This is a genomic window from Mesorhizobium sp. BHscii, from assembly GCF_053848065.1.
In genome coordinates this window covers 1-107,586 of the sequence record NZ_JBSPKW010000013.1, presented here as the reverse complement: position 1 = coordinate 107,586, position 107,586 = coordinate 1, and the positions used below count along the sequence as shown (strand labels likewise).

The window sequence follows — 107,586 nt, the reverse complement described above, 5'->3', positions numbered from 1 at the left end:
CCTTGAGGAACCCGAATGAAGTGCGCGGTACGGCCGAATATTTCGGCAACATCCCGGCCGGCAAGCCCGACCCGGAAATGCTGCAGCTCGCGGAAGCGCTGATCAAGCAGAAGGAAACCACCTTCGACCCGAAGAACTATGAGGATCGCTACGAGATCGCGCTGATGGCGATGATCCGCGAGAAGCTCAAGGGCCACAAGCCGATCATCGCGGCCGCCCCCGAGCGCGGCAACGTGATCAACCTGATGGATGCGCTGAAGGCCAGCCTGTCGCAATCGGCCAAGCCGCCGGCCAAGTCGAAGAGCAAGGCCGATGAGGCGGCAAAGCCTGCCGCCAAGGGCAAGGCCGCACCCAAGGAAAATCCGCTCAAGGCCAATTTGCTGAAGGCCGTCGGCAAGAGCAAGGCGTGACGGCGCTTGCCGGCACCGTCTTCGGCGCCATCGGCGCGCTGGCGGCGTTTCCACTAAGGCTGGCGGCGCGCGAGGTTGAACGCCAGCACGGCCAGTTAAGGCGCGGCGTCACACGTCGCACTAGCCATGTGGTGTTCGGCCGCACACTTCTCGCCAAGGCCGGGGATGCCGAGATCAAGCGCCGCGTCGCGGCCGAGCGCGCGGCCGGCCGAAAGCTGATCAGCGAAAACGGTTTTTTGCGCCTGCTAGGGCTGATGAAGGCGCCGGAGGCCTCGGCCCTGTCGCGGCAGTCGCTTCTCGATCAGTCGCGATTGGCCGCATCCGACCTCGACCTTCTCAGTCTCTTCGATGCCTTCGAGCATGATTGCGAGCCCTATTCGTTTCGCGACCTGATCCTGGCCCGCAAATATGCCGGGCTGGTCGCCGGCGGCGCCTCGTGGGGCGCAATCGCGCGCTCGGTGCACCGCTCCGGCCCGGTGGCTTCGCTCACCGCCAAGTCGCTGAATGTCGGCTCACAGCGCGGGCGCGCGGATGCGATCTATCTCGATGGTGGCCAGAGCGAACTCGACGGCCAGCTGCTGTTCGACTTGGGGACGCCGGATGACGACACGCTGGAAGAACTGTTCGCCGACGCTGAAGCCGCGGAAGAGGCTGAAGACCACGAGCAGGCGGCCGCACTCTACCAGCGCTGCTTGGCCATCGACCCGACCGACGCCATCGCCGCCTTCAACCGCGCCAACTGCCTGCGCGCCTCCGGCCACGTGAATGAGGCTGCGCATGACTATGCCCGCGCCATCAAGTGTGACCCCGGCTTTGTCGAGGCCTGGTTCAATCTGGCCGGGCTGATGACCGAGCAAGGCCGCGAGGCCTCGGCACGACGGCATCTGCAAAAGGCGATCGCGCTCGATGCCAATTATGCCGATGCGGTGTTCAACCTTGCGAGGCTGGAGTTCGACGCCGGCAACCTGGCCGAGGCGCGCCGCCACTGGGCGCGCTACCTCGAACTCGACGCCAATTCCGAATGGGCGCGCATGGCGACCAAGGGTATTCAGTTCGTCGATTTGCAACTGGCGCAGAAGTCGGCGGGGTGAGGCGATGGCGCTCCCTTCTCCCCTTGTGGGAGAAGGTGGATTGGCGCGTTAGCGCCGAGACGGATGAGGGGTGCTGGAAGAAATGAGGCGTTGGCGCTCCGTCCAACACCCCTCATCCGACCGAGCTTTGCTCGGCCACCTTCTCCCACAAGGGGAGAAGGGGTCGTCAACGTTGGAGTTGTACGCCCAATGACCGCCTTCCTCTTCGACGGGCCCGAAACCGCCCCCATCACCGTCCTGCTTGCCCATGGCGCCGGGGCGCCGATGGACTCGGCCTCGATGACCGCCACGGCAAAAGCACTGGCCGAGGCCGGGTTCCGCGTCGCGCGCTTCGAATTCCACTACATGGCCGCCCGCCGCTACGGCCACCGCAAGCCGCCGCCGCGGGCCGAGACGGTGAATCCCGAATACATCAAGGCGATCGCCGACCTCAGGACGAAGGGGGTGAAGGGGCTGCTCATCATCGGCGGCAAGTCGATGGGCGGCCGCGTCGCCTCGATGATCGCCGACGAGATGTTCTCGAAGGGCGAGATTTCAGGGTTGCTTTGCCTGGGCTATCCTTTCCATCCGCCGGGGAAACCGACGCAGTTGCGCACCAAGCATCTGGCCGCGCTGAAGACGCCAACGTTGATTTTCCAAGGCACACGCGACGAGTTCGGAACCAGGGAAGAGGTCGCGACCTACGATCTCTCCGACCGCATCGAGGTGCTGTGGCTGGAGGACGGCGACCACGACCTCACGCCGCGCAAGAGCATCTCCGGCTTCTCCGCCGCCGACCATCTGAAGACGCTCGCCGAAGCGGTCAAGGCATGGACCAGGCGCATCGCGCGCTGATCCGCCCAATGAAGATCGCCACCTTCAACGTCAACAATATCAACGGCCGGCTGCAAAACCTGCTGGCCTGGCTGTCTGTCGCCAAGCCCGACGTCGTCTGCCTGCAGGAGCTGAAGGCAAGGCAGACGCAGTTTCCGCGCACAGCACTCGCCGCTGCGGGCTATGGCGCGGTATGGGTGGGACAGCCGACCTGGAACGGCGTCGCCATACTCGCGCGGGGTTCAGAACCCGTTCTGATCCGCGAGGCACTGCCCGGCGACGAGAGCGACAACCAGGCCCGCTACATCGAGGCAGCGGTCAGCGGCATCGTCATCGCCTGCCTCTATGCGCCGAACGGCAACCCGCAGCCCGGTCCGAAATTCACCTACAAGCTGGCGTGGCACGAGCGCCTGAACGCGCATGCGGCGGAACTGTTCGACACCGGGCTGCCGGTAGTGCTGGCCGGCGACTACAACATCGTGCCCGAGCCGCGCGACATCTATCCGACCCGCTCCTATGACGACAATGCGCTGGTGCAGCCGGAAAGCCGCGCCGCTTTCGCAGCACTGCTCGACCAGGGCTGGACCGATGCGCTGCGCAAGAAGCACCCGAAAGAAACGCTCTACACATTCTGGGATTATCGCCGCAACCGCTGGCCGCGCGACGCCGGCCTGCGGCTCGATCATATATTGCTCTCCAAGAAACTGGCGCGCCGATTGGCCGGGGCAGGCATCGACCGCGAAGTGCGCGGCGAGCCCGGCGCCAGCGACCACGCGCCGGTGTGGGTGGAATTGCGGTGAGGGGTGGAGAACATTCGATCTCCCCGTTTATCGGGAGGTTGGCGGTTGCTGGCGCTATCGCCAACCCTCACGCACAACCAGTCACACCGGTCGCGCCCCTTCGCGTGCGAAAGCCTCGATCAAAGGTGCGTATCCCTCAAGGTCGGGCTGGTAGCGAAACTGTGGGTGGTGGCGGTCGTAGCCCATGGCAGCTTTTCCGACGCGAAGACCTCGACGAAGGGCACATACCAACGGTGCTCGTCCAGCATGGTAGCGCGAACATTGACGATGAAGTCCAGGCCGTGCGGATGCGTGAACATCCAGTTCTTGCAGTGCGGGCAGTAGAGTTGCCGGTGCGGCCCATGCATGCCGCCGACCACCGGCTCGCCTTGCGTCACGGTGAAGCCGTTGCTCGGCCATGGTCAGGGAATAAGCGCTCGCGCTCAGCTTTTGACAGCCGGTGCAATGACAGGCCATTGTCAGCAGGGGCGGCGCACTTACCCGAAAGCGTATCCCGCCGCACAGGCAGCCGCCTTCCCAAGGTAATTTCCATTCATCCATCGCTTGGCCTCGATCGGTCTTGAGCCCTGCCGAGCGATCCTAGCGCGCGACCGGGCAACATTGCGGCGACCGAGAGAGTGTCCTCAGGCACATCCAGCACTTGGCGCAGGCGAGCGTTTTGCGCTCGCCGTTTCGCGGGTAAACTTCGGAATTGAAACCGGGGCATCGACAAGCTCGGCGCTGGCCGGCATCATTGCGGCAAAGCGAAAGCGGCGCGAGGGGGAGACCGATGAACAGGCTTGTCGACAGGCTGCTCGCCGCGGTGCTGCTGGCGATCGGCATGCTCTGCCTCGCACGCGTGTATTTCGCGCTGGGCGGCGAGGGCGCCGGCGACGCTTTCGCGTCCGCGCGCCTGGCTTTTTTCGGGGCAGCGGGCGTTTTCTCAGCCCTTGCAGCCCTGCTGTTCTGGGCCGGCCTGTTGCCGGGCCGGTCGAAGCCCGGACCAGCCATACCCTTGTTCGGCAGAGGCGCCGAAACGCAACCCGCCGGACGACCACGCCTGCGACAGATCTTCGCCGTCGTTCCGTTCCTCGCCGTGCTCGCTCTGGTGGCCGACCAGCTCGGCCCCTGGTCGCGGCAGCCACAGGACGCCGGCAAAAGCCTGATCGCCGAGCAAACTGTGCCGAGCGCGCCGGAAGGGCAAGACGTCACCAGCGCACCGGCCCTGGAACCGGAAGCGCGCGAGCCGCCTGAACAAGCGACTACGCCTCCGCCGCCGAGCGGCAACGGCAATCAGCCCAGCGATGCGGTTGCGCAAGGTGCAAACCCTGGCGCCAGCAGGGAACTGGCACAGCCGCCGGCGCCTGCCTCGCCATCCGAGGTCGCGCTGGCCCCACCTGTCTCACCGCCGGAGCCTGCTCCAGCCCCGGCTGCGCCACCGCAGACCGTCGCGCCGCTGCCGCAGGCTCCGCCGCGGCAGCCGACGCAACCCGACGGTCACCGTGATGCAGTGGTCTGGCTGGCGGTGGCGCCCGACGGGCAATCGATCCTGAGCGCCAGTACCGATCGCACGATCAAGCTCTGGGATATCGACGGCAAGCGCCTGATCCGCACCCTCGGCGTCCACAAAGATATGGCGCGGACCGCGCTTTTCCTGCCCGATGGGGCGCGGGCGCTGACCGCGGGCGACGATGGCGAGATCGTGCTGCGCCAGCTCTCCGATGGCGCTGTGCTGCATGTGTTCTCGTCAGGCCAGAACGGCGGCGTCAACAAGCTGGCGATCAGCCCCGACGGTAAGCGTGCCGTCAGCGGGCACGAGACCGGCAGGGTCATTGTCTGGGATATCGAGAATGGTTCGGTGCTGCATGTGACGCCGGGGCACGACTGGTCGATCAGCGGGGTCGCCGTCTCGCCGGATGGCACACGCGCGGTCAGCGGCAGCATCGAGGGCACGCTTAAGCTATGGGACATCGGCACCGGCAAGCAGCTGCGCAGCTGGCACGGGCACGAGCGTGGCCCCTATGGCGTGGTGTTCATGGCCGATGGGCGCCATCTGATCACCGGCAGCGGCGATTATACGATCAAGCTCTGGGATCCCGACACCGGCCGCGAAGTCCGCCGCCTCGAGGGCCATTCGGGCACGGTCTATGCGCTGGCGCTGTCGGCCGACGGCAAGCGGCTGCTGTCCGGCTCGCTCGACGGTACGGCACGGCTGTGGGACATGGAAACAGGCAGCGAGACCGCCCTGTTCGACAGCCGGTCCGGCCCGGTCTACGCGGTGGCGTTCGCCGCCGACGGCACGGTGCTGACCGGCGGCTACGACCGCACAATTTGGGATTGGCCGGCAGGCGGCGGCGCCGGCGTAGTGCTCTTCGCCGGCGCGCCGGAGTGATCAATTTCACCGGAGCTTGAGCAACCCCCCTCTGAAGGGTCGCGACCTATACAAAATCGACGTAAGGCCTCATCGTCGCGCAGGCGCAGGAACACCATGACCGATCTCCACATCGTCGAAGCCTCGATCGAGCAGTTGCGGCAAGCGCTGGAGGACGGCACGGTCACCAGCGTCGAGCTGGTCGGCGCCTGCCTGCGCAGGATTGCGCATTACGACCGCCATGGCATCACCCTCAATGCCGTCCCCGTGCTCAATCCCGAAATGTTCGAGGAGGCGGCCGCGTCCGACCAGCGCCGCAGGAATGGTGCCGTGCTCAGCCCGTTGGACGGCATCCCCTATACCGCCAAGGACAGCTACAAGGTATTGGGCCTGACGGTGGCCTCCGGCTCGCCGGCCTTCGAGCATCTCACGGCGAGCGAGGACGCCTTCACCATTGCGCGGCTGCGGGCCGGCGGCGCGGTGCTGATCGGGCTTACCAACATGCCGCCGATGGCTAATGGTGGCATGCAGCGCGGCGTCTACGGCCGGGCGGAAAGCCCTTACAATGCCGATTACCTGACCGCCGCCTTCGCCTCGGGCTCGTCGAATGGTTCCGGCACCGCGACCGCCGCCAGCTTCGCCGCCTTCGGGCTCGGCGAGGAGACATGGTCGTCGGGCCGGGCACCGGCGTCGAACAACGCGCTGGTCGCCTACACGCCGTCGCGCGGCGTCATTTCCGTGCGTGGCAACTGGCCGCTGGTGCCGACCATGGACGTGGTGGTGCCGCATACGCGCAGCGTTGCCGACATGCTCGAACTGCTCGACGTGATCGTCGCCGACGATCCGAACACAAGAGGCGATTTCTGGCGCGCGCAGCCCTGGGTGGCGCTGCCGACGAGCTCCGATGTCAGACCGCCACGCTATACCGGCCTCACGCTGGAGGGAGCGCTGCAAGGCGTGCGGCTCGGCGTGCCCCGCATGTATATCGGCCGCGACACGGAGGCTGACGTTCCGATCCCGACCCGTGCGTCGGTGCTCGACCTGTGGGAGCAGGCGGCATCGGATTTGCGGCGGCTCGGTGCTGATGTGGTCGAGGTCGATTTCCCCGTCGTCTCCAACTACGAGCGCGACCGGCCGGGCACCAAAAACATGGTCGATCGCGGGCTGGTTCCGGAAGAATTCGCCGAGCGCGAGATATGGGACCTGTGCGTCTTCGCCTGGGACGATTTCCTGCGCGCCAATGCCGATCCGGCCATCCCCGATCTCGCCTCGGTCGACGGCGCAAAGATCTTTCCGCAGCCGCCGGGCACGCTGCCGGACCGCTACGAGGACAGCTTCGACCTAGCGGAGTATGTCGGGCGGGCCAAGCGCGGCGTCACCCCATTCGAGGCCATTCCCGAGCTGGACGCTGGCCTGAAAGGCCTCGAGGCAACGCGGCGGATCGATTTCGAGGACTGGCTGGACGCGCAAGGGCTGGATGCAGTGGTGTTTCCCGCCGTCGCCGATGTCGGGCCGGCCGATGCGGATATCAACGAGACCTCCGCCGCGCTTGCGTGGCGCAACGGCACCTGGGTCGCCAACGGCAATCTGGTGCCGTGCCATCTCGGCATTCCGACCGTCACCGTGACGATGGGCACAATGGCCGATATCGGCATGCCGGTCGGACTGACCTTCGCCGGCAAGGCCTATGAGGATACGAAACTGCTTCGGCTAGCCGGCGATTTCGAGCGTTTTGGCCAGCGCCGCACCAGCCCGCCGCGCACTCCCGAACTTCCCGACGATGTCTTTCCCGCCCGACACAACGCTAGCGGGCCGGGCGAGGCGCCGCCGCTGACCGTCACGCTTGCCGCCGAGGCGCGTCGTGCGGGCGATCAGGACGAGATAACAATCACGCTCGATGTGCATGGCGAGATCGGAACCGAGACCAGCGTGAAAGTCCATATCAACGGCCAGCCCATTCGCATGCAGCGGACCGGCGCGCGCTTCACCGGGCGTGCGGCCGTACCCGCGAAAGAGCATGAGAGAATCCACAGCGCCTGGCGTGGCTCGTACGGCTCGATCGCCACTGCTGTGGTGCGGTTAGCGGACGGGAGCGCGGCCGGCGCCTACGCGGTGACAGGCGGGATTGGGTGAGGGGGCTGCTGCAAGTACAGATGCTGACGGAAGACAGCAGGCGATAGGAAAGCTCGGATGAGAAGATCTCTTGTAATTGGCGCGATCATGCTCGCAACCTACGGCAACTCGCACGCTCAGAACTTGGCCGAAGACATTCACCGCGACGGAAAAGGGCCGTCAACGATGTGCGGTTTCCAGGGTGTTGACGCACTTGATTTGATCAGGCGAGTGAAGGCATCTCCAGGGCTGCGCCGGGTTACTGCTTCATCCCGCTTCGAACTGTTCGTTTCTGCTGACGAGCTGACGCAGTGGAGTTTCACAAGACCCACCGAACAGGCGTACCCCGCCATAACGTGCAGACGCCTCAGCAGGGATTGGCAAGGCAGCTGGCGCCAAAAACGGACTATGCGATGCGAAGCAGGTCGCCGGGCTTGCGATAGGCTGTTTGCCGAGTTCCAGCGGCTCGACGAGCAATTCCGGCGCTCGCTGCGCAAGTAGATCGGGCAGGAACGGCGCTACGCTCGCCGCCGATGGCGGCATACGGCGCCGTGCCTGCGGCCGGCTTCTCAATCTGCGTTAGTCCGGCTTGCAGGGGTCGGCTTTGGCCGCCGCTGTCTTGTCGCCCTCCTGCTGCGCCTCGACATCCTGCTGCGAGGTGGCAAGGTTTTTATCCCCACCGGCTTCCTGGTTGGCTAGCGGCATGGTGTTGCCGTCCTTATTGGCAGGGCCGCCCTCAACCTTGCTACCGGCATTCGCATCAGTTTCGAGGGGTGCACGCGTTCCGTCTTTTGCGATGCCTGATTGAGCTTCGATCGATGCAGTCGTGTCATGGCAGGTGGCGCTTGCCGTGCCGGCGGTCAGGCCGATCATTGAGGTGGCGAGCAAAATAGCGGTAACCGTCTTCATCTCATTCTCCTTTCGGTGTTTGAGCCTATCTTTCTAAACTGCCGGCGATATCCAAGGTTCCGCTGATTCAGTTCGGACCTCGAAACTGGCGTCGTATTGCCATTTGATTTGCGGGCTTCCGCAGGCGAGGCCTATCGCGTATTGGCGCGGGGAAAATCCCTTTGGCGCGCGTGGAAAGCATGATTCGACTGGAAAGTATCAGCAAGCAGAACGGCCGGCAGATCGTCTTCATCGAGGCCTCCGCCTCCTTGCAGAAGGGCGAGAAGGTCGGGCTGGTCGGCCCCAACGGGGCCGGCAAGACGACGCTGTTCCGCATGATCAACGGCGAGGAGCAGCCCGATGAGGGCCAGGTCTCGGTCGATCGCGGCGTCACCATCGGCTATTTCAGCCAGGATGTCGGCGACATGGAAGGCCGCAGCGCTGTCGCCGAAGTGATGAACGGCGCCGGGCCGGTGAGCGAAGTGGCGGCCGAGATGCGCGAGCTCGAAGCCGCCATGGGCGACCCGGAGCGATCAGATGAGATGGACGCCATCATTGCCCGCTACGGCGACCTGCAGGCGCGTTTCGAGGAGCTCGACGGCTATGCGCTGGATGGCCGCGCCCGCGAGGTGCTGGACGGCCTCGGCTTCAGCCAGGAGATGATGGACGGCGACGTCGGAAAACTCTCCGGCGGCTGGAAGATGCGCGTGGCGCTGGCCAGGATCCTGCTGATGCGGCCCGACGCCATGCTGCTCGACGAGCCGAGCAACCATCTCGACCTGGAAAGCCTGATCTGGCTGGAGCAGTTCCTGAAGAACTATGACGGCGCGCTCTTGATGACCTCGCACGATCGCGAGTTCATGAACCGCATCGTCAACAAGGTGGTCGAGATCGATGGCGGCTCGCTGACCGCCTACTCCGGCAACTACGAATTCTACCAGCAGCAGCGGGCGATCGCCGACCGGCAGCAGCAGGCGCAGTTCGAGCGCCAGCAGGCGATGCTGGCCAAAGAGATCGCCTTCATCGAGCGCTTCAAGGCGCGCGCTTCGCATGCCGCCCAGGTACAGAGCCGGGTGAAGAAGCTGGAGAAGATCGATCGCGTCGAGCCGCCCAAGCGCCGCCAGAAGGTATCGTTCGATTTCCAGCCGGCGCCGCGCTGCGGCGAGGACGTGGTGACGCTGAAGAACATCCACAAGCGCTATGGCAGCCGCTCGATCTACGAGGGGCTGGATTTCCAGGTGCGCCGCCGCGAGCGCTGGTGCGTGATGGGCATCAACGGCGCCGGCAAGTCGACGCTGCTGAAGCTGGTCGCCGGCGCTTCCGAGCCGGACAATGGCACGGTGGCGCGCGGCCCGAGCGTCAAGATGGGCTATTTCGCCCAGCATGCCATGGAAGTACTGGAGGGCGAGCGCACCGTGTTCCAGACGCTGGAGGACGCGTTTCCACAGGCAGGCCAGGCGCCGCTCAGGGCGCTGGCCGGCTGCTTCGGCTTTTCCGGCAACGAGATCGAGAAGAAATGCCGGGTGCTGTCGGGCGGCGAGAAGGCGCGGCTGGTGATGGCGCTGATGCTGTTCGACCCGCCCAACCTTTTGGTGCTGGACGAGCCGACCAACCACCTCGACATCGCCACCAAGGAAATGCTGATCACAGCACTTTCGCAGTATGAGGGCACCATGCTGTTCGTCTCGCACGACCGCCATTTTCTGGCGGCGCTGTCGAACAGGGTGCTGGAACTGACGCCCGAGGGCATCCATACCTATGGCGGCGGCTATACGGAGTATGTCGAGAGGACGGGACAAGAGGCGCCTGGGTTGCGGAGCTGAGGCGCAGGCCCGGCGCTGCCGCTCACCGTCACCCCAACGCTCGGAGAGGAAGCCACGGGCTGCTCAGCCGTGCAGAACAATTTCGCGCAGCGGATTGCCGCCGTCGATGAACAGCCGGCCTTGCGCCGTCAACGCGGCCTTGAGCCGTTGCAGGGCGATCTTTCCTGCCTCGGGATGACGCCCGTCCAGCGCGCCGACGCGCACCGCAACGGCAATGTCGAAGTGCTGCTCGTCCGCCTCCAGCTGGAAATCCTCGATGGCGACCTGACGCAGGCTCAGCCGGCCCGCTGCAATCTCGGCGCGCGAGGCGGCCCTGGCCTGCGCGATGGCCTTGGCCGAGCGGTCGATCGCCAGCACGTGGCCGTCGCCAATCCGGCGCGTGATCTCGCGCGACGCAGCACCCGGGCCGCAGCCGATCTCCAGAACCCGCATGCCCTGCTGCAAAGGCAGTGCATCGACGATCGCCAAAAGCCTTGGCGACAGACCGTTCGTCATTCCCTCGTCTCCAGCCTCTTCCGGGATCCGAGATTAGCGGGCGTGGCTGGCGGCGGGAAGGCCGACACCTGAGGGGATAGTCGATGTGTTCACCGGCTTCGACGACCGGCAGCCGGCGAAAGCGAACAGTAGGAGGTACTTAAAAAGCGCTTCCCGGATTGAGCGAAAAACCCCGAGCGGCCCGGCGTCGTTGGCCTGAGGGGGGGACTGGCGCCGAGCCTAACCGGTTGGGGGGTAGATCACCGGCCGTAGAGATACATACGCTTAAGCTAATGTAAGCGCAAGCTAATGTTATGCGTTAGCCGTTTCCAGCGGCTGTTTCCTGACCATGGATGTTTCTGCCGGCCGCTTCTTTGCTGCGCGCTTAATCCGGGTGCTGGAACTGACGCCAGAGGGCATCCACACCTGTGGCGGCGGCAATGTCGAGCGCACCGGCCAGAGGTGCCGGGGCTGAAGCGCAGAGCTGGGGCTCGCTTGAGGGCTTCTCGATCGTCGGCTTGACCCTTCACGAAGCCGGCGACATTGTGGATGTGCTGTTCGCCAGTCCATTGCGGTCGTGTGGGAATGGATTTTCGCAACGCCATCGATGAATCGCTGGCCTGGGCCAGCCGATGGTTCGACTATGCCGTCACGCCGTGGTTCTTCTATCAGGCTGCCATCATCTTCGTGCTTTTCCTCGTCGCGAAGCTCGCGGCGCAGCGCATCGAACCGCTCATGGAGAACCGGGCACGCCAGATCAAGGGGCATCCCGGACTGTTGAGGGTCGTCGTTGCGCTGTTGCGGCGCACCGACTGGATCCTCTTCACGGTCTTCCTGCTTGCCGCGCTCACTCTCATGCGCGCCGTCACCTGGCCAAGCCGGACCCATTTCATCTATATCGCGCTCTCGCTATCCCTCGCGTGGCTGTTCGCATCGGTGCTGTCGCGCATCATCCGCAACCGCTTTGTCGCGCGGGCTCTCGCCTGGCTGACCTGGATCTATGCGGCCCTCATCATTCTGGGCATCGATGACGACGCCGCGGCTTTCCTGGACAGCCTCGCAATACCTTTGGGCGCGGTGCGCCTTTCGGCGCTCATGGTGCTGAAGGCGGCGCTGCTGCTGATCGCCACGGTTTGGCTTGCGGTGGTCGTCGGCAAGTATATCGATGAACGCGTCCGGATCTCCGAAGAGCTGACACCCTCGATCCGCGTCCTCGTCGGCAAGGTCGCAAAGGTCGGCCTTGTGCTGGTGGCGGGTGCCATCGCCCTGTCCTCCGTCGGTCTCGACCTGACTGCTCTGACGATATTCTCCGGCGCCGTCGGCGTCGGCCTGGCTTTCGGGCTGCAAAAGGTCGTTTCAAATTTCGTCTCCGGCATGATCATCCTGCTCGACAAGTCGATCAAGCCGGGCGACACCATTTCGCTCGAAGGCACCTTCGGCTGGGTACGCGAATTGCGGGCGCGGTTTGTCTCGGTGGTGACGCGCGACGGCCGCGAATACCTGATCCCGAACGAAGACTTCATCACCCAAAGGGTCATCAACTGGTCGTTCAGCGATAACCTCGTGCGGCTCGACGTGAATTTCGGGGTCTCTTACGACGCCGACCCGCATAAGGTCAGCGAACTGGCGATAGCGGCCGCCATGAGCGTCGGCCGGGTCGAAGCGGACCGGCGGCCGGTCTGCTGGCTCACGGACTTCGGCGACTCCTCGCTCAATTTCGTGCTGCGTTTCTGGATCCACGACCCTCAGCAAGGTCTGACCAACGTGCGCGGCAGGGTACTGCTGGCGCTGTGGGACACCTTTAGGGAAAACGGCATAGACATCCCTTATCCGCATCGCGAGATCATCATGAAGCCGGATGGGCGCGCTGGGAAATCAAGCGGGCGCTGATTGGTAGTGTGCACCGGGTCGCGGCGCCGAAGCCGCTGAGCGCGGCCTTTTCGTCCCTGCCATCTCGGCAACGCTTATTGCCTTCAAGCCATGGCTCCAATGCTGTATCCAGCCCCGAATTCAAGGAGCCTTCGATGACCTCACACCTCGACATCCCCGACGCCGGTATGGCTGCAGCGGGCATGGCCGCCGATGACGGGCGCGCCCACGATGATGACGCCTCGTGGCAGGACGATGTTCGCGCGGGCGTGCGGCATGTGCGCGATCTGGATTCCCTGCCGCTGTCGCCGGCCGAGCGCGAGGCGGCTCAAGCCGCGGCGACGCGCCACAAGGTTCGCATCCCAAAAGCTTATCTCGATCTGATCGACTGGAGCGACCCCGCCGACCCCATCCGGACGCAGGTCATCCCGTCGCCCGAAGAACTGGCCGAGCTGGAAGGCGAGCTCGATGATCCGATCGCCGACCATGCCTTCAGTCCGGTGCCGCGATTGACGCATCGTCATGCCGACCGGGTTTTGCTGTTCCCGACCTATCAATGCGCGGTCTATTGCCGGTTCTGCTTTCGCAAGGAGTCGCTGACTTCGATCGGCCGCGGTTTTTCGCGCGAGGCGCTGGAACCGGCCTTCGCCTATATCGAGGCCCATCCCGAAATCCGCGAAGTGATCCTGACCGGCGGCGATCCGCTGTCGCTGCCGGACAAGGCGCTGGCGGAAGTCCGCGCCCGCATCGAGGCGGTTCCGCATGTGCGGCTCCTGCGCATCCACACCCGCGTGCCGGTCGCTCTGCCCTCGCGCATCACCTCAGGGCTGGTTCGCTCCCTGCAGGGCCGGCTGATGGTCACGGTTGTCACCCATTTCAACCACGCGCGCGAAATCACTGATGCCGCTGAGCAGGCCTGTCGCGCGTTGCGGCAAGGCGGCTTCGTGCTGCTGAACCAGAGCGTTCTCCTGAAAGGCGTCAACGACACGGTCGAGGTGCTGGAGGAGCTGTGCCGCGAGCTGATGTACCGCCTCGGCGTAAAACCCTATTACCTGCACCACGGCGACCTCGCGCGCGGCATGGCGCACCGGCGCACCACCATCGCCGAGGGACAGGCGCTGGCCAGCGCGCTCCGCGGGCGCCTGTCGGGCATCTGCAACCCCGTCTATGTGCTGGACCTGCCGGACGGCGGCGGCAAAGTGCCACTCGGCGCATCCTATGTCGAGGCGCAGGACGGAGAGACCTGGCGGATTCGCGGGCAGGATGGCGAGCTGAGGACCTATACGGAGCTTGTCGGCGACCTTTGAGCCCTGGGTTCCTCGCCCCCAAAACGGGAGAGGTGGCTCGGCGAAGCCGAGACGGAGAGGGGCCTTTCGAGAAACGGAGACTTCCTTCAGCGCGCAAGCTTGTGCCACTCCTCGTTGGAACCGTATCCAATGCCTCGCATTTCTAGAGATGACGGGGCAAAGGAGCGCAGGTGAAAGTTTTATCCGCGGTACTTGGCGGCTTTGTGCTGACGCTGGCGGTTTTCGCCAGCGGATTGGCATTCGCCGTCTGGATTCTTTCCGCCGAGCCGGTGCGGCAGGCTGCTCCGACTTCCAGCGTTGCCGAACTGTGGCCGAGGGAGCCGCGGAAAGTGGACCCTGCTTCGCAGAAGCTTGAGCGCCTTCCTGCCCGCGAGGTCCCAGAGGTCGCAGTTGATCAGGTCCCCGTCGATCGCACATCGAAACCTGCCGATGCCGCATCTTCGGCGCCCGACCCCAACGCTACCGCCTCTATCAAGCCGGCAGCGGACGAGCAGCAGGCGGTGCCCGCCGCCCATGTGGAATGGTGCGCAAGCCGCTACCGTTCCTACAGGCCAAGCGACGACCACTACACATCCTACAGTGGAGAGCAGCGTCCCTGCATCTCGCCCTATCTCGATGCCAGCGCTGCCGAGCGCGTCGCACAGCCTGCCGACGATAGCGCCAGCTATGTCGAGGCGACCGACACGTGGTCAATGGATGGGAACGTTCCGGCGGATGAAACCGGCGGCGCCCAGCTTCCGCCCCACCACGTGGAATATTGCTTCAGCCGCTACCGCTCCTATCGGCCGGAAGACAACACCTACCAGCCCTATTCCGGCGGCCCGCGCCGGCAGTGCGAGTAGGCAGGGCGGAGGCGGGTGGCGGGTTGGCGGCCGCAGTGCATGGCGCCTTATGCGACCGATCACGCAGATTTCTTGGATCGTTCGGGTTGGCGCGGCATTCATCCGATACCCAAGGAGGAATCAAGATGGGCGACGACCGGGAAGACAGGATTCGCGAGCGCGCATACCAGATCTGGGAACGTGAAGGCCGCATCCCTGGCGATCCCGAGCGGCACTGGCACCGGGCCGAGGCCGAGATCGACAGGGAGGCAGCCCTGCCGCTGACGGCAGGCGATGCCCTGCCGGAAACCCGCGAGGTCGCGAGCTCCGACGTCTTGACGGTGGAGGCCCTGGCGGTGCGCACCGGCATATCGGGCGACCAGGCGCAGGAGCTGCTCGACAGGCTGGGAAACGACCAGGCGGCGATCGAGCAAGCCGCGCGCAACCTCAAGGGGAAGCGGCGGCTCGGGGAGTGACAGATGATCAGAAAACTCAAAGGCGGAAAATACCGCCTCTATTCGCGCAAGAAGGACGAAAAGACCGGCAAGCGCCGCAATCTCGGGACGTTTGACAGCCGCGAGGCAGCCGAGAAGCATGAGCGCGAGGTGCAGTATTTCAAGCGGCATTGAGGGGGCGTGCCGTCGCCTGCCAGGCAGATGCAGTCTGGAACTGGCCTCTCGCGAGGGCCATCGACCGATCGCATCAGGTCGTATCTAAGGGCCATAAGAAAAACCGGCAGTTTGCCCAATCCTTGCTGCGACTGCGCTGCGTCAAGCTCTGATCGGGCGCGTTGCCCGACCGTTGTGCGGGAGGGACTCTATGGCCCAGCAGGAGCAGGTGCAGCTGGAGGGCAGCGCCGCGGACTCAACGAGCGCTACTGTTATGACAGCAGGAACGAAGAAGCAGTGCTCATGGGCCGATGCATGCTATGCACGCCCAGCATGGTGCGGACATAGGCGAACTCCGGCGAAGATTTTGGCAGCGAGATCAGCGCAAGATGTCCGACAGGCTCTCGGGTTTCTTCTCGCCAAGCGACAGATCAAGGCCCGATAGAAGGTCGATGAGATGACTTCGCATCAGGTCGGACGCGTTTTTTGCGTCGTGCTTTTCGATGGCATCGACGAGGGCGTGATGGGCGTGGCTTTCGCAGGTGGTGTCGCGGCGGCGCCAGTAGAGCGCGATGATCAGCGACGACCGCGACAACAAGTCTTTGACGAAGCCGGTCAGGATCGAATGGCCGGCGATTTCGGCGATGCCGACATGGAATTTTGCCGACAGCATTATGGCGTCGCTGTCGCGGCCGGCATGCAGGGCCTCGTGCTCTTTTTCGAGATGAAGCCGCAGTTGCGCGATCTCGGCCGGCTTTGCCACTTCGGCGGCAAGCGCCGCGACCTTGGGCTCGATCAGCGCCCGCGCTTCGAACACCTCGCGCGCTTCCTGCTTGGTCGGCTGGGCGACGAACGCGCCGCGGTTCGGCTCGAGCCGAGCCAAGCGGTCATGCGACAGCGCCTGCAGCGCCGCGCGTATCACCGCGCGGCTCACCGAATAGATCGAGGCGAGTTCGTCCTCGGGCAGCTTTGTGCCCGGTGCGAGGCGGTGGCTGACGATGGCGTCGCGCAGGCCGGCATAGACCGGAAACCAGCGCATCGTCGGCTTGTCGCCATCCCGTGTCTTTGGTCCAAGCAGGTCCATCGTCTCATTGTCCCGGCGGCCGGATCGCATAGCGGCGCGAACACCGCGTTTCCGGCCGGACATCGAACATCCTGTGTGGGAATTTCAACAATTTTGCACGCATCAGGATACACGGCCGGAGGGCGAAAAGGGCGCAAAGATTCCGGCGAAGGATTTTTCGAGTGGAACCTGGTAGCCGCCGCGCTTCGAGGTCGACAGGCCAAGGCTGATGAGGCTCTCGCAGAGTTTAACCGCGCAGGCGACGCCGTCGAGCACAGGAAGGCCATGTTCGCGGCTGAGCGCGGCGGCGAGGTCGGCCATGCCGGCGCATCCCAGCACAATCGCTTCGGCCCGGTCGTCGCGGATGGCGCGCTCGATCTCCTCCGAAATTCGATGGCGGGCGTTGGAGCCGGGCACTTCGAGCTCCAGAACGGGAACGTCGCTTGCCCGCACCCTGGCGCAGCGGCTGGCGAGGCCGTAGCGCACCAGATTGTGCTCGATCGCCGGCACCGAACGCGACAGCGTCGTCACCACGCTGAACTTGCCGGCAATCAGGCTCGCCATGTGAAACGCCGCTTCGCCGATGCCGACCACCGGCATCTCGCCGACGCAGCGTACTGCGTCGAGGCCGGTGTCGTCGAAGCAGGCGATGACGCAGGCGCTCGCCGCCGGATGTCTCTGGATCTCGCCGATCATTCCCGGGATGGCGAAGACCTCGTCGAAATAGCCTTCGACGCTCGGCGGCCCGTCCTTCGGATTGACGGCGATGATCCTGGTGCCGGCCGAAGCCGCGCCGCGCGCCGCCTCGCCGATCTTTTCGGTCATGGACGCGGTGGTGTTGGGATTGACGACGAGTATGTCCATTTGCGCTTTCATATTTCGCCGCCGAGATAGAGTTTTTTGACCCGGTCGTCGCCAAGCAGCTCAGCCGAATGTCCGGCCAGCGCGATCTTTCCGGTCGTCAGTGCGTAGGCGCGCTGCGAGATGCGCAGCGCCATGCGCGAATTCTGCTCGACCAAGAGAACGCTGACCTTTTCGTCGCGATTGATCGCCACGATGGAGCGGGCGATGTCCTGGACGAGCTTCGGCGCGACGCCGAGCGAGGGTTCATCGAGCAGCAGAAGCTTCGGTTTGGCCATCAGCGCCCGCCCGATCACCAGCATCTGCTGTTCGCCGCCGCTCATCGTGCCCGCCGTCTGGGAATAGCGTTCCTTCAGGCGCGGAAAGCGCCCGAGCACCATGTCCAGCGTCCTGGCGATTTCGGCCTTGTCGGTGCGGGTGAAGGCGCCCATCATCAGATTGTCGCGCACCGTCATGTAGGAAAAGACGCGCCGACCCTCCGGCACCATGGCGATGCCCATCCTGACCAGCTCGTCCGGGCGCGTTCCGTCGATGCGGTGGCCCCGGAAATGAATCTCGCCGCTGCGGACTTTCTTCAGGCCGGTGATGGCGCGCAGGATCGAGGATTTGCCCGCGCCGTTCGCGCCGATGAGCGCGACGGTCTCGCCCTCGTTGACGTTGAGCGACACGCCCTTCAGTGCATAAACATGGTCGTAGTAGAGTTCGACGTCGGAGACTTTCAGCAGTTCGCTCATGGCTAAAATCCGATCGTCTCATCTTCGGCGCCGAGATAGGCCTCGATGACCTTTTCGTTCTCCTGGATTTCCTTCGGCGTTCCCTCGGCGATTTTCACACCGAAGTTCAGGACGACGATGCGATCGGAAATGTTCATGACGGCGGGCATATCGTGCTCGACCAGCAGGACAGTCACGCCGCGCTTCCGCACGCCGCGCACCATCTCCACCGCGCGCACGGTTTCGTCATGGTTCATGCCGGCGAAGGGCTCGTCGAGCAGAAGCACGGTCGGGTTGGTGGCGAGCCCGATGGCAATCCCGAGCGCGCGCAGATGGCCGTGCGGCAGCGTGCTGGCGATCTCATGCCGTTGCGCGCCGAGATCGAGGAAGTCGATGATCTCGTCGGCCGAGCGGCCGAATTCATCCTCGTCGCGCCGTGCGGTATTCGTGCCGAGATAGAAGCCGGCAAGGCTGGCATTGGAACGCAGGTGATGCGCGATGATGACATTGTCGCGCACCGTCATGCCCTTGAAGATCGTCGTCTCCTGGAATGTGCGCACCACGCCCTTCCGGGCGACGATATGCGGCGCCAGGCCTGAAATCCGCTCTCCCCGGAACAGCACTTCGCCCGAGGTCGGATTGAGGAAAGAGGAAATCAGCTTGAACAGCGTCGACTTGCCGGCGCCGTTGGGGCCGATGACGGAGAGGATTTCGCGTTCGCGGACCGCGAAGGAAACATTGTTGACCGCGACCAGCCCGCCGAAGCGTTTGGTCACGGCCTTGATCTGGAGAAGCTCAGTCATGGTCCTAGCCCTGCTTCTTGCCGAACAGCCTGAGGCTGAGCAGGCCGTTGGGAAGGAACAGCATCAGCGCGATCAGCACCGAAGAGAAGATCAGCAACTGGAACTCGCCGGTCTCGAACAGGAAATCCCAGCCGAAATAGAGCACGAAGGTGCCGATCATCGGCCCGAAGACATGGCTGAGCCCGCCGAGGAAGCAGTTCAGCATGAAGTTCACCGAGTCGGTGACGGTGAAGCTCGACGGATAGATCGACTGCGAGATGGCGACGAACATCGCACCGCCGAGACCGCCGAGGAATGAGGAGATGGCGTAGGCGATAACGCGCAGATAGGCGATGTTGACGCCGATCGAGGAGGCCAGTTCCTCGTTCTGCTGCAACGACTGGCAGAGTTTGCCGATGCGCGAATGGACTAGGCGGTAGAGCGCCGCAAAGCACAGCACCATCAGCACAACCGACACCAGATAGAAGGCGGGACGCGGATTGGCGAGCGTCGCGAAATCGGGAAGGATGGTCAGCCCGAAGATCGAGATGCCGCCGGGGAGCGGAATGCTGACCATGCCCTTGGCTCCGTTGGTGATCGGCAGCGCCAGCGCGAGCAGCCGCGCCACTTCGGTCAAAACCAGCGTGACCATGGCGAAATAGACGCCGCGAAGCCTGAGGATGGGCAGTCCGATCAGCACGCTTGCAGCGGCGCAGAATAGCCCAGCCAGCGGCAGTGTCAGCCAGAACGACACACCGTACTGGACGACAAGAATGGCCGAAACATAGCCGCCCATAAGCGCGAAGGCGCCCTGGCCGATATTGATGCGGCCGATGTAGAAAGTCACCCACACCCCGGCGCTGGCGATGCTGAGCAGCGCGACCGAGGTCAGCGTGTAGTAGAGGTCGAGCCGACCGGTCGCCTCGATCAGCCAGGGCACGCCGATGAGTACGACCAGCAGGAAGACAGCGACGGCGAGGATGTTGCGTGTACGCTTCATGTCCATCACCCCCACGGCTTGCCCATGAGCCCGTTCGGGCGGATGCTCAGGAACACCATCAGCGCGGCGAAGATGACGAGATAAGTGACGTCGCCATATTGGCGTAGCACCGTCAGGCCGACCGATTCCATCATGCCGAGGATGAAGCCGCCGGCGATCGCTCCGCTGACCACGCCGGCCCCGCCGATCATCACCATCAAGAACGCCTTGATCGAGATCGGCCCGCCGATGCCCGAATTGACGCCGGTGATGGCGACCAGCAGCCCGCCGACTATGCCGGCAAGCATGGCGCCAAGCGCAAAGCCGATCATCGAATAGCGGTCGACCTCGACGCCCATAAGCTGCGCCGCGACCCGGTCCTGCGCCAGCGCCCGCATGGCGCGTCCCGGCTTGCTGTACTGCATGAAAAGCACGAAGGATGCGATGAACAGTATGGCGAGAGCGCCGACCAGCAGCCGGTCGTAAGGCATTATGAGGCTGTCGGAGACGAAGACGCCGTTGACGATCTTCGGCACGCCGCGCTGCTTTTCACCGAACAGGAGGAGGATCACAGCGTCGAGGAAGAATGCGACCGCCGCCGCGAGAAGCATCGTACTTTCCTCCCGCACGCTTCGCTTAATCACCGTTCTGAAAAGGAATTTCTCGACCAGCGCTCCAATGACCAGCAGCGTGATCCCGGACGCGACGAGCGCGACGACGAAAGGCATGCCGAGCTGGCCATAGACGGTGTAGGTGACGAAGCCGCCGAGAACGTACATCTGCCCATGGGCAAAGTTAAGCACGTTCATCAGCGCGAAGATCAGGGTCAGACCGAGCGCGATCAAGGCGTATTGCGCGCCAAGATAGAGCCCGTTGGCGATGACTTGTTCCATCAGGATGGTTCCGGCGTTCAGAGGCTGAAGACGAATGCTCGAGCCTCCGCGGCAATCCGCTTCGGTGCAGTTGCGTCAATCGACTTCAGCGACGAAGAGCGTCTCGAATTTGCCGTCGCGGTATTCCGTGACCACCATCGGGACCGAAAGCTGGCGCTTCTGGCCGAACGACGTCATTCCGACATAGGTCAGCTTGGCATCGCCCTTCAGGTAGGGATTGGGCGCTGAGAAAGTGTCGATCGTCTTCTTGAACTCCTCGACATTGTCGATCGCGGCCGGGTTCGCCTTCAGCGTCTCGATGATGTATTCGAGCGCGTAGACCTTGGTGTTGGACTCGTCATTGTATTCGCCGAACATTTTCGTATAGCGGTCGACAAATTCCTTCATCGTGTCGGACGCGATGTCGGGCGTCGATGCGCCGCCGACCGAGATGAAGCCGTTGGCCAACTCGCCCGCGCCCTCTTCCAGCACCTTGGCATCCTGCGCCGTTTCGGTGGAGATCAGGCCTTCGTAGCCGAGCTCGCGCGCGGCGCGGATCAGCAGCGGCGCATTGCCGGGCGCGACACCCGAAAGCACCAGCAGGTCCGGTTTTTGCAAAACGATCGGCGTCAGTACCGGCGTGAAATCGCGGGTATCGTTTTGGTAGACATCCGTGGCAGCCACAACCTCGAGCCCGAGCGCCTTTGCCGCGGCAACACCGCCATCCCGCTGACTCAGCGGATCGGATTCGTTGGCGGCGACAAAGGCAACTTTTTTCACGCCCCTGTTTTCCATGAGATATTTGTAGATCGCCGGAGCCGACTGGTAGTTGGCGATCATGCCGAGCACGGCGTTGGACGCCGGCGGGGTGTAGAGTTCCTTCGGGAATGCGTAGGGAAAATAGATGATGCCCTTGGATTCTGCCACGGGACGCACCGCCGCCGCGCCGTCGTCGACATTCGGACCGACGACATAGTGGATGCCCTCCTGGGCCATCTTCTCCATGCCGGCGATCGCCCGCTTCGGATCCTTCTGGTCGTCGAAGGTGACGATTTTGATGTCATAGGTCTCGTCACCAATCTTCACACCGCCGGTTTCGTTGATCCAGGTGGCGCGTGTCTGCATCGAGCGGACGTTGGATGTGCCCCACGCAGCGGCCGCGCCACTCGTCACGCCGACAAAGCCGATCTTGAGTTCCTTGTTGGCGGCGTGCACCGTGATTGTGCCGCCGGCCATGATTGCCAGCGCGGAGACGGCGCCGAGCCCGGCGAATGTGATTATTGAACGTCTGTTGATCATTGTTCTTTCCCCTTTGGAGGCCGCGCATTGTTGCGACAGAACTCGACCGATACGCGGACTTTTGTGAGTGAAGGCTCAAATCAATCACCTGTCAACAAAACTTTTAAAGATTGTTGACAATCTTGTGAGCGGTCGTAGATAAGGACGTAGGATCGATCGCGGTTCGGTGCTTCGAGAGCTTCGTGGTGTCGGAATTCCTGAAGCTCGCATCGTGGTCAGAGCGACGGGTGTCTTTCTCACACTACCGGACCAAGGATCAGGACGAGGTCGGACGTCGATCGAGGATCGACGCGGTCGGGTCATCGGTATCGAGGTGAAGGCATTCGCAACGGTGCGTCCGCATGACTTTGGGGATTGCGCCAGTTGCAGGAAGGAGTCCGCGATCGTTTTGTGCGCGGGCTGGTGCTGCACGATCATCACCGTGTGACGCCGTTCGGCGAAAAATTGCAAGCCGCACCGCTGTCGGTTCTGTGGTCGATGTAAGTCGCATAAAATGCGGACTGGAAACGCATGCCGGTTCGGTTGATCAAGCGGCAGAGTTCTATATGCGGCTGCGAACTTCGGGGGCGCTACATGACTGTGCTGCCGTTGATCAACATTCCCATTCGTCCCACACAAAAGGTCGCGAATGGGGTCGGATTGCCGACTTCGCGGCTTCTCCCGGCGTGGTCCGGTTGTGGCGCGCTAAGCCGACATTCGAACGGCTCGATTGAGCACGCGTCCTGCTACGTCATCTCTGAGCGGTTAGCGCGTCGCCCGGCGTGATGACGACAGGGCATCAAGCCGTTCCTGCAAGTGTCCATTCAGCACGATCATTTCCTTCAGCGCCTTCACCGCATCGCCCTTGTGCCGGGCGATGAACTTGTCGGCGATGGCCTGAAGCGCGGCCTCCTGGCGGCTGTCCAGCGTCACGATGTGGTCCATGGCGGTGCCCCCAAAAGTTTCTGTTCAAATTGAACAAAACGGGAACAAAAGTGTCAAGCGTGAATTGACTCCGCGAGGAATGCCTTCCTATTTGTCAGCAGGTGGGGCGGTTGCTCACAAGCTGGGGAGTGCCGCGATGGGAAGACGAAAAAGCCGGTTTGACCGGCTGTCGACGAGGAATGCGGAGGCGATCATCAGGGACGCTCTGAGCCTGCGCAGGACGGTGCTTTCGTCGCAACTGCATCTGAAGGCGCATGGCGAGCTGTATTGGCAGCTTAGTGGGCTTGTCGACAAATTGCATGAGGTGATGGCCAGCCTAGCGAACAAGGAGCCCGATTTCCGGATGCCGGATCTTGGCCTGCTTCCGCTTCCCGAGGACTATTTGGCCCGGAAATGACCGATGGCCGGGCCGATGGACAGCGTTGGACGTGCCGCAAAGGCCAACATGCTGCTCATCGTGGAGTGCGGCCACTGCTACCATGTGGGACGCTTCAGGGCGAACGATGTCGCGCAGGTGGTGGGCTGGAACAAGCCGCTGGAAACCATCCGGTTCAGGTGCAAACGGTGCAGCCGGAAGGACACCACCGTGCGCACCCAGTTCATCGACCAGGACCACCCGCCGAAGGGCTACATCTGGGTGCTGCAGAAGTTCAAGCTTTAGAACAGCGAACCCTGTACGGGCGCCTGTGACGCCTGCGGCGGAAACTTTATCTGCGTCGCCGGCTTGTCGACGATCACCAGCGCGTCGTCGGGTGCCGTGCGCTGCAGGTGCCTGGCCTCCGACCACGGCGCTGTCAGCCAGGTCTCGGTTTCCTCCTGGGCGGTCAGGATGACAGGCATGGCCTTCTCGTGAATTGGCGCGATCAGGGCGTTTGGCTTGGTGGTCAGAAAACCATAAAGCTCGAAGTCGCCGGGGCCGTCCTTGACCTTGCGCACGCCTTGCCAGCGCGTCCACAGGCCGGCGAAGAAGAACAGCGGCCGCTCCTCGTTCAGCGCGAACCAGTAGTTCCTTTGGATACCGGTATCCGGGTCCTTGTCGCCCGGCGCCGGGCTCGGTTCGGCGAAGCTGGTGAGCGGCACCACGCAGCGGTTCTCGACGCCGAGATATTGCTGCCAGTGGCCGTATTGCGGGTTGCGGATGTTGGTGGTGCCGTAGTCGGCCTTGCCCTTCACCCGCTCAATCGGCGTCGGCATGCCCCACAGCAGGTTGGCCAGTTCGCGCGTCCCGTCCGGCGCGTTGCGCACCACCGGGCCGGGCTGGTTGGGGTAGATGTCGATGGAGGGCTCGAGATTGCCGAGGATGTCGCGCAGGGCGCGGGTCCACTGGCGGATCGCCTCCTGGCTGGTGGTGATGTTGTAGAGGTTGCACATGACGAGCCCTCAGGGATGTTCAGGCATCTTGTGGGAAAGGGCAGGGAAATTCCAGCGCCGTCCGCTCGGCTGCTGACACGCTACCCCAGCCACCACCACAGCGCCGCGATCACCGCCGCCACCCGGGCGATCGACCGCGCCAGAAGGAAACTACCGTGCGCAGCGGCGAACCGCGGGCTCCGCTTACGCAACGGACGCCGATTGTGCGCGTTCTACCCATTAGGAGGAGCATCGGGATGTGACGCCTGGTCTCATGCGCTTACAATCGGAGGCAAACCATGATGTCTAAGTTCAAAGAAGCCCTTGAGCGCGGGAAGGAAGCCCGTGAGCAAGAGCGGAAGGTCCGCAATAAGAAGGCCGAGGCAGGTGTGGTGGACTTCGGCGCGCAAGCCAGGGCCTGGCTAAACCACGTCGTGGTTGCGTCGTTGGAGGCGGCCAAGGCTGAAGTGGCGGGCGAGGTGACTGTCGAGATGGACACCGCGCCACGCCGCCAAGCCAAAGCGTCAACACCATCTATCCGGTTCAAAGTCTACAGCAAGCAGGGCGTGGAGAAGGAGGAAGTCGGAAGGACGTTCACGGTCAACGTTCAGCTGAGTGGGCAAGTGTCGGTCTCTTCGCCCGGGATGGTGGCAAGAGAAGTGGGAAACATAGGGGATAGGACTGACGAGCGGTTCTCTACCTTGCTAGCGGAACTTATCGAGGACGCAGCAAAGGGCACTTAGCCGGCAAGGTGTCGAGAAGGGCAAGCAATTTCCAGCGCTGCCCGCTCGGCTGCTGACACGGCCGGGCCAGTCAGTAAATGGCTTTCCTAATGTCGCGAATACCCCCTCCGTTAACCTTTCGTTAACCATGGCTGGCTAGCGTTTACCTATCAGTAAGGAATCGCTGTCCGTGACCTTCGCCGCCCCCGTCGAGACCAAATCCATTCGTTTTCGCGCCCGCTCGTTCGTCGCCTTCACGCTGACGCCGGAGGCCCCGCTTTCTGAGTGGCTGGAGAGCCTCGATCGCTGGATCGGCAATTCACCAGGCTATTTCGCCGGCCGGCCGGTGGTGCTCAACCTCAACACGCTGAAGCCTGAGGTCGGCCAGATCGAAGCGCTGGTTGCTGAGCTTGGCCTGCGCGGCATCCGCATCTACGCCATCGAGCTCGACGGCAGCACGGCGCTCGAGGCCAATCTGCCGCCCGTGCTGATCGGTGCGAAAGAGGCCACCGCCGGGCTGCTGATGCAGGCCGACAGCAAGGGCAGGCCTGAAGAGGCGGGCAAGCCGGAAGGCAAGGCGGAACAGGGCAAGCCAGAAGACAGGCAGCCGGAAGCGCCGGCCACGCTGATGGTCAAGACGCCGATCCGCTCGGGACAGTCGGTCTTCCACGCGCATGGCGATGTCATCGTGCTGGGCTCCGTCGCCTCCGGTTCCGAGATCGTCGCCGCCGGCTCCATCCATGTCTACGGCACGCTGCGCGGGCGGGCGTCTGCCGGTGTGCTCGGCCATTCGGCGGCGCGCATCTTCTGCCGCAAAAACGAGGCCGAGCTGCTGTCGGTCGACGGCTGGTATTGCACCGCCGAGGAGATGGAGCCGTCCTTGCGTGGAAAAGCCGTCCAGGCGTTTCTCGAAAAAGATACGCTGCGCATCGCGGCGTTCAGCTAAGCATGCCTGCCAAAGGTGCGCAATGTGCATATGAAACAAAGACTTAAGCGGATCGCCTAAATCAGACGCTTAACAATACCAACAACAATAATGGAGGCATATATGGGCAAGGTAGTGGTGGTCACCTCGGGCAAGGGGGGCGTCGGCAAGACGACTTCGACTGCCGCCCTTGGTGCCGCGGTCGCGAGGACCGGCAAGAAGGTGGCCCTGGTCGATTTCGACGTCGGCTTAAGGAATCTCGATCTGATCATGGGCGCCGAGCGGCGGGTGGTGTTCGACCTGGTCAACGTCATCCAGGGAACGGCCAAGCTCTCGCAGGCGCTGATCCGCGACAAGCGGGTCGAGACGCTGTTCCTGCTGCCGGCCTCGCAGACGCGCGACAAGGATGCGCTGACCGAGGAGGGCGTCGGCGAGGTGATAGAAAAGCTAAGCTCGGTGTTCGACTACGTCTTCTGCGACAGTCCGGCCGGCATCGAGCGCGGCGCGCAGCTTGCCATGCGCTTTGCCGACGAGGCGGTCATCGTCACCAACCCGGAAGTCAGCTCGGTGCGCGATTCCGATCGCATCATCGGCCTGCTCGACGCCAGGACCGTCAAGGCCGAGCGGGGCGAACAGATCGCCAAGCACGTGCTGGTGACGCGTTATGATGCGGCCCGCGCGGCTCGCGGCGAAATGCTCTCGATCGACGACGTTCTGGAGATCCTGTCGACGCCGCTCCTGGGCATCATTCCCGAAAGCCAGGACGTGCTCAAGGCCTCCAACCTCGGTTCGCCGGTGACGCTCAGCGATCCGACGAATTCCGCCGCCCGCGCCTATATCGAGGCGGCCAAACGGCTCGAGGGCGAGGAACTGCCGGTCGTCGTGCCGTTCGAGCGCAAGGGCTTTCTCGATCGGCTTTTTGGAAGGAGGGCAGCATGAACCTGTTAGACCTCTTCAAGCGGCGCGGCAGCGCGCCGGTGGCGCGCGAGCGGCTGCAGGTGCTGCTCGCCTATGAGCGCCGCAACCGCAGCCAGCCCGATCTCGTCTCGGTGCTGCGCGAGGAGATCATGGCCGTCATCGCCAGGCATGTGCAGATCGACCAGGATTACCTGCAGGTCTCGATGGATCGCGGCGAGACCATGTCGACGCTGGAGATCGACATCCAGATCCCCAACAAGAGCGCAAGGCCATTGGCCATGTCGGCCTGAGCGGCAGTGTTGCGGCCAGAGAAGCGCCGGAAAACTCCGGCGCCGCGCGGCGCTCCGCGAGCTGTCGCTTTCGACCTGCGCAGACCTGATCCCACCTGGCTCAGGCCTGTTGGCTCACGCCTTGGCCTTGAAGCGCGCCGCCTCCTCCGAACCGCTTGTGGCGTCGCCTGCGCTATAGGAATGCGCGCCGGCGTGGGGAAGTGTCTGGCCGCCGGGATAGCGGTCGAGCTTCGGTAGCCCGTCCCGAGCATAGTTTGACGGGTAACCGTCGACCGATCGTCATAGAGGACGCAAACGACCTTTGCCATTTTTGATCTCCCTTCGTCTGTCAACGAGGAAGACGCTCGGTTGTTAAGGCTGCCCGCCAAAACGAACGGGCGGCCACTCTGGTTTGTCAGAGGCCAGCAACTCCTGGCGCTTCCTGGGAAAGTTGCGCGCTATTGCGAATTAGATGGAGGAGCCGGACGTGGCTTCAAGGCCAGCGGCAGGCAACGGTGCCGCGTTGCTCTTCGGACCTTGGGCGTAACGAACGACGGGCTGCCACTGCCGCGATGGCGCCAGCCACAAAACGTCACTTCTTCCCTTGCGGGTAGATCGTCTCGCCGCGTTTCAGCATCTCGACGAAGGCGGCGATCTTCTTTTTGCGCCCGGCCTCGGTCTTCATGTTGTGGATGCGGAAGGCGAGCGCGAACCGGTTCTGTGCGCTGAGCGTTGCCAGCATCGCCTTCGCCTTGGGCTCGGCATCGATGGCCGCCTGCAAGTCCCCGGGGATTTTCATGTCCTTGCCGCTTCCGTAAGCGCGCGCCCAGCGGCCGTCGGCCTTCGCTGCCTCGACCTGTTTCAGCCCGTGCTCGGTCATCCGGCCTTCCTCGATCAGCCGGGCGACGTTGTCGACGTTGATCCGGCTCCAGATGCTCTTCCTGCCGCGCGGCGTGTAGCGCTGCAAATAGCTCTTGTCGTCGAGCCCCTTGCGCACGGCGTCGATCCAACCCCAGCACAGCACGACGTCGATGGCCTCCTTGGGCGTGATCGAAGGCAGCCCCGAATCGACCTTGTGTATCTTGATCCAGACTTCTGTCTCGGTGTCGTGGTGCTTGCCGAGCCAGGTGTAGAAGCTTTCGGCATCGCTGAATTCGCGCACTTTTTCAAGGTCGACCTTGACCGGCGCCATCAGCGGGTCCGCCTGTTTGCGGTCATCATCGGCTTCCTCCTCGCTGCCCCGCCTCATCTGATGAAGCAGCAACGGAGCCACCGTTGCAAGGCTGGCCGGACCGTCAAGCTGCCAATCTCACCCTCGTGGGGCCTCGTGGGGGAGATGTCCGGCAGGACTGAGGGGCGTGAAGGTCGCAGAATCATTCCAGCTAGGTTCCTCGCCCCCACGAAAGTGGGGGAGAGGTGGCTCGGCGAAGCCGAGACGGAGAGGGGGACTGCGCCCTACGAAAGCCCCTCTCCCCCGCTTCGCGGGGGCGAGGAGCCCCAGGTCTTGAGGCCTGCGGGACAGCGCCCCCTCTGCCCTGCCGGGCATCTCCCCCACAAGGGGGGAGATCGGCAGCTCAATCCCTAGGAATCGTGAACACCTCGTCGGCGCGGCCGTAGCCGCCATCGGCGACCTCCTCGATCAGCACCATTGTGTAGGGCCGCACCTCCCCGCCGAACAGCTCGACGAACAAAGCGGTGGTCTTATGGACGAGGTCTTCCTTCTGCCGGGCGGACAGAGCGCGCTCAGGCACCTTGAAATTTGCAAACGGCATGATGTCGGTTCCTCAGTAGCGATTTGAAGGGAAAGTCAGACTGTGCCGCCATTGGCGCGCAGCACCTGGCCGTTGACCCAGCCGCCATCCGGCCCGGCGAGGAACGACACGACGCCGGCGATGTCGGCGGGCTGGCCAAGCCGGCCGAGCGGGATCATTTTCGTGATCGTCTCGACCAGCGCCTCGGACTTCCCGTTGAGAAACAGCTCGGTCGCCACCGGCCCCGGCGCCACGACATTGACGGTGATGCCGCGCGGTCCGAGCTCCTTGGCCAACACATGCGTCATCGCCTCGACGCCAGCCTTGCTCGCGGCGTAGACGCTGTAGGTCGGCTGGTAGAGCCCGACGACGCTGGACGAGAAGCTGATGATACGGCCGCCGTCGCGCAACCGCCTGGCACCTTCGCGCATGCCGTGAAACACGCCGCCGAGGTTCACCGCGATCTGCCGGTCGAAATCCGCGACGTCCATTTCAGCGAGCGGCGCAAGCTTCATGATCCCGGCATTGTTGACGAGCACGTCCAGCCCGCCCAAGGCCTGCTCGGCAGCGTCGAACAAACGCGCCACGCCCGTGGGCTCGCCGACATCTGCCTGGACGGCGATTGCCTCGCCCCTCTCTGCCTCGATCTCGCGCACCACCTGTTCGGCGGCTTCAGCGCCCCTGGCGTAGTTGACGACGATCGAAAAGCCGTCGCGCGCCAGTCTTCTGGCGATTTCAGCGCCAATTCCCTTCGAGGCGCCGGTCACCAGCGCCACCTTTCCATTCTGCATAGCCATGTCAGTTCTCCAATTCTTGTGGACTGAAGGTAGGTGATAAACTCGCCGGGATAATCGCTCCGGACTTGCCAACACCATTCGGATATGGCGAACAATGGCGATGGACAGTCTCGACCGAATGCGCCTCCTTGCCCGAGTGATCGAACGCGGCAGCTTCACCGCGGCCGCCGCCGATCTCTCGATGTCGCGATCGACCGCCACCGAGGCGATCAAGGAGCTAGAGGCGCGGTTAGGCGCCAGGCTGCTCGAACGCACAACGCGCCATGTCACCCCGACGCTAGACGGCCAGGCCTATTACCAGCGCTGCCTTGCCATACTGGCCGATGTGGAGGATGCCGAGGCCGGCTTCCAGGCGGCGCAGCCGCAAGGGCAGCTGCGGATCGACGTGCACGGCTTCATGGCCCGCCATTTCATCCTGCCGCGACTCGCCGAGTTCCTCGACCGCTATCCCAGGATCGATCTGCATATCGGCGACGGCGACCGGCTGGTCGACCTGGTACGCGAAGGCGTCGACTGCGTGCTGCGTTCCGGCGAACAGGCCGACAGCGGCATGATCGTGCGAAGGGTGGCGACGCTGCGCGAGGTGACCTGCGCCAGCCCCGCGTACTTGGAGAGGCACGGCGTGCCGGCAACGCCCGACGATCTCGGTGGCCATGCGATGGTCGGCTTCCGCTCGTCGCGGACCGGCGAGGTGATGCCGCTCGAATTCACGGTTGGAGGCGAGCTGCGCACCATCACGTTGCCGAGCCGGGTGACGGTCAACGGCTCCGACACGATGGCGGAACTCGCCCGTCTCGGCTTCGGCCTCGTGCAAGCGCCGCACTACCGCTTCGCCGGCGATTTCGAGTGCGGCACGCTGGTCGAGGTGCTGCCGGACTATCCGCCGGCGCCGACGCCGCTGTCGGCGCTGTATCCGCAAAACCGCCAGCTCGCGCCGCGCGTGCGGGTGTTCATCGATTGGGTGATCGGCATTTTTGGCGAGGATGGGACATCGGCCCGGGCGTGATCGTGCCGGGCCGCCGGCTACTTTGCGCAGGTTGCGCTCCTTCGCGCCGCCTCTGTCCTGGCGGACAGAGGCGGGCGCTGTCCCGCGGCGCCCATGGCGGTTCTTCTCGTCGTACTGTAGGTATCTCCGCGGCAGAACCGGCCTGGTGGACACGGCGGGCTTCAACTGGGGGATATGGTGCCATGCGATCGACGCTGTTCGGTCTGATCCTGTTGCTACCGACCGTGGCCCTGGCGGAACCGATAGAAACCCAGAAGATCATCACCGCGCTGACCGGCGACTGGAATGGCGACGGCGCCGTCGACCTGGCGATGATCGTCGAGACCCAGCCAAGCGAACCGATGGACATGCATTTCTTTCTCAGGGATCGCGAACACAACTTTTTGCGTCCTGCCGGCATCGTGCGTGACCAGATTCTCGGCGAGTGGAACGGTTACGACCGCTCCGGCTACGAGGCCTCCGACACCGAGCCGGAGCTGACCGCACTGCCCAACGGCTCGATCAAACTGTATCTGCCGGCGATGCCGGTCGGCAGCAAACGGACCAACCAGACGCTGACGCTCGCTTACCGCGACGGCGCCTTTATCGTCGCCGGCTTTGCCTATGATTATCATGACTATCTCGAAGACAATGTCGCAAGCGACTGCGACTACAATGTTTTGTCCGGCAAGGGCAAAAGCAGCAAGATGCAGCCCGATGGCACCACAAAGCAGAAGACTGTGGCGGTGGGAGGCAAGGTCATTGCCTTTTCTGAGTGGAACCCTGGAACAGGCTTCAGCGCCTGCGGCGAGTGAGGGCAGCGTCCCCGCATCACGAAGATCTGACCGGTACGGACTGCTTCACTGCAGCTGCGGTTTCTTGAGAAAGCTGTTGCGGTCGGCCGACTTGACGCGCAGCCAGGTTTCGCGGCCGTCGCGCACCACCCGCAATGGGATCTCGGCGCCCGCCGGGTTCTGCCACAGCTTGCGGTAGAAATCGGCGAGCCCGTCGACTTCGCCGTCGCGGACGTCCGAGATGATGTCGCCCTGGCGCAAGCCGGCTTCGGCGGCGGGGCTGCCTTCGGCGACGCTCATCACCACGACCTCGCCATTGCTTTCGGCGGAGAAGGCGCCGAGCCATGGGCGCGGTGGCTTGGCAACCTGGCCGCGTGTCAGGAGATCGTCGAGAATGGGCGGCAGAAGGTCGATCGGCACCACCATGTTGATGTCGGCGATCTCGCCGGCGCGGCTCATCTGCAGGCGCAGCGAACCGATGCCAAGCAGCCTGCCGTCCTGCCCGATGAGTGCCGCACCTCCCCATGACGGATGGGCCGGCGCGGTGAAGATCGCCTCGTCCAGGAGATACTCCCAATAGCCGGCGAATTCCTGTTTGGTGACGATGTGCGCCCTGATCGCCTGGCCGATGCCGTCGGCGAGCACCACGGGGTCGCCGGCCATCGCCCTGGCCGCGTCGCCGAAAGCCACGGCGGGCAGGCCGAGCGGGGCCAGCGCCTGCACCAGGCCGAAGCCCGATTCCTGGTCATAGGCAAGCGCGTGGGCAGGAACCACGCGCCCGTTATGGTCGGTCAGCCAGACTTCTTCCGCCTCGGTGATGAGATAGCCGATGGTGAGCACCAGCCCGTTATCGCGAATGACCACGCCGCTGCCTTCCCGGCTCGTGCCCAGCGCGTTGGCGGTGAAGGCGTCGTCGGGGATCGAGGCGCGCACCGCCACGATGGACCGCAAAATCGTATCGATGGTCATGCTCTCAATCCCGGCAAGCGATGCGTGGGCCGGCAAGGCCCGATATCCCTATAGGTATGGCGCACGTGACGAGGCGCAAGGGCATCGATTAGCCCTTCCCCCTTGGGGCCTATTGGGGAGAAGGGGCGCGCGGCATCGGCAATAGTTCAACATAAGTTGAACTTCCTGGCGACCGCACTACCTGTACCTATGTGTAGACGAACCTGCCTCACCCTCCCGCTCTAATCGCGCAAGCTGATCCTCCCCGAGACGCTCCCCGCTCACAACACCAAGGCCTCCCAAGATGAACCAATATACACCGCCGAAAGTATGGACCTGGAACAAGGAAAATGGCGGCGCCTTCGCCAGCATCAACCGGCCGATCGCGGGCCCGACGCATGACAAGGAGCTGCCGGTCGGCAAGCATCCGCTGCAGCTTTATTCGCAGGCGACACCGAACGGCGTCAAGGTGACGATCATGCTGGAGGAGCTCTTGCCGCTCGGCCACAAAGGTGCCGAATATGACGCCTGGCTGATCAGGATCAACGACGGCGACCAGTTCGGCAGCGGCTTCGTCGAGGTCAACCCCAACTCCAAGATCCCGGCGCTGATGGATCGCAGCGGGCCAAAGCCGATCCGCGTCTTCGAATCCGGCTCGATCCTGGTGCATCTGGCCGAAAAATTCGGCGAATTCCTGCCGACCGAGCAGCCGGCGCGCGCAGAAACCCTGTCGTGGCTGTTCTGGCAGATGGGCTCGGCGCCCTATCTCGGCGGCGGCTTCGGCCATTTCTATGCTTATGCGCCGGAAAAGATCGAATATGCCATCGACCGCTTCGCCATGGAGACCAAGCGCCAGATGGACGTGCTCGACCGGCGGCTGGCGGTGAGCGAGTATCTCGGCGGCGATGCCTACACGATTGCCGACATGGCCGTGTGGCCCTGGTATGGCGGGCTGGCCAAGGGCCGCATGTACAACGACGCCGGCGATTTCCTGGCAGTGGACGAGTACAAGAACGTGCAGCGCTGGGCCGAAGCAATCGACGCACGGCCGGCGGTGCAGCGCGGCCGCATGGTCAACCGCTCCTTCGGCGAGCCGGCGATGCAGCTGCACGAGCGCCACGACGCCAGCGATTTCGACACCAAGACGCAGGACAAGCTGGCGGCCGAATGAGCGGCTTTGGCCAGACGCGTGGGGCCGGAGACGTCCGGCGCCGCGCCTCTCGACCACATGGATCCTAGGATCTCCGTGACGTCGCTTCGCTCCTGCTTCGCCCTAGGATGACGAAGGCATCACTGCTTAAGGCCAATCGCGGACGGTGAAGATTGGCAGTTGCGTCGCCGCGTGCGGGTGGCGGTTGATGGCAAATCGCAAACTTCGAGATTGGCTGAACAACACTCCCCCGTTCGTCATCCTAGGGCGAAGCGGGAGCGCAGACTAGGGATCCATACCGTTACGATGACCGAGAAGGGCAGCGATCGCCCTCAAGCCTCTCCTATTGCACAAGCCACAGGCAGGCTTCCGTGCTGCCAACACCAGACATACGTATCCGGAAATATATACTGGTTCACTAAAGTAACGGAACGTCCAATGCACATTCCCAGAACCGAACAAGTCCGCTTTCAAAAGGCTTAGACCATCTTATCTATTTCGGTCACATCATGATCTAAGCACATCGATATTCTGCCGGCGCGTAACCTGAATCTCGACACGCGCCAACACCGCATACCGTCGTCGGTCCAGCACTCGCGGTGGCGGATCACCTATGTGTCTTTCGCCCGGCTCTGTAGATCAGTTGGACGACGAACAAAAAATATCCAACCTGCGAAACGATCAAGGTAAGGACCGTCCAGCCCAGCGCCTTCCAGATTGAACCCGTTGCCAAAAAAGTCGAGAGCGCCACGACGAATGACGCGGTGGTCATCCCCACCAGGAACTGTGGAAAATTCATCGCTCTTCAAAGCCGTCCCGGAGCTTCTAACAACCGCGACGGCCACCCTTGCCCATTTACCCCGGACCAACGTTTTCACCCTTTCAATGGTTGCGCAAGTGGCAAATGGATCAGAGGTTTGCACATGCTTAATGCATCCTCTGGTTGAGATACATCCTGGCGTCGTGCTGTTCCATTCAAGAAGAGCAGACCTATTGCGGAAGGCACGATGGAAAGTTGTTGCGCGCCGGGTGCGCTGGGCGCAACGTGGGCCCCGCGGACTGCCACAAAACAAGAATATCAGTCCAGGGGAGAATGGGGCCAAGGGGGAGGATTACATGACGCTCAAGGTAATCGGCGCGGGATTTGGACGCACGGGCACATGGTCGACCTTTGCCGCGCTGAACAGGCTCGGCTTTCCCTGCTATCACATGCAGGAAGTGATCCTCAACAAGGCCAACAAGGGCCATCTCGACTTCTGGCGCAAGGTGGCGAACAGCAAGCCCGGCACACCGCACGACTGGGACCGGGTGTTTGCCAACTACACGGCGACGGTCGACAATCCCGGCTGCTGCGTATGGCGGGAATTGCTGGCCGAATACCCTGACGCCAAGCTGCTGCTGACGCTTCACCCGCGCGGCGCCGCAGGCTGGTACGACAGCACGATCGATACGATCTACTTCACCGAGAACCTCTGGCAGTTCAAGATCCTGGAGTGGCTGACGCCGTTCGGCCGAAAATTCGGCGACATGTCGCGCAAGCTGATCTGGGGCCGTGTACTGGCCGGCGTGATGGACGACCGCGAGCGGGCGATCGCGCGCTACAACGCCTACACCGAGGAGGTGAAGGCAGCCGTGCCGCCGGAAAAGCTTCTGGTGTTCACGGTAACCGAAGGCTGGGGGCCGCTGTGCCGCTTTCTCGGCGTGGCGGAACCGCAGGAGCCGTTCCCGAACCTCAATGACCGCGAAAGCGTCAAGAAGGTGATCCGCGACGTCATCAAGGGATCGTACATCATGCTCGGGCTGTCGATCGCCGGGGTGGTGGCGGTGCTGGGCGGGCTTTGGTGGTGGCTGGGATAGCGGCCAGGAGATAACGCCGGGCAATCGCTTCAGACAAAATTGCTCCAACCGGGTGTTGGGTTGACCACTGTCGATAACGGCGCCGCCCCTCATTGCCCTGCCGGGCATTTCTCCCCGTATAGTGGCGGGGAGAAAGACACCTTCGCCACGGATTTCGCCAGTCTCCAGCGTTGCAGAAAGCGTGCCGAGGTTGCGGCCAGCCCCTTCTCCTCGTCACTCTATGGGGAGAAGATGCCGGCAGGCAGATGAGGGGCAGCACAAAGCTGAAGCGATTGCCCTGAGGTAAAATCCACCAGCGCTGGACAGCCGCTGCTCAACTCATGGAACCAGTTGCAGGTGATCGCATAGGCGCTAGGTCGGATGACTTCCGCATCCTCGTTGTCGCGACCGGCCGGGGTCAACGTGCCTGTCATCGGAGAAGCAACCGCCCCGCCGTGCCTCCTGTGGTCCCTTCGCCGGCTCCTTGCGCAGTAACGGTTTCTTCGTTGCTTTTGTCGCACAATGGCCGCGACGGGGCAGGCGAAGTGCAAGGGGCATGGCTGACAAGAAGGATCGCAACGGAGAGTTCTGGGAGCTGGCGCTCGAACGCGCGCATCTTGGCGTCTGGGACTGGGATCTCAGGACCGGCGACTGTTTCTACTCGGCAATGTGGTCGCAGATGCTCGGCTATGGCGAGGGCGAGCTTGCCGAGACAAGCGACCTTTGGCTGCAACTGACGCATCCCGACGATCGCGAGCAGGCGGTGGCCAGCGGCGAACGCCACATTGCCGGGCTGACCGATTCCATCGAGACCGAGCTCAGGCTGAAACACAAATCCGGTCACTGGGTATGGGTTCTCGATCGCGGCGGAGTGGTGGAGCGCGACGCGGAAGGCCGGCCGCTCCGGCTGATGGGCGTCCAGACCGACATCACCAAGCAGAAGCAAGCGGAAGCACAGCTTGAGCAGGTCAACGTCCGCTTTCGCCTGGCGTTAGCAGCCAGCGGCACCGGCATCTGGCATCACGATCTCGCCGCACGCAAAAGCTACTGGGACCAGCGCACGCGGGAAATCTTCGGGCTTGTCGCCGAAACCGACGAGGTGTCGCAAGACCTCTGGCACAGCTATCTGCATCCGGATGACAGGGCCGACGCCGAGCGGGCCCACTTGGCGCCGCTGCAAACCCAAAAGGTCGTCGCCGTGCAATACCGCATCATCAGGCGGGACGGCGAAATCAGACATGTCGAATCGCTGATACGGCTCATCGCCGACGCCCAGTCGTCGGGCCAGATCCTGGGCACGGTGCGCGACATCACCGAGGCGAAGCAACGCGAGCAGGAACTTGCCCATGCGGCCCACCATGACGCGCTGACCGGCCTTCTGAACCGCGCTGCATTCGACCGGCTGCTGGCCGAGCATATCGCAACGGCGCGCCCGCTCGCGATCTTCTACGTCGATCTCGACTACTTCAAGGCTCTGAACGACTTCGCCGGCCACGCCGCCGGCGACCTTGCACTGAAGAGCGTCGCCAAGCGCATTCAGGGCTGTCTGCCGCCGTCGGTGCATGCCGCCCGCCTCGGCGGCGACGAGTTCGCGCTGCTGGTGCCTGATTGCGACGCAGCGCAAGCCGAGCGTCTCGCCGGCGCCGTTCTCGCGGCGGTTTGCGATGCCGACCTCGGCTCGACGGCGGCGTCGCGCAAGCTGGCGGCCAGCATCGGCATCGCCTTTGTCGCCGATGAGAATACCGCGGTGGCCGACGCGCTCGCCTGCGCCGACGACGCCTGCTATGCGGCCAAGGCCGCCGGGCGCAATCGCTTCGCGGTGTTCTCTCCTGAGACAACATCCGGTTCCAGCGGTCTCAATGCGGCGCGGCTGGCGGCCGACACCGTCGATGCCATGGAAGACGGAAGGCTGAAACTGTTCGGCCAGGAAATCCATCGGCTCGGAACACCTTTGCAAGAGAGCCGCCATGTCGAGGTCCTGGCGCGGCTCGCCGGGCGCAACGGGCGGCTGATCCCGCCGGGCGAGTTCATCCCGGCGGCGGAGCGGTTCGGCATAGCCTCGCGGCTCGATCGCTGGATCATCAGGACGGCGCTCTCGCTTCATGGTCCGGCGCTGAAGTCAGGGGCGCTCACGCTCGGCTTCAACCTGTCGGCGCAGACCCTGAGCGATCCGCAGCTTTGGGATTTCGTCGACGCCGTCATCGATGAGACCGGGGCGCCGCATTCCGGCATCGGCTTCGAGATCACCGAAACCGCCGCAGTCACCAATTTCACTGCTGCCGAACAGTTCGTCCGCAAGGCGCGCGAGCGACGCTGCCGCGTCAGCCTCGACGATTTCGGGGCGGGCATGAGTTCGTTCGAATATCTCCGGCGCTTTCCCGTCGACGCCATCAAGATCGACGGCTCCTTCATCGAGCATATTGCGGAGAGCCGCTTCGACCGCGAGATCGTCTCGGCCATATCCGGCATCGCCAGAAGCCTCGGCTGCTCCGTGGTGGCGGAGAAGATCGAAGAGCAGGCTTCGCTCGACATCCTCAGGGGTATGGGCGTTGCCTTCGGCCAGGGATTTCTGCTGCACCGGCCGGAGCCGCTGCAAGCGATCGTGGCCCGGGCGAGCGCGCAAGCGGCTTTGCCAGCTGGACGGCGAGCATAGCATCCGCTGGCCGGGTGCGAGGCTGCAGGACGGCCAGCGATCCGTCACGCGCGAGATCGGATTCGCGTCGGTCGAAGGTGAGAAAGCCAAAAGCCGCGAGAACGTCCAGAATAGTTCCAGCGTCGACACTGCGAGTTGGTCAGGGCTTTCCCGGCGGACGATAGCGGATTGACTTTGCCTTCCCAAGCGCCTGCATCGTCTCTTCGACGCTTAGCAGGACGGTGGTCTCGTACGAGCTGAGCGCCCCGCCCGCACCGATAGCCAGCATGACAGATGCCATCGAAACGTTGTCTGGAGCCTCCCACAGGTTCCAGCCATCGTGCTCTCCGAAGGCATACCAGAACCCGTGCAGCTTTCCGCCCACCGACTCGATGTAGGTGCGGGCTGCCTCGCGTCTATCCTCAGGGTTTTCAATCAGGCGCGCCCAGGTTTCGGGCGTATAGCTGAATTGCGTGAGATACATGGGCATGGTTCGCCTCCAGCGCTGCCGATCCCCGCGGCTCGGCGTCAAGGGATCGAGGGGAATGGCGCCGAGCCTAACCGGCTTGGGCAGTTCGCCGGCTGACGAAATATGCTCTTAAGCTAATATAAGAGCAACAGCTATAAATCCGCGCTCCATAGGTCGCCTCATAGGCTTCCGCCGAAGAGAGCGCAGAATGCTGGATGGTTCCAGCTCGACTTTTTTGGCCATGCCGGTTCGCCAATGCGAACCGATTAGTCAGCTAAATTAGTACCTTTGTTTATCAAGGCAAGATCCGGTCTTACCGCAAATGGCGAGCGGGCAGGCGCGCGACATTTGCCTGCCGTGCCAATATCCGCAGCCAAAGCAGAGTGGGAAATTATCCGGCAGTCGGCGCAATCATCAGGAGGCCCGGCTCTGCCGGGCCTCCTTCGAGCCTGTCTCGGAGCCTGCCTCGTTCAAGAGGCTGCAGAGCGAAACGGCCTCATCGTGACACAGGCCGATCAGCGCAAGCGCCGAAAACTGGGCCGGCAGATCGAGCCTGACGTCCCACACCATCCATCTGCCGTTTGGCTCCATGACACATTCAAAACGCAATGCACCGTCCGACATTCGACCCCCCAACGATTGCCGCTAGGTGGTATCGCGTCAAAGTAAAAGAGTTATTGCGTTCCTGAAACCTGGCGTTGAATCCGGCCGATAGCGCCGGCAGGCACCGGAAACACGCGGTATGGTCAAGTCGCAGTGAGGATCCGATGATGATCCGGCGCGGTGATGGTCCGGGTCGACGCCGCCGGATGCGGATCAGGCGTTGCGGCTCGCCATATGCGCATCGAGTTTCTTTCTCGAAGGACCGTACCGCTTGATGATGGTCGCGGCCTCGCTCGGCGGTATGCCGTATTTTCTTGCAAAAGCCGCAACGTCGTAAGGCTCCTCGCCGGAGGCCGGTTTGCGGTCCTGCTTGCTCTTGGATTTGTCGTCTGCCATGTCGTCCTCCGTCACATCCGGTCGATATAGGGTGCCCTGGTCCGGCCGACCATCCTTACCATTCGGAAAGGCAGGCACACCGGTCCCCCGGGCATTGCTGCGCGTTGCAACAGTCTGATCGGATCAAGACCGATCGGTTGCCCGGCTGGGAAGCTGCTGGTTCCCGCTCATGGGCTCGAACCACGATTCACGCCTTCAAAGGGCGCTGTCCTACCATTAGACGAAGCGGGAGTAGAGGAAGTGAACGTTGTCTAACACTTTCTCATCCGCGCATGAAGCCGCTTCATGCCGTCATCTGCTTGAGCACTAGACACGCCCTTTTCAGCAGGGCCTTGTAGAAGATAGGAGCAATCGCCGTGATTAAAACCGACCTCTCGGACGTCTACCGACACTACATTGCCTGCCTGAATAAGCAGGACTGGCCGAAGCTGGGACAATTCGTTCATGATGAGGTGATCCACAACGGCCGGCGGCTGGGGTTATCAGGTTATCTCGAAATGCTGGAGGGAGACTTTGCTGAAATTCCGGACCTTCATTTCAATGTTCAGATGCTGATTTCCGATCCGCCCTATATAGCGAGCCGGCTAGCGTTCGACTGTACGCCGAAAGAAATGTTCCTTGGCCTCCCTGTAAACGGTAGGAGAGTTTCCTTTGCCGAGAATATTATCTACGAATTTCGTGAAAAAAAAATTGTACAAGCATGGTCGGTAATAGACAAGGTGGCTATCGAAGCTCAGCTTTAGGACGATAGATTGTCGCGTATCTTGCCTCAAAGCAGTCTTCACCATGCTGGACAATGTGACCTGAGCTTAGACTCGTGTTATGGCCAACAGCCACGCCAGAAGTTCCAGCAACAATAGAAACAAGGCAAGCTGTAGCGACATGCGCAAGCGCTGAATGATCCGCCAATTGCCGGCCATGTCGGTTTTAATGCGCAGCGCAAGCGCGCGGTGCATCACATCCATGGTGCCGGAAGGGTCTTTATCGACAAAGTCCTGGAGCAGCTGCTCTGGATCGAAGCGGAACGTATAGGCGTAGTAGGGCCACAACATAATCACGACCAGCAGCCCGATCAGGAAAAGCAACGCCAGCGCCAGCCAGTCCCACAGCCCAAGTCCGTCCAGGAGAGCCCTGCCGCCGAGGAGAGAACTCACGAACGCGGTTGCAAAGATCAGATTGCCCGCTCGCGTATTGAGGCTCTCCACCACGTTCTGCTGATGCAGGAGACCCCGCACCGCTTCCGCATAAACAAAGGCCAGGCGGGGGTCAGATGCCGCAGCGGGCTGGGAGTGGTTTTCTCCCGCCGATGAAGAATGCTCGGCCATGAGGTGTCGTTCCGCGTTCCGATATGAACCACGATATGAACAATGGCAGCTGCCTGTCTACCGCCTGTCACGGACCCCGGCCTTGACGCCTGAACACATTGCCCCAGATTACGCGGCGGAGTTTCAGATATGCGATACGATTGGCAGGGGCGCAAATTCCTGGAACGGCATTTCGGCATTGTTATCGCAATTGGCCTGGTTGCAGGGCTGTCGGCCTTGGCTGCGCTGGGCTACACGCCTTAAGACTCGGTTCAGCGCCAAATTCCTATGTAAGCGAAAAGCAACGGTGCGACGCAACCAGACCGGCGCCACGTGCATTTCAATGCATGACGATGTTTCGCCCCGATATCCCTGCAAAATGCTGCGCTTATTGCGGCGGGCGCGACCACGGCTACGAAGACTGCCCGAAGCGGAAAGCTGACGCCGAACAGCAGAAGGAGCCGGATGTCGATCCAGCCCCAAGCCCGGCATCGGGGATAGAAAAGCCCGACAAAACCGCAGCCTGAACCATCCCGCAGCCTGAACCATCCCGTTGACTGGCTCCAATCGAACGAACCCGGCCGCTGCCGAGCGCCTATCGCTTCTGCTGCGTATGCCCAACGGCATTGGCGAAAGAAATGTCGCCCTTGATCTCGCGCATGGCCATCGAGGTGATCGTGCGGCGCACGCCGGGCAGGCGGCTGAGCTCGACGCGCAGCATCCTGTCCAGCGCCATCATGTCGACCGTCACGATCTGCAGGAGATAGTCGGCCTCGCCTGTCGTGGCGTGGCAGCGCCGGATCAGCGGGTGCGCCTGGACGGCCGCCTCGAAGGCCTCGGAAAGCTCGAAATCGATCGACACCTGGATGAAGGCTTCGATGCCGAAGCCGAGTTTTGCCGGGTCGATCCGTGTCGAGTAGCCGCGGATGATGCCGGCGTCCTCCAGCGCCTTGACCCGCTTCCAGCACGGCGTCTTGCTTAAACCGACCTCGTCGGCGAGCACAGCGAAGGAGGTACGCGCGTCGCGTTCCAGCGCTGCGACGATCTTGCGGTCAAGGGCATCCAGCATCAAACGTTCTCCAAGACGGCTCCACGAATGGCAGTTCGTCCTTCAATTCTCGCTATTTGAATAACAGAAGGGAACAATGTTCAAGCCAAAAGCGCTTATTCTTCAGGCTCGGATGCCCTGAACCGACGGGCCGGGCAAAGGAGCAGCTGCAATGCACAAGCCGGACTATTATGCCCGCATCGAAGCGCCCGAGATGCGCGACTACGGCGTCTACCTCAGGTGCGACAAGCTTCTCGCCTGCCAGAAGCCGCTGGCCGAGATGGTGAATGCCGACGAGCTGCAGTTCCAGATCGTCCATCAGGTCGAGGAGCTGTGGATGAAGCTCATAACCTACACGCTGGTCGATGTCGTCGACTTCCTCGAACAGCAGAACACGCATCGCGTCGTTACGCTGATGGGGCGCGTGCATCGGCTGATGCGCATGATGACGGCGCAGCTCGACCTGCTCGAAACCATGTCGCCCAAGGAATACCAGGAGATTCGCCTGCAACTCGGCAATGGCAGCGGCCAGGAATCGCCGGGCTTCAAGCTGCTCTTGCGCATGCCGCCGGACCTGTGGCGGGCCTACAAGGCGTCCTATCTCGATGGTCGCGGGCTCTCGGTCGAGGATGTCTACGATATCAGGTATGATCACGGCGACAGCTATGTCGTCGCCGAGGCGCTGATCGAATTCGACGAGCTGTTCCAGAAATTCCGCGCCAATCATCTCTACCTCATCCACCGTTCGATCGGGCTAGGCTCGAAATCGCTCAAGGGCCGGCCGGTCGAACTGCTGCAGGCCGGCGCCCTTCATCGCTTCTTCCCGGAACTGTGGGACATACGCTGCGAGATGACCGACCGCTGGGGCAGCCAGTACGGGACGGTGCGGGCACCGATCAGCCATCCGGAGGCGGCAGCCGAGTAGGCCGCTTCGAGCCCCGCCGGAGTCTCACGGCTGATAGCCGAGGCAGATGGCGCCGAGTGCGACGATGGCGCAGGCGGCGATGCGCCGGGGCGTCAGCATCTCGCCGAGAAACAGCCAACCGATCAACGCCGCGAAGATGACGCTGGTCTCCCGCATCGCCGTGATCGGGCCGGCCGGCCCGAGCGCGAAAGCGGCGACCACGAGGCCGTAGGCCAGCAGCGCGAACACGCCGCCGCCGAGCGCCTTAAGCGTTTCGGCAGAGCGAACATCGACGACGAGCCGGCCACGGAAGGCAATGAAGGCTGCCGGCAGCAGGGCACCGTAGATCAGCAGAACCCATGCGGTGTAGGCAGTGGCGCTTCCCGCCTGACGAACGCCGATCGCATCGACCGTCGCATAGGCGGCGATGATCGCACCCGCCGCCAGCGAATGGAGGATCGATGTGATGTCTGTCCGTCCCTTTCCCAAGGCAAGGCTCATGATGCCGCCGGCGACGAGCCCGACGCCGAGGATTTGCGGCAGGGCGAGATGCTGGTTGGCCAGGAGAAATCCGCCAAGTGTGACCAGCAGCGGCACGCTGCCGCGGACGATCGGATAGACCTGGCCCAGTTCGCCGTTCCTGTAGGCAGCCACCAGAAACATGGTGTAGCCGACCTGCAGGCAGGCTGAGAGCACGACATAGGGCCAGGCATGGGGTGCCGGAAACGCGCTAGAGATCGCCAACGGAACGGCGACCACCGTGCTCGAAAAGCTCATCACGGTGACGGTCCACAGCCTGTCGGCTCCTGTTCGCAGAAAGGCGTTCCAGCTTGCATGCAGGATTGCGGCAAGCAGTGCCAGCCCGATGACCGTCGCGCTCATGGCGCGGTCATGGCGCTGGGAGCGGCGAGGATGCTGAAGGCAGCCTTGCGGGCATCGCAAATGGCTGTGTCGGCCTGTCCCATCTCAGCCATGAGAGTTGCCCCCTCGATGAGCATCAGCAGCGCCGCCGCCGTGCTTGCGGCCCGGTCGGGCGGCATCATGTCCTCGAGGATGGACTGCATCCTGCGCCTGAGGCCGTTCTTCTGCCCGGCGACGGCCTTGAACACCGGGTGCTCTGGGTTGCCAAACTCTGCCAGCGCATGCGCGAACAGGCAGCCGTGGAAATCGGCGCTGCGAAACCAGCGCTCGTACCAGTCGAAGATGGTCGCGATCTTCTGCTCGGGCGTGACGGCTTCTTCCGCAAGGCGATCGAGCTGACGGTCGAAACGCCGGGCGCGATAGTCGAGCACCTGGACGATCAGATCGGCCTTGCTGGGGAAGTGACGATACATCGTCATCTTGGCGACCTCCGCCTCGGCGATGATCCGGTCGATGCCGGTGGCATGGAAGCCGTCGCGCTTGAACAGTGCATAAGCGGTTTCGACGACGTGCCTGCGCTTGTCGGAGCCGAGCGGCGATGATGAGATCATGGTTTGGCCCCAAGCAGTGAGACAGGTCTGTCTACTCACTAGGCGAGGAACTCCTGTCGGTCAAGGCCGTCGCCGGATCCTGGTGGTGAACGCAAAAAAGCAGCGGCGCTGCATCGATCGCAGCCGGGCGGTTTATTCATGAGGAGATAGGGCATAGAAAGCTTCGGCCGATGTCGGACTTGCGGCCGACCGATCGTCCTTGGGTCGAAACCGTCGCAACAGCTGGGAGAGAGACATGCCGTCCGAAATCCTTCAAACGCCATGGCAGACCGCCGCAATCCTCATTGGCCGCCTGATCTTCGCGGCTGTCTTCCTGATGGCGGTGGCCTTCAAGTTCATGGATATGGGCGCCACCGCGGGCTACATCGCCGCCGCCGGATTTCCGTTCCCGTTGTTTCTGGCCTGGTGCGCGGCGCTGCTCGAAATCGTCCTCGTGCTGTGCTTCCTGACCGGCGCTTTCTTCTCGCAGGCCGCTCTTGTCGCCGGCGCCTATGTGCTGTTCCTCGGTTTTGCCTTCCACGGGCCGTCGCACTGGGCCGGCAACCAGGCCGAATTCGGCTTCTTCGTCGATCATTTTACTTTCCTGGCCGGGCTGCTGTTTGCCGCAGTGCACGGGCCGGGCCGCGTGCTGACCTGGAAGCCTGTATCAGTCAGCTGATCGTACCTCGGCGGCAAGCAGGGTTCCGATACGGACGGGGAGGCGATCGCGACGTCACATCTGGTCGTTGTAGGGTTCCTTCATCTGGCCGACCATGCGCGCCAGTTTCGAGAACGACGGCATATCTGCCTCCGGCTGGCACTGATTGGCCAGTTCCAGCAGCCGGATCGGGAAGTTGACGGCATCGCGGCTCGACGCCGACATGCCTTCGGACCGCTCCTCGCTGGTCTCGCTGGCTTCGGCCTTGCGCAAGGCGATGTCTATCTCCTCGACCGTCAGCACGCCCTTGCGGACCAGGACCTGATTGATCGATGCGACGGCCATCAGCAGGCCTTCGAGTTGCAGATTGGCGACATTCATGGCTTTGCTCCCATTGGCAAAATTGCAAACGCGCGAACGCCGGTTCCGATCCGGACAGCTGCAGCATATCGCGGCGCGGGGCCGAATTTTGGGCCGGCCCACGAGATTTCGCTTGCTTTGTGACGGCAGCTATGCTAGGAATATAGTCATGGTGCTGAGTTGCGCCAACGACCCGCCCGCCGAGGCGGGTTTTTGTTTTTAGCCTTCTCGAACGTTTGTGCCTGTGTTGCCGATATCAAATGTCGGCGGGACAGCACCCCCTCTGTCCTGTCCTGCCGGACAGAGGGGGCGCGAAGGATCGCGACGCTTCCCGTAACGAATACTGCACCTCCCAGAGACCCCCCGATGTCCAACCGTTATGCCACCATCATCACCGACGATGACGGCCGCGAGGTCGTCAGCGCCATCGGCCAGTTCGAGGGCGTGCCGCAATTGCGCGCCGGCCGGATTGAAGAGGTGCCGGACGGCGTGCGGATCGGCATGGTCCGGGGCGGTGCGGTCAATGCGGCCGGCGGCTTTGGGTTTGCCGTGGGAGCACATGGTCTCGACGCCCGTGCGGTCGGTATGGTCCGCGCCAGGCTGAAACAAGTGTCACGACCGGCCGCCGAGGCGACCGAGGGGGAGACCGGCGCCGCCAGAGCGCCGCGCGCCAAACCCCGCAAGAAGCCGCGCAAGGCCCGAAGGGCTGCACGGCCGGCGGCGAGCAAAGCGGCGAAGACTGACACAGCCGGGAGCGCTGCGGCCGGGATCGCGCCAGCCGAGCCCTTCGGGGCCGCAGCCAATGACTGACAAAGCTTCCGCCGCCAAGTCGCCCGGCCGCGCCAGGCGCAAGCCGCCCGGCACACCGGCGCAGCCGCCGGCGCCGCGCCCGAAGCGGGCGAAGAAGACGCTGGGCGATGGTTTCCTCGAAGCCATCCGCGCCGATTTCCGGGCGCATGGCGCCGGCGTCATTGCCGAGGTTCGCACCGAAAAGCCCGACCAGTATCTGAAGATCGTGCTTTCGGTGCTGCCCAAGGATTTGCCAAGGGACCTGCTTGTCAACATCAACAGTCTGGATGCATTGAGCGATGACGAAATCAGGCAGCGCATCCGCGGCCTCGAAGCCGTCCTCAGGCCGTTCCTCGAAAAGCCGAGCCTCGCAACAGGCCTCGCACAGCCGGGCGGCAAGGAAGGAATATCTCAGCCTGCTGGCGGAGCTGGACCGGAGGCGCCGCACTAACCAGCTTGCCGCCTATCGGCCCTATCCCCGACAGGCCGAGTTCCACGCCGCCGGCGCGACCAATCGCGAGCGGCTGTTCATGGCCGGCAATCAGCTCGGCAAGACCAGGGCCGGCGGCGCCGAATGGGCGATGCACCTCACCGGCCGCTATCCCGACTGGTGGCAGGGCAAGGTCTTCGATACCGCCGTGCGGTTCTGGGCGGCCGGCGTTACCGGCGAAGGCACGCGCGACAACCCGCAGCGCATCCTGCTTGGCCCGCCGCAGCAGCCGGCGGCCTGGGGCACCGGCATGATCCCGGCCGACGCCATCGTCAGCACGATGGCGGGACGGGCGCCGGGCGCGCTCGACAGCGTCGTGGTGCGCTGGGGCGGCGGCGGCGATGTTCAGGCCGATGAATCGGTGCTGTCGTTCAAGAGCTACGAGAAGGGCCGCGAGAAATGGCAGGGCGAGACGCTGCACGGCGTCTGGTTCGACGAAGAACCGCCGCTCGACATCTATTCCGAAGGCCTGACCCGCACCAACGCGACCGGCGGCATCACCATCGTCACCTTCACGCCGCTGCTCGGCATGTCGGACGTGGTGCTGCTGTTTTTGTCGGCGCAGGAGATGGAGGGGATGGGGAAAGCCGGCGGATGAAGTCGAATCAAGGGTATTTGGTTCCTGCAAGCTGTCTGGCGCGGGCCTTGGGATCGGTTGCTTTCCGAGTGAGCGGTTGGCACCATATCCTTTTGTCGCCCCTCTGATTGCTCCAGACATTGCATACTTTGTTCGGTGTGTCCGGGGCGCAAACTTTGTGTTGGTCCCCGTCGAGCTCATACATATTGCAGGTCTGCTTGCTCGTGTCATAAGGCACGTTCGACTGGCATGCTGACGCACTGGCTGCCATGGCCACAACGATTGCTATGCGGATCATGTATTTCCCCCAAGTTGTCAGCAGCTTTGCACTGATGGACAGTATTATCAATGGCAGTCGCTCGTATCAGCAACTAATTACGGCAAGCTAATATGAACCGCCGTCACCTTCATGACCCAACGACGATGCCGCCGCACCGAAATCATTGCGGTTGCCAAGCAGCGTTCCGAAACTAGACTGGCGACGCGGGGCGGGTTGGATCAGGACTATGAATAGGCGGATGATGTTGATCGGCGGTCTGTCTTCAATTGTCCTATCTTCAGCGGGCAGCGCCGGGATGTCAGCGACCTTTCCTCCCGTTCCGAAATGGCGGCCATCCTTTTCGCAGCCCATCGATCGTATCGAGGAGCGCTTTGGCTACTACTTCAACCAGGAGCGTGACTTTGCCATCTTTGAAAACGGCACCTGTGTGCTGACGGAGCCTCACCTTTCCGATGGCGCTGCATCCTTGGCAGCCATCCAGACGCTTGCCATGATCTACAACTACCACCCGGACATGAAACCGTCCGACATGGACGATGGCAATTTGCTGGTCAGTTACAATCATCCGGCCTTCAATGTCGTGCTGACCGACATTGCCAAGGCGCATTGGCCAGAGATCGAGGCTCGCCACCAGGACGGACTGACGACCGACGAGGTGCTGATCACGCCGCTCGGGCAAAATGTGTTCGATGATTTTGGCAAAAAGGCGCTGCTCGGCAGGTGCTACATGTTCATGGATGCGCAGGCGCCGAAAGTCGTGCGCATCAAACGTCGGGCGATCTGACCCCGACTTTTTGGGCCCGGGCTCCGTGGCTGGCTGCCCCCGAGCGATGCAAAATTGAGATGCAAAGGCAGCGCGTTGGAACCCGCTCCTGCCAAAATGATTCAAGCCGGGGAAGCGAACTATGACCCGCCACGTCACCTTCATGACCATCGACGATGCCGAGCATTATACGCCGCGGCAGCGCGCCGAGATCATTGCCGCCTATCCGGCGCATGAGCGCGAGGCGCGCGCCAAGGGCATTCCGGTGCTCGGCTCTGGCCGCATCTTTCCGGTGGCCGAGGAGCTGATCGCCTGCGAGCCGTTCCGGCTGCCGCGCTACTGGCCACGGCTTGGCGCGCTTGATTTCGGCTGGGATCATCCGTCGGCCGCGGTCGAGCTCGCCTGGGACACGGAGGCCGATGTCGTCTATGTCACCAAAGCCTGCCGGGCGTCGCAGCAGACGCCGGCCATGCAGGCGCTGACCCTGAAACCGTGGGGCGAATGGCTGCCCTGGGCATGGCCGCGCGACGGCCGTCGCGAGACGCTGGAAGGTGCGGGCCTGGCACTCGCCAAACAATACGCCGCGCATGGGCTCAACATGCTGACCCGCCATGCGCAATTCCCAGACGGCGCCGTCTCGGTCGAGGCCGGGCTGATGGAGATGCTCGACCGCATGCAGAGCGGCCGCTTCAAGGTGTTTTCGACGCTTTTACCCTGGTTCGAGGAGTTTCGACTCTATCACCGCAGGGACGGCCAGGTGGTGAAGCTGCGCGACGATTTGATGGCGGCGACGCGTTACGGCGTGATGATGCTGAGGGAAGCGGCGGTCGATCCGGCGGAGTTCAAGATGGCACGGCGGAAGGCGGGGCAAAGCGATCCGCTGGGGGCGTTTCGGTAACTCCGACGGCAACCACACACCATGACCGCCTCATGACCCTCCGCATCATCCCCGCCACCTTACGCGACCTCAGCTACATCGCCGCCAATTTGCGCCCGGAGGACCGGGCCGAGATCGACTGCCAGCTTGATCAGTGGTCGCCGGCGCTGCTGGCGCTGACGGCGCTGCAGGGTCTTGCTTATGTCGCCGAGCTCGACGGCAATCCTGAGGCCGGCTTTGGCGCCGCCGAACAGCGCGGCGGCTTATGGATCGCCTGGAGCTGGGGCACGCGCCGCATGAAGCGCTGCGTGCCTGGTATCACCGAGTTCTTTCACGCCGTGCTCGGGCCGAAGGTTGCCGCGCGCGGCGCCTGGCGGGTCGAGGCGCGGGCGCTCGCCGCCAATGAATTGGCGCTGCGCTGGCTCGGTCGGCTGGGCGCGACGGAACGCTGCCGCTTGCCGGGTTACGGCCGGAACGGCGAGGATTTTTTACTCTATGACTGGACAAGAGAAAGCTGGAACCATGTGCCTCTTCCAAAAGCCGCCGGCGCTGAAGCCGCTGCCACCGACACCGACCATCGCCGACAAAGACGTGCAGGCGCGCGAGGCGGCACTCAGGGCTGAGCTCGAACAGCGCCAGGGCACCGCCGGCACGGTCAAGACCGATCTGTCGCCCAGCGACCTCACCGGCCAGCGCCGCGTGCTGCTGGGGGTGTGATTATGGGCGCGATGAAGCGGGTGTTCAGGAATCGCGGCGGTTTGCCCTGGTGGACCTGGCGGCGGCTGGCGCGGTTGGTGAAGAGGCGGGGATGAGAGCCTTCCCTTCTCCCCTTGTGGGAGAAGGTGGATCGGCGCGTCTGCGCCGAGACGGATGAGGGGTGCTGGAAGAAATGCGGCGTGGAAACATCGAATGATTTCAATCACTTAAACCTTCAAGGGAGTGATCCTTCCAACACCCCTCATCCGACCGAGCTGCGCTCGGCCACCTTCTCCCACAAGGGGAGAAGGGAAGGCTTCGGCCTGTCACCCCGGCTTCCGCAAATGCCCACACCATCAGCGGGTATTCCTCGTCGTTGCTGAGGTCGCGCCATAGGCCGTAGGCGCGCACTGGGCCGCCGATATGGGCTTTTGCGCAGGCTTTGTTGCCCCAGCCGAACACTTCTATCTCGGATTCCGGGAAACCGCCTTCGACCATCACCGGCGGGAGCGGTTGTAGTCGTGCGGCCTGGCATGCACCCTGAACAGGAACGGTGTGGCCACCATCGCCCAGCCGCCCGGCCGGGTCATGGCATGGATATTTTGCGCGGCGGCAAGCGGCCGTTGCACATGCTCCAGCACCTGGTCGGCGATGACGACGGAATATTGCCGGTCGGTGCGGTCCTTGCAGATGTCGAAATCGGGGAAATCGACCGAGGTCTAGTTGGAGCACATCGTCTTCCAGTAGCGGTTCCAGCCGGGCGAAAGCTCGATCACGTCAGATGATTTGCGGCCGTCCGCCTCAAGAAATGCGGTGAATGCCTCGATCTGCCTGATGCGCAGCCAGTTGCGGGAGTCGTAGCCGATCAGCCGCTTTGCAACCTGCTTGCTTCGCCTCGTCAGGGCACCGGGTAGGCTCTCCGGCATTGTCACATCGACCTCCTTAAAGGCCCGCCGCGCCACCCTTGAACATCGCAAAAGCGGACAAAATTCGACCGCCCTAACATAAGCTCAGCCCACCGAAGAAAGAATGCCATGACGAGCGATTCCCGCGCCCACGATATCTTGTCGCGACAGGCCCAACTCGAGAGCGAGCGCAGCCAGTATGAGGCTGTCTGGGAGGCGGTGTCGGAATTCTGCGACCCCGACGCGCCCGATGTCTGGAGCGGGCGCCGGCAATCCGGACCTGACTCGCAGGCTCAGCGGCACGAGCGGCGGGGTGCGCGTGTCTACGCCAACACCATCAACTCGGCAGCCAACCGGCTGGCCGCTGGGCTGGAAAGCCTGATCATCCCGCAGTCGGAAAAATGGCACGGGCTGTCGACCGCCGCCTTGAACGACGAAGAGAGCGACGAGGAAAAGGAATGGGCGGGGGCGCTTCGCGATTTCCTGTTCTCGCTGCGCTATTCCGCCAATTCGAACTTCGTGCCGGCAACGCAGGCCTGCCTGCGCAACGTCGTGCGCTACGGCCCGGCCTATCTCTACGCCGAGGAGGGCTTTGCGCCCCACACGCTGATCCGCTATGCCTCGATCCCCGTGGTCGAGGGCTATCTCTGCCGCAACCGCTGGGGTCAAGTCGATATTTTCCACCGCCGCTACGAGCGCACGGCGCGCCAGGCCGCACAGCTGCTCGGCTATGAGAAGCTGCCGGCGCGGATCAAAATGCTGGTCGATGATCCCGCCAAATGCGAGACCAAGATTTCGCTGATCCAGTGCATCCAGCCACGCGACGAGCGCAAGATGTATCGGCTGGGCGGATCCTACCAGTATCTCGACACGGCCTTCGCCTCCTGTCACGTCCTCGAGGACGAGGAGGTCATCGTCAGGGAAAGCGGTTTCCGCTCCTTCCCGGTGTCGTGCTTCAACTGGCGCCTTTACGAGGGCGACCCCTACGGCATTTCGCCGACCATCGAGGCGTTGACCACGGTGCGCGAGGAAAACGCCGTGCGCCGCTCCGGCCTCAGGGCGCTGCAGCAGGTCACCGATCCGGCGACCGCTTCGAAGGCGCGGCTCGACTATGTGCCGGTGCTCAATCCCGGCGAGAACTATCCCGGCCTGATCGACGATCAGGGACGGCCTCTGATTGCGCCGATCGCTACGGGGCAGAACCCGACCTATGCGTTCAGCTACGCGGAAAGCCGGGCCGAGGAGATCCGCGACATGATGTTCGTCAATCTGTTCCAGACGCTGGTGCAGAACCCGCAGATGACGGCGACCGAAGCGCTGATCCGGCAGGAGGAAAAGGGCGCGCTGCTCGGACCCTCCGGCTCGATCATCCAGGCCGGTTTTGCCTCGAATCTCGACCGCGAGCTCGGCATCCTCGAGGACAAAGGATTATACGAGGAAGACAGCCGCTTCCTGCCGCCGGCGAGCCTTGCCGGCAAGGCGGTGCGGCCGACCTTCACCGGCCCGCTCGACGTGCTGCGCCGCTCGGCCGAGGCGCGCGATACAATCCAGGTGGTGACCACGGCCATGCAGATGGCGCAGTTCGACGCGAGCGTGATGGACAATATCGACGGCGACGAGGCGCTCAAGATCGTGCAGAGCGCCGGCCGCAGTCCGCAGCGCATCTTTCGCCGCCAGGACGAGGTTGCCGGTATCCGCGATGCCAGAGCCAAGGCGCAAGCTGCGCAGGCCGGCATGGCCGCGATCGCCAACGCTGGCAAGGTGGCCAAGGATGCCGTGCCCGCCGCCGTGCAGGCGCGCGACAGCGGTCTGCTCGACAGTCTCGGCGGGCTGATGTCGCAGGGCGGCGAGGGCGGCGCATGAGCGGCAAACGCTTCGCCCATTCGAGCCAGGCCGGCGGCCCGGCCAAGGCGCAGGATGCGCTGACCAAGGCCTATCTCAGGGTGTTCTCAGGCCAGGACGGCGAGATGGTGCTTGCCGACCTGGCGGCGGCGACCGGCTATTACCGCCGCCCGTCCTATGGCGAGTGGCTGGCCAAGACGAAGACGCCGAACGGCTTCGAACTGCACAGCGCACTGAGCAATGCACGCGCCGAAGTGGTGCAGCACATCATGGAGTTCCTGACGCTGGACGAGGCGCAGCTGGCGGCGCTGGAGAAGGCGGCGAGGCTGGAGGGGAGGTAGGAGGTGATGAAGCTGCCTTATGGCTAAGTCTTGCTCAAATCTACGGTGATCCGCATCGGGCTGGTTTTGACGCCTGCCGGCCAACACTTCTGGACCGATTTCGAAAGTTGCCGGGCTGCTTCGGCCGCCGCCTCTGTATGTGGATCATAGGACACAACGGTAATCGACTTGACCTTGCCGGCCTTGTCCAATGTCACCTCGAAAGTGGCTTTGACGTGATTGTCGACAGCGGCCACCGGCAAGACCAGGCAATCGCCGATCCGCTCGACACTGACAGCCTGCCTGGCGTGTGCGGAACCGAACAAACAACCAGCAGCGACGTCATCAAAAATCGCATCGTCGCCCCCTTTGGATGGCAGACGATAGCCTCTAACCGCGCTGAGGGTAAGGATCAAAACCATCGGGTTGACCGCGCCGACGCTGAAACTGTGTTCCCTCGCCCCGTTCACGGGGAGAGGATGCCGGCAGGCAGGTGAGGGGCGGCGCCAGCATCTCAGAATTCTGCACTGCCCCTCATCCCCCTGCCGGGACCTTCTCCCCGTAAACGGGGAGAAGGGGCCTATCGCTCAATAGTTGCCGCTGTAATAGCGGTCGTCGCAAGGCGCCGTGTAGATGCGGCCGTAGCGATCCCGATAGCGGCAAAGCTGTTCGCCGCGCCGCTGCGGCGTTGTCGCGCTGCCCACGACCGCGCCCAGCAAGGCGCCGCTGGCTGCACCGATAACCGTGCTCTTGGTGTCGCGGCCCAGGGCCTGGCCGACGAGAGCGCCGCCCGCGCCGCCGACCAGAGCGCCCGTGGTCGCCCTCTGCTGGCCTTCGGTCTGCGCACATCCTGCCAGCGCGGCAGTCACAAGCAGGGCGGCAATGGATTTGTACATGGTCATCGTCTGATACTCCGTTGAGGCCTATGAACTAATACACCGGCTGGTTTTGCCAAGTGTTTGCCAAGTGCGGTCGCATTGCGGCGGAACAGCGGCACCATGCCTCACGAAATAAGACATGGTTTCTTTCGTCTTGACGGCCAAGGCCTCCGGCTCGGAAAGCTCAGGGTCAAACAAAAAGATCATAAAGATCAGGGTCAAACAAGACGATAGGGTCAGGCTCTATCGAAATGATCAGGCTTCGGCCGCAACGATTCCGCTCGCGGCGGGTCCAGCCGATCCCTCAAATCCCCCAAGAATGGAGAATGCAATGACCCGAGGTCTCCCCCGGACGCTTTCCCGTGCCGCCGCCCGAGAGGCCGGCCTTGCCCCGCCCAAGGCCGGGCTTGCCGCCAGCACGAGCGGGCAGGGCGGTTCCTTCCGCACCGTCTTTTCGCTCAACGCCATGCAGGTGCCGGTCACCGATGCGCTTGCCTATGCCAGCCATAAGCTTTTCGATTTCCTCGGCGGCAAGGTGCGCATCAAGGGCGGCACCGCAAGGCTGCAATTCGCCGTGCTGACCACCCGCGCCTCGACCATCAACGACAATGCGGCACTGACCTGGTCGCTCGGGTCGGCGGCGGCGTCAAGCGCTGCGCTCGCCGGCACCATGGTCAATGTGCTGGCTTCGACCGGACGTACGCTGGACGGTGCCGGTGCTGCACTGTCGACCGCTTCGACCGCCGATGTAGCGGCGGCTTTGACGCTCGATGGCACAGCGACGCCGGCCGACCTCTATCTCAACCTTGCCCTCGCCGCCGGCACCGATATCGACGCCGACGGCATGCTGGCCGTTACCGGAACGATCACGCTGCTGTGGGAGAATTGGGGCGATAACGCGTAGCGTTAATCTCCCCCCTTGAGGGGGAGATGTCGCCAAAGGCGACAGAGGTGCCACCGGGCCGACCTCAGCGACAGATGGAGGTTTGCGCTCCACGCGTTGGTACCCCCCCTCTGGCCTGCCGGCCATCTCCCCACAAGGGGGAGATACTGGGCCCCACCACCGGCTCCTATCATCAGTCTTTAACCTCAACAAAGGAACATCTCATGACAGATCTGGCAGACGCCGGGTCCGTGGTGGCTTCGCCACCGGCGGGCAACCCAGTACGGCCACCGGCCAACGGGGACAACGGGTCCGCCCCGCCGGCCGACAAGAGTTGGTTTGACGGTCTTTCCGAAGGCAACCGCAAGCTCGCTGAAACCAAGGGCTGGACCCAGCCTGAAAGCCTCGATCGGGTTTTCACATCCTATGCGGAGCTGGAACGGCAGCAGGGCGAGAGCCTGCGCATTCCCGCAGCGGACGCTCCTGGGGAAGACTGGGCCAGGTTCCATGCCCGGTTGCCTGAGGCGATGCGCCCGCTGACATCGCCCGACAAGGTCGAGTACAGGCGCCCCGACGGGCTTCCCGAAGACTTCGCCTATTCGGACGAGCTCGCCAACGCGTCCAAGGCCTGGGCGGTCCAGGCCGGCGCCACCCCGAAGGTGGCGCAGGCCTATCACGACCGCTTCGTCGGCTACATGGCCGAGCAGGCCAAGGTGCAGCAGATCGCCCTTGCCCGTTCGGTCGAGGCCACTCACGATGACCTGGTCAGGGATTGGGGACCGACCGATAGCGACGGCTTTCGTAGGAGATTGGAGGTCGCCAACCGGGCGATGAAGAAGCTCGGCCTGGTCGATGCCTACAAGGCGAAGGGCATCCTTCTGCCTGACGGCGCCTTGACCGATCCGCACATCGCCAAGGCGTTCCACGCCATCGGCGAGGCGATGTTCAGGGAAGACACGATCGACGGCGGCGCGGCTTTGATCGGAGGCAATCCGTTCAAGCGCAACGCCGCCGGCGAACGCAACCTGACTGAGATCTCGGCCCTCGTCAGAAGCGATCCCGTTCGCGCCCGCCGGCTGGCACGCGAGGCCGGCGAAAACCCCGACCTGTGGATGCCCAACAACCCCCTCTAAAGCTGTGTCGATATTCAGGTGATGCCGGCCTGCAAACGACGGCTTTCTGCGCTTCCGGTGGTCACGGACCAGCGCATGACCCCGGAAACCGATTTCGGTTTCCGGAAAGGATCATGCGCAAATGCAAAGTGTTAGAGCGTCCTTTTGCGCGTCAATAGGACGCGCGGCGCTCTAATGTCCGCTCCGCTCCGGTTCTCGAAAGCCATCTTGTTTGGTCGCTTTGCGCCCGTCTTCGACTCCGGCTCGGCCTGACCTGAATCTCAACACACCTTCTCCGCCAACCAAACCTGAAGGAAGAGAAAAATGGCAGACGCCTATACCCGTATCGCGGACGCGATCGTTCCGTCCGTCTATGCACAATACTCGTTCGAGGAGCATGTCCAGTCGCTCGAGATCTACCAGGCCGGGATCCTGTTTTCCGACCCGGCCATCGCCTCGAAGCTTTCCATGGGCGGGCGTTCCGTCGACATGCCCGGCTGGAAGGATCTCGGCAACGATCCGTCCGAGCCGGTCAATGACGATCCGGCCGATTCGATCGAGTTGAAGAAGATCGGCGCGCGCCGCGAGGTCGCCGCCCGCAATGTCCGCGCCCAGGCCTGGGGCATTCCGGACCTGACCAGCATCCTCGCCGGCGACGACCCGCAGAAGCTGATCGTGCGCCGCCAGACCGATTATTGGCAGCGTGCCAACAAGCTGACGCTGCTCGGTATCCTGAAAGGGGTGCTGGCCGACAACCTCGCCAATGATGCCGGCGACCTGGTGCGCGTCACCGGCGCTTCCATAGTCGACACCGACATCATCGAGGCCGCCTATCTGATGGGCGACCGCGCCGACAAGTTCAAGACGATCTGGATGCACTCCAAGCAGATGAAGGCACTGAAGCTCGCCGACCTCATCGACTATGTGCCGCCGTCCGAGCAGGGCGGGCCGCTGATCCCCTATTACATGGGGCTGCGGGCCGTCGTCGACGACGACATCCCGGTGGCGGCGGGCGTCTACACGGCCTTCATGTTCAAGGACAAGGCAATCCTGTGGAACGAGCTGCCGGTCAACACCGAAGGCGGGCCGCTGGAGTTCGACCGCAAGCCCCGCCAGGGCCATGGCGGCGGCGTCACCGAAATGGTCGGCCGCAGGCATTTCGTCCCGCATGTGCCCGGCACCCGCTTCCTCGACGCCTCCTCGGCCGGCGAATTCGCCACCGACGCCGAGCTGGCGCTGGCGGCGAACTGGGACCGCACCGCGTCGAGCGTCAAGAACATGACTTTCATCGCGCTGAAGACGACCGAGGCCTGATCGGACCGGAAGGGGCGGGGTTAAAAGAACTCCCGCCCTTTCTGGACGCTAGGCCGTAGACTCATTACTGCGCAGCCAGATGCGGATAGCGACGAGTTTGACGGCGGCAAGGTAGTTTTCTGCCAGCTTGTCGTAGCGTGTCGCGATCCGTCGGAACTGTTTTGGCTGAAGGGACTGAAACAGATCGGGTCCTTCCGGTTGGCCTTGGGCGGGATGTTGGCCCATGCCTTTCGCTCGGTGATGACATTGCGCAATGCGTTGGCATCATAACCCTTGTCGGCGAGCAGCATGGCACCCTCGGGCAAATCCGTGATCAAGTCCACTGCGGAGGCGATGTCGCTCATCTGACCTGCCGTGAGCATCAGCTTGATCGGCCTGCCTTGGGCGTCGACAAGAGCATGGATTTTGGTTGTGAGGCCGCCTCGGGAACGACCGAGGCAATGATCTTGCCCCCCTTTTGCCGTCGCACCCTGCTGATGGACGCGAACAATGGAGGTGTCGATCATCTGCACCTTGCCATCATGGGCTTTGGTGATGGCGTCCATGAGGCGGTCCCACACACCTGCTTTTCGCCATCGGACGAAGCGGTTGTAACAGGTGGTGCGCGGTCCATACCGCTCGGGCAGGTCGCGCCAAGGCGCACCAGATCGCAGCACCCAGAAGATGCCGTTCAGCACGCGCCGATCATCAACACGCGGCACACCTCTTGGCTTGTTGGGTAGCAGCGGCTCGATCACCCGCCATTCAAAGTCTGTCAGGTCATATCGGCTCATGGTGAGCCCTGAATCAGAATCCGGCGCGATGTGAAAGCAGCCAGTCGGCAAACGACCCCGTTGCGGACGTTGACTAGTCGTCCAGTCTCCGTTTGGCCAATGATGCCTGATAGACACTTCGTGGATGTCTTCTGCGTCGCCAACTATTTAGAAATATAATAAGCGCAATGTAGCCGAATATTGCAACCAAGCCCCGCAGAGCACCAAGAAGATTGCTCATAAAAGCAGCTATAAGAACCACAGTCGCAACTACAGCCACGGTGTAATAGAGGACTGAGGCCCAGACATATTTTTCCATTTGAGAGCTACTCATTGATCAATCCTCGCTCGAAATGCGTTTCATAACTCACCGATGCTGATCGAAACGTTTCGACAATGTGCCGATAGTGCGAGGTCGCCTTTCCACCTCATCTCAGCCGTTCGTGTATATGGGTTCACGGCATAGCTGTAGACCGGCCCGTTCACCGCGGTCGTTTACGGCACGTTCTCTAATGCGCTCGCGGAGCTTCTCGGAAAAATCCTGTTCCGGGTTGCCCATTTGATCCTCCTGGCTGCGCGATCGTATCAAGCGCAACGTGGGCCAAGCGGATTTGTTCTGCTGCATAGTTAGGTTGCTCAAGTGATCGCAGTTAGCTCGGTTAACTACCGCAAACGGATTTCATTCAAGAACTCTAGGATCGTCCTTATTCCTTACTTTTATGATAGCTGCCTTAACAATTAGGGGCAGTACAATTGGCAAAGTGACTATCTTCCACGGCTTCCGATATTTTGACGCAAAGAATGAGATTCCCGCAATAATACTACCTTTGTCCCATCCCTTCTTTAGATACAATCTTCCTAACTGAGTGTCACTGCTTCTTAAGATAAATCTACCATAGATAAGGTATATAGCACCGAGATTCCACTCTGCCTTTTCTTCAAAAACCTCCTTGGTGCGAGGTGATTGTTCCCTAGAGAGAATTTTCATAAGATGAAAGACGGCTCTCTCTCCCATTTTGTTTGCAGCCAGACGTAGCCATAGCTCCGCCTTTTGCAAATCTTTAGGAACCATCTTGCCATTGGCGTATCCTATCCCAACGGATAGCTGCGCCTGTGCGTCGCCACGCTCGGCTCGCGGCATGAAGTATTCAAACCATCTCTGCTGCTCTTCTGTAATGTCTTCTTCCATAAACCTTTCCCAACTTCAGTATGCCTTTTGTTTGTTGAAATCCGATGCCCCGCACCGCCGACCACGCCGCTGAAAGGCCCTCCCCAAGCCCGACTGGCTTACCTTGAAAGGTGAGCCTAAATCTAGTCACGTGGGCAGCGGTGGGCAGCGCAATTGTATAGCGTGCTAGGCCTTGCGCCAAACCCGTAGTAAATCCGGTCAGCGCATCCAACCAAAACAAGGCGTCTGATTCCGAGAGAGGCGTCGTAAGCTGCCCCGTGTTAGGGTCGATTGTTAGGACCTTCCCATCCGGTGTATGTGCAAAATCGATGGAAGTCACAATCTTCCTCCTCTCCACAGGAACAACATATCGATAAACAGAGAATAACTCAGCAAGCACATCAGAATCATCAGCGCCCCGCTAAAGGTTCTTATTTCGATAAGAAGCGCAAACGACAAAAAAACTACAACAGTAATTATAAAAAAGGTGGAGATGAACAAGAGGTTTGGCGTTATTAGGCGTTGCTTGCCGGCGGGTTCACCTACCCTCAGATTGACATAGGAAAGATAGCAACACACCAACCCGAAGCCAACCAATAAGCGCGAGAAAAGGACCGTATTGCTATCCGTTCCTCCAAGAATTACCAAAAAAATGAAAGCAAATACACTGAATATGCCAACAAAAAACCCATAAATGCGCTCTCTGCTTAGCGCGGAAGATCTAAGGAGAAAAAACATCTTTACTCCTCGTTTCGGAGTCGGGATGGCCAATGCAGTTGCTAAATTAGAGTAGTCTTATTACGTTTCCCAAGAATATTCCTGGGAAACGCGATCCACATGCTGAAGCCGCAGCCGCGCGGGGCCTCAGCCTGCCCAGCATTGATACGCACAACATCAACAATGCCATGCGTGGCGTCCGACACCATGAAATTCCCCACCGCTTCTGGGTTCGCGGCGATCATCGCCGCGATGCCCTCCGCAACAACCTGGTAACATACCCGTAATTTCGGCCCGCGTACCAGGTCAAATACGTGCATGCTGATGCACCTGAGCCTGTCGAACTTCAGTACGCACCCACATACTTCGGCGACTGGGCAAGCACCCCCGAATCAAGCCTTGGCCTGCACATCGAGTGGGTAAAGATCGCACCCCGCTACAGTTTGGTAAGCCCAGTGATACAGGATTGCTCAAGCGAACTGATTGCACTACTCACACGGCTCCGCCTTCCATTTATCGAACAGGGTGGCTTCGTCGTGCTTTATGGACATGGCTCGGCGTCGACCTCGATTTGATCTCGGCCATCTCACATTAATAGTTCACGGCCTAGGTCGCCAATGTGGCGAATCCCAAGTTCACCCGCTGCGCTGCACCAGAGTGAAACAAGACTTGGAGCTCGCAACATATTCATGTTGCACTTTAATCAATCGCCGTCACCAAATGGTTACAGAAATGGGCGATGCTGCTTTGTCTTGGCAAGGAAGATAACCATGAACATGACATACAAGGCAGTTCAGGGAGTGCTCCGAAAAGCGGGCATTGTCATAAGCAAAAAGGGCGAAGTTCACCGCATAAACTTCTTCAGCGGTCTGGAAAACACCGCCTACTATACGACAAGTCTTCAGGAGGCCCTGGACCGGGGTTTGGCGATGGCGAGAGGTGCCGGAAGGCTGCAAGCAAGCGCCGTTACCAAGTCGGCCGAAACAGCGGCGGCTCTCGACAAGCGCACGCTTCGGCTGATGCCGCAGTAATTCAGGCCACAACTCATCGCCGCGTTGCGCGGCGATATCGTGAAACTGCAATAGCCACAATATTACGTCTTTTCCTCGCTCGAACGGGCACAGGGGAGGGATAACGCCGCGACGCTACCCGCTTCCTGACGGGTGGTGGTTGGCCCCCGTGTGACGGGTTCCACGCACGAGACGTGCGAACGTTTTTCTCAAGCAAAAAATCGCCAAATCCTCAGCCGCTACGAAGCGGCTTTTGCAGTGGGCCCATGCCTGCTTTTTCCGATCCACACAGACGGAGCCTAAAATCATGGCCATCACCCCGCGCGACATCGCCAACATGGCGCTTGGCGTCCTCGACGAGGCGCCGATCGACAGCCTTGATCAGGACGTGAAACCGGCCCGCCTGCTCAATCTGCATTTCGACCTGACCCGCGAGGCAGAGCTGACGAAACACGCCTGGGTGTTCGCAATCCTGGCGGCCGCCGTCGCCGGGTCCGATACCGGCAGTGGCGCGGGCACGCTGAACTTTGCCTATGAATTGCCGGTGGACTGCCTGCGGCCTTTGCCGCTGACCGATAATGGCGAGCCGGATGGCGTGCCGATCGCGTGGCGCCAGGAGGCCGGGCTGATCTATTGCGATCGGTCGGGGCCGCGTCTCATTCGCTACGTCGCCAACCTCACCGATCCGAACGACTGGGACGCGCTGTTCACCGAAGTGCTGGTTGCAGCGCTCGCCATCAAGATCGCGCATCCGCTGACCCACAAGGCGGGCATGATCGACATCGCCCGCGGTGCCTATGACCGGGCGCTCGACGCGGCATTCCAGTCCAACGCCATCCAGCGTGGCGGCAGGCTTTCAACGTCGTCCTGGGCGATCCAGCGCGGCGGGTTTGTGCGCTGATGACGACGCTCTATCCAGTCCAGGACACATTCGTTCGTGGCGAGATCTCGCCGCGGCTACACGCCCGCGCGTCGGTCGATCTTTATCGGGCGGCGCTTTCCAAATGCGAAAACTTCGTCACGTTGCCGCATGGCGGCATCCGCAAGCGCGGCGGGACATACTTCGTTGGCGAGGTGAAGACTTCGGCCAAGAGGACGCGCGGCATACCGTTCATCTTCTCGGCAGATCAGGCCTACATGCTTGAATTCGGCGATCTCTACGTCCGCGTCTATGCCTATGGCGCGCGGGTCGGCACGGTGGAAGTGGCGACACCCTATCTCGAAGCCGATCTGTTCAACCTGCAGTTCGTCCAATCCGCCGACCAGATGTGGATCACCCACAGGGACTACCTTCCGCAGGTTCTCACCCGCACGGCGCACACCATATGGACGCTGGCCGAGTTCGTCTTTCTCGACGGCCCCTATGACGACATCAACACAACTGCGACCACCATGGCGCCTGCCGAGACCGGCGCCGTCCATCCTCTTATAACCAGCAACACCGCTCCAAGCGGCACTGCTGCCGACAGCAGCGGGTCCGCCGACGCCTACAAGGTGTTTGACCGGGACAATGGGTCAAACCTTTCGTTCGGCACGACGACCGGCTTCTTGTCCTATGACTTCGCCGGTACAGCGACCAAGGTTTGTGACGGCTACTGGCTTCGGGCAAACTCCACTGGTGGTACAAAGGCACCCATCGCCTGGGATTTCCAGGGCTTCGACGGCACGAACTGGATCTCGCTTGACAGCCGGACAGCGGAAACCGGGTGGTCGCGCAGCGAAGTGCGCTTCTTCGAGTTTCAGAACGAGACTGCCTACCAGTCCTATCGGTTGAATATCTCAGGCTCGGAGGACGACGCCAATCTTACGATCGCGGAAACGGGATGGCATGAGGATGGCGATACACAGACGCCATTCGATCTCACGGCGTCCTCGATCGTCGGCATCAATGACGGCACCGGTTTCCAGACCAGCGATGTTGGCCGTACCATTCGTTTGCTCGGCTCGGATGCTGTCTGGCGCTGGGCGCGTATCACGAGCCGCACCAGCGCTACTGTGGTCAAAGTCAGGTTGTATGGGCATGCGCTTCCCAATCTCAGCCCGATCGCCCGCTGGCGTCTCGGCACCTTCGTTCCCGGCAAGTACGTCGAGAGCGGTTCGCTGTACGAGGAGCGGTTAGCCTTCAGCCGAAAATTCTCCGTCTACGCATCCGCAACCGGCGACTTCGACAATTTCGCACTCGGGGAAAAGGACGACGATGCTCTTGAATTTATCCAGGCCGGCGGCGGGCAGGCCAATGACATTACGTGGATCTCCGATTCGGATGGTGCCCTGCTGATCGGAACGCTTGGCGGGGTCCGCGCTCTATCGGGTTCCGGCATCGACGAAGCGCTGACCCCTTCTTCCTTCAAGAACCGTCGGTCCCGCACGTTTGGCTGCGCCAAGGTCCGTCCGGTGGATGCCGGGCAGTCGTTCCTTTACGTGACGCGCTCCCGCAAGTCGATCGCCGAACTTGCCCAGAGCGCCACCGGCCGCTTCACGTCGGATGATGTCGGACAGATTTCCGAGCACATTCCAAAAAAGGGTGTCGTTGAACTGGCGTTCCAGACCGATCCCGATCCGCTGCTGTGGTTCCCGCTGGATAACGGAGAACTTGGCGGCTACACGCACCAGCCTTCGCAGGAAGTCCGCGGCATGCACCGGCATCGCATCGCCGGCTCGTTCTCAGGTTCGGCATGGGGCTTCGTTGAAAGCGCCGTGGTCACGCCGGGACAGGACGGCAATGATGATCTCTGGCTGTTCGTCAAGCGCACCATCGGCGGAGTGACCAAGCGCACTATCGAAATCAAGACCATTCCGTTCGAATATGGCGAGATCGCCGACGCGTTCGAAGTCGATTGCGGCCTGACCTACACCGGCGCGGCAGTTACAACAGTGGGCGGCGCAATACATCTCGCCGGCCTGATTGTGGACGTGCTTGCGGACGGGAAGGTCTACCGCGGCCTGACAGTCAGCGGTGCCGGCAATGTCACACTCCCGGTTGGTTCGCCCGCCGCTGCCAAATGGCATGTCGGGCTTCCATACGAGGCCGGCGCCGACACGCTTGAGCTTGATGTCGGCGGCAAGGACGGATCGGTTGTCGGACGCCGAAAGAAGGTGACGGCGGTGATCCTGTCCCTGCTGGAGACCGACACGACCGGGCTCGAAATCACGTCGTTGATGCGCGGCCGGTGGGAGCCGGTTCGTATCCCCTCGATCGTTTCGCCCAATGGTATGGCCAATCTGTTCACCGGCAATGTCGAGGTGCCGATCGAGGACAGCTGGGAAGGCCAGGGCAGAGTGAAGATCCGCCACACCAACCCGACACCCTGCACCATCCGGGCGTTCACGCCGGTGTTCGATGCCGAGCCGTAGTTGAAACTGCCGATCTCCCCTTGGGGGGAGATGTCGCCGAAGGCGACAGAGGGGGTCGGCACGTCCTGACGCAGCCTCCTATCGCGGTCAGAGGATGGCGGCGCTTCACGCGAGACGACCCCCTCTGGCCTGCCGGCTATCTCCCCCTCTCGGGGGGAGATCAGCGGCATCGCCGTTTTCCATCACCCTCCTAAAAGGACCCTCCTGTGACCCCAATCCCCGATGACAAGCGCCGCGCCGCCGCCGCGCAAAGTGAAGCCTGCGTCGACATCGCAGCACTTGCCGACGAGATCAGCGCAAACGCCGCTTCCCTCGACGAGCGCTGGCGCATGGCCCAGTGGCTGATAGAACAGCTGCGCCAGCAATTGTTCGACGCCGATGCCTTGCGCCGCGCCGTCGCCACCGCCAACAGCCAGTTCGACGCCGCCGGCGTTGCCGACCTGAAGATCAACCTGACTGCCATCCGGCGCGCCGCCATAGCCGGGCGGCGAGCGGCAGCACCCGCTCGTCTGAGCGCGGCGGCGATCCAGGCCGACAAGATGCTTCTGTCCCTCCTCAGCCCCGGCGGCGCGCTCGACCCGCGCCCGGCGCTCGGCGCGCCGGTTGGAGGCATCACGGGCAGATTTTCGCTTCGTGGCCGAGGCCGCGGCTGACCATGTGCACACTTGCCCTTATCGGCACGGCTCTCTCGGTCGGCGGCGCGCTGGTCGAGGGCCAGCAGTCGAGGCAGATGGCCGACTATCAGGCCAAGGCCTATGAACTGCAGGCGCGGGCCGACGCGCAAGCCGCGGCCTTCGAACAGGGCCAGGAGCGCCACAAGCAGGATCTTCTGCAAGCGCAGGCGCGCGCCCAGGCCGGCGCCTCGGGCGTCGGCATATCAGGCTCGCCGACCGAGGTGCTGGCCGCCAATGCAAGGCAGGGCCAGCTCGACATCAAGGCGATCCAGTACGGCTCGCAGCTGCGCCAGAACAATCTCACCACGCAGGCCACCATCTCGCGCTTTTCCGGCAGGCAGGCGGTGGCCGCCTCGATCTTCAAGGCCGGCGGCAATCTCGTGTCGGGTCTTTCCGGCATCTACGACCCGAGCAAGGCCGTGACGTTCGGCAAGAGCGCCTTTCCGCCGGCGCCGGGCGGAGGGCTTTACTGATGGCGACCATCCCCCTCCAGCTTGCCCAGCGCCGGCTCGATACCGGCAATGTGGTTTCCTATCCCGGCGGCTCGCCGGTCGGCGCCGCCATGCAAGGCTTTGGCGACGAGCTTTCGGCTGTCGCCGAGCGCTTCCAGCAACAGAAGCAGCAGCAGGACGCCTTCGACGCCGAGGTCATCGGCCTCGAATTGAGCGGCCGGATCGCCCAGGCCGAAAACGAGGCGATCCGGAATGCGCCGGCCGACGGTCGCGGCCTGCATGACAGCATGTATGGCCAGGTCGATCCCCGCACCAACGGCGTCGTCAAGTCCGGCCTGTTCGACAAGATATTCGACAGCACGGTGCCGAAAGTGCCGGAGAGCGAACGCGCCGACTTCATCAGGAAAAAAGAGGCTTTAAGGCTGGCCGGCTCGGCACGCATGGCCGCACAACAATTTGCGCGCCGCCAGGACTATGAGCAGGCCGAATGGTCCAAGGCGCAGGACTCCTACACGAGCGCCATCGCGCAGAGCGATCCGGACGACACCGCAGCGTTCGAGGCGATCAGGCAGAGCGGGTTCGACTTCATCGCCAAGATGGGGAACCCGGCCACCAGGCAAGCGGCCGAAACTGCCTGGCGCAGCAACATGGCAAAAGCGCTCGCCCAGGCGATGATCGCCAAAGATCCGGGCCGCTCTGTTGAACAGCTTGGCGCCGAGCCTGCCCCGAAGGCCACCATCGGCGCGATCAACGGTGAAGCCACCGGCGCTGAAGGCGGCACCGATCTGTCGGCGAAAAACCCAAATTGGTCCGCTTCGGGCGACGACCGCCTGGCTGATCTCAGGCCCGACGATAAGGCTGCGCTCGCCCGGCTGGCCGGCGCCTCGGTGGCGCAAAACTGAGGTCCGCAACCAGGCGGCCGCGCTAGATTTTCTCTTTACCTGCCCTGTTGCATTGGGCGCAGGCTTTTTCATGGGAAAACCCAAAGTTCCTGAAATCGCCGTTGGCAATTGCACCCAGCCATGTGGTCGTTTCCAGGGCAATAAGAGCGACGGCGGCCTTTCTTACAACACAGGCTTGTGGTTCTGGATTTGAAATTCCCAAGCCCTGATACGATCATTGGAACGGAAATCCACCTGGCCCATCCACACTTTTCAGATGAAGGACTGGCTCTATCTTGTTGCGTTTAGACTCTTTTCCGATGCTAGCAAGGATCGTTTTTCTGATCACCCTGGCAGTCGTTCTCCTGCTCACTCTTCTGCCGGTGCGGTTCTTGCCGGATCTCGGCATGGCCGTCACGCTTCACGATGACAAGCTCCAACACGCCATCGCCTTCGCGGTGCTGGCGGCCCTGGGAAGCCTCGGCTGGCCGGGACACAAGGCAAGGCTGGTTGTTCTTCTCGCCTTTACCGGCGCGGCGATCGAGGTTCTTCAGGGCGCCCAACTGATAGGGCGCGATCTGGATGGGTTCGACTGGGTTGCCGACTGCGCCGGCATGGCGTTGGGGCTGACAATCGCCGGCTGGACAAAGAGGCGCGTTAGCGGATTGCCATAAAGCGGTTTTTGCGCGCCCCTTTTCTTTCAAGACAAGACCCCGGCTAAACCAGCCGCATCCCATCGATTGCACCTCCCGGCTCGTCCTCCAGTGCGCGCTGCTTTGTGAGGAATTCTGCTTGCTGTTTCTGCGCCTGTTCGAGCTTGTCATCGCGAGCCTTCAGCGTCTCCTCCAACTCGGCGACCTTGCGGTCGCGCTCGTCAAAATCGGCCAAGAGCAAAGTTTGGCCTTGCGAGCCTCATCGACAGCAATGTGAGCCCGCTCGATCCTAACCTTCTCGGCAACGAGACTTTCGACGCCCTCTCTCGCCAATGCGACCTCATGGCGTTGACGCTCGAGTTCTTCTTGTCTGAGGGCGATTGCTGCGTTCGTCTGAGCGATGCGCTGCTCGTACTCCTCTCGCGTTGCAGCGATTAGCGGCCCCGCGAGCGACTCGTTGAGCTTGATGTCCGTCTTGCAACTAGGGCAGGTGATCGTCGGCTCGTTGAAGAGCTTATCGCCGTGCAGAGTCTTGCTCACAGCTTGAACGGTCATTGGAATTCGCCGCGGAAGAATCGGTTTCCTTAAGGCAGTAGTTTAGCCGATGCTCGCTGCAGTGAACAGAACGAAAAGGGAACATTCGGGGCATTCCACCGAATTGAGCTGCTCAATAGAGCGCCGTGATAGCTTGTAAATTAGCGCGCTCAACTGTCCAACAACATCTACATCCACTTCAAAATGTGGGGTGCAATGAGGGCTTAGATGACTTTGATAGGGAAATTTGCAGGCGATTCAATGCACTAGCAATAGCGATGGCGGAGAGAGCGGGATTCGAACCCGCGTTACGGTTTCCCGTAAACACACTTTCCAGGCGTGCGCCTTCAACCACTCGGCCACCTCTCCGTCTTAGCATTTCACCGCGGCCGGTTTCGCCGCGCGGGTTGGGGAGATGCGTCTCCCTTCGGGGATTCCGGTCCGGAGCTCCGCACCGTGGGCGCCGTCAACCAGCGGACACCCTTTCCCCGCACCTGGGCCGTCAAAGCAACAGGCGCGGGGCTCATCTAGTCGATCCGGTGCCGAATGCCAAGACATAACGGCACTCTATTCGCTTTGTCGGACAGGGATGCTCTGTCCATGTCACCAGTGCTGCCTTGGCAGCCGATCGCCGCGATCGGCGGCGGTGACTTTGCCGACTGGCGCCTCAGTGGCGCAACCGGCGGCGTGGGTTCACTTCGCGTGTCGCGATTGCGGATAAAGCGGGCAGATCCTATTTATCAGGCCGATACAGACATTTCTGATAAGCTTCCGGGGAGGTAAGGTCTGGATGTTCCGCTTCGTCTTCCGTCTCGCGGCACTGGTCGCGCTTTCGGTTTCCGTCATCATGGCGGTGATCGACGCGACACGCTCGGTGGCGGCCTCCGCGCTGGTCATGACCCCGCTCAACACGAGCTGGCTGGCCGTCTCGCCGGATACGCGAAGCACCTTCGAAAGCTTCGTCCGCGACAAGCTTGGCCCGCTGCTATGGGACGGCGCCATCGCCTGGGTGCTCAACCAGCCCGGCTTCGCCGTGTTCGCAGTGCTTGCCTTCATTCTCTACATCATCGGCTACAGGCGGGAGCGGCCGACCGGGCGGTTCGCCTAGACGTGATAGCTTTCCAGCGCCCCAAACAAAGAGAAAGGGAGACCGCACATGATTCTCAGCGACATGCTGAACAAGAAGCTCAATCTGCCGAAGCCTGCCGAGGCGCTGCCGGGCCGCGCCAAGCCTATCCCGACGGCATCCAAGCACTTCGTCTCGAAGCGGCCGCTCAAGGGGCCGTATCCCGAGGGGCTGGAGACGGCGATGTTCGGGCTGGGCTGCTTCTGGGGCGCCGAACGCCTGTTCTGGCAGGTCGATGGTGTCTGGGTCACGGCCGTCGGCTATGCGGGTGGCGTTACCCCCAACCCGACCTACCAGGAAACTTGCACCGGCCTTACGGGCCATGCCGAAGTCGTGCTCGTCGTTTACGACCCGAAGATCGTGTCCTATGCACAGCTTCTGAAGCTGTTCTGGGAAAGCCACGACCCGACGCAGGGCATGCGCCAGGGCAACGATGTCGGCACCACCTACCGCTCGGCGATCTACACGTTTGGCGATGCGCAGCACCAGGCGGCGATCTCATCGCATGACGCTTATGAGGCCTCGTTGCGCGGCGCCGGCCGCGGCAGGATCACCACCGAGATTGCTCCGGCGCCGGAGTTCTATTTCGCCGAGGAAGACCACCAGCAATATCTGGCGAAGAATCCCTACGGCTATTGCAATCTGCAGGGCACCGGCGTCACCTGCGCCATCCCGGCTGCCGTCTCGGCTTGAGGCCTTTGGCGAGACGATGATCCGTGGCGCCGGGATACGGCGCCACGCTTTTCCAAAGGTCAAAATTCCGCGTGAATTTTGTTTCGGGCCGTGCCAGATTGGCCCGAAGCGGGAGGAAGACACTCCTGTCTGATGTCGCATGCCTGCCGGAGAACCGGGCAGGCAGGCGGTGCATAACGGAAAAAATAACCGACAGGGTGTGGATCACATGAAACGTATCGTTCTCGGCCTCCTGGCCGCAACTGCGATGGTTCTTCCGGCCTTCGCCGCGGACATTCAGCCAGCACTTCTCTATGATCTCGGCGGCAAGTTCGACAAGTCATTCAACGAAGCGTCCTACAATGGCGCCGAAAAGTTCAAGGCCGAAACCGGCATCGCCTATGTGGAATTCGAGGTCAGCAACGCGACCCAGCGCGAGCAGGCACTGCGCCGTTTCGCCGAGGACGGCCGCAATCCCATCGCCATGGCGGGCTTCTCCTGGGCAGATGCGCTGGAGAAGATCGCCGTCGAGTTTCCCGAGACCAAGTTCGCCATCATCGACATGGTCGTCGACAAGCCCAATGTCCGCTCCGTCGTCTATAAGGAGCAGGAAGGCTCCTATCTCGTCGGGGTGATGGCGGCGATGGCCTCGAAGACCAAAAAGGTCGGCTTCATCGGCGGCATGGACATTCCGCTGATCCGCAGATTCGGCTGCGGCTATGTCGGCGGCGCCAAAGCGGCCGGCGCGACCGATGTGATCCAGAACATGACCGGCGACACGCCGGCAGCCTGGAACGATCCGGCCAAAGGGGGCGAGATCGCCAAGACGCAGATCGACCAGGGCGCCGACGTGATCTACGCGGCGGCAGGCGGAACCGGTGTCGGCGTGCTGCAGGCGGCAGCCGACGCCGGCAAGCTCGGCATCGGCGTCGATTCCAACCAGAACGGCCTGCAGCCCGGCAAGGTGCTGACCTCCATGGTCAAGCGCGTCGACGTCGCCGTCTACAACACCTTCATGGACGCCAAAAACGACAAGTTCACCGGCGGCATCAACGATCTCGGCCTCAAGGAAGGCGGCGTCGACTACGCTATGGACGACAACAACAAGGCGCTTGTCGACGACGCGATGAAGGCGGCGGTCGAAAAGGCCAAGGCCGACATCATCGCCGGTACTATCAAGGTGCACGACTACATGTCGGACAATGCCTGCCCCTATTGATCGTGAGATTGCCGATCTGATCGAAACCGCCGGGTGAAAGCCCGGCGGTTTTGCTTTTCTCAGTATGCTCACCAATGCGGCGGCTTGGTCACCGGCACGTCGGGTGCGGCCTGTTCCTCCAGCGCCAGGAAGCGGTCGGTCAGCGCATCGAGCTTGCGCTGCATGCGCTCGATCACCTTCCACTGCTCGGCGATCTGGCCGGACAGTTCCTCGATGATCTTCTCCTGCTCGGCGGCGCGGATTTCCAGCGTCGTCAGCCGGTCGGAGGGCATGGTCATCTGAAAAACCTCGGTTTCTTGCTGCGCAACTCTCAAGAGATGCGAATTTCGGGATTCGCCACATTAGAGCGATATGCGTCCAATTGGACGCCGAAAATACGCTCTAAGCCTTAAAGTCTTCGCGTCGTGCTGCTGAAAATCCAACCCGATTTTCAGGCCGATGCGATAGCGTTGTGAGGCCGCGGCCACGTTCGAAATTGACAAGCGGGCGGTGATTTGTCGAGAGTGAACGCTGCTCCGGCCAATTGGCACAGACGGGGCGTCATGCTAGGCGTTTTGACCAAGCGATAAAAAAATAAGAGTGGGACAGGCTGCATGGCGCAAGCCGCAATCGAGTTGATCGGCATCAACAAGAGTTTTGGCGCCGTGCGCGCCAACCGCGACATCAATCTGGAGATCGTGCGCGGCACCATCCACGGCATTGTCGGTGAGAATGGCGCCGGCAAGTCGACGCTGATGTCGATCCTCTATGGCTTCTACCAGGCCGACAGCGGCGAGACCCGCGTCGGCGGCCAGCCGGCGTCGATCAAGACGCCAAACGACGCCATCGCGCTCGGCATCGGCATGGTGCATCAGCATTTCATGCTGGTCGACAATTTCACGGTGCTGGAAAACGTCATTCTCGGCGCCGAAAGCGATGCCCTGCTGAAGAGGAGCATCACCAAGGCGCGGTCGGAGCTGGAACGGCTCGAGCGCGAATACGGGCTGGAGGTCGATCCCGACGCGATCATCGAGGAGTTGCCGGTTGGCCTGCAGCAGCGTGTCGAAATCCTCAAGGCGCTGTATCGCGGCGCCGAAATCCTGATCCTCGACGAGCCGACGGGCGTGCTGACGCCTGCAGAAGCTGACCATCTGTTCCGGATTCTCAAGCAGTTGAAGGAGCAGGGCAAAACGATCGTGCTGATCACGCACAAGCTGCGCGAAATCATGGCGATCACCGACACGGTCTCGGTCATGCGCCAAGGCACGATGGTGGCGACTAGGGAGACCAAGAAGACCACAGTCGAGGAACTGGCCGAGCTGATGGTCGGGCGCCGCGTGCTGCTCAGGGTCGAGAAGGGCGAGGCGGAAGCCGGCGGCGTCAAGCTCGCGGTGAAGAACCTGACAGTGAAGGATTCCCGCGGCGTCACCATGGTCGACGACATCTCCTTCGATGTGCGCGCCGGCGAGATCGTCGGCATCGCCGGCGTCGCCGGTAACGGGCAATCCGAAATGCTCGAGGCGATTTCCGGCATCAGGCGCGCCGTCTCGGGCTCCGTCATGCTCGACGGCAAGCCGATCGATCTCACCGGGGCCGCCGATCCCGGCGAGCTGCGCGACCGCGGTCTCGCCCATGTGCCGGAAGACCGTCATCATGTCGGGCTGGTGCTGGCCTTCGAGGAGAACGAGAATTCGATCCTCGGCTATCACGACGACGAACGATATCTGAAGGGGCCGTTCCTCGACATCGACGCGATCCGCAACGACGCCAGGGACAAGATTACTAAATACGACATCCGTCCGGCGGATTGCCGGCTCAAGACCGCCAATTTCTCCGGCGGCAATCAGCAAAAGATCGTGCTGGCCCGGGAGATGGAGCAGGATCCGGGCGTGCTGATCGTCGGTCAGCCGACGCGCGGCGTGGATGTCGGCGCCATCGAATTCATCCATAAGCGGCTCATCGCCATGCGCGACCAGGGCAAGGCGGTGCTGGTGGTGTCGGTCGAGCTCGACGAGATCCGCTCGCTGTCCGACCGCATCCTGGTGATGTTTGCCGGCCGCATCGTCGGCGAGCGCGGACCGGAGGCGACCGAAGGCGAGCTCGGCCTGCTGATGGCCGGCGTCGAGCGCCAGGAGGCGGCGGAATGAGCGCGCCTTACGCCAAGCTGCCGGCCTGGGCCGATTACGGGCTGATCCCGGTAATCAATCTCGCCGTTGCCTTCGTCGTCGCCGGCTTCGTCGTGCTTTTGGTTGGCGAAAATCCGTTCCGCGCTGCCGCCGTCCTGGTCGAGGGCGCCTTCGGCCGCGGGCAAGGCATTGCGTTTACGCTTTTCTACGCCACCACCTTCATCTTCAGCGGGCTGTCGGTGGCGGTTGCGGCGCATTGCGGCCTGTTCAACATCGGTGGCGAGGGCCAGGGTTATATCGCCGGTCTCGGCATCGGCATCGTCTGCCTGGCCTTCGACAGCGTGCTGCCCTGGTGGCTCACCTTCCCGCTGGCGATCATCGCCGCCGCGGCGATGGGGGCGCTGTGGGCGCTTATCCCGGCCTATCTGCAGGCCAAGCGCGGTTCGCACATCGTCATCACCACCATCATGTTCAATTTCATCGCTGCCAGCGTCATGGTCTACGCACTGGTCGGATTCTTGAAGCCGGCCAATTCGATGGCGCCGCAGACACGCACCTTCCTCGACGGCGCGCAACTGCCGAAGCTCAACTGGGTCATCGAATTGTTCGGCGCCAAGATCCGTTCGGCGCCGTTCAACATCAGCTTCCTGCTGGCGCTGGCCATGGCCTTTCTGGTCTGGGTGCTGATCTGGCGCACCAGACTCGGCTACGAGATGCGCACCTACGGCCACAGCTCGAAAGCGGCGCGATATGCCGGCATTTCGGAGACCCGCATCATCATGGTCGCTATGATGATCTCGGGCGCGCTGGCCGGCATGATGGCGCTCAATCCGACGATGGGCGATCAGCACAATGTCGCGCTTGAATTCGTTTCCGGCGCCGGTTTCGTCGGCATCGCCGTGGCGCTGATGGGGCGCCTGCACCCGGTCGGCATCGTGCTGGCGGCAATCCTGTTTGGCATGCTCTACCAGGGTGGCGCCGAGCTCGCCTTCGAGATGCCGGCGATCAGCCGCGACATGATCGTCATCATTCAGGGCCTGGTCATCCTGTTCGCCGGCGCGCTCGAGCACATGTTCCGGCCCTATGTCCAGGCGCTGTTCGCCTCACTCAGCCCGAGATCTGTCGGCATGGAAGCGATCAAGGGGAAGGGTGCCTGAGATGGACATGTTCAACGCCATCATCCAGGTTCTGGACTCGACGATCCGCCTGTCGGTGCCCTTGCTGCTCGCATGCCTCGCCGGCCTCTATTCGGAGCGGGCCGGCATCTTCGACATCGGGCTCGAGGGCAAGATGCTGGTCGGCGCCTTCGCCGGTGCCGCCGCAGCCTCCGTCTTCCATTCCGCCTATATCGGCCTCGGCATGGCCATCCTCATCTCGGTCGCTTTCGCGCTGGTCCACGGGTTTGCCTCAATCACCCATCGCGGCAACCAGATCGTCTCCGGCGTGGCGATCAATTTTATCGCCGCCGGATCAACGATCATGCTCGGCCAGGCCTGGTTCCAGCAAGGAGGACGTACGCCGGCGCTTGCGCCCGACGAGCGGTTCGGGGCGATCATCTGGCCCGGCGCGGACGCGCTTAGGGGGGTGCCGATCCTCGGCCCGATATATTCGGAACTCATCTCCGGCCATTCCGTGCTGGTCTATGTCGCGTTCCTCGCCGTGCCGTTCACCTGGTGGGTGCTGTTCCGTACCCGCTTTGGCTTGCGCATGCGCGCGGTCGGTGAGAACCCGGCCGCGGTCGACACTGCTGGCATCTCGGTCGCCTGGCTGCGCTACCGGGCGCTGATCTGCACCGGCGTGCTCACCGGCATTGCCGGCGCCTACCTGTCGATGGTGCAGAATGGCGGCTTCGTGAAGGATATGACCGCCGGCAAGGGTTACATCGCGCTTGCCGCACTGATCTTCGCCAAATGGAAGCCGGTCAATGCCATGTTCGCCTGCCTGTTGTTCGGCTTCCTCGACGCGCTGTCGATCCGGCTGCAGGGCACGCCGCTGCCGCTGATCGGCAAAGTGCCGGTGCAACTCATGCAGGCGCTGCCCTATATCCTCACCGTCATCCTGCTCGCCGGCTTCATCGGCAAGGCGATCCCGCCGCGGGCCGGCGGCGTGCCCTATGTCAAAGAACGCTGAGCATGGCCGCGAAAAGTGGAAGCCGGTTTTCGGATCGGGCCATGCGAAAAAGGAAAATATGAGCATGACTTCGAAAAGTGGAACCCGTTTTTCGGACAAGATCATGCGAGGGAAAAACTAAATGTCGCATGATCTGTTCGAAGCGGCCAAGGCGGCCATGGCCAAGGCCTATGCGCCCTATTCGAAGTTTCCGGTCGGGGCGGCACTGCGCACCGAGGACGGCCGCGTCTTTACCGGCGCCAACATCGAGGTCGCGTCCTATCCGGAAGGCTGGTGCGCCGAAACCACCGCGCTCGGCCACTACATCATGGCCGGCGGCGGCAGGATAACGGAAATCGCGGTGATCGCCGAGCGCACGGCGAAATGCTCACCCTGCGGCGGCTGCCGGCAGCGGCTGGCCGAATTTTGCCGGCCGGAAACCAAACTCTATCTCTGCGACAGTGGCGGCGTGGTCGAGACCGTGACCATGGGCGACATGCTGCCCTACGGCTTCCAGGGCGACATGTTGAAATGAAGAGCTGGTTGAAATGAAGAGCTGGTTGAAATGAAGAGCTGGTTGAAATGAAGGAGGCGCTTGATCGTCTCGTCGAAAGGCTGGACGGGCTGGCGCCCGCAACCGCGCTGGTGCTGGGTTCGGGTCTTGGCGGGCTTGTCGAAGAGGTCGAGGACGCTGTCCGCATTTCCTATGCCGAATTGCCGGGCTTTCCCAGAAGCGGCGTTACCGGCCATGCCGGCGAGGTGGTGGCGGGACATTTCGCCGGCACACCAGTGTTGATGCTGTCCGGCCGCGCTCACTACTACGAGCACGGCAACGCGGCTGCGATGCGGCCGGCGCTGGAGGTGCTCGCCGGCCTCGGCATTTCGAACCTGATCCTCACCAACGCCGCTGGCTCGGTCGATCCGGACATGGGGCCAGGCTCGGTGATGCTGATCACCGACCACATCAATTTCTCGGGCTCCAACCCGCTAATCGGCGAGCCAAGCGACCGCCGCTTCGTCGGCCTGACCGAAGCCTATGATGCCGGCCTTCGCGCGGCGATCGAGACGGCGGCGAAGGCGACGGCTACCGCCCTGCACAAGGGCGTCTATATGTGGTTTTCCGGGCCATGCTTCGAGACACCCGCCGAGATCCGCATGGCGCGCGTCATGGGCGCCAACGCCGTCGGCATGTCGACCGTGCCGGAGGTCATTCTCGCCCGCTTCCTCGGCTTGCGGGTCGCCGCCTGCTCGGTCATCACCAACCTTGCAGCAGGGATGACCGGGGCGGAGCTTTCGCACCAGGAGACCAAGGACATGGCGCCGGTTGGCGGCGCGCGTCTGGCGACGATCCTCCAGCGTGTGTTCCAGGATGGCTTGCCGGAGCGTAAGGTCCCGGCCTGATGCTTCCCCAGGAAATCATCCGCAGCAAGCGCGACGGCCACAAGCTGTCGACGCAGGAGATCGCCAGCTTCATCGAAGGCGTGACCGCAGGCGCCGTCTCGGACGGGCAGGTCGGGGCCTTCGCCATGGCGGTGTTCTTCAACGGCATGAGCCGCGACGAGGCGGTGGCGCTGACGCTGGCCATGCGCGACTCCGGCGACGTGCTCGATTGGTCGAACCTGCCGGGCCCAGTCACCGACAAACATTCGACAGGCGGCGTCGGCGACAATGTCTCGCTGATGGTGGCGCCGATCGTCGCCGCCTGTGGCGCTTATGTGCCGATGATTTCCGGCCGTGGTCTCGGCCATACCGGCGGCACGCTGGACAAGATGGATGCCATCCCCGGCTATATCAGCCAGCCGGATGTGGCGGGCTTCCGCAAGGCGGTGCTCGAAGCCGGCTGCGCCATCATCGGCCAGACCGCCGATCTCGCGCCCGCCGACCGCCGGCTCTATGCGATCCGCGACGTGACGGGAACCGTCGAATCGGTGCCGCTGATCACCGCCTCGATCCTGTCGAAGAAGCTGGCCGCCGGCCTGCAGTCGCTGGTGCTCGACGTAAAGGTCGGCAACGGCGCCTTCATGGAAAAGTCGCGCGACGCAACAACGCTGGCGAACAGCCTGGTAGAAGTCGCCAATGGCGCAGGACTGAAGACCTCAGCACTGGTCACCGGCATGAACGAGCCGCTGGCGTCGGCAGCCGGCAACGCGGTCGAGGTGCGCAACGCCGTCGATTTTCTCACCGGCCGCTTCCGCGACCGGCGCCTGGAGGATGTGACGCTGGCTCTGGCCGCAGACATGCTGCAGTCTGCCGGGCTGGTGTCGTCCAACCAGGACGGCATGCGGCGCGCCGCCGAGACGCTTGCCGGCGGCGGTGCCGCCGCCGTCTTCGCGCGCATGGTGGCGGCGCTCGGCGGCCCCGCAGATTTCGTCGAGAATCCGGAAAAATACCTGCCGAAGGCGGCGACTGAATTTGCGGTCAAGGCGACCGAACACGGCTTCGTCACCGGCATCGCGACCCGCGACATCGGGCTCGCCGTCGTCGGGCTTGGCGGGGGGCGCATACGGCCGGACGACAGGATCGATCATGCGGTCGGCATCACCCGGCTGTTGCCGGTCGGCGCGGAGGTGCGCCCCGGTGAGGCGCTGGCGCTGGTCCATGCCCGCAATCCCGCGGATGCCGAAGCGGCCGCGGCCGCCGTGCTTTCGGCCTATGCGATCGGTGCTTCGAAGCCGCCTGCGGAAAAAACCGTCATCCGGCGGATCCTGCCGCGCGGGTGATCCGGTCAGCAAGGCTCTACCTTCTTGTTGGACGATGATCGTTCCGAGAACCGGTTTCCACTTTTCCGGGATCTTGCTTCACTGGACGAGCAGCAGCGCGCCGTTCTCGACCTGGTACTTTTCAAGCCGCTGGAGAAAGCTCAGACCGATCAGGTTGGTGCGCAGGGCCTTGTCGTCGAGCACCACCGCCTGGACGCCGTCGACCGTGATCTTGCCGATCTGCAGCCGATCGATGGTCACCAGGGCAGCCCTGATCGCGCCGTTGGCGGTGTTTACCTCGTGTTTGAAGTCGGACACGTTCAGCGAGATGCCAATCCTGCGCGCCGTCGAACTGTTGATGGCGACGAGCGTCGCGCCGGTGTCGATCATGCCGTCGACCGTTCGACCGTTGAGCCTGAACGCCGACGTGAAATGCCCGCGCACGTCAGCGGCGACCACGACCTTGCGGCCGAGCGGCCGCGGCGTCGCCGGTCTGTCCGGAATCGTGGCCAGGTTCAGATCCGTTTGCGTTTCGACTGTCGGCCTGGTCCCGACCGCCGATTTCAGCAGGCCATCGAGCATCTGCGGATTCGACTGATAGAGGATCGGGAACGACGCCGATGCTACGGCGAGCATGCCAAGGATGATAAGATTGCGCAGCATGGACCGGCCTTCGTGAAGGCCCATGCTTATCGCGACATGGTGTTTGCCGCTTTAACAGATGCGGAAAGCGGCCGTTTGCGTAAACGATCGGTAAACGAGTGGCACAGTCATTTGGTCCCGTACATGCGGTCGCCGGCGTCGCCGAGGCCCGGCATGATATAGCCCTTCTCGTTGAGCTGGCGGTCGATGGAAGCGGTGAAGACCGGAACATCGGGATGCGCCTTGATGAAGCGTTCCAGGCCCTCTGGCGCCGCCAGCAGGCAGAGGAAGCGGATGTTGGTGGCGCCGCGTCCTTTCAGCTTGTCGATCGCCGCGATCGCCGAATTGGCGGTCGCCAGCATCGGATCGACGACGATCACCAGCCGGTCGGCGAGATCGCTCGGCGCCTTGAAGAAATACTCGACCGCTTCCAGCGTTTCGTGGTCACGGTAGAGACCGATATGGGCGACGCGCGCCGCCGGCACCAGGTCGAGCAGGCCTTCGAGCAAGCCGTTGCCGGCGCGCAGCACCGAGGCGAAGACCAGCTTCTTGCCTTCCAGCGTCGGCGCTTCCATCGTCTCGATCGGCGTTTCGATCGTCGTCGTCGTCAGCTCGAGATTGCGAGTGACCTCGTAGCCGAGAAGCAGCGAGATCTCGCGCAGCAGCCGCCGGAAGCCGGCCGTCGAGGTTTCCTTCTTGCGCATGATGGTCAGCTTGTGCTGGACAAGCGGGTGGTCGACGACGGTGACGCCCTGCATGGTATTCTCCTGAAATCCCGGCTGCCTACGCGAACCCTAGCGACAATGCGCCGGCCAAGGAACCGCCTGCCGCCGCCGACCACAGCTTTTGCCGAAAAAGAGAGTTAGCGGGCGGCGCTGTTGAGGCGGGTGAGAAGCGCTGTCCTGGTCTTCTTGTCGACGAAGGCGGCCTCGATGGCGGTTCTGGTGACGGCGGCGAGCGCCTTGTCGTTCATCGAAAAATGCTCGGCGGCAATGTCGTATTCCCGCTTCAGCGACGTCCAGAAATAGGGCGGATCGTCGGAGTTTAGCGTCACCTTGCAGCCTGCCGCCTGCAGTGCCGGAAAAGGGTGATCGGCGAAACTGCCGAAGACCTTCAGCGCGACGTTGGAACTGGGACAGCATTCGAGTACGACGCCTTCGTCGGCGATGCGCCGGACAATGTCGGGGTTCTCGACGGCGCGCACGCCATGGCCGATGCGGGCGGGGCGGATGTGATCGAGTGCGGCCTCGACGCTCTCCCAGCCCATCAGTTCGCCGGCATGGACGGTGATGCCGAGGCCGGCCTCCCGCGCGATTTCGAAGGCCCTGAAATAATCCTCCAGATCGCCCATCCGCTCGTCGCCGGCGACGCCGAAGCCGGTGACCAGCGGATGCCCGCAGCGGGCCGCGAATCGCGCCGCCTGCTCGATCGATTCGACGCCGGTATTGCGCACCCCGGTGACGATCATGCGGCCCTCGATGCCGGTCTTGGCCTTGGCGCGCGCGATGCCTTCGCCGAGCGCGTCCGTATAGGCCTTGGGCGACAGGCCGGCCTTGCCGGCGTGTTCCGGCGAGGTGAAGATCTCGGAATAGATGGCGCCGTCGCGGGCGAGGCTGGTCAGGTAATGATCGGCCAGCCGGGCATAGTCCTCCTCCGTGCGGAACAGGTCGGAGGAGAAGTCATAGGCAGCGAGGAATGAGGTGAAATCGTGCCAGACGAAAGAGCCATTCTGAATGTAGCGCGAGGTGTCCTTGCCGTATTTCTGCGCCTGGCGGATGACGAGTTCGGGCGCCGCTGCCCCTTCGATATGGCAGTGCAGTTCCGCTTTCAAAGGCATGCAATCATCCCGTCAGGTCTCCAGCTCGTCGACATAAGTACGATTTCACGACCGAGAAGCGCGGCCGAACACCGCGCCTTAAACAATAGCGTCGGCACCATCGATCGGCTATGGTCCCGCCGGTTTTATGGCGGATCAAAAATAATGTCGGTTGAGAGAACCACGGCCGTTGGCGGCATGGAAACGTCCTATGGTTTCAAGCGTGTAGGGGCAGGCGAGAAGCAGTCCCTGGTCAATGACGTTTTCCACAAGGTCGCGAACCGCTACGATCTGATGAACGACCTGATGTCGGCCGGGCTGCACAGGCTGTGGAAGGACGCCATGGTCACATGGCTCAATCCACCGAAACGAGCGGGCTGGAGCGTTCTCGACGTTGCCGGCGGCACCGGCGACATCGCCTTCCGAATCGTCGAGGCGAGCGGCAGGAACGCCCATGCCACGGTTCTCGACATCAACGGCTCGATGCTCGCCGTCGGCCGCGACCGGGCCGAGAAAAAGGGCCTGACGGCAAACACCGATTTCGTCGAAGCCAATGCCGAGGAGCTGCCTTTCACTGAGGCCACATTCGACGCCTACACGATCGCTTTCGGCATTCGCAACGTGCCGCGCATCGATGTGGCGCTTGCGGAAGCCTATCGCGTGCTGAAGCCCGGCGGGCGCTTCCTCTGCCTCGAATTTTCCGAGGTCGACATGCCGCTGCTCGACAAGGCCTATGAGGCGTGGTCGTTCAACGCCATCCCCAGGATCGGCAAGGCGGTGACCGGCGACGGCGAGCCCTATTCCTACTTGGTCGAATCGATCCGCAAATTTCCCAATCAGCAGAATTTTGCGGCGATGATTTCCCGCGCCGGCTTCGACCGCGCTTCTTTTCGCAATTATTCCGGCGGCATAGCTGCGCTTCATTCGGGCTGGAAGCTTTGAGGCGAGCGCAGTCATGAGCAGTGTCGGCGCTGGTTTCAGGCTCGTGCGGGCCGGCTGGGTGCTAGTCCGCGAAGGCGTAGTCGCGGCGCTGCCGGGCGACGAGCTCTTCGGTCTGCCGAAACTCGGCTGGCGGATGGCGCGGCTGTTGACCCGCCGCCGCGCGCTTGCCTATGAGCGTGGCGACCGGCTGGCCAAGGCCGTCGTCCGGCTCGGCCCATCCTATGTCAAGCTCGGCCAGTTCCTGGCGACGCGGCCCGATGTCGTCGGCAACGACATAGCGCTCGATCTCGCCATGCTGCAGGACAAGATGCAGACCTTTCCGCAGGCCGAGGCCATAGCTGCGATAGAGGCTTCGCTCGGGCGCAAGGTCGGCGAGCTCTACGCCAGTTTCGGCGAGGCCGTCGCCGCCGCGTCGATCGCTCAGGTCCATATCGCCGAAACCCTGCAGGACGGCGTCGGTTCGCGGGTGGCGGTGAAGGTCATCCGGCCGGGCGTGCGACGCCGTTTCTTTCGCGATCTCGAAAGCTATTTCCTCGCCGCCCGTCTCCAGGAAAAATACATTCCGTCGTCGCGCCGGCTGCGTCCGGTCGAAGTGACCCAGACGCTGGCGCAGACCACCAAGATCGAAATGGATCTGCGGCTCGAGGCGGCAGCGCTTTCGGAACTCGGCGAGAACACCAAAGACGATCCCGGCTTTCGCGTCCCGTCCGTCGACTGGGAACGTACTGGCCGTGACGTACTGACCATGGAATGGGTCGACGGCATCAAGATGAACGACATTGCCGGCCTCGCTGCCGCCGGCCATGACCTGAAGGCGATCGCCGTCAACCTGGTCCAGTCGTTCCTGCGCCACACACTGCGTGACGGTTTCTTCCACGCCGACATGCACCCGGGTAACCTGTTCGTCGAGCCCGATGGCACCATCGTCGCTGTCGATCTCGGCATTGCCGGCCGGCTCGGCAAGAAGGAGCGCCGGTTCCTCGCCGAAATTCTCTACGGCTTCATCACCCGTGACTATCTGCGCGTCGCCGAAGTGCATTTCGAGGCCGGCTACGTGCCGCGCCAGCATAATGTCGCGGCATTCGGCCAGGCGATCCGGGCGATCGGCGAGCCGATCCACGACCAGCCAGCTGAAACCATCTCGATGGCCAAGCTCTTGGCGCTTCTGTTCGAGGTGACCGATCTCTTCGACATGGCGACGCGCTCCGAGCTGGTGCTGCTGCAGAAGACCATGGTGGTGGTCGAAGGCGTCGCCCGCACCCTCGACCCGGCCTTCAACATGTGGAAGACGTCCGAGCCGGTGGTCGGCGGCTGGATATCGGGCAATCTCGGCCCGCGTGCTCTGCTGGCCGACGCACGTGACGGCGCCAGCGCGCTGCTGGCGCTGGCCCGCCAGGCGCCCGACCTCGCCGCCCGCACCGAGCGGCTGTCGCGCGAGATCGATTTGATGGCCGAACACGGGCTGCGTTTCGATGAAAGGACGGCGCGCGCCATCGGCAAGGCCGAGGCGCGCTACACCCGCTCCGGCCGGCTGGCGCTGTGGGTGATCGCGCTGGCAATGGTCACCATTGCGTGGAAGCTGCTCTGAATGCAAGCAATGACAGCAGTGCTGTCATTGCAGTCATGCCGCTTATTGCCTATGTTAAGGGCAAGGAGCGTAGCCATGAGCACGATAACAATCCGCAATCTTGACGAAAGCGTAAAGCAGGTGCTTCGCGAGCGCGCTGCCGCGCGTGGCGTTTCGATGGAGCAGGAAGCGCGGGATGCCTTGCGTGAGGTGGCGATCCCGAAAACCAAGCTTGAGAATGGGGCGTGGCGGCTGAAGGCGTCACGTGAAGAAATTTTGGCGCTCGGACGGAAGTTGGAACGTCCTTTTGACCTCAAGGCGCTCACTGATCATATGTGGGACGAGGGACTTCTGTGACAGTCGCAGTCGATACGTCGGCATTGATCGCAATCATTGGCGCAGAGCCGGATGCGGCTGCGTTCGTCGATATTTTCGGAACCTCACCTGCTGCACTGATAAGCACTGCGACGCTGCTGGAGGCGCATTGTGTAGCGAGCCGATCAAGCGGTAGCGTCAACGCTAGCGAGTTCCAAATGCTTATCGACCGTCTTGAGTTGACAGTAGTTCCTTTTGATTTGGCGCAGCTTGAAGTCGCACGGCTTGCCTACTCTCGTTATGGTCGTGGATCTCGCCATCGTGCTGATCTCAACATGGGCGACTGCTTCGCCTACGCCTTGGCCAAGACGCGAAACCTCCCGCTGCTTTTCAAGGGCAATGATTTCATCCATACCGATATCGAACCGGCTCTGAGGCCGGCATGACATTGGACAAAGAGCTGGCCTCGGGCATGACCCTCTCCGGCAAGCGCATCCTGCTCATCATCGGCGGTGGCATCGCCGCCTACAAGGCGCTCGACCTAATCCGCCGGCTGCGTGAGCGGGGCGCCGCCGTGCGGGTGGTGATGACCGCTGCAGCGCAGGAATTCGTCACCACACTGTCGGCCGGGGCCCTCTCTGCCGACCACGTCTTCACCGAATTGTTCGACCGCAATGACGAACACGATGTCGGCCACATCCGCCTGTCGCGCGAGGCCGACCTTGTGGTCGTGGCGCCGGCCACCGCCGACCTGATGGCGAAGCTTGCCAACGGCCACGCCAACGATCTTGCCTCCACCGTGCTCATTGCGACCGACAAGCCGGTGCTGATGGCGCCCGCCATGAACCCGAAAATGTGGTCGCATCCGGCGACCCGGCGCAACCGAGCGACGTTGCAGAAGGACGCCGTCGCATTCGTCGGCCCGGCGAAGGGCGAGATGGCCGAGAGCAACGAGGCGGGCGAAGGCCGCATGGCCGAGCCGCTGGAGATCGTCGCCGCGATCGAGGCGCTGCTCGATATCAGTCCGAAGCCGCTCGCAGGCAGAAAGATCATCGTCACCTCAGGTCCGACGCATGAGCCGATCGACCCGGTGCGCTACATCGCCAATCGCTCGTCCGGCAAGCAGGGCCATGCCATCGCGGCGGCGCTGGCTAGGCTGGGCGCCGATGTGCACCTCGTCTCCGGTCCGGTCGGTATTGCCGATCCGGCTGACGTCACCACGCTGCATGTCGAAACCGCGAACCAGATGAGGGAAGCGGTCGAACAGCTGCTGCCGGCCGACGCGGCGGTGTTCGTCGCGGCGGTCGCCGACTGGCGCAGCGAGACTTCGGCCGGCGAGAAGATCAAGAAGGTGGCGGGCGAGGGGCCGCCGGCGCTGCAGATGATCGAAAACCCTGATATTCTTGCCGGTGTCGGTCATCACAGGAAGCGGCCCAGCCTGGTCGTCGGCTTTGCCGCCGAGACGCAGGATCTGGTCAGGAACGCCGAGGCCAAGCTCAGGAAGAAGGGCGCCGATTTCATCGTCGCCAACGACGTGTCCCCCGAAAGCGGGGTGATGGGCGGCGATCGCAACCGAGTGCGGATTGTCTCGAAGGCCGGTGTCGAGGAATGGCCTGAGATGAGCAAGGACGAGGTGGCGACGCGGCTCGCCGCCTTGATCGCCGAACGGCTTAAGACGATTACTGTCTAGCTCGTCGCTTCCTGTGGCCGGGCTGCCGGTCCCGAGATCCTGAGGGCGGCGAGGCATCCCAGAATCCCGAGTGGCACGAAGGCGAGAAACAGCCAGGTGGCGACATTTGCCGCCGCCTCACGGTTCAGGCCTTCGGAAAAACCGCTGGCATTGGCGACGATGCCGGTCAGTGCGGCACCCACCGCATAGCCAATGCGCTGCATGGTCGGCACGGCGGCGGAGGCGATCGTCTGCTCACCATCCCTAGCCGATGCCACGATCACGCGTGTGACGAAGGGCCAGGCAATGCCGAAGCCGCCGCCCTGCAGCAAGGCGCAAAACAGGATCAGCGGAATCGAACCCGCCGGCACGGCGTAGGCGAAGCCGGCGATGCCGGCCGCTATCATCAGTGCGCCGCCGGTGATGATCAGCCTCTCGCGTTCCGGCGGCGCATTGGCGACGAGGATCGACAGGATCGACCAGGCGATCGATTCGGCGGCGATGATATAGCCGGTGGTCAGGATCGGAATGCCGTGCAGGCTGGTCAGAAGCAGCGGCCCGTAGACGGCGAAGGAACAGGTCGCCACCGAAAAGGCGGCGACCATGGTCATGCCTGCGCCGAGCGGCGTGCGCCATGAGAACAGCCGCGACGGAAACAGCCGCGAGCCCGGCTTCAGCGCGTCGATGAGGATGAACAGCGCAAGCCCGATCAGTCCGAGGACCAGCAGTAGAGAGGAACGCAGCAGGGCAATGTCGACCCCAGCCGTGGCAATCAGCACGACGCTGACGGCCAAGCAGCCGAGCGAGGCAAAGGGGAAGGGCGGCGCCGTTCCAGTGATCGCCTGTGGCCTGGTTGCCTCAGGCGTGTCGAGCACGATAAAGCTCGCCAGCGCCATGGCCGTGCCGCCGACCGTGAAGACGCCGAAAGCCCAACGCCAGGAGAGCAGCTCGGTCATCAACGCACCGAGCACCGGTCCGCTGAAGGCGGCGACGCCCCAGATCGCCGACATGACGCCGAAAAGCTGCGGCCAGATGGCACGTGGAAACAGTCGCTCGACCGAGACGAAGGCCAGCGACACCAGCGCGCCGCCGCCAAAACCCTCGATCAAGCGCCCGGCCAGGAACAGCGGCATGGAGGGCGCGATGGCGCAGACCAGGGCGCCGGCGGCATAGAGCAGGGCGGCGACTATCATGTTGGTGCGCAGCGCGACATAGCACACCAGCCGTCCGGCGGCAGCGCCTGCGACGATGGCGCCGAGCTCGTAGATCGCCAGCGACCAGCCGACAAGCTGAACGCCGGCGAGTTCGCCGACCATAGCTGGCATCACCGTTGCCACCATGGTTTCGTTGGTGGCGTGCAGCAGGATGCCGAGGCTGATGAAGCAGAAGCGCGCCAGATCGCCGCTCGCCCACAGCGCGCGCCAGTCGACCCTGTTTGTGCTGGTTTCCGTCACCCCGCCCTCCTAAACTTCCTTATACGCCGATTAAAAATGGTGGAGCGCTCTTCGATTCCAACAAGCACGCGGCGCTTCGGGGGCGGGTTGTAAAACCTCAACCGCAGTTGAGTTCAAGCGGTTTTTGCGGGTGCGCCGAGATGCTGGCGGGAAGTCAGGGTGATCGAAGATTGGCGATCATGGCGTCAGCGATGATCATCCTTGGCATGGCGGTTTTCCAAAAATCATGCGGCGCGGAACAGTCCAATCCTGTTCCGCGCCGCAGAGCCTCGCTATGGCACGCTTATTTGAACGAGTGGATCAGCTCCAGTGACGTGACGGCGACTGCCAGGTTGACACCGGTCTGCGCCTGTACGTTCAGAGGCTGCAGGGAGAACGCGCTGTTCAGTCCGCCGACCAGAAGGTTGGCGCCGCCGCCAGTCACCAGGCTGGCCTCGGCGTTGACGCCATAATAGCTGCCGGCAAGATCGCCGGAATTACTGTCGCGGGTGGCCGCCAGAACCGCCCATATCAATTCGCCCTGGTGCGTCCTGCCGACGTCGACGCCGAGCTTGGAAATGACCCCGGTATAGGCTTCGGGGGGACCGCCATGATGAGGGCGAAAGGTGCAGGCCACGCCCTTGTTGGATGTGACGATGTAGCCGGTGCCGCCGTCGATGGTGCAGTCGAGCACGCCGAGCTCCAGTCTGCCCGCGCTGGCAGGGGCAGCGAGCACCGTGGCGGCGAGGGCGGCGGCACAGGCGAGTTTCTTGATCATGGGAGGGGTCCTTTTCGCGAATAGCCTTGAACAACGGCTGAACATCCCGAGCGTTCCGCCGAAAACTTGGCGCGATCAAGGCGGGGGTCAATGCACAGTCATTGAAGGTTTCGAAGCCATGCCAAACGGCAGGCCTGCCATATCAGGCCCAACGCTGCCGTCGGTCAGCCGGTGCTGGTGCGCGCCAGGCCGTCCTTGGCCGGCTGGTAGGTGGGGTTGAGGCGCACTGCCTCGCGGTAGGATTTTGCCGCCTTGGCCTTGTCGCCGCGCCGCTCGTAGATCAGCGCCTGGTTGGACCAGGCCTCGGCATTCTTGCCGTCGAGCTTGATCGCCATGTTGATGTCGGCGAAGGCATTGTCCTCGTCGTTCATGGCGAGGTAGGAGAGGCCGCGGCCATTGTAGGGGTCGGCGGCGTCCGGCGCCAGCGAGATGGCGGTCGAGAAATCCTCGATGGCGAAAGCGTGCTGGCCCTGGCTCTGGTAGATCAGGCCGCGATTGTGGTAGGCGCGGGCGTCTGTCGTGTCGAGTTGGATCGCCTTCTGGAAATCGTTGAAAGCTTCCTGGATGCGGCCGGCTTTGCGGTAGAGGTTGCCGCGGCCGATATAGGCGGCGTCATAGTCGGGATTGATCTGGATCGAGCGGTTGTAGTCGGCAAGCGCGGCCGCCTGGTCGCCGAGGAAGCGCTGGATGAGAGCGCGGTTCGAATAGGCCTGGTAGAAATTCGGATTGAGCTGGATGGCGGTGTCGAAGTCCTTGAGCGCCGCCTGATACTGGCCGCCGCGGCCATAGGCGGAGCCGCGCACATTGTAGCCTTCGGGATCCTGGGGACTGCGCTGGATAACCGCCGACAGCGAGGAGATGTTCTCGGCCGACCCTTGTGCCTTGTCGATGTTGGTGAATTCGCCGGTCGGGGCTGTCTGGCAGCCGGCGAGCGCCAAGCCGGAAAGCAGGGCTGCCGTCAGGGCGAAGCCGCGCATTGCGGTTCTGCGCTCCACGCTTGTTGCGTTCATATCTGCTCTGTCCTCACTGCCCGCCGCGCCGTCAGGTCTGTTCCGTCTCCGAACCGGCCCTCTCCGAACTGGTCGAATTCAACAAAAAGGTGGCGGCGATTACGCATCGCGCCACCCTGGGTATCCTTCGAAAAGGACGAAAAATTGGCGTCAGAACCGCGGCGGACGCGGAGCACCTGCACCAGCAGCACCAGCCGCCACCGGACGCGGCGTCATCGGCAGCAGACCCTCGCGCTGGGCGCGCTTGCGGGCCAGCTTGCGGGCGCGGCGAACGGCTTCCGCCTTTTCGCGGGCGCGCTTCTCGGAAGGCTTCTCATAATGTCCGCGCATCTTCATTTCGCGGAAGATGCCTTCGCGCTGCATCTTTTTCTTGAGCGCGCGAAGCGCCTGATCAACATTGTTGTCGCGGACGAGTACCTGCACGGGCAATCCTGTCTTTCGGGTTTGTTAACAACAGGCAAGTGGCCATAGTCGCTTGCCTCCGCGGCGGTCTACACCACGAATTGTGGCGGCTGATAGCAGAATCGTGCCGCTCTGTCCACTGGCGAAACGAAAAACCCGCCTCGGCGGCGGGTCGTCGGCGCAAATCAGCACCACGTGCAAATCAATAGCATAACTGCCGTCAGAAAGCAAGGAATTACGACCTCTGGTAGTAGATTCGCCTGTTCGGGGGGCTCTCCGCACCGATGAGCGATTGTTGGCGTTTTCTCCGCCACCTATAATCCTGCTGCCCAATCCGACAAACGGTCAGCCTGGCTCTATCAACGAAGGAACAAACCTCGTTCCCCATGGTTGTTTCGCATAGGCAAACACAGGAGAAAACCGATGTCAGAGACCCGTGAATGGCTCGTCCAGTGGCTCAGGGACGCGCATGCGATGGAGGAGCAGGCCGAAACCATGCTGAACGGCCAGCTGAGCCGGCTGGAGAGTTATCCCGAACTCCGTGAGCGCATTAACCTGCACGTCGACGAGACGAAAGGGCAAGCCGCACGCCTCAGAACCTGCCTGGAACAATTGGGCGAAGATACGTCCACGCTGAAGGACGCGGGCGGCAAGCTGTTGGCCATGGCGCAGTCCCTAAGCGGCGTCTTCGCCGGCGACGAGGTGATGAAAGGCTCACTCGCGAGCTACACATTCGAACATATGGAAATCGCCTCATACACGATCCTCATCGCAGCCGCCGAATCCCTTGGCGAAACAGAAGTCGCCCGGGCCTGCGAACAAAACCTGCGTGAGGAGGAGGCGATGGCCGAGTGGCTGAAAAACAAGCTGCCCGCGACTACGGAGCAGTTCCTGGCTCGCTCGGAGTCGGACAGCGACAATGCCAAACGATGAGGAGAACAGGCCGGCGGCCAAGATGACGCCGCCTTCGGTGTGGCGGGCCTACAGTTATGCCTGGATTACCCTCGGCTTCTTCATCATCTCGATCGTCGGTCACTGGGTTTTCGGCTGGTTCGCCTATCTCGACGAGCAGCAAGCGCTCGGCCAACCGCCCGAATTCGGCGGCTATCTGATCGAGATGAGCCGCGACACGCTTGAGAACTGGCAGTCCGAATTCCTGCAACTGCTCTGGCAGGTCGGCGGCCTGGCGTTCCTGCTCTTCGTCGGTTCGCCGCAATCGAAGGAGAGTACCGACCGGATGGAGGCCAAGATCGACGCGCTTCTTAGGCTTGTCGATCCGAAGAAAGGCAAGGAGGCGATTCGCGAGTTGGACCTACAATATGACGGCCGCCACACCGACGAGCCGCACGCCCACCGGAACTAAGCTGGGGTTGGAAACATGGCCCGGAGCCGATCATCGCTCCGGGTCGTTTGATTCGCAACAGAGCAATTGGCGACAGGCTCTCGCCGTGGCCAGATGAAGCCGCTCGAAATCCTCGAAGAATTCGCCGTAGTCGCACGTTATTTCTTCGCCCGCCGCAATGTCGCGGATCGCGGTTGCCCCGCCATATTGCGAAAAATCGGTGTTCGGCCTTTCGGAATGGTTCATGAAGCGCCCATTGTCGACTTCATAGACCATGAATCCGGGCCGGTCCGGGCTTGGATAGGCATATCTGTCGAGCAATTCCCTGAGATGCGGCGGCGCGGCCTTATATTTTTCCGTCGGGATCAACCGGTCGAAGTCAGGATCGAGCTGCCAGATCGACGCTCCCTTCCTGATCGGCTCGGCGGCGAATACGCCGACACCCTCGATTGTGCTAGCAGCGATGTAGGTCCTGATCAGCAGCATGTTTTAGGCCCGTCTTCGACAGCATTCTTCGAACAGAAAACGCAATCGCTAAATCGCGCCAAGAAAGCAAGGCCGGTTTTGCAACATGCCGCGTTCCATTGTTCGCCGACGGGAAAACGCCTCACGTCCGGCTGATCGAAACACCGCCATCGGCAAACAGCGCGGTTCCGGTGGTGAAGCTCGATGCGTCGGAAGCAAGATAGAGCGCCGAGCGGGCGATCTCTTCGGGCTCCGCCACGCGCTTCAAGGCATGCAGGTTTTCGACGAAGGCTCGCGATTCAGGTGTCTTGAATGTTGCCGAAGGCGTATCGGTGCCGCCCGGCAGCAGCGCGTTGACCCGTACGCCTATCGCGCCGTATTCGGCGGCAAGCACCTGCGTCAATCCGATCAGCCCGGCCTTGCTTGCGGCGTAACTGGTCATGCCGGGCATGCCGACGGTATGGCCGACGAAGGTAGAGGTGAAGATCAGCGATCCGCCGCCGCGATCGACCATCGCCGGCACCTGATGTTTCGCGCCGAGAAATGCGCTGGTCAGGTTGGTGTCAAGCGTCTCTCGCCAGCCCTCCAGCGACAACCCCGAAATCGAACCCATCTTGCCGACCGAGCCGGCGTTGTTGAAGGCGATATCCAGCCCGCCGAACCGGCCCACCGCAAGATCGACAAGGGCCTTGGCATAGGCCTCGTCGCGGACGTCGCCGGCAAGAGCAATGGCCGTGCCATCGGCCTCCTCGATTTCAGTGACGAGCGCGTCCAGCTCTGCCTGGCGACGGGCAGCGACGACCACCTTGGCGCCTTCCTCGGCAAAGAGCTTTGCCGTGGCGTGGCCGATGCCGGAACTGGCGCCAGTGACGATGGCGACCTTGTTAGCGAGTGCGAGCATTGTTTTCATCCCTTTCTTCGCGCCAGCGTCGCCGGCAATCGGGATGGTGATCGCAGTCCGGGGCAGGGCGAGCCACCCGATACGTGCGAAGGCATCTGTCAAGATTTCTTGACGCCGGGCGGACGCCAAGCTACCAAAGCCGTCATTCAACATTGCGGGTGGACGCGCCACCCATTCCAATGACCCCCCAAGACATGATGAGCAAGTTGCTGGAGCCCGGCTATGAGGGCGACAGCGAGTTGACGTTCGCTCTTCAATCGGAATTTCACAAAGGCTTTCCCCTTGAAAACCTTCGGCCGCTGCTGACGTCCGGCAACCTTCATACTCAGGCCGCCGCCGCTTTTTTGGTGGCCGAGATCAGCCCCAGGCTAAGCTTCAACATGAATTGCGTTGTCGCGGAGATCGCCGATCTGCTCGACAGCAAAGTTGTGCGGATCAGGTTCGACGCAATCGAGGCGCTTCTGGGATGCACGACGCCGGCAGATGGAGCCATTCTCGGCCGTGTCATGCTGCGGCTTGATGAAGAACATGCCGGCGTGCGGTGGAAGGTCGTCCAGTTCATCTGCCTTGCGGAGCGCTGGCAGCTAAGGCTTGCGGTGGAAAATGCAGCTGCGCTGCGTCCGGGCTCGGCTTTCAAGACACTGGTCAACGCTTATGGTCACTATTTCATGCCGAGCGCCAAGGACCTGCCGCGGTTGCTCGCGCATCCGGATGCGGTGTTGCGGCGCTTTGCTGCGGCAGTGGCCATCAGGCCGCGCGAGGTGATCATCGAGCGCTTCGTGGCCATGGCGGAGCAGTCGGATGATGCGGAAATCCGTAAAATCGCTGCCGATTGCCGCCAAGGTTATCTGCGGCCGACCTATGCAATTGGGCCGTCCATCCTGAAGCGTGCTCCGGCTGAACCGTCAAAAGGCGAAGCTCAGAACAGCGGCCGTTGAAGGCACGGCGCAAAACGGCAAGCGCCGTCGCAAACAGCGCAAGGGTGGCAGCGCTGTTTCGCTAGTGATACACCTCGCGCGCCGGCGCTCGATTGGATGCCCGGCCGCTATCTGCGAGGCTGGAACGTTGAAGAAATACTCGGTATTCGCCATCGCCCGCGAGGCCATGCGCGGCCACAAGGGCTGGGAGGAACAGTGGTCCTCGCCAGAGCCGAAGAAGGAGTACGACGTCATCATCGTCGGCGCCGGCGGCCATGGCCTGGCCACCGCCTACTATCTCGCCACGGTGCACGGCATCACCAATGTCGCGGTGCTGGAAAAGGGCTGGCTCGGCGGCGGCAATACCGGCCGCAACACCACCATCATCCGCTCCAACTATCTCTATGACGAGAGCGCCGGCATCTACGACCACGCGCTGAAACTGTGGGACGGGCTCAGCCAGGAGCTCAACTACAACGTCATGTATTCGCCGCGCGGCGTCATGATGCTGGCCCATAATGTCCATGACATCCAGGTGCTGAAACGCCACGTCCATGCCAACCGTCTGAACGGCATCGACAATGAATGGCTGACGCCGGAAGCAGCGAAGGAATTCTGCCCGCCGCTCAACATTTCGCGCGACGCCCGCTATCCGGTGATGGGCGCGACCCTGCAGCGTCGCGGCGGCACCGCCCGCCACGATGCCGTCGCCTGGGGCTATGCGCGCGGCGCTTCGGCGCGCGGCGTCCACATCATCCAGAATTGCGAGGTCACCGGGGTCAAGCGGGCGCCGAACGGTGCGGTCACCGGCGTCGAGACGACGCGCGGCTTCATCGGCGCCAGGAAGGTGGGCGTGGTGGCCGCCGGCCATTCGTCCGTCATCATGAACATGGCCGGCGTGCGCATGCCGCTGGAAAGCTATCCGCTGCAGGCGCTGGTGTCCGAGCCGGTCAAGCCGGTATTTCCCTGCGTGGTGATGTCGAACACCGTGCACGCCTATATCTCGCAGTCCGACAAGGGCGAGCTGGTCATTGGCGCCGGCACTGACCAGTATGTCTCCTATTCGCAGACCGGCGGCCTGCATATCCTCCAGCACACGCTCGACGCCATCTGCGAGATGTTCCCGATGTTCACGCGCATGAAGATGCTGCGGAGCTGGGGCGGCATCGTCGACGTGACGCCCGATCGCTCGCCGATCCTGGCCAAAACGCCGGTGCCCGGCCTCTATGTCAATTGCGGCTGGGGCACGGGCGGCTTCAAGGCAACGCCCGGCTCGGGCCATGTCTTTGCCCACACCATCGCAAAAGACGATCCGCACCCGATCAACGCCCCCTTCACCATCGAGCGCTTCCGCACCGGCCGCCTGATCGACGAGGCGGCGGCGGCGGCGGTGGCACACTGATGAAGGCCCGCTTCGTGATGTTGGGTCACTGGCTTTGCGATCAACCGGCCGGCGCCCGCGTCGGCCCCGGCGAATTGTAGGAACAACCATGCTTCTCATCCGCTGCCCCTATTGCGAGGAAGAGCGTCCGGAACTCGAATTCCGCAACGCCGGCGAGGCGCATATTGCGCGTTCGGCTAACATGGCCGGCGAGAGCGATGACGACTTCGAAAAGTTCTTCTTCATCCGCTCGAATCCCAAAGGCATCATCTATGAGCGCTGGCGGCACATGCATGGCTGTGCGCGGTTCTTCAACGCCGTGCGCGACACCGTCAGCGACAGCTTCCTGTTGACCTACAAGGCCGGCGAGCCCAAGCCGGCGAAGCTGCCGGGAGCCTCCAAATGATCGCAGCGTTCCGCATTCCCGGCGCCGGACGCCTCAGGCAGGCAGAGACTACCAGCTTCAGCTTCGACGGCCAATCTTATGCCGGTGTTGAGGGCGATACGCTGGCCTCGGCGCTGCTCGCCAACGGCGTCCATCTGGTCGGCCGCTCGTTCAAATACCACCGGCCGCGCGGCTTTCTGTCCGCCGGGGCGGAAGAGCCCAACGCGCTGGTTGAGATCAAGCGCGACTCCGCCAGGAAGACACCAAATGTCCGTGCCACCGTGCAGGAGCTTTATGACGGGCTGGCGGCACAGTCACAGAACCGCTGGCCGTCGCTTTCCTTCGACGTCAGTGCGCTCGGCGACATTGCCTCGCCGCTGCTTTCGGCGGGCTTCTACTACAAGACCTTTATGTGGCCGAAGTCCGCCTGGAAAAACTTCTACGAGCCCAAGATCCGTGCTGCGGCCGGGCTCGGCGTCGCCCCCGACCAGCCGGACCCCGACCATTATTCGGCGCGCTTCGCCCATTGCGACGTATTGGTGCTGGGTGGCGGTGCGGCCGGCATTGCCGCAGCACTGGCGGCGGCCGAGACCGGTGTGCACGTCATCCTTGTCGACGAGCAGGCGGAGTTCGGCGGCAGCCTGCATTTCGAGAGCGGCGCGAAGATCGATGGCCAGGACGGCTTTGCCTGGGCGCAGAGTGCGGTCGCGAAGCTCAAGACGATGGACAACGTCCGTGTGCTGTCCCGCACCACGGCCTTTGGCTATTACGCGCAGAATTTCGTCGGGCTGGTCGAGCGCGTCAGCGACCATTTGCAGAACCCCGGCCGCGACCTGCCGCGCGAGCGGCTGTGGCAGGTCCGTGCCAAGCGCGTGGTGCTGGCGACCGGCGCCATCGAGCGGCATATGGTGTTTGCCGACAACGACCGGCCCGGCATCATGCTGGCGTCGGCGGCGCGCACCTATCTCAACCATTATGGCGTCACGGTCGGCAGGAATGTCGGCGTCTATACGGCCAATGATTCCGCCTATGCGGCGGCGATCGACCTGAAGAAGGCCGGTGTCGGCGTGGCGGCGATCGTCGACCTGCGCGACAATCCGACCGGGCCGGTGATCGACGAGGCGAGGGCGCTCGGCATCGAGGTCAATTTCGGCCGCGCGGTGATCCGCGCCGGCGGCAAATTGCGCGTCTCATCGATGACCGTGCAGCCGAAGAATGGCGGCGGCGAACGTACCATCCCCGTTGACGCGATCCTGATGTCGGCCGGCTGGACACCGTCGGTGCATCTGTTCTCGCAGTCGCGCGGCAAGGTTGCCTTCAACGACGAGATCAAGCGCTTCGTGCCCGGCGCCTATGCGCAGGACTGCGTCTCCGTCGGCGCCTGCAACGGCACGGACGGGCTATCGGCGACGATCGACGAGGCCTATGCGGCGGGCGCCAAGGCGGCGAAGGATGTCGGCGCCAACACCGCCAAGGGAAACAGGCCGAAGGTCGACGCCAGCGAGAGCTGGTCGCGCGGCATGCTGGGTGCGGCGCCCGGCGCCGGGGCGGATACGACGGTCAAGGCCTTTGTCGATTTCCAGAACGACGTCACCGCCAAGGACATCCGCCAGGCGGTGCATGAAGGCATGCGCTCGATCGAGCACGTCAAGCGCTTCACCACCAACGGCATGGCGACCGACCAGGGCAAGACCTCGAACATGCACGGTCTGGCAATCGCCGCCGAGACGCTCGGCAAGCCGATCCCGCAAGTCGGCCTGACGACGTTCCGGGCGCCCTACACGCCGGTGACCTTCGGCTCGATCGTCGGCCATGCGCGGGGTCCGCTCTTCGACCCGACTCGCAAGACGGCGATCCACCCCTGGGCCGAGCGCCAAGGTGCCGTGTTCGAGGATGTCGGCCAGTGGAAGCGCGCCTGGTATTTTCCAAAGTCGGGCGAGGACATGCACGCCGCTGTCGATCGTGAGTGTGTCACGGTGCGCAAGACGGCCGGCCTGTTCGACGCCTCGACGCTGGGCAAGATCGAGGTGGTCGGGCCGGATGCGGCGAAGTTCATGGAACTGCTCTACACCAATCCGTGGGAGAAACTGGAGCCCGGCCGCTGCCGCTATGGCATCATGCTGCGCGAGGACGGTTTCATCTATGACGACGGTGTCGTTGGCAGGCTTGCACCCGACCGTTTCCATGTGACGACGACGACGGGCGGTGCGCCGCGTGTCATGAACCATATGGAGGATTACCTCCAGACCGAGTTCCCGCATCTCAATGTCTGGCTGACGTCGATCACCGAACAGTGGGCGGTGATCGCCGTGCAAGGACCGAAGTCTCGGGACATCATCGGGCCGCTGGTCGAAGGCATCGACATGTCGGACGAGGCGCTGCCGCATATGTCGGTGCGCGAAGGCAGGATTTGCGGCGTGCCGACAAGGCTGTTCCGGATGTCGTTCACCGGCGAACGCGGCTTCGAGGTCAACGTGCCGGCCGACTACGGCCAGGCCGTCTGGGAAGCGCTATGGGCCGAGGGCCAGAAGCATGGCGCCTGTGCCTACGGCACCGAGGCGATGCACGTGCTGCGTGCCGAAAAGGGCTACATCATCGTCGGCCAGGACACCGACGGCACGGTAACGCCTAACGATGCCGGTCTCGATTGGGCAGTCGGCAAGAAGAAGACCGATTTCGTCGGCATTCGCGGCATGGTGCGGCCGGACCTTGTCGCCAACGGCCGCAAGCAACTGGTCGGCCTGAAGACCAAGGATCCTAAGGTGGTGCTGGAAGAAGGCGCGCAAATCGTCGGCGATCCGAAGCAGGCGATCCCGATGACCATGATCGGCCATGTCACCTCCAGCTACTGGTCGGAAAATTGCGGCCGCTCGATCGCGCTGGCCCTGGTTGCCGGCGGCCGCGACCGGATGGGTGAGACGCTTTACGTGCCGATGCCCAACGCGACGATCGAGGTGGAGGTCACCGGCATGGTGTTCTTCGACGAGAAGGGGGAGCGCCTCAATGGCTAAGGCTGCCGCGAAGAAATCTGCCGCCGCTGCGCCGTCAGTCGAACGCCGCCCGGCTCTCGCCGGTCAGGAGCTTTCCGCAACCGGCGTCACGCTTGCCGTGTTGCCACCGGCAGAGCGCATTTCGCTGCGTGCGCCGGACGCCTCGGTCGCGGCGCTTTCGAAGGCGCTCGGCGTAACCCTGCCGCAAAAACCCAAAACCTCGGCGGCAAAGGCCGGGCGCACGGCCTTGTGGCTTGGGCCGGACGAATGGCTGGTCATCGATGAGGTGGGAAAAGACCCGCTCGCCGACTGCGCCGAGGTGACAGTACTGCATTCGGCGGTCGGCATCTCGCATCGCAACGTTGCCATATCGGTCACCGGCCCGGCAGCGGCGGCGACGATCAATTCAGGCTGTCCGCAGGATTTGTCGCTCGACGCCTTTCCGGTAGGCGCGGCGTCGCGCACCATTCTCGGTAAGGTCGAAATCGTGCTGTTGCGCACCGCGTCCGACGCGTTCCGCGTTGAATGCTGGCGTTCCTTTTCCGATTATGTCTTTACTTTCCTGTTGGAGGCGGCCCGCGACGCAGCGGCATAACGTTCGCTGCGCCCGACCGTTTGCCGGAGCCGGAGCAAGTCGAGGGAGATGTCGATGCCGTCGAAATCAGCGCCGAATCCACCAGTCCAGAAGACGTCGGCCGTTCGCTCTCTCGAACACGAGCCGCATGAAGGCTCAAATATTGAAGAGGAACTCGAGGAAGGCCTCGAGGATACGTTTCCGGCCAGCGATCCGGTGTCGATCACCGGGACTTCGATTTCCGGCGCTCCCGCAAGGCCCGGCAAGGCCAAGATCGTGGCCGGAATGAAGAAGCGCAGGAAATAACTTCCGTCCGGCGGAGTCTGGCTGAAAATGGCCCCGAAAGCGGGCGGTCAGGATTTCCTACCACCCATTTGTTTTCGAACCTCAGAACGTGCTGGGCACGATCCACGGATCGATGTCGATGCCGAGCCGCGGATCCTTGTTTTCAGTCGAGCCCTTGGGGGTCGCCGGGCCTGTCTTTTCGACCGACCCGGTCGCGCCGCAATCGAGCTTGACGTTGGTGTCGGCGCAGGCTGCGGCCGGCTTGCCGGGCTGGCCGGCGAAGGCAGCGCTCGAGAATGCCAGGACGGCCACGAGGGCGAAGATCGCCTTTTTCATTGTCTGTCTCCGGTTCAACCGCTGAATCTTTTCCGTACATGTACGATGTAGCGTACACATACGCCCGACAGTCGCGGGGTTCAAGTCAGAAGTCGTACATGTACTAAAAAGGTTTTATGTGGATGTTGGGAATCGCGCCGCGCCAGCACGCGACGAGTTGCACACGCGGTGCCGTTCACCCGTGCCGCACACACAAAGCTGTCCGAAACCGAAGGAACCCTTCAGCAGTTGGCCGGCGTCTCGGTCAGCGGGGGCACGTCCTGGGTGGCCAGCGCGGAAAGCGTGAAGTCGCACATCCGTTTCACGAACGCCTGCTGGTCGCCGAACGGATAGAAAGGAAACGTAATCAGCAGCGAGATCGTGCCGTGGCCAACCGCCCACAGCATGGTGGCAATGGCGCGCGGGTCGCCCTTCAGCTTGCCGGCGGCAACGCAGGCCTCGACCCTATTGATCAGCACTTTCATCAAAGGGTTGCCCTCTTGCATTTCGGCGAAGGTCCTGCCTTCCGGCGGCTTGACCTTTTCGGTCATGAATATCGTGCGATACTCGTTGGGGTTGCCAAGGCCGAAGGCCGCGTATTCGGTCATCACGACTTGCAGCGCCTCGATCGGATCGTCGGCCGGGTGATCCTCGATACGCTTTGCCAGGGTCTCGAACGCATCCTCGGCCAGCGCGAACAAGATGTCCTGCTTGTCGGCGAAATAGGAATAGACCGACATTGGCGCATAGCCGACGCGCTTGGCCAGCTTGCGGATGGTGAGGCCTTCATAGCCTTCCTCCTGCACGAGCTTGTGCGCTGCATCGACAAGTTCGGAGCGCAGTTCGGCCTTTTGTTTCTCGCGGCGTGTCTGGACGCTGAGCGGCAATTTTCGCCTGCCTTCTGTTAGCGGCTGTTAGTGGCTGGCTAATTTATATACGCGGTACGGAAACGGACAAAGCGTTGTCAAATCAAGCATTGGCAAAATCGGCGTCGCGGCGCTCCGATTGGCGATACCCCTAGGTCGGCCGGCACATGAAGATCATCTCCGCCGAGGCTCGTTGAGCCGTTCAGGCCGCTTCCGGCTGGCGCTCGATCAATGTCAGCGTCAGCCAGCGCGCGGTCAATGCCGGCTTTTTCGAACCCTCGATCTCGATGGTCACATCATGCGCCGTCTGCACCCAGCCCGACGGCCTGACCTTGACGTCGGCCAGCACGAAACGGGTGCGGATGCGCGCGCCGGTCTTCACAGGCGCCAGGAAGCGCAGCGAATCGAAGCCATGGTTGACGCCCATCTTGCTGTTTTCGAGCGGCGGCATGGTCTCGAAGGTCATCGCCGACAGAAGCGAAAGCGACAGGAAGCCATGCGCGATGGTGCCGCCGAACGGCGTCTCGCGCTTGGCGCGCTCCGGATCGCAATGGATGAACTGGTGGTCGTCCGTGGCATCGGCGAACTGGTCGATCATGCGTTGCGAAACGACCCGCCACGGCGACACGCCGACTTCCTTGCCGACGCTGGCCAGAAGCACATCGAGACTGATCGGTTCCACGCTGATGTCCTCCATTTCAACCGTCCGGAACGCGAGCGGCTTCATTCCTTGAACAGTGTCAGCCCATGCTGCACCGACTGCCCGCCATCGATCGGCAGGATGGCGCCGGTGACATAGCTGCCGGCTCGGCTGCACAAATAGAGCGTTGCGCCGGCAATGTCATCCGGCGCGCCGATACGGCCGATCGGAACATGGCCGCCGACATGCTTGGCCTGGTCCTCGGTCGCGGTGGCAAAGGCGGTCATCCGGCTCTGGAAGGGGCCGGGGGCGAAAGCGTTGACGGTTATGTGGCGGGCGGCAAACTCGATCGCCAAGGTGCGTGTCAGGTGGTGAACCGCGGCTTTCGAGGCAGAGTATGAATAGGCGTCGTCCGCCAGCGGCTGCGTACCCATCACCGAACCCAGATTGATCACCCGGGCCGGATCGGCATCGCTGGCGGCGGCGTCGAGCAGCGGCAGGAGCTCGCGCGTCAGATGGAAGACTGCTGCGACGTTGACGCCGAACACCTTGGCCCAGGCATGATAGGGGAAGCTCTCCAGCGGCGCGCCCCAGGAAACGCCGGCATTGTTGACCAGGATATTCAGCCGTTCGGTCCGTGCCTTGACCTGGGCAACCAGCGCCGCGATGCCAACCTCGCTGGAGACATCGCCGGCAAAGCCCTCGGCTCGGCCGGAGCCGCCGAGGCCGTTCAGTTCGCCGGCGACCCTGATGCAATCCTCGCCCTTGCGCGAGGCGATCATCACGGTAGCACCGGCCCTGACCAAAGCGGTCGCCGCCATGCGGCCGATGCCGGTCGCAGCCCCGGTCACCAGCGCGGTCTTGCCGGCCACCGAAAACAGCTCATCCAGATAGCTCATCGCAATTCCTCCGCGCGCCCTTGCCTCGCCCAGCAAAAGGCTCGCGTTGACAAGGCTAACCGAAGTACGATCATCCCTGCCGCGGGTAAAGTCCCGGACCACGTGACAGCGGTCGTGCCCGCTGGCCGACGCGATGGGGCGCGTGCCTACCGAACTGGGCAAGCCGAATGGCACGGTGTCTATAAGGCCCTAATCAGAATAGCTCGAGGTTACGTCCATGTGGTTACAGCGGTTTGTCGGGGTTGTCCTTGTGTCGATGGCAAGTACAATTTTCGCCAGGCCGCAGACAAGTTCCCGCCCTTTTGGCGCAAGTCGATGACTAACGACCCGAGTACGAATTATTTTCTCAAGAAATATTCGATCACTTTGGATGATCCAGCCGCGACCGCAGTTAGAAATATCATGCTGGCGCGAGTTATCGGTGCCGAATGCCAGTGGTCCAAGCTCAATAAGGCCAAGGTCAAAGCCTATCGCGATAGGATGATTGAGCCGCTCACGCCTGAGCAACTCAAAGCAGCCGCATTCGAAGGTGGTAATGCGCTGCGTAGTTTTAACTACCAGGATCTCGCCCACCTTTGCGCCGGCATCGACTATCAATTTGGACCGAAGGGGGTGCTGATCGCGGGTGCCGTTTCAACTGGCAAGGGTGAACCAAAGTATCCCTTTGATCCGAGAAATCCATATTTTCGACTGCCGGATTTCACAGGCAATTAGTTAAACGGCATCCTCTCTGCAAAACGGAAGGGCCTACTCAGCCGGCTCGACATTGGTGTAGGCGGCTTCCTCGAGCTCGCGCTTCAGCCGCGATGCCTCTTCCACCTTCGGCGTCACGAAGCGGCCGAGCAGGAGATAGGCGACCGGCGTCAGGAATAGCGTCGAGACGGTGGCCAGACCCAGCCCGCCGACGATCACCCAGCCGAGCGCGATGCGCGCCTCGGCGCCGGCGCCGCTCGCCAGCACCAGCGGCACGCCGCCGAGTACGGTGCAGATCATCGTCATCATCACCGGCCGCAGCCGGATGGTCGAGGCCTGCTCGATCGCCTCGCGGACGCCGAGCCCGCGGTCGCGCAACTGATTGGCGAACTCGACGATCAGGATGCCGTTCTTGGCCATGACGCCGACCAGCAGCACCAAGCCGATCTGGCTGTAGGCGTTGAGGCTGGTGCCGCTGAGCAAAAGGGCAAAGATCGCGCAGGCAAGACCGAGCGGCACCGTCGCCATGATGATGACCGCACTGACGAAGCTCTCGAACTGAGCGGCGAGCACCAAAAGGATAATGACCAGCGAGAAGCCGAAGATGGTGATCATGGCGCTGTTGGTCTCGCCCAGCGTCGCCGCCTCGGCCAAGGGGACGATGCGGCTGCCCGGCGGCAGGAGCGGCGTGGCGATTGCCTCGGCGCGGGTGAGCGCCTGGCCGAGCGCGAAATCGCCGCTGAGATTGGAGGTGATCGCCACCGACGGCTGCTGCTGCTCGCGGGTCAGCGAGGGCGGCACGGCGCGCTCGGTCAAGGTGGCGATGGTCGACATCGGCACGAAGCGGCCGTCGGCCGTCTTCAGGAAGATGTTCTCCAGGTCGGTCGGATCGTTGATTGGGTTGGTCGTCGAGACGAGCTTCACCCCGTAGCTGCGGTCGGCGATGTAGACGTCGACGACATCATTGCCGTCGAGCATGGCCTGGAAAGTATCGGCAAGCCCGGTGATGTCGATGCCGAGGTCGGAAGCGCGCTCGCGGTCGATGGCCACCGAAAGCTGGGGTTGCGTCGGGTCGACGGAGAGCCGGGGCGACTGGAAGCGGGCATCCTTCCGCATCTCGGCGATGATCTTCACCGCAGCGTCGCTGAGCGCTGCGCGATTGTTGCCAACCAGCGCGAACTGCAGGCCGCTGCCGGCGCCGCGAATGCCGAGGCTGTTGGGCTGCATCGGAAAGACGCGCACGCTCGGCACCTGCCGGGTGAGCCGGCTGATATCGGCCATGATCTGCTGCTGGCTGCGGTCGCGCTCGTCCCACGCCGCCAGCGTCATCACCATGAAGCCGGCATTGTAGGCGCCGTTCCGGCCGGCGCTCTCGAACGTATTGCGGATTTCGCCGGAATCGCGCAGCGGCTGGATCAGTTTTTCGATCTTCTGCATCTGCTCGGTCGTGTAATCGAGGCTGACGCCTTGCGGCGCGTCGACGCGCATAAGCACGACGGCACGATCCTCGGTCGGCGTCAGTTCCTGGCGAATCGTGCCGAACAGCGTGAAGGCGGTGGCTGCAAACAGCAGCGCGACCAGGAGTACGATCCACGGCGCGTCGAGGCAGGTGCGCAGGCATCGCCGGTAGAGCGTGTTCAGCGCACCGCCGATGCGGGCGCCGATGCCGCTGCCGCCTTCGTGGTGAAGCGGCGCGGCCGACAGCATGCGTGAGGCAAGCATCGGACAAAGCGTCAGCGCCACGACGGCGGACAGAAGCACCGATATGGCGAGAACGAAGCCGAATTCGCGGAACAGGCCGCCGGTCTGGCCGGGCAGGAAGGAAATCGGCACGAAGACTGCGACCAGCGTCAACGTCGTGGCGATGACGGCGAAGAACACTTCCTGGGCACCAAGCACGGCTGCGGCGCGTGGCCCCATACCTTCGTTGCGTCGTCGCACGATGTTTTCCAGAACGACGATGGCGTCGTCGACGACCAGGCCCGTCGCCAGCACCAGGGCAAGCAGCGTCAATATGTTGACCGAGAAGCCGGCGAGATAGATGGCGGCGATCGTCCCGATCATGGCGACCGGCATCGCAAGCCCCGGAATGAGCGTCGCGCGCCAGTCGAGGAGAAACACGTAGATGACGATCAGCACGATGGAGACGGACAGGCCGAGTGCGATCTCGACCTCATGCACCGCGCCGTTGACGAAGACCGCATCGTCGCTGGTGACCTTGATCGACATGCCCTGAGGCAGATCGGCCTGCAGCGCGGCGACCGCGGCCCTGACGCCGGTCGAAATATCCAGCGTGTTCGATTCCGCCTGGCGGATGATGCCGAGACCGATGCCGGTCTTGCCGTTCGAACGCAACGTGGTCTGGCCGATATCGGGGCCGAGCGTGACGGTGGCGACGTCGCGGATGCGGGTCGTGCCGCCGATGATGATGTTTTCGAATTCCTCCGGCGTGGTCACGTCCGCCGTCGGACGCACGATCAGGTCCTGGTTGGTCGTGGTGATCGAGCCGGCCGGCGAATCGAAAGCGACCGAAGCCAGCGCTGTCCTCAGGTCGGCGACGGTGAAGCCCAGGCTGGCAAGTTTGTTCTGGTCGACATCGATACGGAAGATCTTGTCGCGGTCGCCATAGACCTGGACGTCGGCAACGCCGGGCACGGCGGCAAGCTCGTCCTCGATCTGGTCCTGGACCAGCACCGTCATGTCCTGCACCGACATGGTGTCGGAGGTGACAGCCAGCCGCATCACCGGGTCGGAATTGGCGTCGGCCTTGACGATGCGCGGCGCATCCGCCGTGTCCGGCATCTGGTCGACGACGCGGCCAACGCCATCGCGCACATCGGAGGCGGCGACGTCGAGGTCGACGCCGTCGTTGAACTCGATGGTGACGCGACTCGTGCCGAAGGACGAGGTGGACGAGATCGTCTTCACACCGGAGACGCGGGCGACCGCGCCCTCAATCACGTCGGTCAATTCGCGGTCGACGGTCTCGGCCGCAGCGCCTTCAAAGGTCGTGTTAACGGTGACAACGGCGCGATCGACATCCGGCAGTTCGCGGACTTCGACACCGTAGAAGGCAGCAAGGCCGGCGACCGCGATCAGCGTGTTCAAGACCAAGGCCATCACCGGCCTGCGGATGAACAGTGCGGTGAAGCCTGTATCGCTGGCGGCGTTGTTGGTTGCGGTCATCAGCCGTCGGCGTCCGCGGCGCGCTGTTCTTCGCCGGCGATGCGGACCGCGCTGCCTTCGCTGACGCTCTGGGTGCCTTCGGTCACCACCATGTCGCCGCTGACGATCGGGGCGTCGATCAGCACAGTCTCGGTGTTGCGCTGGATGATGCGCACGGCCACCCGCTTGGCCTTGCCGTCCACGATGGCCCAGATATAGGCACCGTCCGAACCCCACTGGATCGCCAGCGGACTGACCGCCGGATAGCTGTCGCCGGGGAATTTCATGGAGATCTGGAAGGACATGCCGGCACGCAGCGAATCGGCCGGGTTGGCGATCTTTGCCTTGACCAGAAGGGTACGGCTGGCTTCATCGATGTGGTTGTCGATAGCGGAAACCGTACCGGTATAGGCTTTGTTGGGATTGGCGATCGGCGTTGCCGACAATTGCGCGCCGATCTTGACGGCGGCGGCGAAGCGCTCCGGGACCCAGAATTCGACCAGTATGCTGGAGCGGTCGTCGAGGGTGGCGACCGCCGACTGGCTGGTCACATAGTTGCCGGCGGCAATCGGCAGGATGCCGACGACGCCGGCAATCGGCGCGACGATCGAGCGGCGCTGCAAGGCCAGTTCCGCATCGCGAAGCGCCAGCTTGGCATTGGCCAGCACCACTTCGGCATCGGCAACGGCGACCGCTGTCGCAGCGTTGGAAGCCCGCAGCGATTTGACCCGGTCGAGCTTGGCCTGCGCGTCCTGCAAAGCAACTTGGGCGCGGTCCTGTGCGATCACCTCGGTGTCGGAATCGAGGGTGGCGATCACCTGCCCCTTTTCGACATGGGCGCCGGACTCGACCAGGAATTCGACGAGGCGGCCGGAACTGTAGGGATTGACCGTCACCGAGGCGTTGGCGCGGCCGGTGCCGATCGCCTGCAGGCGATCGTTGATGATGGCGGCGGCTGCCGGCAATGCGACGATAGTCACCCGCTGACCGGCGGCGTTGCTGCTGCCTGCTTGCCCGGCGTTATCGACGGCGCCCGTTGGTGGCGTTGCGGCATAAGCCCAGTCGATGCCCCAGCGCGCCAGCACATCCGGCGCGCCTGGAAAAAAGCGAACCCAGGCGGCCGCAGCCGCGACGAGGATCACAAGTGCAAAAACGATCTGTTTCCAGGTGGCCATCGGCGCTCCGGTTGGCAAATATACCGCCTACGGTTCCCAAGGTGAAGTAGACGCGACGGCGCACTCCGACCGGCAGGATGACTCGTCGATATCAAAGCTTTATGGCAATTCTCCCGCTCGCTTGCACATTAAATCGGTGTAACGTTGATAGGGGCTACGCTCGGTCAAAACCGGATCAGCCGGCTGCCGCCAAAAGGGGTGGTGCGTAGGATCGGCTTCAGATGTGGCTCGCTTTGCTATCAATCATCTTCAAATCGAGCCGCGGAATGAGAAAGTCCAAGAATGCTTTAACTTTGGGGGGCTGAACGCGGCCTCCAGGCCGGATCGCATAGAGCGTTGGTTCGGGCCCCGCCCACTCGGGCAGGACACGAACCAGTCTTCCGGCGGCAACGTCCGACTTGACGCGCACATGGTTGGTCATGAACAGGCCAACTCCCTCCAGCAGGAATCCCTGAAGCGCCTCTGGATCGCTGGCGACGGCCACTGCTCGCACTTTGAACTGGGGCACCGAACTGACATCGCCCAATCGTAGCTCTGAGCCACGGCAAGAGCGCAAGCGGAAACGTGCAAAATACTAGTGCAGCCCGGGGGCGTCATCGACGCTCCCGGCATCTGGGCGGGAAGGTGTGGCTAGGGCTCGGTCGAGCCGTCGCTTTGGGCTCTTTGAGACGCGACAACGCTAGAGGCCATTTCAAACCGACTCGTGCCGCCGCTCCTCTTTTTGTTTGAGCATCGGGTGTCCCCAAACCGGTACCCACTTTGGGCCCGATGCTAATGCGGGCCGCTGAACTCAGTCCGATCTCGCCTGCCGGGCAGAGCGCTTATGTCGCGTGTGCGCCGCCGGGTACGACCACGCCGGACATCGCGATTCCGACGGTTGCCGGATCTTCCTTCAGCGCCGCGTCCGCGAGCGAGACCACACCCACCAGGCGCTTGCCGCGGTTGAGGACAGGCAACCGCCTGACCTGGATATCACCCATGTTCTGGACGACGTGCTCGATATCTTCGTCCTCGAAGCAGTATTTGACATCCTTGGTCATCACGTCGCGGACGGTCGCGTTGCCGTCCTTACCTTCGGCGATGGCACGTACGACGATGTCACGGTCGGTGATTGTTCCGACGAGTCGGTCGTTTTCTCCGACGGGCAGAAATCCGACGTCATCAACCGCCATTCGTTTCGCGATTTTCTGGAGCGAGTCGCCAGGACTGGCGAGATGGACGTTGGGGGTCATTATCTCAGCGACTTTCATGGTGGAATCTCCCTGTTCGTGCCCAGAACGGCACCAGCGGACGTAGAGCGATATTGGCCTGGAAGATTTGTTGAGGACCTCAGGCCTGTCGCGCTGCGACGCTCGCTCGGCGGTCCCGTTCTTCGCTGATGGAACTAACAGCCGGGCCGAATGGTTCCAGCCGGTTTGGCCGCGCGGACAGGCAGATCCGCCGGAACGCTCGGGCTCCGGTCCCGTTTGCGGTGAATGCCCCTTGGCAGGCCGGATATGGGGCGCGTGATGCTTGAACTTTCCCGTTTTGTTCCCATATAAACTGGCAGGACCGGAGACGGTCCGCCGCATGGGGATAGTTTACTCTGGCCCTGTGCGGCTCAAATTTTCTTGGTGAGAACGTTGGGATCATGGCGGTCCAGCCGGTCCACCAGAAGAGACCAGATCTCCGGGCCGCCACGCACTGAGCGACGAATGTCGTGGAGCGAGGAAAGTCCGGGCTTCGCCGACACACCCCAGCAGGTAATGCCTGCCCGCCGCGAGGCGAGTCACGGCAACAGAGACGAGCCGTCCCAGTCGGGACGGGTGAAACGGGCGACAGGGTGGGGGAAGCAACCGCAAGAAGTGCCCTGTGACCTGTGTCGGGGAGGGCTTTGGTGGCGGGCAAGGAGGCGCCTGGCGACAGGCGTCCAAGAGGAATGGCAGCCCTCGACAGAACCCGGCTTACAGGGGATCTGGTCTCAAGCATCTCGTGGCGAGAACCGGCAGACGCGTACGGCTCGGCCTATGGGCTCGGAGAGCCGCAGTGTAGCGCAGCCTGGTAGCGCACCTCGTTTGGGACGAGGGGGCCGCAGGTTCGAATCCTGCCACTCCGACCATCCCGGTTCGCGATCTTTGCGAACGCGGCGCGAAGCTGGAAAAGCACTTGCGGACGTGGCGGGCGGACGTGGCGGAATCGGTAGACGCAGCCGGCCTAAACCCGGCCGGGTATTCCCGTTGCGAGTTCGAATCTCGCCGTCCGCACCAAAATGAGGCTGCACCAATATGGAGGGGTGGCAGAGCCTGGTTGAATGCGCCCGCCTCGAAAGCGGGTAGGCCTGCAAGGGCCTCGGGGGTTCAAATCCCTCCCCCTCCGCCAGCGGCAGACCTTGGATATTCGGAGGGGTGGCCGAGCGGTTAATGGCAGCAGTCTGTAAAACTGCCCTCTTAAGAGTTCGTAGGTTCGAATCCTACTCCCTCCACCAATCATTGTCCGTCAAGCGATGCAAGAGGTGGCGTCCCTTATAAGCGAAGCGTCAAGGCGCCGTGGGAAAACGGCTATCCAGCGGATTGCAACTCCGTGTATGCCGGTTCGAGTCCGGCTGGCGCCTCCAAATTATCCACAGCTGATCAACGGCTGGCAAAAGGAAGAGTGGAGCTGACAAATGGAAGAGTGGCCGAGCGGCTGAAGGCGGCGGCTTGCTAAGTCGTTATGCGGGGACACCCGCATCGGGGGTTCGAATCCCTCCTCTTCCGCCAGCGGCATCAGGCTGTGGATTAACCGAAAACGAGCATTGCTGTCGTAACCCCATCCCTGCAGCCAACATGGCTCGATCTGGCTGAAACCCGGGGAACGCAGCACGATGCCAAGCCGGCAATGGAATTAGGCCGGCAATGGAATTAGCAGGTTCTTTCACCAAAAGGTGCTTGACACGAAACCGATGCTTCCCATATACGCCTCTCCAACGAGGGCGGTGCGCCGCTGGCGATGAAGCGTTTCGCTTCTAGATCTGCCCTCTGCGAAATTCAAGAGAGCCGCGTGAGCGACACTCGAACGGCC

Annotated in this window: 116 protein-coding genes, 8 tRNA genes, 1 other RNA gene and 4 pseudogenes (1 of these 129 only partly in view); 77 read left to right on the top strand and 52 right to left on the bottom strand. The window is 62.8% G+C overall.

The window, feature by feature from the left end; genetic code table 11:
• From ku to ACWTU7_RS18980, 4 genes are all read left to right on the top strand, one after another.
• Positions 1-410: the end of a non-homologous end joining protein Ku gene (gene ku / locus ACWTU7_RS18995; RefSeq protein WP_455839531.1), read on the top strand. Its footprint begins 493 nt before the window's first position; only the last 410 of its 903 coding nucleotides appear in the window; the start codon falls outside the window, past its left edge; its stop codon occupies positions 408-410.
• Positions 407-1,501 (top strand): tetratricopeptide repeat protein, encoded by a 1,095-nt coding sequence (locus tag ACWTU7_RS18990; RefSeq protein ID WP_455839530.1) that lies wholly within the window; start codon positions 407-409, stop codon positions 1,499-1,501. Before ku ends, ACWTU7_RS18990 begins: the two co-directional genes overlap by 4 nt.
• Before the next feature lie 189 nt (positions 1,502-1,690).
• Entirely contained in the window at positions 1,691-2,335 is a 645-nt protein-coding gene (locus ACWTU7_RS18985) for an alpha/beta hydrolase family protein (protein ID WP_455839529.1), read from the top strand.
• 8 nt (positions 2,336-2,343) lie between these two features.
• A complete protein-coding gene (locus ACWTU7_RS18980; protein ID WP_455839603.1) occupies positions 2,344-3,114 on the top strand; it encodes an exodeoxyribonuclease III in 771 nt (256 codons plus the stop codon).
• An 81-nt stretch (positions 3,115-3,195) separates the two neighbouring features.
• Here ACWTU7_RS18980 and ACWTU7_RS18975 read toward each other — a convergent pair.
• Positions 3,196-3,654 (bottom strand): annotated as a pseudogene (locus ACWTU7_RS18975) (GFA family protein).
• 229 nt (positions 3,655-3,883) lie between these two features.
• On the opposite strand from ACWTU7_RS18975, the gene ACWTU7_RS18970 reads away from it, so the two are divergent.
• The 3 genes from ACWTU7_RS18970 (at position 3,884) to ACWTU7_RS18960 (ending at position 8,077) form a co-directional block, all read left to right on the top strand.
• Positions 3,884-5,485: a WD40 domain-containing protein gene (locus tag ACWTU7_RS18970; protein WP_455839528.1), complete on the top strand. Its 1,602-nt coding sequence runs from the start codon at positions 3,884-3,886 to the stop codon at positions 5,483-5,485.
• A 96-nt stretch (positions 5,486-5,581) separates the two neighbouring features.
• Positions 5,582-7,597 (top strand): amidase, encoded by a 2,016-nt coding sequence (locus tag ACWTU7_RS18965; protein ID WP_455839527.1) that lies wholly within the window; start codon positions 5,582-5,584, stop codon positions 7,595-7,597.
• Between the two features lie 57 nt (positions 7,598-7,654).
• On the top strand, positions 7,655-8,077 hold the full coding sequence (locus ACWTU7_RS18960; RefSeq protein ID WP_455839526.1) for a hypothetical protein: 423 nt from the start codon (positions 7,655-7,657) through the stop codon (positions 8,075-8,077).
• 78 nt (positions 8,078-8,155) lie between these two features.
• Here the strand turns inward: ACWTU7_RS18960 and ACWTU7_RS18955 are convergent, their stop codons facing one another.
• A complete protein-coding gene (locus ACWTU7_RS18955; RefSeq protein WP_455839525.1) occupies positions 8,156-8,485 on the bottom strand; it encodes a hypothetical protein in 330 nt (109 codons plus the stop codon).
• A 179-nt stretch (positions 8,486-8,664) separates the two neighbouring features.
• Between ACWTU7_RS18955 and ACWTU7_RS18950 the strand changes: the two genes are divergently transcribed.
• The gene (locus ACWTU7_RS18950) at positions 8,665-10,287 is read left to right on the top strand and encodes an ABC-F family ATP-binding cassette domain-containing protein (protein ID WP_455839524.1); all 1,623 of its coding nucleotides are present in this window, start codon (positions 8,665-8,667) and stop codon (positions 10,285-10,287) included.
• Positions 10,288-10,350: 63 nt separating this feature from the next.
• Here the strand turns inward: ACWTU7_RS18950 and ACWTU7_RS18945 are convergent, their stop codons facing one another.
• Positions 10,351-10,782 carry an SAM-dependent methyltransferase gene (locus ACWTU7_RS18945; protein ID WP_029351295.1) on the bottom strand — a complete coding sequence of 144 codons (432 nt, stop codon included), beginning with the start codon at positions 10,780-10,782 and terminating at the stop codon, positions 10,351-10,353.
• 564 nt (positions 10,783-11,346) lie between these two features.
• On the opposite strand from ACWTU7_RS18945, the gene ACWTU7_RS18940 reads away from it, so the two are divergent.
• The 5 genes from ACWTU7_RS18940 to ACWTU7_RS18920 all read left to right on the top strand — a co-directional run bounded on the left by ACWTU7_RS18940 (position 11,347) and on the right by ACWTU7_RS18920 (position 15,387).
• Positions 11,347-12,651 (top strand): mechanosensitive ion channel family protein, encoded by a 1,305-nt coding sequence (locus tag ACWTU7_RS18940; RefSeq protein ID WP_455839523.1) that lies wholly within the window; start codon positions 11,347-11,349, stop codon positions 12,649-12,651.
• 167 nt (positions 12,652-12,818) lie between these two features.
• On the top strand, positions 12,819-13,937 hold the full coding sequence (locus tag ACWTU7_RS18935; RefSeq protein WP_455839602.1) for a KamA family radical SAM protein: 1,119 nt from the start codon (positions 12,819-12,821) through the stop codon (positions 13,935-13,937).
• A gap of 170 nt (positions 13,938-14,107) precedes the next feature.
• Complete coding sequence (locus ACWTU7_RS18930) at positions 14,108-14,779, top strand: BA14K family protein (RefSeq protein WP_455839522.1); 672 nt, start codon at positions 14,108-14,110, stop codon at positions 14,777-14,779.
• A 125-nt stretch (positions 14,780-14,904) separates the two neighbouring features.
• Positions 14,905-15,234, top strand: a complete 330-nt coding sequence (locus ACWTU7_RS18925) for a DUF2934 domain-containing protein (protein WP_455839521.1) — start codon at positions 14,905-14,907, stop codon at positions 15,232-15,234.
• Between the two features lie 3 nt (positions 15,235-15,237).
• A complete protein-coding gene (locus ACWTU7_RS18920) occupies positions 15,238-15,387 on the top strand; it encodes a hypothetical protein (protein WP_455839520.1) in 150 nt (49 codons plus the stop codon).
• A 358-nt stretch (positions 15,388-15,745) separates the two neighbouring features.
• Here ACWTU7_RS18920 and ACWTU7_RS18915 read toward each other — a convergent pair whose 3' ends face one another.
• The 8 genes from ACWTU7_RS18915 to ACWTU7_RS18880 form a co-directional block, all read right to left on the bottom strand.
• Complete coding sequence (locus ACWTU7_RS18915; RefSeq protein ID WP_123147303.1) at positions 15,746-16,450, bottom strand: GntR family transcriptional regulator; 705 nt, start codon at positions 16,448-16,450, stop codon at positions 15,746-15,748.
• 102 nt (positions 16,451-16,552) lie between these two features.
• Positions 16,553-17,293, bottom strand: a complete 741-nt coding sequence (locus ACWTU7_RS18910) for an aspartate/glutamate racemase family protein (protein WP_455839519.1) — start codon at positions 17,291-17,293, stop codon at positions 16,553-16,555.
• An 8-nt stretch (positions 17,294-17,301) separates the two neighbouring features.
• Positions 17,302-18,024, bottom strand: coding sequence for an ABC transporter ATP-binding protein (locus ACWTU7_RS18905; RefSeq protein ID WP_023797265.1), 723 nt, complete (start codon positions 18,022-18,024; stop codon positions 17,302-17,304).
• Between the two features lie 2 nt (positions 18,025-18,026).
• Positions 18,027-18,806, bottom strand: a complete 780-nt coding sequence (locus tag ACWTU7_RS18900) for an ABC transporter ATP-binding protein (RefSeq protein ID WP_091600118.1) — start codon at positions 18,804-18,806, stop codon at positions 18,027-18,029.
• 4 nt (positions 18,807-18,810) lie between these two features.
• Entirely contained in the window at positions 18,811-19,785 is a 975-nt protein-coding gene (locus ACWTU7_RS18895) for a branched-chain amino acid ABC transporter permease (RefSeq protein ID WP_455839518.1), read from the bottom strand.
• A gap of 5 nt (positions 19,786-19,790) precedes the next feature.
• Positions 19,791-20,657 carry a branched-chain amino acid ABC transporter permease gene (locus ACWTU7_RS18890; RefSeq protein ID WP_123145977.1) on the bottom strand — a complete coding sequence of 289 codons (867 nt, stop codon included), beginning with the start codon at positions 20,655-20,657 and terminating at the stop codon, positions 19,791-19,793.
• 75 nt (positions 20,658-20,732) lie between these two features.
• The gene (locus tag ACWTU7_RS18885) at positions 20,733-21,935 is read right to left on the bottom strand and encodes an ABC transporter substrate-binding protein (RefSeq protein ID WP_455839517.1); all 1,203 of its coding nucleotides are present in this window, start codon (positions 21,933-21,935) and stop codon (positions 20,733-20,735) included.
• Positions 21,936-22,679: 744 nt separating this feature from the next.
• Positions 22,680-22,859, bottom strand: coding sequence for a hypothetical protein (locus ACWTU7_RS18880; protein WP_455839516.1), 180 nt, complete (start codon positions 22,857-22,859; stop codon positions 22,680-22,682).
• Between ACWTU7_RS18880 and ACWTU7_RS18875 the strand changes: the two genes are divergently transcribed.
• The gene (locus ACWTU7_RS18875) at positions 22,858-23,256 is read left to right on the top strand and encodes a hypothetical protein (RefSeq protein WP_455839515.1); all 399 of its coding nucleotides are present in this window, start codon (positions 22,858-22,860) and stop codon (positions 23,254-23,256) included. The genes ACWTU7_RS18880 and ACWTU7_RS18875 overlap by 2 nt on opposite strands.
• 3 nt (positions 23,257-23,259) lie before the next feature.
• The gene (locus ACWTU7_RS18870; protein ID WP_455839514.1) at positions 23,260-23,520 is read left to right on the top strand and encodes a hypothetical protein; all 261 of its coding nucleotides are present in this window, start codon (positions 23,260-23,262) and stop codon (positions 23,518-23,520) included.
• Here ACWTU7_RS18870 and ACWTU7_RS18865 read toward each other — a convergent pair.
• A complete protein-coding gene (locus ACWTU7_RS18865) occupies positions 23,517-24,230 on the bottom strand; it encodes an SOS response-associated peptidase (protein ID WP_455839513.1) in 714 nt (237 codons plus the stop codon). The genes ACWTU7_RS18870 and ACWTU7_RS18865 overlap by 4 nt on opposite strands.
• A 278-nt stretch (positions 24,231-24,508) precedes the next feature.
• Here ACWTU7_RS18865 and ACWTU7_RS18860 point away from each other — a divergent pair, with 278 nt between their 5' ends.
• From ACWTU7_RS18860 to minE, 4 genes are all read left to right on the top strand, one after another.
• Positions 24,509-24,952: a hypothetical protein gene (locus ACWTU7_RS18860; RefSeq protein ID WP_455839512.1), complete on the top strand. Its 444-nt coding sequence runs from the start codon at positions 24,509-24,511 to the stop codon at positions 24,950-24,952.
• Positions 24,953-25,121: 169 nt separating this feature from the next.
• Positions 25,122-25,877, top strand: a complete 756-nt coding sequence (gene minC, locus ACWTU7_RS18855) for a septum site-determining protein MinC (RefSeq protein WP_455839511.1) — start codon at positions 25,122-25,124, stop codon at positions 25,875-25,877.
• Between the two features lie 102 nt (positions 25,878-25,979).
• A complete protein-coding gene (minD, locus tag ACWTU7_RS18850) occupies positions 25,980-26,795 on the top strand; it encodes a septum site-determining protein MinD (RefSeq protein ID WP_029351318.1) in 816 nt (271 codons plus the stop codon).
• Positions 26,792-27,064, top strand: coding sequence for a cell division topological specificity factor MinE (gene minE, locus ACWTU7_RS18845; protein WP_029351320.1), 273 nt, complete (start codon positions 26,792-26,794; stop codon positions 27,062-27,064). The genes minD and minE overlap by 4 nt, the downstream gene beginning before the upstream one ends.
• Positions 27,065-27,229: 165 nt before the next feature.
• On the opposite strand, the pseudogene ACWTU7_RS18840 reads toward minE, so the two are convergent.
• From ACWTU7_RS18840 to ACWTU7_RS18825, 4 genes and pseudogenes are all read right to left on the bottom strand, one after another.
• Positions 27,230-27,372, bottom strand: a pseudogene (locus ACWTU7_RS18840) (NAD-dependent formate dehydrogenase); the annotation flags it as partial.
• Between the two features lie 263 nt (positions 27,373-27,635).
• Positions 27,636-28,235: a YdeI/OmpD-associated family protein gene (locus ACWTU7_RS18835; protein ID WP_455839601.1), complete on the bottom strand. Its 600-nt coding sequence runs from the start codon at positions 28,233-28,235 to the stop codon at positions 27,636-27,638.
• 382 nt (positions 28,236-28,617) lie between these two features.
• The gene (locus ACWTU7_RS18830; RefSeq protein ID WP_455839510.1) at positions 28,618-28,815 is read right to left on the bottom strand and encodes a tautomerase family protein; all 198 of its coding nucleotides are present in this window, start codon (positions 28,813-28,815) and stop codon (positions 28,618-28,620) included.
• 35 nt (positions 28,816-28,850) lie between these two features.
• Positions 28,851-29,591, bottom strand: a complete 741-nt coding sequence (locus ACWTU7_RS18825) for an SDR family oxidoreductase (protein WP_455839509.1) — start codon at positions 29,589-29,591, stop codon at positions 28,851-28,853.
• A 100-nt stretch (positions 29,592-29,691) separates the two neighbouring features.
• Here ACWTU7_RS18825 and ACWTU7_RS18820 point away from each other — a divergent pair, with 100 nt between their 5' ends.
• The gene (locus ACWTU7_RS18820) at positions 29,692-30,597 is read left to right on the top strand and encodes a LysR family transcriptional regulator (RefSeq protein WP_455839600.1); all 906 of its coding nucleotides are present in this window, start codon (positions 29,692-29,694) and stop codon (positions 30,595-30,597) included.
• A gap of 182 nt (positions 30,598-30,779) precedes the next feature.
• Positions 30,780-31,391, top strand: a complete 612-nt coding sequence (locus tag ACWTU7_RS18815; protein ID WP_455846534.1) for a hypothetical protein — start codon at positions 30,780-30,782, stop codon at positions 31,389-31,391.
• A gap of 45 nt (positions 31,392-31,436) precedes the next feature.
• Here the strand turns inward: ACWTU7_RS18815 and ACWTU7_RS18810 are convergent, their stop codons facing one another.
• On the bottom strand, positions 31,437-32,339 hold the full coding sequence (locus ACWTU7_RS18810) for a S1C family serine protease (RefSeq protein ID WP_455839507.1): 903 nt from the start codon (positions 32,337-32,339) through the stop codon (positions 31,437-31,439).
• A gap of 283 nt (positions 32,340-32,622) precedes the next feature.
• On the opposite strand from ACWTU7_RS18810, the gene yghU reads away from it, so the two are divergent.
• The 3 genes from yghU (at position 32,623) to ACWTU7_RS18795 (ending at position 37,957) form a co-directional block, all read left to right on the top strand.
• Positions 32,623-33,489: a glutathione-dependent disulfide-bond oxidoreductase gene (yghU, locus tag ACWTU7_RS18805; protein WP_455839506.1), complete on the top strand. Its 867-nt coding sequence runs from the start codon at positions 32,623-32,625 to the stop codon at positions 33,487-33,489.
• 1,095 nt (positions 33,490-34,584) lie between these two features.
• On the top strand, positions 34,585-35,325 hold the full coding sequence (locus tag ACWTU7_RS18800) for a sulfotransferase family protein (RefSeq protein WP_455839505.1): 741 nt from the start codon (positions 34,585-34,587) through the stop codon (positions 35,323-35,325).
• Between the two features lie 535 nt (positions 35,326-35,860).
• The gene (locus ACWTU7_RS18795) at positions 35,861-37,957 is read left to right on the top strand and encodes an EAL domain-containing protein (RefSeq protein WP_455839504.1); all 2,097 of its coding nucleotides are present in this window, start codon (positions 35,861-35,863) and stop codon (positions 37,955-37,957) included.
• Positions 37,958-38,096: 139 nt separating this feature from the next.
• Here ACWTU7_RS18795 and ACWTU7_RS18790 read toward each other — a convergent pair whose 3' ends face one another.
• The 4 genes from ACWTU7_RS18790 to ACWTU7_RS18775 form a co-directional block, all read right to left on the bottom strand.
• Positions 38,097-38,426: a GYD domain-containing protein gene (locus tag ACWTU7_RS18790; protein ID WP_127210850.1), complete on the bottom strand. Its 330-nt coding sequence runs from the start codon at positions 38,424-38,426 to the stop codon at positions 38,097-38,099.
• 393 nt (positions 38,427-38,819) lie between these two features.
• Positions 38,820-39,029 carry a hypothetical protein gene (locus ACWTU7_RS18785; protein WP_455839503.1) on the bottom strand — a complete coding sequence of 70 codons (210 nt, stop codon included), beginning with the start codon at positions 39,027-39,029 and terminating at the stop codon, positions 38,820-38,822.
• 192 nt (positions 39,030-39,221) lie between these two features.
• Complete coding sequence (locus ACWTU7_RS18780) at positions 39,222-39,404, bottom strand: DUF3606 domain-containing protein (RefSeq protein ID WP_065009113.1); 183 nt, start codon at positions 39,402-39,404, stop codon at positions 39,222-39,224.
• 157 nt (positions 39,405-39,561) lie between these two features.
• Positions 39,562-39,635 (bottom strand) — tRNA-Gln (locus tag ACWTU7_RS18775).
• A gap of 125 nt (positions 39,636-39,760) precedes the next feature.
• Between ACWTU7_RS18775 and ACWTU7_RS18770 the strand changes: the two genes are divergently transcribed.
• On the top strand, positions 39,761-40,147 hold the full coding sequence (locus ACWTU7_RS18770; protein WP_455839502.1) for an ester cyclase: 387 nt from the start codon (positions 39,761-39,763) through the stop codon (positions 40,145-40,147).
• 66 nt (positions 40,148-40,213) lie between these two features.
• Here ACWTU7_RS18770 and ACWTU7_RS18765 read toward each other — a convergent pair whose 3' ends face one another.
• Together ACWTU7_RS18765 and ACWTU7_RS18760 are read right to left on the bottom strand one after the other, a co-directional pair.
• Positions 40,214-40,729: a hypothetical protein gene (locus ACWTU7_RS18765; RefSeq protein WP_455839501.1), complete on the bottom strand. Its 516-nt coding sequence runs from the start codon at positions 40,727-40,729 to the stop codon at positions 40,214-40,216.
• Between the two features lie 574 nt (positions 40,730-41,303).
• Positions 41,304-41,777 (bottom strand): Lrp/AsnC family transcriptional regulator, encoded by a 474-nt coding sequence (locus ACWTU7_RS18760; protein WP_029351781.1) that lies wholly within the window; start codon positions 41,775-41,777, stop codon positions 41,304-41,306.
• 151 nt (positions 41,778-41,928) lie between these two features.
• On the opposite strand from ACWTU7_RS18760, the gene ACWTU7_RS18755 reads away from it, so the two are divergent.
• Complete coding sequence (locus ACWTU7_RS18755) at positions 41,929-42,681, top strand: tryptophan 2,3-dioxygenase family protein (RefSeq protein ID WP_455839500.1); 753 nt, start codon at positions 41,929-41,931, stop codon at positions 42,679-42,681.
• Positions 42,682-42,705: 24 nt separating this feature from the next.
• Here the strand turns inward: ACWTU7_RS18755 and ACWTU7_RS18750 are convergent, their stop codons facing one another.
• Together ACWTU7_RS18750 and ACWTU7_RS18745 are read right to left on the bottom strand one after the other, a co-directional pair.
• Positions 42,706-43,542, bottom strand: coding sequence for an EamA family transporter (locus tag ACWTU7_RS18750; protein WP_455839499.1), 837 nt, complete (start codon positions 43,540-43,542; stop codon positions 42,706-42,708).
• Entirely contained in the window at positions 43,539-44,132 is a 594-nt protein-coding gene (locus ACWTU7_RS18745; RefSeq protein ID WP_455839498.1) for a TetR/AcrR family transcriptional regulator, read from the bottom strand. Before ACWTU7_RS18745 ends, ACWTU7_RS18750 begins: the two co-directional genes overlap by 4 nt.
• Before the next feature lie 235 nt (positions 44,133-44,367).
• On the opposite strand from ACWTU7_RS18745, the gene ACWTU7_RS18740 reads away from it, so the two are divergent.
• Positions 44,368-44,790, top strand: a complete 423-nt coding sequence (locus tag ACWTU7_RS18740; RefSeq protein ID WP_455839497.1) for a DoxX family protein — start codon at positions 44,368-44,370, stop codon at positions 44,788-44,790.
• A 54-nt stretch (positions 44,791-44,844) separates the two neighbouring features.
• On the opposite strand, the gene ACWTU7_RS18735 is transcribed toward ACWTU7_RS18740, so the two are convergent.
• On the bottom strand, positions 44,845-45,150 hold the full coding sequence (locus ACWTU7_RS18735; protein ID WP_023803842.1) for a hypothetical protein: 306 nt from the start codon (positions 45,148-45,150) through the stop codon (positions 44,845-44,847).
• Between the two features lie 345 nt (positions 45,151-45,495).
• Between ACWTU7_RS18735 and ACWTU7_RS18730 the strand changes: the two genes are divergently transcribed.
• The 7 genes from ACWTU7_RS18730 to ACWTU7_RS18700 all read left to right on the top strand — a co-directional run bounded on the left by ACWTU7_RS18730 (position 45,496) and on the right by ACWTU7_RS18700 (position 49,622).
• Positions 45,496-45,939 carry a hypothetical protein gene (locus tag ACWTU7_RS18730; protein ID WP_455839496.1) on the top strand — a complete coding sequence of 148 codons (444 nt, stop codon included), beginning with the start codon at positions 45,496-45,498 and terminating at the stop codon, positions 45,937-45,939.
• The gene (locus tag ACWTU7_RS18725; RefSeq protein WP_455839495.1) at positions 45,932-46,369 is read left to right on the top strand and encodes a hypothetical protein; all 438 of its coding nucleotides are present in this window, start codon (positions 45,932-45,934) and stop codon (positions 46,367-46,369) included. Before ACWTU7_RS18730 ends, ACWTU7_RS18725 begins: the two co-directional genes overlap by 8 nt.
• 79 nt (positions 46,370-46,448) lie before the next feature.
• Positions 46,449-47,006, top strand: a complete 558-nt coding sequence (locus tag ACWTU7_RS18720) for a terminase large subunit domain-containing protein (RefSeq protein WP_455839494.1) — start codon at positions 46,449-46,451, stop codon at positions 47,004-47,006.
• A gap of 497 nt (positions 47,007-47,503) precedes the next feature.
• Entirely contained in the window at positions 47,504-48,049 is a 546-nt protein-coding gene (locus ACWTU7_RS18715; RefSeq protein ID WP_455839493.1) for a hypothetical protein, read from the top strand.
• Positions 48,050-48,170: 121 nt separating this feature from the next.
• Positions 48,171-48,926 (top strand): phage terminase large subunit family protein, encoded by a 756-nt coding sequence (locus tag ACWTU7_RS18710; protein ID WP_455839492.1) that lies wholly within the window; start codon positions 48,171-48,173, stop codon positions 48,924-48,926.
• A 32-nt stretch (positions 48,927-48,958) separates the two neighbouring features.
• Entirely contained in the window at positions 48,959-49,528 is a 570-nt protein-coding gene (locus ACWTU7_RS18705; protein WP_455839491.1) for a hypothetical protein, read from the top strand.
• Entirely contained in the window at positions 49,497-49,622 is a 126-nt protein-coding gene (locus ACWTU7_RS18700; RefSeq protein ID WP_280950361.1) for a hypothetical protein, read from the top strand. Before ACWTU7_RS18705 ends, ACWTU7_RS18700 begins: the two co-directional genes overlap by 32 nt.
• Before the next feature lie 309 nt (positions 49,623-49,931).
• Here ACWTU7_RS18700 and ACWTU7_RS18695 read toward each other — a convergent pair.
• Positions 49,932-50,527: pseudogene (locus ACWTU7_RS18695) on the bottom strand (methyltransferase domain-containing protein); the annotation flags it as partial.
• A gap of 108 nt (positions 50,528-50,635) precedes the next feature.
• Between ACWTU7_RS18695 and ACWTU7_RS18690 the strand changes: the two are divergent.
• Both ACWTU7_RS18690 and ACWTU7_RS18685 read left to right on the top strand, forming a co-directional pair.
• Positions 50,636-52,369, top strand: a complete 1,734-nt coding sequence (locus tag ACWTU7_RS18690) for a portal protein (protein ID WP_455839490.1) — start codon at positions 50,636-50,638, stop codon at positions 52,367-52,369.
• The gene (locus ACWTU7_RS18685) at positions 52,366-52,689 is read left to right on the top strand and encodes a Bbp19 family protein (RefSeq protein WP_455839489.1); all 324 of its coding nucleotides are present in this window, start codon (positions 52,366-52,368) and stop codon (positions 52,687-52,689) included. The genes ACWTU7_RS18690 and ACWTU7_RS18685 overlap by 4 nt, the downstream gene beginning before the upstream one ends.
• 23 nt (positions 52,690-52,712) lie before the next feature.
• Here the strand turns inward: ACWTU7_RS18685 and ACWTU7_RS18680 are convergent, their stop codons facing one another.
• The gene (locus tag ACWTU7_RS18680) at positions 52,713-53,090 is read right to left on the bottom strand and encodes a hypothetical protein (RefSeq protein WP_455839488.1); all 378 of its coding nucleotides are present in this window, start codon (positions 53,088-53,090) and stop codon (positions 52,713-52,715) included.
• A 165-nt stretch (positions 53,091-53,255) separates the two neighbouring features.
• The gene (locus tag ACWTU7_RS18675; RefSeq protein WP_455839487.1) at positions 53,256-53,570 is read right to left on the bottom strand and encodes a YMGG-like glycine zipper-containing protein; all 315 of its coding nucleotides are present in this window, start codon (positions 53,568-53,570) and stop codon (positions 53,256-53,258) included.
• Positions 53,571-53,877: 307 nt separating this feature from the next.
• Between ACWTU7_RS18675 and ACWTU7_RS18670 the strand changes: the two genes are divergently transcribed.
• The 3 genes from ACWTU7_RS18670 (at position 53,878) to ACWTU7_RS18660 (ending at position 56,855) form a co-directional block, all read left to right on the top strand.
• Positions 53,878-54,450: a hypothetical protein gene (locus ACWTU7_RS18670; RefSeq protein WP_455839486.1), complete on the top strand. Its 573-nt coding sequence runs from the start codon at positions 53,878-53,880 to the stop codon at positions 54,448-54,450.
• Positions 54,451-54,653: 203 nt separating this feature from the next.
• Positions 54,654-55,562 (top strand): hypothetical protein, encoded by a 909-nt coding sequence (locus tag ACWTU7_RS18665; RefSeq protein WP_455839485.1) that lies wholly within the window; start codon positions 54,654-54,656, stop codon positions 55,560-55,562.
• Positions 55,563-55,865: 303 nt separating this feature from the next.
• Positions 55,866-56,855 (top strand): Coat protein, encoded by a 990-nt coding sequence (locus tag ACWTU7_RS18660; RefSeq protein WP_287161342.1) that lies wholly within the window; start codon positions 55,866-55,868, stop codon positions 56,853-56,855.
• A 48-nt stretch (positions 56,856-56,903) separates the two neighbouring features.
• On the opposite strand, the pseudogene ACWTU7_RS18655 reads toward ACWTU7_RS18660, so the two are convergent.
• The 3 genes and pseudogenes from ACWTU7_RS18655 to ACWTU7_RS18645 form a co-directional block, all read right to left on the bottom strand.
• Positions 56,904-57,628: pseudogene (locus tag ACWTU7_RS18655) on the bottom strand (IS5 family transposase).
• 658 nt (positions 57,629-58,286) lie between these two features.
• Positions 58,287-58,796 (bottom strand): hypothetical protein, encoded by a 510-nt coding sequence (locus ACWTU7_RS18650; protein ID WP_455839484.1) that lies wholly within the window; start codon positions 58,794-58,796, stop codon positions 58,287-58,289.
• Between the two features lie 758 nt (positions 58,797-59,554).
• On the bottom strand, positions 59,555-59,812 hold the full coding sequence (locus tag ACWTU7_RS18645; RefSeq protein WP_455839483.1) for a hypothetical protein: 258 nt from the start codon (positions 59,810-59,812) through the stop codon (positions 59,555-59,557).
• On the opposite strand from ACWTU7_RS18645, the gene ACWTU7_RS18640 reads away from it, so the two are divergent.
• The 8 genes from ACWTU7_RS18640 (at position 59,807) to ACWTU7_RS18605 (ending at position 66,537) form a co-directional block, all read left to right on the top strand.
• On the top strand, positions 59,807-60,067 hold the full coding sequence (locus ACWTU7_RS18640) for a DUF6678 family protein (protein ID WP_455839482.1): 261 nt from the start codon (positions 59,807-59,809) through the stop codon (positions 60,065-60,067). The two genes, ACWTU7_RS18645 and ACWTU7_RS18640, sit on opposite strands and share 6 nt — an antisense overlap.
• 195 nt (positions 60,068-60,262) lie before the next feature.
• A complete protein-coding gene (locus ACWTU7_RS18635; protein ID WP_455839481.1) occupies positions 60,263-60,523 on the top strand; it encodes a hypothetical protein in 261 nt (86 codons plus the stop codon).
• A gap of 286 nt (positions 60,524-60,809) precedes the next feature.
• Positions 60,810-61,403, top strand: a complete 594-nt coding sequence (locus ACWTU7_RS18630; RefSeq protein WP_455839480.1) for a hypothetical protein — start codon at positions 60,810-60,812, stop codon at positions 61,401-61,403.
• Positions 61,403-63,856: a hypothetical protein gene (locus ACWTU7_RS18625; RefSeq protein WP_455839479.1), complete on the top strand. Its 2,454-nt coding sequence runs from the start codon at positions 61,403-61,405 to the stop codon at positions 63,854-63,856. Before ACWTU7_RS18630 ends, ACWTU7_RS18625 begins: the two co-directional genes overlap by 1 nt.
• 206 nt (positions 63,857-64,062) lie before the next feature.
• A complete protein-coding gene (locus tag ACWTU7_RS18620; protein ID WP_455839478.1) occupies positions 64,063-64,509 on the top strand; it encodes a hypothetical protein in 447 nt (148 codons plus the stop codon).
• A 2-nt stretch (positions 64,510-64,511) separates the two neighbouring features.
• Positions 64,512-65,003, top strand: coding sequence for a hypothetical protein (locus ACWTU7_RS18615; protein ID WP_455839477.1), 492 nt, complete (start codon positions 64,512-64,514; stop codon positions 65,001-65,003).
• A complete protein-coding gene (locus ACWTU7_RS18610) occupies positions 65,003-65,884 on the top strand; it encodes a hypothetical protein (RefSeq protein WP_455839476.1) in 882 nt (293 codons plus the stop codon). The genes ACWTU7_RS18615 and ACWTU7_RS18610 overlap by 1 nt, the downstream gene beginning before the upstream one ends.
• 299 nt (positions 65,885-66,183) lie before the next feature.
• Positions 66,184-66,537 carry a hypothetical protein gene (locus ACWTU7_RS18605; RefSeq protein WP_455839475.1) on the top strand — a complete coding sequence of 118 codons (354 nt, stop codon included), beginning with the start codon at positions 66,184-66,186 and terminating at the stop codon, positions 66,535-66,537.
• Positions 66,538-66,580: 43 nt separating this feature from the next.
• Here ACWTU7_RS18605 and ACWTU7_RS18600 read toward each other — a convergent pair whose 3' ends face one another.
• Positions 66,581-66,751: a hypothetical protein gene (locus tag ACWTU7_RS18600; RefSeq protein WP_455839474.1), complete on the bottom strand. Its 171-nt coding sequence runs from the start codon at positions 66,749-66,751 to the stop codon at positions 66,581-66,583.
• A 578-nt stretch (positions 66,752-67,329) separates the two neighbouring features.
• A tRNA-Ser gene (locus ACWTU7_RS18595) sits at positions 67,330-67,419 on the bottom strand.
• Positions 67,420-67,840: 421 nt separating this feature from the next.
• Here ACWTU7_RS18595 and ACWTU7_RS18590 point away from each other — a divergent pair.
• The 3 genes from ACWTU7_RS18590 (at position 67,841) to ACWTU7_RS18580 (ending at position 70,067) form a co-directional block, all read left to right on the top strand.
• Positions 67,841-68,158: a hypothetical protein gene (locus ACWTU7_RS18590; RefSeq protein ID WP_455839473.1), complete on the top strand. Its 318-nt coding sequence runs from the start codon at positions 67,841-67,843 to the stop codon at positions 68,156-68,158.
• A 48-nt stretch (positions 68,159-68,206) separates the two neighbouring features.
• Positions 68,207-68,869 (top strand): peptide-methionine (S)-S-oxide reductase MsrA, encoded by a 663-nt coding sequence (gene msrA / locus ACWTU7_RS18585; protein WP_455839472.1) that lies wholly within the window; start codon positions 68,207-68,209, stop codon positions 68,867-68,869.
• A gap of 208 nt (positions 68,870-69,077) precedes the next feature.
• Entirely contained in the window at positions 69,078-70,067 is a 990-nt protein-coding gene (locus ACWTU7_RS18580; RefSeq protein WP_029348105.1) for a BMP family lipoprotein, read from the top strand.
• 68 nt (positions 70,068-70,135) lie between these two features.
• On the opposite strand, the gene ACWTU7_RS18575 is transcribed toward ACWTU7_RS18580, so the two are convergent.
• Positions 70,136-70,345, bottom strand: a complete 210-nt coding sequence (locus tag ACWTU7_RS18575; protein ID WP_287092740.1) for a SlyX family protein — start codon at positions 70,343-70,345, stop codon at positions 70,136-70,138.
• Positions 70,346-70,660: 315 nt separating this feature from the next.
• Here ACWTU7_RS18575 and ACWTU7_RS18570 point away from each other — a divergent pair, with 315 nt between their 5' ends.
• From ACWTU7_RS18570 to deoA, 6 genes are all read left to right on the top strand, one after another.
• Positions 70,661-72,193 (top strand): ABC transporter ATP-binding protein, encoded by a 1,533-nt coding sequence (locus ACWTU7_RS18570; RefSeq protein ID WP_455839471.1) that lies wholly within the window; start codon positions 70,661-70,663, stop codon positions 72,191-72,193.
• A complete protein-coding gene (locus ACWTU7_RS18565) occupies positions 72,190-73,329 on the top strand; it encodes an ABC transporter permease (RefSeq protein ID WP_127210482.1) in 1,140 nt (379 codons plus the stop codon). The genes ACWTU7_RS18570 and ACWTU7_RS18565 overlap by 4 nt, the downstream gene beginning before the upstream one ends.
• 1 nt (position 73,330) lies before the next feature.
• Positions 73,331-74,302, top strand: a complete 972-nt coding sequence (locus tag ACWTU7_RS18560; RefSeq protein ID WP_029348098.1) for an ABC transporter permease — start codon at positions 73,331-73,333, stop codon at positions 74,300-74,302.
• A 121-nt stretch (positions 74,303-74,423) separates the two neighbouring features.
• Complete coding sequence (gene cdd / locus ACWTU7_RS18555) at positions 74,424-74,816, top strand: cytidine deaminase (protein WP_029348097.1); 393 nt, start codon at positions 74,424-74,426, stop codon at positions 74,814-74,816.
• A gap of 47 nt (positions 74,817-74,863) precedes the next feature.
• Entirely contained in the window at positions 74,864-75,682 is an 819-nt protein-coding gene (locus ACWTU7_RS18550) for a purine-nucleoside phosphorylase (protein WP_095520853.1), read from the top strand.
• Positions 75,682-77,001 (top strand): thymidine phosphorylase, encoded by a 1,320-nt coding sequence (gene deoA, locus ACWTU7_RS18545; protein ID WP_455839470.1) that lies wholly within the window; start codon positions 75,682-75,684, stop codon positions 76,999-77,001. The genes ACWTU7_RS18550 and deoA overlap by 1 nt, the downstream gene beginning before the upstream one ends.
• Positions 77,002-77,079: 78 nt before the next feature.
• On the opposite strand, the gene ACWTU7_RS18540 is transcribed toward deoA, so the two are convergent.
• The 3 genes from ACWTU7_RS18540 to ACWTU7_RS18530 all read right to left on the bottom strand — a co-directional run bounded on the left by ACWTU7_RS18540 (position 77,080) and on the right by ACWTU7_RS18530 (position 79,459).
• A complete protein-coding gene (locus tag ACWTU7_RS18540; protein ID WP_455839469.1) occupies positions 77,080-77,643 on the bottom strand; it encodes a TIGR02281 family clan AA aspartic protease in 564 nt (187 codons plus the stop codon).
• Between the two features lie 107 nt (positions 77,644-77,750).
• Positions 77,751-78,380 (bottom strand): uracil phosphoribosyltransferase, encoded by a 630-nt coding sequence (upp, locus tag ACWTU7_RS18535; RefSeq protein ID WP_029348092.1) that lies wholly within the window; start codon positions 78,378-78,380, stop codon positions 77,751-77,753.
• A gap of 104 nt (positions 78,381-78,484) precedes the next feature.
• Positions 78,485-79,459, bottom strand: coding sequence for an adenosine deaminase (locus tag ACWTU7_RS18530; RefSeq protein ID WP_455839468.1), 975 nt, complete (start codon positions 79,457-79,459; stop codon positions 78,485-78,487).
• Between the two features lie 144 nt (positions 79,460-79,603).
• Between ACWTU7_RS18530 and ubiE the strand changes: the two genes are divergently transcribed.
• The 5 genes from ubiE (at position 79,604) to coaBC (ending at position 83,952) form a co-directional block, all read left to right on the top strand.
• Positions 79,604-80,380, top strand: a complete 777-nt coding sequence (gene ubiE, locus ACWTU7_RS18525) for a bifunctional demethylmenaquinone methyltransferase/2-methoxy-6-polyprenyl-1,4-benzoquinol methylase UbiE (RefSeq protein WP_065011427.1) — start codon at positions 79,604-79,606, stop codon at positions 80,378-80,380.
• Between the two features lie 13 nt (positions 80,381-80,393).
• Positions 80,394-81,968 carry a 2-polyprenylphenol 6-hydroxylase gene (gene ubiB / locus ACWTU7_RS18520; protein WP_287092737.1) on the top strand — a complete coding sequence of 525 codons (1,575 nt, stop codon included), beginning with the start codon at positions 80,394-80,396 and terminating at the stop codon, positions 81,966-81,968.
• A gap of 75 nt (positions 81,969-82,043) precedes the next feature.
• Positions 82,044-82,304: a FitA-like ribbon-helix-helix domain-containing protein gene (locus tag ACWTU7_RS18515; protein WP_029348087.1), complete on the top strand. Its 261-nt coding sequence runs from the start codon at positions 82,044-82,046 to the stop codon at positions 82,302-82,304.
• Positions 82,301-82,708 carry a type II toxin-antitoxin system VapC family toxin gene (locus ACWTU7_RS18510; protein ID WP_455839467.1) on the top strand — a complete coding sequence of 136 codons (408 nt, stop codon included), beginning with the start codon at positions 82,301-82,303 and terminating at the stop codon, positions 82,706-82,708. The genes ACWTU7_RS18515 and ACWTU7_RS18510 overlap by 4 nt, the downstream gene beginning before the upstream one ends.
• A gap of 26 nt (positions 82,709-82,734) precedes the next feature.
• Complete coding sequence (coaBC, locus tag ACWTU7_RS18505) at positions 82,735-83,952, top strand: bifunctional phosphopantothenoylcysteine decarboxylase/phosphopantothenate--cysteine ligase CoaBC (RefSeq protein WP_455839599.1); 1,218 nt, start codon at positions 82,735-82,737, stop codon at positions 83,950-83,952.
• On the opposite strand, the gene ACWTU7_RS18500 is transcribed toward coaBC, so the two are convergent.
• From ACWTU7_RS18500 to rpsU, 4 genes are all read right to left on the bottom strand, one after another.
• The gene (locus tag ACWTU7_RS18500; protein ID WP_455839466.1) at positions 83,949-85,385 is read right to left on the bottom strand and encodes an MFS transporter; all 1,437 of its coding nucleotides are present in this window, start codon (positions 85,383-85,385) and stop codon (positions 83,949-83,951) included. The two genes, coaBC and ACWTU7_RS18500, sit on opposite strands and share 4 nt — an antisense overlap.
• 283 nt (positions 85,386-85,668) lie before the next feature.
• Positions 85,669-86,142, bottom strand: coding sequence for a DUF992 domain-containing protein (locus ACWTU7_RS18495; protein WP_455839465.1), 474 nt, complete (start codon positions 86,140-86,142; stop codon positions 85,669-85,671).
• A 164-nt stretch (positions 86,143-86,306) separates the two neighbouring features.
• The gene (locus ACWTU7_RS18490) at positions 86,307-87,152 is read right to left on the bottom strand and encodes a tetratricopeptide repeat protein (RefSeq protein WP_455839464.1); all 846 of its coding nucleotides are present in this window, start codon (positions 87,150-87,152) and stop codon (positions 86,307-86,309) included.
• Positions 87,153-87,302: 150 nt separating this feature from the next.
• Positions 87,303-87,575: a 30S ribosomal protein S21 gene (rpsU, locus tag ACWTU7_RS18485; protein ID WP_023675331.1), complete on the bottom strand. Its 273-nt coding sequence runs from the start codon at positions 87,573-87,575 to the stop codon at positions 87,303-87,305.
• A gap of 402 nt (positions 87,576-87,977) precedes the next feature.
• Between rpsU and ACWTU7_RS18480 the strand changes: the two genes are divergently transcribed.
• Both ACWTU7_RS18480 and ACWTU7_RS18475 read left to right on the top strand, forming a co-directional pair.
• On the top strand, positions 87,978-88,487 hold the full coding sequence (locus tag ACWTU7_RS18480; RefSeq protein ID WP_029348076.1) for a ferritin-like domain-containing protein: 510 nt from the start codon (positions 87,978-87,980) through the stop codon (positions 88,485-88,487).
• On the top strand, positions 88,474-88,917 hold the full coding sequence (locus ACWTU7_RS18475) for a DUF6766 family protein (RefSeq protein WP_455839463.1): 444 nt from the start codon (positions 88,474-88,476) through the stop codon (positions 88,915-88,917). The genes ACWTU7_RS18480 and ACWTU7_RS18475 overlap by 14 nt, the downstream gene beginning before the upstream one ends.
• A 30-nt stretch (positions 88,918-88,947) precedes the next feature.
• Here ACWTU7_RS18475 and ACWTU7_RS18470 read toward each other — a convergent pair whose 3' ends face one another.
• Together ACWTU7_RS18470 and ACWTU7_RS18465 are read right to left on the bottom strand one after the other, a co-directional pair.
• Entirely contained in the window at positions 88,948-89,382 is a 435-nt protein-coding gene (locus ACWTU7_RS18470) for an SET domain-containing protein (protein WP_455839462.1), read from the bottom strand.
• Between the two features lie 121 nt (positions 89,383-89,503).
• Positions 89,504-90,262: an SDR family oxidoreductase gene (locus ACWTU7_RS18465; RefSeq protein ID WP_455839461.1), complete on the bottom strand. Its 759-nt coding sequence runs from the start codon at positions 90,260-90,262 to the stop codon at positions 89,504-89,506.
• Positions 90,263-90,414: 152 nt separating this feature from the next.
• Here ACWTU7_RS18465 and ACWTU7_RS18460 point away from each other — a divergent pair, with 152 nt between their 5' ends.
• The 6 genes from ACWTU7_RS18460 to ACWTU7_RS18435 all read left to right on the top strand — a co-directional run bounded on the left by ACWTU7_RS18460 (position 90,415) and on the right by ACWTU7_RS18435 (position 96,815).
• Positions 90,415-91,200 carry a hypothetical protein gene (locus tag ACWTU7_RS18460; protein ID WP_455846533.1) on the top strand — a complete coding sequence of 262 codons (786 nt, stop codon included), beginning with the start codon at positions 90,415-90,417 and terminating at the stop codon, positions 91,198-91,200.
• 127 nt (positions 91,201-91,327) lie between these two features.
• On the top strand, positions 91,328-92,581 hold the full coding sequence (locus tag ACWTU7_RS18455) for a sarcosine oxidase subunit beta (protein ID WP_128340632.1): 1,254 nt from the start codon (positions 91,328-91,330) through the stop codon (positions 92,579-92,581).
• Between the two features lie 88 nt (positions 92,582-92,669).
• Positions 92,670-92,966 carry a sarcosine oxidase subunit delta gene (locus tag ACWTU7_RS18450; RefSeq protein ID WP_455839459.1) on the top strand — a complete coding sequence of 99 codons (297 nt, stop codon included), beginning with the start codon at positions 92,670-92,672 and terminating at the stop codon, positions 92,964-92,966.
• The gene (locus tag ACWTU7_RS18445) at positions 92,963-95,956 is read left to right on the top strand and encodes a sarcosine oxidase subunit alpha (RefSeq protein ID WP_455839458.1); all 2,994 of its coding nucleotides are present in this window, start codon (positions 92,963-92,965) and stop codon (positions 95,954-95,956) included. Before ACWTU7_RS18450 ends, ACWTU7_RS18445 begins: the two co-directional genes overlap by 4 nt.
• Positions 95,949-96,530, top strand: a complete 582-nt coding sequence (locus ACWTU7_RS18440) for a sarcosine oxidase subunit gamma (RefSeq protein ID WP_455839457.1) — start codon at positions 95,949-95,951, stop codon at positions 96,528-96,530. The genes ACWTU7_RS18445 and ACWTU7_RS18440 overlap by 8 nt, the downstream gene beginning before the upstream one ends.
• 54 nt (positions 96,531-96,584) lie before the next feature.
• Positions 96,585-96,815, top strand: coding sequence for a hypothetical protein (locus ACWTU7_RS18435; RefSeq protein ID WP_065011085.1), 231 nt, complete (start codon positions 96,585-96,587; stop codon positions 96,813-96,815).
• A gap of 81 nt (positions 96,816-96,896) precedes the next feature.
• On the opposite strand, the gene ACWTU7_RS18430 is transcribed toward ACWTU7_RS18435, so the two are convergent.
• From ACWTU7_RS18430 to ACWTU7_RS18415, 4 genes are all read right to left on the bottom strand, one after another.
• Entirely contained in the window at positions 96,897-97,130 is a 234-nt protein-coding gene (locus tag ACWTU7_RS18430; protein ID WP_455839456.1) for a DUF680 domain-containing protein, read from the bottom strand.
• A 221-nt stretch (positions 97,131-97,351) separates the two neighbouring features.
• On the bottom strand, positions 97,352-97,996 hold the full coding sequence (locus ACWTU7_RS18425) for a TetR/AcrR family transcriptional regulator (RefSeq protein ID WP_029348061.1): 645 nt from the start codon (positions 97,994-97,996) through the stop codon (positions 97,352-97,354).
• Positions 97,997-98,177: 181 nt separating this feature from the next.
• Positions 98,178-98,672 (bottom strand): MaoC family dehydratase, encoded by a 495-nt coding sequence (locus ACWTU7_RS18420; RefSeq protein ID WP_029348059.1) that lies wholly within the window; start codon positions 98,670-98,672, stop codon positions 98,178-98,180.
• A 26-nt stretch (positions 98,673-98,698) separates the two neighbouring features.
• Positions 98,699-99,514, bottom strand: a complete 816-nt coding sequence (locus ACWTU7_RS18415) for an SDR family oxidoreductase (RefSeq protein ID WP_455839455.1) — start codon at positions 99,512-99,514, stop codon at positions 98,699-98,701.
• 315 nt (positions 99,515-99,829) lie between these two features.
• On the opposite strand from ACWTU7_RS18415, the gene ACWTU7_RS18410 reads away from it, so the two are divergent.
• The gene (locus tag ACWTU7_RS18410) at positions 99,830-100,228 is read left to right on the top strand and encodes a hypothetical protein (protein WP_455839454.1); all 399 of its coding nucleotides are present in this window, start codon (positions 99,830-99,832) and stop codon (positions 100,226-100,228) included.
• Positions 100,229-100,261: 33 nt separating this feature from the next.
• Here the strand turns inward: ACWTU7_RS18410 and ACWTU7_RS18405 are convergent, their stop codons facing one another.
• From ACWTU7_RS18405 to ACWTU7_RS18390, 4 genes are all read right to left on the bottom strand, one after another.
• Positions 100,262-103,393, bottom strand: a complete 3,132-nt coding sequence (locus tag ACWTU7_RS18405) for an efflux RND transporter permease subunit (protein ID WP_455839453.1) — start codon at positions 103,391-103,393, stop codon at positions 100,262-100,264.
• Positions 103,393-104,547 carry an efflux RND transporter periplasmic adaptor subunit gene (locus ACWTU7_RS18400; RefSeq protein ID WP_455839452.1) on the bottom strand — a complete coding sequence of 385 codons (1,155 nt, stop codon included), beginning with the start codon at positions 104,545-104,547 and terminating at the stop codon, positions 103,393-103,395. Before ACWTU7_RS18400 ends, ACWTU7_RS18405 begins: the two co-directional genes overlap by 1 nt.
• A 217-nt stretch (positions 104,548-104,764) precedes the next feature.
• On the bottom strand, positions 104,765-105,073 hold the full coding sequence (locus tag ACWTU7_RS18395) for a LysR substrate-binding domain-containing protein (RefSeq protein WP_455839451.1): 309 nt from the start codon (positions 105,071-105,073) through the stop codon (positions 104,765-104,767).
• Between the two features lie 295 nt (positions 105,074-105,368).
• Entirely contained in the window at positions 105,369-105,797 is a 429-nt protein-coding gene (locus tag ACWTU7_RS18390; protein ID WP_455839450.1) for a CBS domain-containing protein, read from the bottom strand.
• Positions 105,798-106,207: 410 nt separating this feature from the next.
• Here ACWTU7_RS18390 and rnpB point away from each other — a divergent pair.
• The 7 genes from rnpB to ACWTU7_RS18355 all read left to right on the top strand — a co-directional run bounded on the left by rnpB (position 106,208) and on the right by ACWTU7_RS18355 (position 107,285).
• Positions 106,208-106,509: RNase P RNA component class A (rnpB, locus tag ACWTU7_RS18385), an RNA gene on the top strand.
• A gap of 59 nt (positions 106,510-106,568) precedes the next feature.
• A tRNA-Pro gene (locus ACWTU7_RS18380) sits at positions 106,569-106,645 on the top strand.
• A 62-nt stretch (positions 106,646-106,707) separates the two neighbouring features.
• A tRNA-Leu gene (locus ACWTU7_RS18375) sits at positions 106,708-106,793 on the top strand.
• A 20-nt stretch (positions 106,794-106,813) separates the two neighbouring features.
• Positions 106,814-106,905: transfer RNA gene (locus ACWTU7_RS18370), tRNA-Ser, on the top strand.
• A 20-nt stretch (positions 106,906-106,925) separates the two neighbouring features.
• Positions 106,926-107,011, top strand: a tRNA-Tyr gene (locus ACWTU7_RS18365).
• 55 nt (positions 107,012-107,066) lie between these two features.
• Positions 107,067-107,140 (top strand) — tRNA-Cys (locus ACWTU7_RS18360).
• Between the two features lie 53 nt (positions 107,141-107,193).
• Positions 107,194-107,285 (top strand) — tRNA-Ser (locus ACWTU7_RS18355).
• Positions 107,286-107,586 lie beyond the last annotated feature (301 nt).

What these genes read in the sequence shown, in the direction of transcription:
- ACWTU7_RS18575 (WP_287092740.1), bottom strand. Translation starts at nt 70,345, where the DNA reads ATGACCATGCCCTCCGACCGGCTGACGACGCTGGAAATCCGCGCCGCC.
- ACWTU7_RS18835 (WP_455839601.1), bottom strand. Translation starts at nt 28,235, where the DNA reads ATGGCGCCGGTCAAGGTCGACCTTGAAAAAGTGCGCGAATTCAGCGAT.
- ACWTU7_RS18970 (WP_455839528.1), top strand. Translation starts at nt 3,884, where the DNA reads ATGAACAGGCTTGTCGACAGGCTGCTCGCCGCGGTGCTGCTGGCGATC.
- ACWTU7_RS18660 (WP_287161342.1), top strand. Translation starts at nt 55,866, where the DNA reads ATGGCAGACGCCTATACCCGTATCGCGGACGCGATCGTTCCGTCCGTC.
- ACWTU7_RS18885 (WP_455839517.1), bottom strand. Translation starts at nt 21,935, where the DNA reads ATGATCAACAGACGTTCAATAATCACATTCGCCGGGCTCGGCGCCGTC.
- ACWTU7_RS18735 (WP_023803842.1), bottom strand. Translation starts at nt 45,150, where the DNA reads ATGAATGTCGCCAATCTGCAACTCGAAGGCCTGCTGATGGCCGTCGCA.
- ACWTU7_RS18430 (WP_455839456.1), bottom strand. Translation starts at nt 97,130, where the DNA reads ATGAAAAAGGCGATCTTCGCCCTCGTGGCCGTCCTGGCATTCTCGAGC.
- upp (WP_029348092.1), bottom strand. Translation starts at nt 78,380, where the DNA reads ATGCAGGGCGTCACCGTCGTCGACCACCCGCTTGTCCAGCACAAGCTG.
- ACWTU7_RS18740 (WP_455839497.1), top strand. Translation starts at nt 44,368, where the DNA reads ATGCCGTCCGAAATCCTTCAAACGCCATGGCAGACCGCCGCAATCCTC.
- ACWTU7_RS18570 (WP_455839471.1), top strand. Translation starts at nt 70,661, where the DNA reads ATGGCGCAAGCCGCAATCGAGTTGATCGGCATCAACAAGAGTTTTGGC.
- ACWTU7_RS18530 (WP_455839468.1), bottom strand. Translation starts at nt 79,459, where the DNA reads ATGCCTTTGAAAGCGGAACTGCACTGCCATATCGAAGGGGCAGCGGCG.
- ACWTU7_RS18760 (WP_029351781.1), bottom strand. Translation starts at nt 41,777, where the DNA reads ATGCTGGATGCCCTTGACCGCAAGATCGTCGCAGCGCTGGAACGCGAC.
- ACWTU7_RS18925 (WP_455839521.1), top strand. Translation starts at nt 14,905, where the DNA reads ATGGGCGACGACCGGGAAGACAGGATTCGCGAGCGCGCATACCAGATC.
- ACWTU7_RS18955 (WP_455839525.1), bottom strand. Translation starts at nt 8,485, where the DNA reads ATGAAGACGGTTACCGCTATTTTGCTCGCCACCTCAATGATCGGCCTG.
- minE (WP_029351320.1), top strand. Translation starts at nt 26,792, where the DNA reads ATGAACCTGTTAGACCTCTTCAAGCGGCGCGGCAGCGCGCCGGTGGCG.
- ACWTU7_RS18415 (WP_455839455.1), bottom strand. Translation starts at nt 99,514, where the DNA reads ATGAGCTATCTGGATGAGCTGTTTTCGGTGGCCGGCAAGACCGCGCTG.
- ACWTU7_RS18615 (WP_455839477.1), top strand. Translation starts at nt 64,512, where the DNA reads ATGTGCACACTTGCCCTTATCGGCACGGCTCTCTCGGTCGGCGGCGCG.
- ACWTU7_RS18825 (WP_455839509.1), bottom strand. Translation starts at nt 29,591, where the DNA reads ATGGCTATGCAGAATGGAAAGGTGGCGCTGGTGACCGGCGCCTCGAAG.
- ACWTU7_RS18450 (WP_455839459.1), top strand. Translation starts at nt 92,670, where the DNA reads ATGCTTCTCATCCGCTGCCCCTATTGCGAGGAAGAGCGTCCGGAACTC.
- ACWTU7_RS18935 (WP_455839602.1), top strand. Translation starts at nt 12,819, where the DNA reads ATGGCTGCAGCGGGCATGGCCGCCGATGACGGGCGCGCCCACGATGAT.
- ACWTU7_RS18495 (WP_455839465.1), bottom strand. Translation starts at nt 86,142, where the DNA reads ATGATCAAGAAACTCGCCTGTGCCGCCGCCCTCGCCGCCACGGTGCTC.
- ACWTU7_RS18765 (WP_455839501.1), bottom strand. Translation starts at nt 40,729, where the DNA reads ATGGCCGAGCATTCTTCATCGGCGGGAGAAAACCACTCCCAGCCCGCT.
- minD (WP_029351318.1), top strand. Translation starts at nt 25,980, where the DNA reads ATGGGCAAGGTAGTGGTGGTCACCTCGGGCAAGGGGGGCGTCGGCAAG.
- ACWTU7_RS18905 (WP_023797265.1), bottom strand. Translation starts at nt 18,024, where the DNA reads ATGAGCGAACTGCTGAAAGTCTCCGACGTCGAACTCTACTACGACCAT.
- ACWTU7_RS18800 (WP_455839505.1), top strand. Translation starts at nt 34,585, where the DNA reads ATGACGCTCAAGGTAATCGGCGCGGGATTTGGACGCACGGGCACATGG.
- ACWTU7_RS18710 (WP_455839492.1), top strand. Translation starts at nt 48,171, where the DNA reads ATGACCCGCCACGTCACCTTCATGACCATCGACGATGCCGAGCATTAT.
- ACWTU7_RS18795 (WP_455839504.1), top strand. Translation starts at nt 35,861, where the DNA reads ATGGCTGACAAGAAGGATCGCAACGGAGAGTTCTGGGAGCTGGCGCTC.
- ACWTU7_RS18480 (WP_029348076.1), top strand. Translation starts at nt 87,978, where the DNA reads ATGTCAGAGACCCGTGAATGGCTCGTCCAGTGGCTCAGGGACGCGCAT.
- ACWTU7_RS18470 (WP_455839462.1), bottom strand. Translation starts at nt 89,382, where the DNA reads ATGCTGCTGATCAGGACCTACATCGCTGCTAGCACAATCGAGGGTGTC.
- ACWTU7_RS18550 (WP_095520853.1), top strand. Translation starts at nt 74,864, where the DNA reads ATGAAGGAGGCGCTTGATCGTCTCGTCGAAAGGCTGGACGGGCTGGCG.
- ACWTU7_RS18610 (WP_455839476.1), top strand. Translation starts at nt 65,003, where the DNA reads ATGGCGACCATCCCCCTCCAGCTTGCCCAGCGCCGGCTCGATACCGGC.
- ACWTU7_RS18715 (WP_455839493.1), top strand. Translation starts at nt 47,504, where the DNA reads ATGATGTTGATCGGCGGTCTGTCTTCAATTGTCCTATCTTCAGCGGGC.
- ACWTU7_RS18565 (WP_127210482.1), top strand. Translation starts at nt 72,190, where the DNA reads ATGAGCGCGCCTTACGCCAAGCTGCCGGCCTGGGCCGATTACGGGCTG.
- ACWTU7_RS18680 (WP_455839488.1), bottom strand. Translation starts at nt 53,090, where the DNA reads ATGGTTTTGATCCTTACCCTCAGCGCGGTTAGAGGCTATCGTCTGCCA.
- ACWTU7_RS18705 (WP_455839491.1), top strand. Translation starts at nt 48,959, where the DNA reads ATGACCCTCCGCATCATCCCCGCCACCTTACGCGACCTCAGCTACATC.
- ACWTU7_RS18725 (WP_455839495.1), top strand. Translation starts at nt 45,932, where the DNA reads ATGACTGACAAAGCTTCCGCCGCCAAGTCGCCCGGCCGCGCCAGGCGC.
- ACWTU7_RS18605 (WP_455839475.1), top strand. Translation starts at nt 66,184, where the DNA reads ATGCTAGCAAGGATCGTTTTTCTGATCACCCTGGCAGTCGTTCTCCTG.
- ubiB (WP_287092737.1), top strand. Translation starts at nt 80,394, where the DNA reads ATGAGCAGTGTCGGCGCTGGTTTCAGGCTCGTGCGGGCCGGCTGGGTG.
- ACWTU7_RS18420 (WP_029348059.1), bottom strand. Translation starts at nt 98,672, where the DNA reads ATGGAGGACATCAGCGTGGAACCGATCAGTCTCGATGTGCTTCTGGCC.
- ACWTU7_RS18785 (WP_455839503.1), bottom strand. Translation starts at nt 39,029, where the DNA reads ATGTCGGACGGTGCATTGCGTTTTGAATGTGTCATGGAGCCAAACGGC.
- ACWTU7_RS18745 (WP_455839498.1), bottom strand. Translation starts at nt 44,132, where the DNA reads ATGATCTCATCATCGCCGCTCGGCTCCGACAAGCGCAGGCACGTCGTC.
- deoA (WP_455839470.1), top strand. Translation starts at nt 75,682, where the DNA reads ATGCTTCCCCAGGAAATCATCCGCAGCAAGCGCGACGGCCACAAGCTG.
- ACWTU7_RS18730 (WP_455839496.1), top strand. Translation starts at nt 45,496, where the DNA reads ATGTCCAACCGTTATGCCACCATCATCACCGACGATGACGGCCGCGAG.
- cdd (WP_029348097.1), top strand. Translation starts at nt 74,424, where the DNA reads ATGTCGCATGATCTGTTCGAAGCGGCCAAGGCGGCCATGGCCAAGGCC.
- ACWTU7_RS18950 (WP_455839524.1), top strand. Translation starts at nt 8,665, where the DNA reads ATGATTCGACTGGAAAGTATCAGCAAGCAGAACGGCCGGCAGATCGTC.
- ACWTU7_RS18665 (WP_455839485.1), top strand. Translation starts at nt 54,654, where the DNA reads ATGACAGATCTGGCAGACGCCGGGTCCGTGGTGGCTTCGCCACCGGCG.
- ACWTU7_RS18810 (WP_455839507.1), bottom strand. Translation starts at nt 32,339, where the DNA reads ATGACCATCGATACGATTTTGCGGTCCATCGTGGCGGTGCGCGCCTCG.
- ACWTU7_RS18830 (WP_455839510.1), bottom strand. Translation starts at nt 28,815, where the DNA reads ATGCCGTTTGCAAATTTCAAGGTGCCTGAGCGCGCTCTGTCCGCCCGG.
- ACWTU7_RS18400 (WP_455839452.1), bottom strand. Translation starts at nt 104,547, where the DNA reads ATGGCCACCTGGAAACAGATCGTTTTTGCACTTGTGATCCTCGTCGCG.
- ACWTU7_RS18625 (WP_455839479.1), top strand. Translation starts at nt 61,403, where the DNA reads ATGACGACGCTCTATCCAGTCCAGGACACATTCGTTCGTGGCGAGATC.
- ACWTU7_RS18445 (WP_455839458.1), top strand. Translation starts at nt 92,963, where the DNA reads ATGATCGCAGCGTTCCGCATTCCCGGCGCCGGACGCCTCAGGCAGGCA.
- ACWTU7_RS18630 (WP_455839480.1), top strand. Translation starts at nt 60,810, where the DNA reads ATGGCCATCACCCCGCGCGACATCGCCAACATGGCGCTTGGCGTCCTC.
- ACWTU7_RS18780 (WP_065009113.1), bottom strand. Translation starts at nt 39,404, where the DNA reads ATGGCAGACGACAAATCCAAGAGCAAGCAGGACCGCAAACCGGCCTCC.
- ACWTU7_RS18650 (WP_455839484.1), bottom strand. Translation starts at nt 58,796, where the DNA reads ATGGAAGAAGACATTACAGAAGAGCAGCAGAGATGGTTTGAATACTTC.
- ACWTU7_RS18515 (WP_029348087.1), top strand. Translation starts at nt 82,044, where the DNA reads ATGAGCACGATAACAATCCGCAATCTTGACGAAAGCGTAAAGCAGGTG.
- ACWTU7_RS18880 (WP_455839516.1), bottom strand. Translation starts at nt 22,859, where the DNA reads ATGGACCACATCGTGACGCTGGACAGCCGCCAGGAGGCCGCGCTTCAG.
- ACWTU7_RS18720 (WP_455839494.1), top strand. Translation starts at nt 46,449, where the DNA reads ATGGCCGGCAATCAGCTCGGCAAGACCAGGGCCGGCGGCGCCGAATGG.
- ACWTU7_RS18410 (WP_455839454.1), top strand. Translation starts at nt 99,830, where the DNA reads ATGACTAACGACCCGAGTACGAATTATTTTCTCAAGAAATATTCGATC.
- ACWTU7_RS18560 (WP_029348098.1), top strand. Translation starts at nt 73,331, where the DNA reads ATGGACATGTTCAACGCCATCATCCAGGTTCTGGACTCGACGATCCGC.
- ACWTU7_RS18820 (WP_455839600.1), top strand. Translation starts at nt 29,692, where the DNA reads ATGGACAGTCTCGACCGAATGCGCCTCCTTGCCCGAGTGATCGAACGC.
- ACWTU7_RS18915 (WP_123147303.1), bottom strand. Translation starts at nt 16,450, where the DNA reads ATGGACCTGCTTGGACCAAAGACACGGGATGGCGACAAGCCGACGATG.
- ACWTU7_RS18865 (WP_455839513.1), bottom strand. Translation starts at nt 24,230, where the DNA reads ATGTGCAACCTCTACAACATCACCACCAGCCAGGAGGCGATCCGCCAG.
- ACWTU7_RS18405 (WP_455839453.1), bottom strand. Translation starts at nt 103,393, where the DNA reads ATGACCGCAACCAACAACGCCGCCAGCGATACAGGCTTCACCGCACTG.
- ACWTU7_RS18435 (WP_065011085.1), top strand. Translation starts at nt 96,585, where the DNA reads ATGCCGTCGAAATCAGCGCCGAATCCACCAGTCCAGAAGACGTCGGCC.
- ACWTU7_RS18540 (WP_455839469.1), bottom strand. Translation starts at nt 77,643, where the DNA reads ATGCTGCGCAATCTTATCATCCTTGGCATGCTCGCCGTAGCATCGGCG.
- ACWTU7_RS18790 (WP_127210850.1), bottom strand. Translation starts at nt 38,426, where the DNA reads ATGCCCATGTATCTCACGCAATTCAGCTATACGCCCGAAACCTGGGCG.
- ACWTU7_RS18475 (WP_455839463.1), top strand. Translation starts at nt 88,474, where the DNA reads ATGCCAAACGATGAGGAGAACAGGCCGGCGGCCAAGATGACGCCGCCT.
- ACWTU7_RS18580 (WP_029348105.1), top strand. Translation starts at nt 69,078, where the DNA reads ATGAAACGTATCGTTCTCGGCCTCCTGGCCGCAACTGCGATGGTTCTT.
- ACWTU7_RS18920 (WP_455839520.1), top strand. Translation starts at nt 15,238, where the DNA reads ATGATCAGAAAACTCAAAGGCGGAAAATACCGCCTCTATTCGCGCAAG.
- ACWTU7_RS18670 (WP_455839486.1), top strand. Translation starts at nt 53,878, where the DNA reads ATGACCCGAGGTCTCCCCCGGACGCTTTCCCGTGCCGCCGCCCGAGAG.
- ACWTU7_RS18910 (WP_455839519.1), bottom strand. Translation starts at nt 17,293, where the DNA reads ATGGACATACTCGTCGTCAATCCCAACACCACCGCGTCCATGACCGAA.
- ACWTU7_RS18870 (WP_455839514.1), top strand. Translation starts at nt 23,260, where the DNA reads ATGGCCGGGCCGATGGACAGCGTTGGACGTGCCGCAAAGGCCAACATG.
- ubiE (WP_065011427.1), top strand. Translation starts at nt 79,604, where the DNA reads ATGTCGGTTGAGAGAACCACGGCCGTTGGCGGCATGGAAACGTCCTAT.
- ACWTU7_RS18590 (WP_455839473.1), top strand. Translation starts at nt 67,841, where the DNA reads ATGTTCCGCTTCGTCTTCCGTCTCGCGGCACTGGTCGCGCTTTCGGTT.
- ACWTU7_RS18890 (WP_123145977.1), bottom strand. Translation starts at nt 20,657, where the DNA reads ATGGAACAAGTCATCGCCAACGGGCTCTATCTTGGCGCGCAATACGCC.
- coaBC (WP_455839599.1), top strand. Translation starts at nt 82,735, where the DNA reads ATGACCCTCTCCGGCAAGCGCATCCTGCTCATCATCGGCGGTGGCATC.
- ACWTU7_RS18390 (WP_455839450.1), bottom strand. Translation starts at nt 105,797, where the DNA reads ATGAAAGTCGCTGAGATAATGACCCCCAACGTCCATCTCGCCAGTCCT.
- ACWTU7_RS18675 (WP_455839487.1), bottom strand. Translation starts at nt 53,570, where the DNA reads ATGACCATGTACAAATCCATTGCCGCCCTGCTTGTGACTGCCGCGCTG.
- ACWTU7_RS18875 (WP_455839515.1), top strand. Translation starts at nt 22,858, where the DNA reads ATGGCGGTGCCCCCAAAAGTTTCTGTTCAAATTGAACAAAACGGGAAC.
- ACWTU7_RS18985 (WP_455839529.1), top strand. Translation starts at nt 1,691, where the DNA reads ATGACCGCCTTCCTCTTCGACGGGCCCGAAACCGCCCCCATCACCGTC.
- ACWTU7_RS18945 (WP_029351295.1), bottom strand. Translation starts at nt 10,782, where the DNA reads ATGACGAACGGTCTGTCGCCAAGGCTTTTGGCGATCGTCGATGCACTG.
- ACWTU7_RS18960 (WP_455839526.1), top strand. Translation starts at nt 7,655, where the DNA reads ATGAGAAGATCTCTTGTAATTGGCGCGATCATGCTCGCAACCTACGGC.
- yghU (WP_455839506.1), top strand. Translation starts at nt 32,623, where the DNA reads ATGAACCAATATACACCGCCGAAAGTATGGACCTGGAACAAGGAAAAT.
- ACWTU7_RS18440 (WP_455839457.1), top strand. Translation starts at nt 95,949, where the DNA reads ATGGCTAAGGCTGCCGCGAAGAAATCTGCCGCCGCTGCGCCGTCAGTC.
- ACWTU7_RS18750 (WP_455839499.1), bottom strand. Translation starts at nt 43,542, where the DNA reads ATGAGCGCGACGGTCATCGGGCTGGCACTGCTTGCCGCAATCCTGCAT.
- ACWTU7_RS18645 (WP_455839483.1), bottom strand. Translation starts at nt 59,812, where the DNA reads ATGCACGTATTTGACCTGGTACGCGGGCCGAAATTACGGGTATGTTAC.
- ACWTU7_RS18900 (WP_091600118.1), bottom strand. Translation starts at nt 18,806, where the DNA reads ATGACTGAGCTTCTCCAGATCAAGGCCGTGACCAAACGCTTCGGCGGG.
- ACWTU7_RS18980 (WP_455839603.1), top strand. Translation starts at nt 2,344, where the DNA reads ATGAAGATCGCCACCTTCAACGTCAACAATATCAACGGCCGGCTGCAA.
- ACWTU7_RS18490 (WP_455839464.1), bottom strand. Translation starts at nt 87,152, where the DNA reads ATGAACGCAACAAGCGTGGAGCGCAGAACCGCAATGCGCGGCTTCGCC.
- ACWTU7_RS18965 (WP_455839527.1), top strand. Translation starts at nt 5,582, where the DNA reads ATGACCGATCTCCACATCGTCGAAGCCTCGATCGAGCAGTTGCGGCAA.
- ACWTU7_RS18465 (WP_455839461.1), bottom strand. Translation starts at nt 90,262, where the DNA reads ATGCTCGCACTCGCTAACAAGGTCGCCATCGTCACTGGCGCCAGTTCC.
- ACWTU7_RS18755 (WP_455839500.1), top strand. Translation starts at nt 41,929, where the DNA reads ATGCACAAGCCGGACTATTATGCCCGCATCGAAGCGCCCGAGATGCGC.
- msrA (WP_455839472.1), top strand. Translation starts at nt 68,207, where the DNA reads ATGATTCTCAGCGACATGCTGAACAAGAAGCTCAATCTGCCGAAGCCT.
- ACWTU7_RS18685 (WP_455839489.1), top strand. Translation starts at nt 52,366, where the DNA reads ATGAGCGGCAAACGCTTCGCCCATTCGAGCCAGGCCGGCGGCCCGGCC.
- ACWTU7_RS18635 (WP_455839481.1), top strand. Translation starts at nt 60,263, where the DNA reads ATGAACATGACATACAAGGCAGTTCAGGGAGTGCTCCGAAAAGCGGGC.
- ACWTU7_RS18895 (WP_455839518.1), bottom strand. Translation starts at nt 19,785, where the DNA reads ATGAAGCGTACACGCAACATCCTCGCCGTCGCTGTCTTCCTGCTGGTC.
- ACWTU7_RS18815 (WP_455846534.1), top strand. Translation starts at nt 30,780, where the DNA reads ATGCGATCGACGCTGTTCGGTCTGATCCTGTTGCTACCGACCGTGGCC.
- ACWTU7_RS18690 (WP_455839490.1), top strand. Translation starts at nt 50,636, where the DNA reads ATGACGAGCGATTCCCGCGCCCACGATATCTTGTCGCGACAGGCCCAA.
- ACWTU7_RS18940 (WP_455839523.1), top strand. Translation starts at nt 11,347, where the DNA reads ATGGATTTTCGCAACGCCATCGATGAATCGCTGGCCTGGGCCAGCCGA.
- ACWTU7_RS18860 (WP_455839512.1), top strand. Translation starts at nt 24,509, where the DNA reads ATGATGTCTAAGTTCAAAGAAGCCCTTGAGCGCGGGAAGGAAGCCCGT.